The organism is Halegenticoccus tardaugens, assembly GCF_004116405.1.
GTDB classification, from domain to species: Archaea; Halobacteriota; Halobacteria; order Halobacteriales; family Haloferacaceae; genus Halegenticoccus; species Halegenticoccus tardaugens.
Window position 1 is genome coordinate 436,614 of record NZ_SDIC01000001.1, and the last position, 109,510, is coordinate 546,123.

The following is a 109,510-nucleotide window of genomic DNA, read 5'->3' on the forward strand; positions in this document are numbered from 1 at the left end:
GATCCGATCGTCGACCTCGAAGACCCAGGCGACGTCTCCGAGACCACGGAGCGGGTGCTGGCGCTCTTCTCCAAGCTCGGCGACTGGCAGCGCGAGTACGGCGTCGGCGCGATCGACACGTACTGCATCAGCATGACCGAAGAGCCGAGCCACGTCCTCGAAGTGCTCTTCCTCGCCGATCAGGCGGACGTGGTCAGCCTGCCGGACCACTGCGGGATCGACGTCGTTCCGCTCCTCGAAACCGAGAGCGCGCTCAACGGGGCGCGCCGGATCATGGGCACGCTGTTCGAGAACGAGGCGTACGCGCGGGCGCTCGCCGCGCGCAAGAACGTCCAGGAGATCATGCTGGGCTACTCCGACTCGAACAAGGAGAACGGCTTCCTCGCGGCCAACTGGGACCTCTACAAGAACCAGCGCCGCCTCGCCGACATCACCGACGACTTCGACGTGACGATGCGGCTGTTCCACGGTCGCGGCGGCTCCATCTCCCGCGGCGGCGGGCCGATGAACCAGGCGCTGCTCGCGCTGCCGAACGAGACGGTGACGGGCCAGGTCAAGTTCACGGAGCAGGGCGAGGCGATCGCCGAGAAGTACGCCAACCCGCGCATCGCGGAGCGCAACCTCGAACAGATGCTCGACGCGCAGATCCGCGCCCGGCGGCGCGCGCTCGAACAGCCCGAGGAGGACGTGCCCGAGCCGTGGATCGACGCGATGGAGACGATGGCCGCCGCGGCCCGCGAGGAGTACCGCGACCTGCTCGAAACCGAGGGCTTCGTCGCGTACTTCGAGCAGGCGACGCCGATCACCGTCATCGAGAACCTGAACCTCGGCTCGCGCCCGGCATCGCGGTCCGGCGAGCGAACCGTGGAGGACCTCCGGGCCATCCCGTGGGTGTTCTCCTGGACGCAGTCGCGCTGTATCCTCCCCGGCTGGTACTCCCTGGCGACGGGGATGCGGGCCTACCTCGACGACGGCGGCGACGAGGAGACGCTCCGGGAGATGTACGAGTCGTGGCCGTTCTTCCGGACCACGCTCGACAACGCCGCGCTGTCCCTCGCGCGGACGGAGATGGAGATCGCCGCCGAGTACGCGCAACTGGCCGACTCGGAACTCAGAAAGCGGTTCTTCCCCCGCCTCGACGAGGAGTACGAGGAGGCGGTCGAACTCGTCCTGGCGGCGAGCGGCCGCCGGAAACTCCTGAAGCGCGAGTGGCTCGGCGAGAGCCTCCAGCGCCGGAACCCGTACGTCGATCCGCTGAACCTGCTCCAGACGCACCTGCTCGCGCACACCCACCGCACGCCGGCCGAGGAGCAGACCCTGCGCCTGACGGTGAAAGGCATCGCGGCGGGGATGAAAAACACCGGGTGAGCGCGGCGCGGCGGGTCGCTCAGTTGTACTCTCGCCACCGGTAGCCGCACTCTTTGCACTTGAAAAAGCGCGTCGGCGGCTCGTCGGCGGAGGCGGTCTGTTTGATCGTGTACCACGCGGTCCTGTGGCCGCACTCGTCGCAGGTCACGTCGTTCGCGGTCGGCTTTCCCTCGAAGTCGGCCCCCTCCTCCGTCTCGATCACGTCGTCGTCGCTCTGTTCTTCGGTCGAGACGAACTTCGCGGCCAGCTCCTCGTCGCGGTCGCTCGTCGCGCCGCACGCCTCGTTCGTACAGACCATCCGCCCGTCCCGATTCACCATCATCGTGCCGCACTCGTCGCAAAACTGCATGCTCGAACTCGTCGCCCCGCGCACAAAGATCACTCGGGTCGTCCGGTTGCGTCCGCCGCGCGTGCGCCGGACGGTCTCGCGCCGTTCGTCTCCGCTTCGTCTCCGACCACCGGACACCCCCGGACGCGGAACCGCTCGAAGTCGACCGCTTCGACGATCTCGGTCCCCTCTCGCGTGCACGTCGCGCGCGGCGGCGCGGCGAAGTGCGGACAGCGCTGGCAGTACGCCCGCTTCGCGACGACGTGCTCCGGCCGATCGTCCGTCCCCGCCCCTTCGCCCCCGGCCCGCGCCGCGTCGCCGCCCGGCACTCCGCCGCCGGTCTCTGCGTCGAGGGCTTCCCACACTCGCTCGGCGTCGAGGTCCGACGCGTCCACGTCGATCCGCTCGAACGGATCGTCGCCGCTCGCGTTCGACCCCCGACGCACCTCGAACGCCCGCGCCAGTTCGTCGAGGGGCGCGCGCCCGTTTTCGACCTCGCCTTCGCGCCCGCCTTCACCCTTGCGCTCGCCCTCTCCTTCCCGCCCACCATCACCCTCGGCGCTCCGCCGGCCGTCACTCACGCGCGGCCCCTCCGGTTCCCGCCGCTTCGACCCTCTCCTCCGGCGATCGGTCGTCGTCCGGCCGGTCCTCGCCCCCGATTCGTCCGTCGAGCGCGGGCGGGTCGCCGACGGTCAACGACGCCGATCCGAACCCGAAGAACCCGCGCGCGGGTTCGACGCCGACGTAGGTGCGCTCGCAGTGGGGACACCGCGGCGCGGCGAGCAGGCCGACGCGGACCGGCTCGCCGCACCCGCCGCATTTCGCCGCGACGACGCCGAGCTCGTTCGCCGCCTTCCGAAGCTCCGAGAGCGCCTCTCGGCGCGTCTCGGCGGCTTCGAGGTCACGCGCCCGCGACCGGAGGTCGACGACGGCCGCCGCGAGGCGCGTCAGCTTTTCGTCGAGGTCGTCGAGGTCGTCGATCTCGTCCCCGAGGGCTTCGAGCACCGCCTCGTAGTCGTCGAACCCGGCGTCGAGGCGGTCTTCGAGCGTTTCGAGCCGCTCTCCCGCTTCGGTAGCCGCCGCGACCGCCCGCTCCGCCCGGTCGCGGAGCCGCGGGTGATCGTGATCGGCGGGCGCGTTCGCGTCGCTCTCGCGTTTCACCTGGATCACCCGCTCGCGCACGTCGGCGATCTTCTCGTCGAGATCCGCCTCGACGGCGGCGACGCGATCGTCGAGCGCGTCCACCGACGACTCCAGTTTCTCGGTCTCGCGGCCCCCCTCGACGAGCGCCTCGTCGCCGTCTTCGACCAGCCGGGCCGCGGCGACCGCCCGCGCGAGCATCTCCGCGCGGTCGACGCCGCGTTCGTTCGCCTTCGCGTCGAGCCACTCCCGGAGCCCCTCCGGCAGCGCTTTCACCCCCTCCTTCGACATCTGTCACGAAATTTGTTCGTGCACGCTTAAGTGTTCGTGGAGCGACGTCGTCGCTCGTCGCTCGCGGTCGCCTCGCCGACGCTATCGGATCTTCCGCACGTCGCTCACGTCGAACCCGGCTTCGCCGATCTCGGCCTCGAAGCGGACGATGTCCTCCGATTCGAGCCGCGGGAGGACGCCCCTGAACTCCCGTACCACCATCGTTCGGGCGCGCTGGGAACCGCCGGACTCCCACTCGAAGGTGATCGTGCCGCTCGCCGCGTCCGCGAGGTGGCCGAGTTCGGTCGGCGCGAGCGTCTCCCGGTTTACGAGGAGGAGGATCACCCCTCCCCAGCGGTGCGACGCCTTCGCGAGCCCCTTCACGAGCATCGTCACGTCGGTCCACGACAGCTCCTCGCCCGTCGCCCCCACGAGGTCGGTGACGGAGTCGACGAGGACGAGGTTGCCGGCGGCGTTCGCGCTGAGGTAGTCGCCGAGCGCGGCGAGCACGTCCGTCCGATCCCGACGCGCGCCGAGGTCGGAGAGGGCGGTCGCCTCGCCGACGTACCAGTCGCGGGGGACGGGGCTGAGCTGGAAGTACTCCGCCGAGAAGTCGCGCACGTCGATGCCGTCGACGGCCGCCTCGACGACGTCGCCGTCCATCGTGTACGCCATCTCCCGCGCGAGGGCGTCCTCGCCGGCGGTAAAGGAGAGGTAGTGGACCTCCCGCGGGACGCTCGCGTCGGCCGCGAGCGGCCCGTAGTGGAGGTCGAACAGGTCGGGAGCCGTCCGCGCGAGCGCGCTCATCGCCGCGCTCGTGTGCACGAACTCCCGCGCGCCCGCCCCGGATTCGCCGGCCAGGAGGACGACGCTCCCGGGGGGCACGCCGCCGCCGATGATCGAGTCCAGCCGCGAGATGCCGAGCGGGATGCTGCGCATGCCCCCCGTGTCCGGGGAGACGCTTAGGGGTTACGCCGCCCCGTCGGAAGCGTCGTCCGGACCGGGTTCGACGTCGGCCCCGCGGTTCCTCCCGCGGACGACCGTCGCGTCGCCGTCGACGCCCGCGGCCGCGAGCGCCTCGTCGCCGGCCGCGAGCGCCTCGTTTGCGCGTTCCGCGTCGGTGACGCCGAACACCGCCGGCCCCCACGACGACTGCCCGGCGCCGTAGATCGCGGCCGCGTCCGAGAGCGACGCCACGAGTTCGCCGACGGGCGGCCGGTAGACCCCGCCCTGCTCGTCGGCGTACCACGCGCCGTTCAGCCGGCCGATCTCCGCCACGGCCTCGCCGAACCGCTCCGCCGACCCCTCGGCGACCGCGGGGAGGAGTCGTCGAGCGACGATGCCGGCGATTCGGTCGCCGAGCCCCGGGTCCGCCCGCTCGACGACCGCGCGCATGCTCTCGTCCTCCTCGTCGCCGCTTCTGCCGGGGTCGGCGCGGGGGATCACGACCAGAAACCGCCACTCGTCCGGGATCTCGTGTCTCGCAGCGATCGCCGGAACCGTCCAGTCGCCGTCGGCCGGGCGGTCGGTCGTAAAGCGCGCCGTCGGGTGGCCGGCGTCGAGGACGAACCCGCCGGCTTCGAACGCCGCGACGCCGACGCCCGACCGACCGCCGCGGCCGAGCGCGGGTGCGCGCTCCCTGACGGCCGGCTCGCGGCCGTGCGCGTTCGCCACCGCCGCGAGCGTCGCCAGCGCGAGCTGCGTCCCGCTGCCGAGGCCGGCGTGCCGGGGGAGCGTCGATTCCAGCGAGACGGCCGCGCCCGGCACGCCGAGGAGGTCGACCGCGCGCTTCGCGTACTCGCGGGCGGTCGGGTCCGCGCAATCCACGCCGTCGGCGGGATCGGCTCGAACAGAGAGGCGCGGCGAGTCGAGCGCGACGCCGACGGCTCCGTACAGGCGCTCGTGCGAGAGGCTCAGGTTGCCGAAGCCGAAGTGGAGGCGGCCGCCGACGGTGACGCGGGCCATGGACGGTCGTTCGGTTCCCCGTCGTATTCCGGTTTCGACGGTGGCAACGGAGGGCGGTGCCTCCGGCGGTCGTCCCGGCGGCCGAATCGTCGCGCGCGGCGGAGCGGGCGGCGACCTACGACGGAAGCGGACAGAGGCTCGCGGTGAAGACGACGACCTCGTCCGTCTCGTTTCGCGCGCCGTGGGTCACCCCGCGCTCGTGGAGCACGACGCCCGGCGCGTCGACCGCCTCCTCGTCGCCGTCCTGCACGACGGTCGCGGTCCCCCGCAGGACGTGGAAGACGTTCATGCTCGCGTCGTGCTCGTGCGGATCGAGCGACGCGCCGGGGGCGAGCGCGAAGGCCTTCACCAGCACGTCGTCGGTCACGACCAGTTCGGCGGCGACGACCTCGCCCGGTTCGGGGTCGAGGTCCGTCAGTCGATCGAGGGTCATACGCGGCGTGAGGCGGGCCGGCCGCTTAACGGTGCTGGCGAGAGGTTGAACAGCCGTTCGACCGAAGTACGAGCCGCGTCCGGTGACGGTGTACGGGCGCGACGACGCGGGTCTCGGGATCGCGGTCCACTCCGCCGACCCCGACGCGGCCCGGCAGGGGGACGAGACGTACGTCGTCAGCCTCTCGTCCGATCTCGACGGCGACCGGGGGAGCGTCGAACGGCCGATCGAGACGCCGGACCGAGGGACGGCCGTCGACGCCGCCCACCGGTTCGTGGACGCCTCCGAGTGGTCGGGGAGGCGGGGCGAGGGAGCGATCGAAGAGGCGAAGGCCGCCGCCGAGCGCGAGCTGGAGTAGCGGAACGCTACGCCAGTTCCTCTGCGACCACGTCGGGACCGAGGAGTTCCGGATCGACCGCGAGGTCGGCCTGTCCGCGCGCGAACTCCGGCAGCGACTCGCGGGAGTAGACGACCACCTTCACGTCGGGGTTCGCCTCCTTCGCGATCGAGATCGCCGTCGCGTCCGCGACGTCGGTGAGCACGAACAGGTCGGCGTCCGCGATCCCCGCGACGTCGAGCGACGCGGCCGTCGCGACGCCCTCGACGCGGATCGTCTCGACGCCCTCCGCGTCGAGCGCGTCGCCGATGCCCCCGTCGTCCGGGCCGGTGACGAGCGCCTTCATCACTCGTACTCGATGGTCGCGGGCGGTTTGTGCGTCACGTCGTAGACGACCCGCGCGACGTTCTCGTTGCTCCCGGTGATCCGGCTCTGGATGCGCTGGAGCGTCTCCCAGTCGATCTCCTGCGCGCGAGCGGTCATGCCGTCGCGCGACTCGACCGACCGGACCGCGACGATCCACCCGTGGACGCGGTTGTCGCCCTTGACGCCGGTTCCCTTGCCGACGACGGCGGCGAACGCCTGCCACGGATCGTACTCCTCCAGTTCCTCCTCGACCACGTGACACGCCTCGCGCGCGACGTCGGCCTTCTCGCGGGTGACCTCGCCGACGACGCGAACCGCGAGCCCCGGGCCGGGAAACGGCATGCGCTCCGCGACGACCGATTCGAGGTCGAGCGCGCGGGCGACCTCGCGGACCTCGTCCTTGTAGAGGTCACGCACGGGTTCGACGATGCCCTCGAAGTCGACGACGTCCGGCAGACCGCCGACGTTGTGGTGCGACTTGATGCCGCCCTCGCTCTCGATGCGGTCGGGGTAGATCGTCCCCTGCACGAGGTAGTCCGCCTCCGTCTCCCTCGCCTCGCGCTCGAACTCGCGGATGAACTGCTCGCCGATCACCTCGCGTTTCTCCTCGGGATCGATCACGCCCGCGAGCGCGTCGAAGAACCGCGCCTCGGCCTCGACGACGCGCAGGCTCTCCATGAACGAGAAGGTCTCGCGGATTCCCGCCGTCTCTCCCTTTCGCATCAACCCCGTGTCGACGTAGACGGGGGTGAGTTGATCGCCGATGGCGCGGTAGGCGAGCGCGGCCGCGACGGACGAGTCGACGCCGCCCGAGAGGGCGATGACGGCGTGGGCGTCGCCCACCGTCTCGCGGATCTCCGCGGTCGCCTCCTCGATGAACCGCTCGGCGTCCACCATCAGGCTTCGACCTCCGCGGTGCGACCCCCGGTCCGTTCTAAGATCGCGTCGACGAGGCCGACGAACGGTGGGCTCGCGCGGTCCGGCCGCGAACGGAATTCCGGGTGGAACTGGGTCCCGAGGAAGTACGGGTGGTTCTCGCGTTCGAGGATCTCCATGCGGTTGCCGGCCCGACCGGAGAACGCGAGCCCGTCCGATTCGAGACGGTCGATGTACTCCGGATTCACCTCGTAGCGGTGGCGGTGCCGTTCGACGCAGGAGTCGCCGCCGTAGACGCGGGACGCGAGCGATCCGGGTTCGATCTCCGTCTCGTGCGCGCCGAGGCGCATCGTCCCGCCGAGGTTCTGCGTGTCGTACTGCTCCGGCAGGAGGTCGATGACCGGGTGCGGCGTATCCGGTTCGATCTCGGCGGAGTTGGCCCCGTCGAAGCCGACGACGTTGCGCGCGTGTTCGACGACCGCGAGCTGGAAGCCGAGACAGAGTCCGAGAAACGGAACCTCGTTCTCCCGGGCGTACCGCACCGCCTCGATCTTTCCCTCCGTGCCGCGGGAGCCGAAGCCGCCGGGGACGACGATCCCGTCCGCTTCGCGCAGCCGTTCCGCGTGGTGGTCGAGCATCTCGTCCGAGTCGACCCAGAGGACGTTGACCTCGACCTCGCGCTCGATGCCGGCGTGTTTCAGCGCCTCGTGGATGGACATGTACGCGTCCTCCAGCGCGTACTTGCCGACGAGGGCGATGTCGACCGAGCCGTCGCGCTCGCGGGTGACGAGTTCGCGCCAGCGGTTGTCGCGCTCCGCCTTCGGAAGCGCCTCCTCGGCGATGTTCAGCCGCTCCATCACGTACTCGTCGAGTCCCTCGCGCTCGACCATCAGCGGAACGTGGTAGACGTCCTCCACGTCGGGGTTCGAGAAGACGGCTTCCGTCGGGACGTCGCAGAACAGGGCGATCTTCTCCTTCGTCTCGGGGTCGAGTTCGTCGTCGCACCGGCCGACGAGGACGTCCGGTTGCAGGCCGATAGAGCGCAGTTCCTTCACGCTGTGCTGGGTGGGCTTCGTCTTCTGCTCGCCGTTCTTCGAGTACGGGACGAGCGTCACGTGCGCGAAGAGGATGTCGTCGTCCTCCTCCTCGTGGGCGAACTGCCGGAGCGCTTCGAGGAAGGGCATGGACTCGATGTCGCCGACGGTGCCGCCGACCTCCACGATGCAGACGTCCGTTCCCTCGGCGGCCTCGCGGATGCGCCGCTTTATGTCGTCTGTGACGTGGGGGATGATCTGCACCGTCTTGCCGAGGTAGTCGCCGGCGCGTTCCTTCTCGATGACGTGCTGGTACGTCTTCCCGGTGGTGACGTTGTGGTCGAAGGTCATGTCGACCCCGAGGAACCGCTCGTAGTTCCCGAGGTCGAGGTCGACCTCGCCGCCGTCCTTCAGCACGTACACCTCGCCGTGCTGGTAGGGGTTCATCGTCCCGGCGTCGACGTTCAGGTAGGGGTCGATCTTGACCGCCGTCACGTCGAACCCGGCGTTCGACAGCAGCCGTCCGGTGCTCGCGGCAGTGATCCCTTTTCCGAGCCCGGACATCACCCCACCTGTTACGAAAATGAACTTCCTCCCCAGATCGGGGTCGTAGCCCGTGTCGGGTTCCGTCGGCATACCGAGTGTGCGCCATCGCGGTTCAAAACCGTTTCGAAGCCACCCCCGCCGCTCCGATCGAAAACCGGCCGCCCGGCCACGGTCTCGCGGTTTCGTGCGCCCCGCCCCGCGAGTAACCGGAAACTGTGTCCCGTAACGAACGACAGAACGGGGGGAACGGTATGGCTCGTTGAAGTAGCGCGGGGGAAACTGACCTTCCGTGAAGGGGAACCCGAACCGCCACGGAGGGAGCGAGTGATTCACCATGAAACGAACGTTCGCAGCCCTGCTGGTCGCGACTCTCGCCGTCGGCGCGGTCACCGTCGGCCTCGTCGGCCTCGTCGATCCGTCCGCTGCGGCGCACAACGATGACGACGAAACCGAACGATGCGTTCACGCGGACGGCGACGGCAACGTGACCGAGGTACGCCAGGAGTCGGACGGGGATTCGAGCACGTCCGTCACCGTCAACCAGTCGAGTCACCACAGCGACGACGGCGAGCACGTCAGTCAAAGTAGCAGCACCAGTAGCGTCAGCAGCAGCCAAAGCAGCGTCAGTAGCAGTCAAAATAGCAGCAGTACCAGTAGCGTCAGTCAGAGTAGCAGTACGCAGCACTCGAGCGTCAGTCACAGCTCGAGCGTGAGCCAGCACACCACCGATTCCGGCGATCAGTACACCTGCGTCAGCCAGGAAAGCGGCCACGACGTCGGTGACGGAACCGACGCCGAGCGGATGAGCGACGCCGCGATCGACGCCGATCTGGCCTCGAAGCAGGACGAACTCTCCGGACTCGACGCGATGGAGCGCGCGTGGGACGCGGACGACGAGCCCGAGTCCGACTCCGACGAGGAGGTCGACTCCGACGGGTAACGCGATCCTCCCCGTTCGACCGACGCGAACGGCTCGACGGTTCGATCCGTGAGAAAATGGTGAACTTCGGGCGGCGCGCGATGGCGTCCGTCGCGACGACGGGTGTCTATGCGCAGGCTTCCTGCGACCGGCCGGCCTTCTGCGACTGGCTGCCCTCGTTCGTCGCCTCGGCTTCGCCGACCTGGTAGTTGATGTTCTCCTGGTAGTTGACCTGGTAGGCTTCGGCCTCTCCCTCGTTCTCGGCGTACGCGATCGCGGCGTACTGCTCGTTGAGGTTCAGCTGCTCGACGTACTGGATCTGCGAGACCTCTGCGTCCGCGTCCTGGTCGAGCTCCTGGTCCTGCTCGCCGTTGCCGTAGTCGAGACACCACTCGTCGTCCTCGCCGTCGCTGCTGAGGAGGACCGACGTCTGCGACTGGCTGCCCTCGTTCGTCGCCTCGGCTTCGCCGATCTGCCTGTTGACGTTTCGCTGGTAGCTCTCCTGATAGGCGGTCGCCTCGCTGCAGTCCGTGGCGACCGCGACGGCGGCGTTCTGGAGGTTGATGTTCTCCTGATCGACCTCCTGATACTGTTCCACCGTGGCCTCCGCGTCCTGCGTGTTCGACTGCTCGTCGGCCTCGCTCTCGGCGACCTCCATGGCCTCCTCGGAGATGCCGTCCATCTCCTTCGCGAGCGCGTCGGCCTCGTCTGTGGAGTCGTCGCCGGTTCCGGCGACCGCGACGCACGTCACGGGCGACCCCGCCTGATCGCTCACGTTCGTCGCCGACGCGGACGCGATCTGCGCGTTCACGTTGAGCTGGTAGCTCTCCTGCACCGCGCGGGCGACGCTGCCCTCGCCGACGGCGACCGCGATCGCGTACCCCTGCTCGTTGACGTTGAGCTGGTCGACTTCCTGGGCCTGCTCCACGGTCGCGTTGGCGCTCTGGGAACTCGACTGCTCCGTGGTCCCGTCCTGCTCCTGCTCGCCGACGTTCGTCGCGTTGGCTTCGCCGTACTGGAGGTTCTCGTTCTCCTGGTAGCTCCGCTGGTACGACGTCGCCCGGCTGTCTTCGTCCGCGAGCGCGACCGCGGCGCTCTGGTTGCTGTAGTTCAGCTGCTCGACGTCCTGCGCCTGATCGACCTCGGCGTCGGCTTCCTGCACGCTCGCCTGTACGTCGCCGCCGTCGTCGATGACGTACCCGGAGTACTCCCGGGAGCACTCGTCGGCGAAGACGACGTACGCGTCGCCGACGTTCTCGAACGACACGTCCTCGGTCTGGCCGACGTCGTTGATCGACTCGGCGTCGCCTTCCTGGGTGTTCTGGTTCTCCTGGTAGCTGCGCTGGATCGCCTTGGCGTCGCCGCCGTCGATCGAGACCGCGACCGCGCCCGACTGCTGGTTGACGTTGAGCTGGTCGACGTCCTGGTACTGTACGACCTCCGCGGCTGCGTCCTGCGAACTCTCCTGCTTGAACGACTCGATCCAGCCGTCGAGGTCCTCCTCGTCGGCGTCGGCGCCGAAGATCAGGTACACGTCGTCGCCGTCGAGTGTCTCTACGTCCGGTTCGTCGTCCTCTTGTGCCACGACCTTGCCGAAGGCTGCGGAGCCGACGACCGTCGAGACGAGGAGCGTCCCGAAGGAGCGGCGCGATAGCGGTACTCGTTGGTTTGAATTTCCTGCCATGCTGTTATTCACGTCCTCTCATTGGAGTTCATCTGACTGTGTTTCCACCGTGTCACTGTGCGATGCAAATTTCTCTATTCCGGGTTGGGTATTCGTTATTAACAGCCTGGCTGAAATTACGGAGGAACTACCGTGAGACGGTACAGAGTGGGAGCTGGCGGTGAAACGTTTCAGCGACCAACCCCGCCGAAAACGGCTGACAGGGGCCCACGGTCGAGTCCCCTTCCGGCCCGTTCGGCGAGTAAATCGGGGACTACTCACCCCGTTCTCGGGCGAGACCGCACCGGCGAGGAAACGCGACAGAACACGGCAAAGCGCGCCTTTCGACCGGGTTATGTTGCTCCTACGCGCCGCTACCCGCCGCAGAAGCATCAACTGGCGATGATAATAACAAGTTCACCGATCGTCACCGGTCCGTGAACGTGCCCTCCCTCTCTCGACGTTCTCCAACGTTTGCTAGGCGTTAACAGTGACCGAATAATATTTATTCTAACATATTAAGACAAACGATAATACATCTCTGACTGTTTCGGATGAAACGGAACGCGCCGGCGGTAACGTTCAGTATGCTTGGTACAACGGTTCTGGGGGTTGAATACGGACGTCCCCGACAGCACGAATCGAGTGGTGAGCGCTCGGATGGGGTCAGCTCGGGTCGACGCCCCGGACCTCCGACCGGGCGGTCCCGCTCGTGATACAACAATGAAAAAGGCACTTCGCATCCTGATGGCCATCATGGTCGTCGGAACCGTCTTCACGGCCGGGTTCGCCGGCTCCGCAGCGGCGCTGGACTTCGAGTTCGAAGAGGAAGAGGAGATCGAGCAGGAGCAGGAGCTCGAACAGGACGCTGAGGCCGAGACGAACCAGTACCAGGACGTCGACCAGGACAACGATAACACGCAGGTCGCTGGGAACGCTGCTGTGTACAACGACGGCGACCAGGACACTGACGCCTACCAGAGCAGCTACCAGGTGAACTACAACGACCAGGAAGGCGAGTCTGAGGCCGAGAACGAGGCCGAGCAGGACCAGGAAGCCGAGACGTAATCCCTCGGGCACTTCCGACGCAAACCCATTTTTTGTACCCACACCCGCCGCGAGCGCCGCGGGCGGACGGCTCGAAGCGGTAACTACTCCCACGACGACCGCGTACCGCCACGCGTGCCGCTGACGCACGATTACCACGTCCACTCGACCTACTCCGACGGCAGCTTCCTCGTGCGGATGGTTCGAGCCGCCGAGGAGGTCGGACTCGACGGCGTCGGCTTCGCCGACCACTGCAACGTCTCCGCGCGCGAGCCGATGGTAGAGGCGAAGTGCCGGCTCGGCTTCAACCTCGATCGGACGTACGAACGCCGGCGGCGGGCGATCGAGGCGCTCCGCGAACGCGCCGACGTGCGGATCTTCGACGCCGTCGAGATGGACTACGACCCGGCCGACGAGTCGGAGATCCGAGCGTTCCTCGACCGCGCGGACTTCGACTACGCCGTCGGCAGCGTCCACTTCCTCGACGGCGTGAACGTCCACTCGATCCCGTACTTCGCGGAGAAGTCCGAGGCAGAGCGGCGCGCGCACGTCGACCGGTACTTCGAGAAGCTCGTCGCGCTCGTCGACTCCGAGCTGTTCGAGATCGCCGCTCACGTCGACCTCGTCGAGCGGAACCCCGCGCTTCGGGGCCTTGCGACCCCGGAGCACTACGATCGCGTCGGGGACGCCTTCGAGCGCTCCTCGACGGTACCCGAGGTGAACGCCGGGAGGATCCTCCGCGAGTACGGCGAGTTCCACCCGGCGCCGCCGCTCCTCGGTGCGCTTCTCGACCGCGGCGTGTCGTTCACCGTCGGCTCGGACGCGCACCGCCCGGACGACGTCCGCGATCGGGCACCGGTCATCGAGACGCTCCTCGCGGAGCGCGACATCGAACCGGCTCGGCTCGTATAGCCCGACGAACGTGTTCGTCTATTCGCCGGTTTCCCCGGCCCGTCCTGCCGAAACCGGAGCCTTTCAGGGGCTGGGCTTCGCCCCTCCGGTATGGACGACGCGGACTTCCCCCGACTCGGCCTCGGAACCTACGAGAACACCGATCCCGAAGCGTGCGCGACGAGCGTCGAGACGGCGATCGACGTCGGCTACCGCCACGTCGACACGGCGCAGATGTACGACAACGAATCGTTCGTCGGCGACGGCATCGCCCGCGCGGACGTCGCGCGGGAGGACCTCTTCGTCGCAACGAAGCTCGACACCGACAACCTCGCGTACGACGACGTGATCGAGACGACGAGAGAAAGCTGCGACCGGCTCGGCGTCGAGTACGTCGACCTCATGTACGTCCACTGGCCGCTCGACAGCTACGACCCCGAGGAGACGCTGCCGGCGCTGGACGAGCTGGTCGACGACGGGGTGATCCGAAACGTCGGCCTCAGCAACTTCCTGCCCGAGCAGCTCGACGAGGCGCGCGATCGCCTCGACGCGCCGCTTTTCGCCCACCAGGTCGAGATGCACCCGCTGCTCCAGCAGGACGAACTCGTCTCGTACGCGGGCGAGCACGACCACTGGCTCGTTGCGTACTGCCCCATCGCGCGCAACCAGGTCGCTGACGTGCCCGAACTGCGGGAGGTCGCGGAGCGCCACGAGACGACGCCGGCGGTCGTCTCGCTCGCGTGGCTCCTGGAGAAGGAGCACGTCGCGCCGATCCCGAAGGCGGCGAGCGAGGAACACATCCGGCAGAACTACGAGGCGCTCGACCTCGAACTGACTGAGGCGGACGTCGCGGTGATCGACGGCATCGACCGCGAGGAGCGGATCGTCGACTTCGAGGAAGCGCCCTGGAACGGGGCGTAGCCGGCGACGGGGGCGGCGCGGCGCTCGCCGTCACCGGAGTCGCGGGGCGAGAAACGCCGCCACGGCCTCGCCGACCTTCCTTCCCTGTCCGACGAAGAAGTGATCCGCGCGCAGTTCGACCACGTCCGCGTCGCGTTCTCGGGCGCGGTCGACCACCGGCCCCCAGTCGACCGTGTCGTCCCGGACGCCGTAGACGACCTGGAGGGGTGCGGCGATCCCGTCCACGGCGTTCGCGGCGTCGAGGTCGGCGTCGAGGCTCGCGGCGGGCGCGAGCGCGCTCACGGCCGCGAGGTCCGCTCGATCCGCGGCGACGAGGAGCGCGACCGCCGCGCCGAAGCTGAAGCCGAAGAGGCCGACGCGGTCGTACCGCTCTCTCGCCCACCGGATCGCGTTGTGGGCGTCCGCGCGCTCGCCGCGGCCCCCGTCCCACTCGCCGTAGTCGAACCGCAAGCAGTCGACGCCGCGTTCCGCGAGCGCGTCGCTGACCGCGACCAGGCGGTCGTCGCCGCGGTGGCCGCGGTGCTGCGGGTGGGGGGGACAGGCGACGACGACCGCGTCGGCTCGGCCGGCGGCCTTCCCGCCGCCGTTCGCCGGTTCGTCGCCCGACTCGTCGGTTCCGTCCGCGCGCTCGGCCGCGTCGAGCGTCGCCCTGACGTCCCTGCCGCCGGGGATCAAAACCGCCTCGCCGTCCATGCGGAGCCTTCGTCCGCATGAGGTTTTAAGGCTGAGGTCCATAAGTGGGAGACATGGGAATACTCTCGCGCACGTCCTACGTGATCCGGTCGAAGATCAACGCCCTCCTGAACCGGACGGAGGATCCCACCGAGACGCTGGATTACTCCTACGAGCAGATGCGGGACGAACTCCAGCAGGTGAAACAGGGTATCGCCGACCTGACGACGCAAAAAAAACGGCTCGAGATACAGAAGCGGCGGCTGGAGGAGAACGTCGAAAAGCACAACGAACAGGCGCGGGAGGCCGTGAGTCAGGATCGAGACGACCTCGCGCGGCGGGCGCTGGAGAAGAAGCAGTCGAAGATGAGCCAGATCGAGGAACTGGAGGGGCAGATCGGGAACCTCCAGTCGACGCAGGACGACCTCGTCGAGAAGAAAAACGAGCTCCAGGGCCGCATCGAGGAATTCCGGACGAGAAAGGAGACGATGAAGGCCCGCTACGAGGCCGCAGAGGCGTCGAGTCGGGTGTCGGAGGCGATGACCGGCGTCGGCGACGAGATGGAGGACGTGGGTCGCGCCATCGAACGCGCCGAAGAGCAGACCGACGAGATGGAGGCGCGTTCGGCCGCGATGGACGAACTCGAAACCTCCGGCGCGTTCGACGACGTGCTCTCCGACAAGGACGAGATCGACCGCGAACTCGAAGCCTCGCGGAGTTCGAGCGAGGTCGACACGGAACTGGAGACGCTCAAAGCCGAGATGGGTGAGGGGGAGGCCCAAGCCGACGCCGAACCGGCGGTGGAATCCGATGCCGAGTCGGACGCCGAGGCCCCGGTCGAAACCGACGTCGACGACGCCGAGGTCGAAGCGGAACTGGAGGAGCTCAGAGAGGAAGAATCCAAGTCGGAGTGACCGACGCCGGCCACGGCGGGGCCCCGCAACCTATGTAGGTGGCGGCCCTCCCCGTCGGACGTATGGGTGATTCAGACGGAAGCGCGCCGAGCGACACGATGCGCGGTCGCGTCAGGGGGAGTCGGTGGAAGTTCTGGCTCCTCATGGACGCGAACCGGTGGATCGTCGCCGGCCTCCTCCTGTCGTTCGTGTTTCTCTCGTTGGTCGGGGGCAGCCTGCTCGACCTCTCTCCCATGCGACGCGTCGTTTCGAGTTTCAACGGCCTCTGGTGGCTCTTCTCGCCGGGAATCAACGCGATCGTCACCGGCGTGACGCTCGTCGTCACGATCAATCAGCTCGTGTTGTCGCAGGAGCTGGGACCGCTGGGCGACCAGCGAGAGCGGATGCAGGGCGCGATCGACTTCCGCGAGGACGTCGAATCGTGGCTCGAAACGGAGACGAGCCCGCCGGATCCCGCGTCGTTCCTCGCGGCGCTCGTCGACGGCGTCCAGACGCACGCCGACCAGCTGGAGGGGGCGATCGAGGGGAACGACGACGAGGAGCTGCGAAACCGCGTCCGCGACTACGCGGACAGCCTCACGAAAAACGCGAGAGAGGTCGGCGACGAGCTCAGCGACGCCCAGTTCGGGACGTTCGACGTGATCACGAGCGCGCTCGATTTCAACTACTCGTGGAAGATCTACGAGGCGCGGCGGCTCAGGCGCGAGCACGCCGACTCGCTCGACGAGGAGACGGAGGAGGCGCTCGACGAGGTGCTCGACGTGCTGGAGTTCTTCGGACCGGCGCGAGAGCACTTCAAGACGCTGTACTTCCAGTGGGAACTCGTCAACCTCTCGCGAGTGATGCTGTACGCGTCGGTTCCGGCGCTCGTCGTCGCGATGGTGATGATGCTGTACGTGACGCCGAGCGCGGTCACAGGCTCGACGCTCGGGTTCGACCACCTCGTGCTGCTCGTGAGCGCGGCGGCGACGGCGACGCTCGCTCCGTTCATGCTCCTTCTCTCGTACATCCTCCGCATCGCGACCGTGGCGAAGCGGACGCTCGCCATGGGCCCGTTCATCCTGCGGGAGACGGCCAGATCCGACGACATCGACTGGGAATCGTGAGTGGGCGACACCGACTGAAGATCGCGATGGGACTCGATCCGAGTCCCGATTCGTCCGAACCGCAAATCCGGTTCGTCCGAATCGCCGATCCGATTCACCCGAACGGCTAACGTCCGTCGCCGCGAGAGACGCCCCATGGACGATCTCGTGGCCGCCGTCCGCGAATCGCTCTCGGCCGAGACGCGAGCGGCGTTCGACCGCCGGGTCGAGCGGCAGTCCGCGCTGGCGAAGGCGGACTGTCGCTCGGCCCGCCTCGACAACCGCGACTTCGCCGTCGGCCTCGAACTCGAAGCGTACGCGGTCGACGGCGACGGACGGCTCGGCGCGGTTCCGCCGTCCGTCTTCGAGGCGGCCGACTGCGAGAAGGAACTCGGCGTCCACAACGTCGAACTGCACACGGAGCCCGACGTGCTCGACGTCGACGGCCTGAACCGGCAGTCGGCGCAACTCCGCGAACGACTTCGATCGACCCGCGATCGTCTCGCCGACGCCGGCTTGCGGCTCGTGCTCGACGGGATGTGGACCGTGCCGCCTGCGGAGGGGACGGCGGTGTACCTCGGCGACGTCGAAGAGCGCCACGGGGTGGTCGTCGCGGCGAACATGCGGTCGGACCCGCGCTACCGCGCCCTCGATAACGACGCGCTTCGCCGGGGCGACGGCGAGGTGCCGATCTCGGTTCCCGGCGTCGATCGCGCCTTCCCGTCGATCCTGGTCGAGTCGCTGACGACGTCGATGCAGCCGCACCTGCAGGTGCCGGACTCGGCGGCGTTCCCCCGCTATTTCAACGCCGCGATCCGGACGCTCGGTCCGGTGCTCGCGCTCGCCGCGAACTCGCCGTTCCTCCCGGCGGACCTCTACGAGGGCGCGGATCCCGCGACGGTCGTCGACGCGACCCCCCACGAACTGCGCGTCCCCGTCTTCGAGCAGTCGGTCAACGTCGGCGACCTCCGGAAGGTTCGCGTCCCGCGCGACGTCGACGGCGTCGAGGACGTCGTGGATCGGCTCGTCGCCGACGAGACGGTCGCGCCGTTTCTGACCGACCCCGACGAGGCCGGGGAGTACCCGACGGCGTACCCGGAACTCGACCACAAGCGCGGCACGTACTGGCGGTGGGTTCGAGCCGTCATCGGCGGGCAGACGCCCGCTCCGGCGGCCGGGCCGGAGCGGAACGACGAAGCGTCCGTCCGGATCGAGTACCGGCCGCTCCCGACCCAGCCGACGCTCCGGGACGCGGTCGGCCTCCAGGCGCTCGTCGTCGGTCTCCTCCGCGGGGTGGTCGCGACCGATCACCCCCTCGAAACGCTCGACTGGACGGACGCGGAGGCGTCGTTCTACGCCGCCGTCGACGACGGACCGAACGCCGACCTCGCGTGGGTGACCGCCGACGGCGAGCGAACGGACGACCCGGCGGTCGTCTACGACGAGGCGTTCGCGCTCGCCCGGCGCGGCCTCGACGCGTTCGGCGTCGACGGCGACGCCGCGTCCGCGCTCCTCGCGCCGATCGAGGCGCGGCGCGAGGCCCGAACGAGCCCGAGCGCGTGGAAGAAAGCGCGCGTCCGCGAGGCGGTCGCGGCGGGCGCGTCGCTCCCGGAGGCGATCGTCTCGATGCAGGAGGCGTATGTCCGCCGGGCCGAAGGGACGGCGTCGTTCGCCGAGTGGCTCTAGCGGCTCGCCCGACCGTCGCGAGGCGCTTACGGCGTTTGCATCTCGCCGGGAGTGCTCCGACGCCTCACTCGGCGCGGATCGCGCCCGTGCCGCTCCGGTCGAGGTCGGCGAGGCGGATCTCGCCGTCCGCGAGGTCGACGCCGTCGTAGGGATCCTCCGAGAGGAGGAGCGCGCCGTCGAGGTCGGCGTAGTCGAGCAGCGGCGCGAGGTGGCAGGCGGGGGCGATGGCGGCGTTCGTCTCGATCATGCAGCCGAGCATGACCTCCAGCCCGTGGGCGCGGGCGACGTGGATCATCCGCGTCGCCTCGCGCAGGCCGCCGCACTTCATCAGCTTCAGGTTCACGATGTCGACCCGATCCGCGACCGCCGGCACGTCCGGCAGGGTGAGGCAGGACTCGTCGGCCGCGACGGGGAGCGCGCTACGTTCATAAACGAACTTCAGCCCCTCGGGGTTCTCGGCCGGAACCGGCTGCTCGACGAACTCCACGTCGTACTCGGCGAGGACGTCGCACATCCGAACCGCCTCCCGGGGCGTCCACGCCTCGTTGGCGTCGACCCGGATCGTCGCATCCGGGGCCGCCTCGCGCACGGCGGCGATGAGCTCCTCGTCGCGGTCGGTGCCGAGCTTGATCTTCAGGACGGGGTAGCCCGCCTCGACGGCCTCCTCGGTCTTCTCGCGGACGCGCTCGGTCGCGTCGAGGCCGATGGTGAACGACGTGGGCGGGCACTCGTCGGCGTCGAGCCCCCACAGTCGGTACAGCGGCACGCCGAGGCGCTTCGCGGCGAGGTCGTGCAGGGCGGCGCTCACCGCGGTCCGGGCGGCGGGGTTGTCCGCGACCGTCTCGCGCATCCGCCGTTCGATTCGCGCGAGAGCGTGCGGGTCGCCGACCTCCTCGACGACCGAGAGCAGCGACGGCAGGACGGCCTCGACGGTGTCGGCCGTCTCCCCGTAGTGGTTCGACGGCGCGGCCGCGCCGACGCCGGTCATCCCGCCCTCGTCCGTGATCCGGACGACGACGTTCTCCGCGACCTCCTGCGTTCCGCGGGAGATGGTGAACGCGTCCGCGAGCGGGAGCGAGACGCGCTCGTGTTCGGCTTTCAGGAACATCTCAGAGGTCGAGGGCGGACAGGAGTTCGTCGGTGCCGAAGCGGACGGGGTCGGCCGCGGGCGCGCCGAGTTCGTCGGCGTACGCCGCCACGGCCTCCCGGGCCGTCTCGTCGTCGTCGACGTTCGAGGTGTTGAGCGCCCCCGCGACCACCTCGGCCTCGTGGACCGGCGCGGCGAGCCCCTCGTAGATATCGACGTAGGTCGAAAGGGGCGGGATCGCCGTGTCCTCGTAGCCGTGGATGGCCTCGCGCCCCGCCTCGTGACAGAGGACGAGCTCGTCCGGCATCGACCCGTGGAGGATGCCGCAGGTGACCGCCGAGTAGGCGGGGTGGACGATCGACCCCTGCCCCTCCACGAACAGCACGTCGTGGTCGTTCCCCTTCTCCACGATCATCTCCTCGACCGCGCCGGCGGTGAAGTCAGAGACGACGCGGTCGATGGGGTTGCCCCACCCGGAGATCATGATGCCGGTCTGACCGGTCGGGATGAACGCGGCGTCGATCCCTCGCTCCGCCGCCGCCCGGGCGAGTTCGAGCGAGACGGTCATCTTCCCGACGGAGCAGTCGGTCCCGACCGTGAGGACGATTTCGGCGTCGACCTCGTCGGCGACGCCCCGGCCGACGGTGAGGTCGTCGCGGGGCTTCCGCACGTCGCGTAGCTCCACGCCGCGCTCTCGGGCGAGTTCCGCGAACTCCTCGTCCTCGGTGAGGAAGTAGTGGAGGCCGGCGACCACGTCGCAGCCGCGCTCTATCGCCTCGCGCACGTCGGGCCGCCACGAGTCGTCGAAGCCGCCGCCGATGGGCGCGATGCCGATCACGAGCGCGTCGCAGTCGGGCGCGTCGGCCATCGACCCGACGATCGGGGCGTCCGGCACGCCGGAGAGGTGGTCCGACACGCGCTCGCCCGCCCGGTCGCGGTCGAGCACGGCGACGACCTCGTCGGAGCCGTACCGAAGGATGCCGGTGGCGGTCTTGGCGCGCTCCGGGAACTTCTCGTGGGCCAGCACGGCGATGCGTCGCCCGCCGGGTGCGTCTGTCGTCATGTGCGTGGGTGTCGTGACCACGGGATAAAAGAGGAACCGATCGTGGGTGGACGTACGTTCCCCGGCTGACACCTCGTCACACCGTTCGTCGGCCGCTTCCGTTCGATCGCCCCGACGCGCTCACAACAGGGACAGCCGCGTCGTCCAGAACTCCCGAAACGCCTCGTCGAGCGCCTCGTCGGGGTCGCCGCCGGCGTCCGACGGCGCGACGCGGTCCGCGAGATCCCGGAGTTCGCGGATGACGTTCCGCTCGCCGACGACGACGAGTCGGTCGACGTCGCGCCCCTCGATCGCCTCCCGGCACTTGTCGAGGTGGTCGTCGATCTGCTGGTCGCGCCGGCGCTCGAAGCGCGCCTGCGAGAACCCGCCCTTCGAGTGCTTGTTCATCACGTCGCTCTCGAAGCCCTCGGCCGTCCGCCGCTCCGCGCCGTCGTAGACGCCGAGGGCGAACAGGTCCGAGCGGACGAGCGCGAGCGCGAACTCGCCGGTCGGCCGGAACCACGCGTCGTCGAGGGCGAACCCCTCGCCCCACTCGCAGAACGGCTCCGGCGGCAGCGGCGGAGCGAGCGCGGCGCTCACGAGGCCGGCGTCGTCGACGCAGACGAGACAGGGGGCGGCGCGGTCGAGAAGCGCCGCGCGGTCGCCGAGGGCGTCGCGGGCGGGGGCGGGCGTCTCGCCGTCTGCCCCGACCATCGCGGTCAGCGCGCCCTCGGGTTCCGTCTCGACGCTCCGGAGGCGGCTGAGAACCTCGTCGAGGCGCGCGCCTCGGAGGGGTTCGCGCCCGCGGAAGTCGAGATCCGGGTCGTCGCCGCCGAGGCGCTCGACCCGGTCCTCCAGCTCCGCGATGCGGTCCTCCAGCCGATTGACCCGCTCTTCGGCGTCCTGCCGGGCGCTCACCGCGGCCGCTCGCCGCTCCTCTTCTGCCTCGGTGCGGCGTTCGAGGTGGCGCTTTTCCTCCTCCAGGTCGTCGATTCGCGCCTTGAGCTCGGCCCGACCGAGCAGCTCGTCGAGCATGGTCGAGAGGCGACGGCGGGGGACTTTTAGGTTGGGATCGGCGTCAGACGCCGGTCGGCGCTTCGTAGCCGGCGTACCGCAGGAGCTCGTTCGCGCGCTCGGCCTTCGCGAGGAACACCTCGCGGCGGTCCGGCAGCGACTCGTCGGCGAGGTCGCCCGGGACCGCGAGCGTCCCCGTCGGTACGTCGTCGTCGCCGAGCACCGGGAAGTGACGGCGGTCGAGCTTCATCACGAGCGGCGCGTCGAGTCGCTCCACGCCCTCGCCCGTGGTGTAGAGCTGTTCGTTCACCCGCTCGTGGTCCGCCCGCTGGATGACCGCGACGGGACGATCGTCCTCGGTCGGTTCGACGTACATCTCCCCGAGGTAGTAGCCGCTCGAAAACCGTTCGAACATACTATGCGTGAGATACTATCGCACGATGGGGGATAAACGTTGCCGCGAGGATTTATATCCGACCGCAAACCCAGTCGAACCCCCGTCGACGCTCTCGACCGAATCGGTAGCCGAACGCACCGAGGGCGACCGGATCGGTGCCTTTCAGCGCTCGACGTCGATCGACTCGATGACGACGTCTTCGCGCGGTTTGTCGTTTCGATCGGTGGGGACGTCCCCGATCTCGCGGACGACGTCCATGCCCTCCGTGACCTTCCCGAACACCGAGTGGCGACCGTCGAGGTGCGGCGTCGCGTCGAGCGTGATGAAAAACTGCGAGCCGTTCGTGTTCGGACCGGCGTTCGCCATCGAGAGGACGCCCGGCCCGTCGTGGGTGAGTTCGTCGTGGAACTCGTCGTCGAACTCGTAGCCGGGGCCGCCGCGGCCGGTTCCGGTCGGGTCGCCGCCCTGGATCATGAACCCGTCGATGACGCGGTGGAAGATCACGTCCTCGTACAGCGGTTCGTCCCGCTTCGTCTCGCCCGTCTCCGGGTCCTCCCACTCCCTCTCGCCGGTCGCGAGGCCGACGAAGTTCTCGACGGTTCGCGGCGCGCGCTCTTCGAACAGTTCGACCGTGACGTCGCCGCGGTTCGTGTGGATCGTCGCCGTCGGGTTGCTCATACGCCGTCGTCGGCAGCCGGCGTGAAAGGTCTGCTGGTGCGCCGCGGCGGCGACGCATGGCGGTCCGGACGGCCACGACGCCGTCGCGGGATCACGGGCGATCGGACCGTCGGCCCCGACACCTGGGAGGCGCTGGTCGGGTATCCCCCGCGTCCCCGCCGACAGCCACAACACTCACCTTTCGAACCGACGCTCATTACCGAGCGCCCCGTACCGACGCCATGGTTCCCACGGAGTACGTCACCGTCCGCGGCGTCGACGTCCCCGCGCTCGGCCTCGGCACCGCGCGGATGACCGGCGAGGAGTGCGCGGACGCCGTCGCGAGCGCGCTCGACCTGGGGTATCGACACGTCGACACGGCGCAGATGTACGACAACGAGGAGGCGGTCGGACGGGCGATCCGCGAGTCGGACGTCCCCCGCGATGAGGTGTTTCTCACGACGAAGCTGCACCCGAGCAACCTCGCGCGCGACGACACGTTTGACTCGTTTCGTGGGAGCCTCGACCGGCTCGACACGGAGGTCGTCGACCTCCTCTTGATCCACGCGCCGCGGGAGTACGTCCCCGTCGAGGAGACGCTCGGCGCGATGAACGACCTGCGAGAGGCCGGCGAGGTGCGCCACGTGGGAGTGAGCAACTTCTCCGTCGCGCAACTGGAGGCGGCGATGGACGCGTCCGACGCCCCGATCCTGACGAATCAGGTGGAGTACCACCCGTACAAACGACAGGACGACCTCCTCGCGTTCTGCGTCGAAAACGACGTGATGCTGACCGCCTACAGCCCCCTCGACGTGGGCGACCTCGCCGACGACGACGCGCTCGCCGAGATCGGCGACCGCCACGGCAAAACCCCCTCGCAGGTCGCGCTGCGGTGGCTGATCCAGCAGGAGCACGTCTCGGCCATCCCGAAGGCGTCGAGGCGCGCCCACCAGCTGGAGAACATCGAGATCTTCGACTTCGAACTCTCCGCGGACGAGATGGCGCGGATCTTCGAGCGGCGAGGCGGGGTGACGGACCGGCTCCGGTCGCTTTTCGGGCTCTGAGATCTGGCCGCCCGCGAGCGCCGCGACCACAGCTACAAAGCCTCCGCGTCCGAGGGAGATCGTATGCACACCGCAGCGCGGGTGACGCTCGCGCGTCTGCCGTCCGGCGTTCCGATCGAGACGACCGTTCACCGGTACGAGGGCGACGAACCGGGGCCGACGCTGTACGTTCAGGCCGCCCAACACGGCCGGGAGGTAAACGGCACCGAGGCGCTCAGGCGGCTGCACGGGCGGCTGGACCGCGACGCTCTCGCCGGAACGCTCGTCGCCGTCCCGGTCGCCGACCCGCTCACGTTCGACCGCGTCTCCTACACTACCCCCGAGTCGCTCGACTCCGTCAACCCGAACATGAACCGCGCGTGGCCGGGCGACCGCGACGGGACGCTCCACGAGCGCATGGCCGCGCGGCTCTGGGAGTACGTCGAGGGGGCGGACGCGGTCGTCGACCTTCACACCGGCAGCCCGGAGATGCTCACGCACGCCGTCTACCTCCGCGGCGACGACCGCTCCCGGGCGCTCGCGGAGGCGTTCGGGACGGACCTCCTGCTCGCCGAGGCCGCCGGCGACGACGCCGACGCCGAGTGGTCGGAGCGGAACTTCGGCGGCAAGTTCCGCGTCGCCGCGACCCGCGAGGGGATCCCCGCGGTCACGCCCGAACTCGCGCACAACAAACAGCTCGTCGAACCGGCCATCGAGGCCGGCGTTCGCGGGACGATCAACGTCCTGCGACACCTCGGGATGCTCCCCGGCGAACCCGAAACCCCGCCGAGACGAACGGTCGCCCGGAACCACCTCGGACGCGTCACCGCGGCCGACTCGGGTCTCTTCGTCGCGAGCGACGACGCCGAACTCGGTCGCGAGGTCGAAGCCGGCGACCGCCTCGGCCGCGTCTACGACCCGGCGACGTACGAAGTGCTACAGGAGGTCGAGGCTGACCGCGAGGGAATCCTCTACTCGGTGGCGCGCGAGGCGACGGTGACGGCGGGGCGGACGCTCGTCGGAGTGGCGGAGCGACTGGAGTAGAAACGCCGTGGGCCGCGTCGATTCGAAACAGGTGACGTTCGGTGGTCGGTTCCCGTGCGTTCCGTGCGGCAGAGCGCGTCGGCACGTTGGCCGATCGACCACGTCCGGTCGATCGCGCCCGGTCGATCACGCCGCCCGACCGGCGGCCGCTTTGCCGCGCCGCCGTCCGACGTACGCGTTGTACGCGCCGAGCGCAGCTATGGCGACGCCGACGACGACGCTGCTCCAGAACATGCCCGTACCCGTCGCCGTTTCGAAGACGAACGGGGAGGCGAGCAGCCACAGCCCCAACAGCGCGGTGAGCGCCGCGCCGCCGGTGACCAGCCGCTCCGCCTCGGTTCGGCGGTAGAAGTCGTATCCCGCGACGAGGGCGACGAGCGCGCCGACGACAACGGCGCTCCACGTCATCGCCTGGCCGGCGCCGTACGCGAACGGCGAGGCGATCGCCCACAGGCCGAGCAGTGCTGCCGCTGCCGTGGTCCACTTGGTACCGTTCATTTATTTCACTCCCCCAGTCTAGGTAGGCGCCGAACCTACTTTAACGTGAACGGAGGGGTCACCCGCGCCGTAAGCTCTCTTCGATTCGAGCGATGCGAAAGAGGGCCAGGTGGTGCCGCGTGACGACCGCGGCGAAGGCGAACATCCCGGTCGCGAACGCTCCCGGAAACCACAGCGACGCGCCGTGAACGAAACTGATCGCGAGGAGTGCGACCGCGGTGAGCGGCGGGAGGATCGAGTAAATACCGGTGCGGATCGGATGCGCCGTCGCCATCTCGACGACCCCGGGTCTCGAACGCGTCGCCATCTGATTCACCCATCGCGGCCTGCGCGTTCACCCTTTCGGTTCGCGCCGGCCGGGTTCAGAACGCGCGCAGCTCTTCGAGCGCCGCCTCCGCGCTCCCGTCGTCGATGGCGTCGCGCGCCACCGCCAGCCCCGCTTCGAGGGTCTCCGCGTCCTCGCGGGCGTAGATTCGGAACGCGGCGTTGAGCGCGACGGCGTCGGCGAAGCGGTCCTCGCGCTCGCCCGAGAGCACCTCCTCCGTGATCCGGGCGGACGCGCCGGCCACGTCGCCGCGGGGCACTTCGAGGTCCTCGCTCTGGAAGTCCATGCCGTAGCTCGGCGTCTCGATCTCGTAGTCGGTGAAGTCCCCGTCGGTCCACTCCGCGACTTTCGTGTAGCCGGGGCGGATGTCGTCGTACCCCTCCATCCCCTGGAACATGATGACGCGGCGGAGGTCGTGGTGCGCCGAGCGCTCGAACGTATCGGTCACCTTCTTCGCGAACGCGAGGTGGTAGAAGGAGCCGAGGTGAACGTCGGCGCTCGCGGGGTTCGCGAGCGTCTCGATCGTGTTGACGAACGTCCGCACGCCCATCCGGTCCCGCCGGTCCAGGAGGTCGTGAACGGCGGGGTTGAACGCCGGCTGGTAGTAGAAGCCGAAGCCCGTCTCGTCGACCATCGCGGCGCTGTCGCGCGGGGCGAGTTCCGTCGCCACGCCGAGTTCGTCGAGGACGTGCTTGTAAGCGCACGCCTTCTGCGTCGGCACGCGGTCGCCGCTGTGGACGACGACGGGCGTCCCGGCCGCGGCGGCGACGACGCCCGCCCCGACGCCGAGAAGGGCCGTCCTGAGCTTTCCGTCGTAGTTCGCCCCACAGTCGACCGGATCCGCCCTCGGCTCGGCGACGTCGACCGTCTCGCACATGACGTCGGTGTAGGCCGCGAGCTCCTCCGGGTTGTTGCGCTTCCAGCGGTTGGCGAGCCAGAACGCCCCGAGCGTCGTCGGGTCCGGGTCGCCGGCGAGGATGCGCCGCATCGCCTCCGTCGCCTGCTCGTAGCTCATGTCGTCGGCCGACTTCGGGCCGGAGCCGCACACCTCGGTCATGAGGCGCTTGAGCGGCCAGTCGCCGAACTCGTCCGTCTCGTCTGACATGGTGGCGTCTTGGGACGGATCGGGCAAAAGCGTCCCGTTTGGGCGATCGGACCTGTCTCGACTTCGAAATCACCGCGTCCGAATCCCGCGACGCTCGACGACCGGACCGCGTCCGATCGCGCGGTCTCCGTCACCTCGACCGGGGCCACCGCGATTATGCCGCTGGCCGTCCCTCGTACGGCCATGTCGATCGCCGAGCAGACCCAACAGCGGGTGGACGGCCTGCGAGAACGGCTCCACGAGGAGTACGGCGACTGTCCGCTCGTCGAGGAGACCGCGACCGTGCCGCTCACGCGGTTCGAGCGCATGGCCGGCGTCGCGCCGGGCGGCCTGCTCGACGGGGGCGCGGCGTTCGTCACCGACGACGAGGGTCGGATCCTGCTCCTTCGGGCGGGGGACCGACCGGACGTCTGGACCGTCCCCGGCGGGAACCGCGAGCGCGACCTCCCCGAAGGGGGCACAGCGGCGATCGAGGGCGACGGGTCGCTCGAAGAACTCGCCGTCGAGGAGGTCCGCGATCGGACGGGCGTCGACTGCGAGATAACCGGCCTCCGGTTCCTTCGTCGGACGCAGTTCGTCCCCGACGAGAAGGACGACGAGCGCACGCTCTACGTCCTCGACGCCTTCTTCGACGCCTCGGCCGACGCCCGCGAGGGCGACCGGCCGGACGAGGAGGGCAAAGAGACCGAAGAGGTCGGTGGCGACGACGTGCTCGAAGTCCGCTGGTTCGACGAGCCGCCGAAGACCGTCGACCCGCTCGTCGAGGAACACGCCGAGACCTGGTAGCGCCCGCTCCTCGACCGATCTCGGCGCTCGCTCGGTCTCTATCTCGTCGCCCGTTTCCACGCCTTCAGATCGAGCACGGTGCCGTTCAACTCCGCCGGCTCGACCTCGGTCGCCGCCCAGACGAACATGGGCGCGACGTCCGCCGGGTCGCGTCCCGCGCCGCCGGTGAGTCGCGTCGCGACGAGACCCGGGTCGACGACGCCGACCGGCTGGTCGAGGTCGGCCGCGAAGCCGCGGGCGAGCGCCTCCGCGCCGGCCTTCGCGACCGCGTAGGAGCCCATCCCCGCCTTCGACTCGCGGGCGACCGACCCCGAGGGGACCACCACCCGCGCGTCGGGCGCGAGGTGCGGGACGGCCTCCTTCACCGCCGCGAAGACGCCCCGCACGTCGGTCCGGAGCGTGTCGTCGAAGCCGGCGTAGGACTCCTCGTGGAGGGGCATCTCGCCGGGGTCGCCGTGGATCGTCGCGGCGCAGGGGACGAGCGCGCTGATCCCCCCGTCGACGCGGGCGGCTTGCTCCATCAGCCGCTCCATGTCGTACTCGTCTCGCACGTCGGCGCGGTGACCCGACGCGTTCCCTCCGTCGGCCTCGATGTCGGCGACGACCGCCTCCAGCGCGTCCTCGTCGCGGGCGCAGCAGACGACGTGTGCGCCCTCGGCTGCGAACGCGCGGGCGACGTGCTCGCCGATGCCGCGGCTCGCGCCGGTGACGACCGTGGTTCCGTCCATGCCCGGAGTAGGGACGTTACGGACCTAAAGGTGCGCACGACGTCGTCGCCGAGGCCGTGCGGGCGACGCCGCAGTCAGTCGTTTTATGCTTCGGACGCTCCTATCAACGACCATGAATTCACCCTCCGACGTGGGCGTCGACGCCGGCGCCGACGGCAGGGAACGCTTCGGATCCGGTCTCGCCGGGGACGACGACCGACTCCGCGCGTCGCTCCGCGTCCTCGACGGCGCGTCGGTCGTCGTGATCGGCGGCGGGTTCGGCGGCCTCTCGACCGCCTGTTACCTCGCCGACGCGGGCGCGGACGTAACCCTGCTGGAGAAGAACGACCAGCTCGGGGGACGCGCCGGCCGACTCGAACGCGACGGCTTCCGCTTCGACATGGGACCCTCGTGGTACCTGATGCCCGACGTGTTCGAGGACTTCTTCGGCTACTTCGGCAGGAAGCCCGCCGACTACTACGACCTCACTCGGCTCGACCCGCACTACCGCATCTTCTTCAAGGACGGCGACCGGGTTGATCTCGTCCCCGACCTGGCGGCGAACAGGGAGCTCTTCGAGTCGTACGAACCAGGCGCGGGCGAGGCGTTCGATCGGTACCTCGACGCGTCGAAGCGCAACTACGAGGTCGGTATGGAGCACTTCGTCTACGAGGACCGCCCGCGCCTGCGCGACTACGTCGACCTCGACGTGCTCCGAAACGCCCGAGGACTGTCGCTCGTCGGGTCGATGCAGGGGCACGTCGAGGACTACTTCGACCACCCGAAGCTCCAGCAGATCGTGCAGTACACCCTCGTCTTCCTCGGAGGCGCGCCGACCAACACCCCCGCGCTCTACAACCTGATGAGCCACGTCGACTTCAACCTCGGCGTCTACTACCCCGAGGGCGGGATCGGTGCCGTCGTCGACGGCATGGCCGAACTCGGCGGGGAACTCGGCGTCGACTTCCGGGTGAACCACCCGGCGACCGAGATCCGGGGCAAGCGCGGCGCGTTCGTCGTCCGAACCGAACCGGGCGGGGAGTTTCCCGCGGACCTCGTCGTCTCCGACGCGGACTACGCGCACACGGAGCGCGACCTCCTGCCGCCCGAAAAGCGGCAGTACGACGACGACTACTGGGAGTCGCGCACCTACGCGCCCTCCGCGTTCCTGCTGTACCTCGGCGTCGAGGGCGACGTGGACCCGCTCGCACACCACACGCTCGTCCTCCCGACCGAGTGGGACGACCACTTCGAGACGATCTTCGACGACCCGCGGTGGCCCGACGACCCCGCGTACTACCTCTGTGTCCCCTCGCAGACCGACGACGCCGTCGCCCCGGCGGGCCACAGCAACCTGTTCGTGCTCGTTCCAATCGCACCCGGCCTCGACGACTCGCCGGAGCGGCGCGAGTCGTTCCGCGACCGCGTGCTCGCGGACGTCGCCGAACACACCGGCGTCAACCTCCGCGATCGGATCGTCTTCGAGGAGTCCTTCTGCGTCTCCGACTTCGCCGACCGGTACAACAGCGAGCGCGGATCGGCGCTCGGGCTCGCGCACACCCTGAGACAGACCGCCCTGTTCCGGCCGCCGCGCGCCTCGAAGACGGCGCCGGGCCTGTACTTCACCGGATCGTACACGACGCCCGGCATCGGCGTCCCCATGTGTCTCATCAGCGGCCGCCTGACCGCCGAGGCGATGGGCGAGCGCGAACGAACGGCGAGATGACGCGCCTCGGTTATCTCCTCGCGCTCTCGCGGCCGCGCTTTTGGCTCTACCTCGCCGGGCCGGTGCTCGTAGGCGTCGCGTTCGGGGCCGGCTCGGTCCCGGCGCTCTTCGACCCCGCCGCGCTCGCGCTGTTCGGCTACTTCCTCCTCCCGGCGAACGTGCTCCTGTACGGCGTAAACGACGTGTTCGACGCCGACGTGGACGCCGAGAATCCGAAGAAATCGGGGCGGGAGGTTCGCTACGAGGGCGACTCGACCGTCCCCCTCGCCGTCGTCGCGAGCGGGGCGCTTGGCCTCGCGGTGTTCGCCGTCGTCCCGCTCGTCGCGTGGCCGTGGCTCGTCGGCTTCTTCCTCCTCGCCGTCGAGTACAGCGCCCCGCCCCTCCGCTTCAAGACCACGCCGTTTCTCGACTCGCTGTCGAACGGGCTGTACGTCCTTCCCGGCGCGGCCGCGTACGCGGCGGTCGCGGGAACCCACCCACCGGCGCTCGCCGTCGCCGGCGGTTGGCTCTGGACGATGGGGATGCACACGTTCTCCGCGATCCCGGACGTCGAACCGGATCGGGAGGCCGGCGTCCGGACGACCGCGACGGTCCTCGGAGAGTCGCGCACCTACGCCTACTGCGCCGGGTGCTGGTTGTTCGCCGCAGTCGCATTCGGCCTGTTCGACCCCCGTCTCGGCGCGCTGTTCTCCGTGTACCCGATCTTCGTCCTCGTTCTCGCCCGCGCCGACGTCGACGTATCGCGGGCGTACTGGTGGTTTCCGGCGGTGAACACCGCGGTCGGCGCGCTCTTCACGCTCGGCGGCCTCTGGAGGCTCGTCCATGGCTGACGGCGCGGAGACCGACGCCGCTCCGGCGTGGCTGCCGACGACCAGACGCGAGGCCGAGGCGCGACTCGACCGGCTCGTCCGCGAGAACCGCTTCACCATCGCCGTGTTCTTCCCGCTGAACGGCGCGGTGTTGCTCGTCGCGAGCGCGGAGGGGTGGCTCCCCGACCCGCTCGCGTTCAACCCGCTTCTCGTCCTGTTCGGGACGTTCGTGATGCGCTCGCCGCTGCTCGTCGGCGTCGCGCCGCTCGTCGACCGCCGGGCCGCGGCCGGCGTGCTCGCTCTCGCCGCGTACTCCTACGCGGTCGAGTACGTCGGCGTCGAGACCGGCTTCCCGTACGGCGACTTCTACTACGGCGTCGATCTCGGACCGACGGCCGCTGGCGTACCGATCGGTCTGCCGCTGTTTTTCCTCCCCCTCGTGATGAACGCCTACCTCCTCTGTCTCCTGCTCCTCGGCCCGCGGGCCGAGCGGACCGCCGTCCGCCTCGGCGTTGTCGTCGCGGCGGTGCTCGCCATGGACGTCGTGCTCGACCCCGGGGCGGTCGCGCTCGGCTTCTGGGCGTACCCCGGGGGCGGCGCGTTCTACGGCGTTCCGCTCTCGAACTACGCCGGCTGGGTGCTGAGCGCGACGGTCGCGGTCGTCACCCTCGACGGCACGTTCGACCGGCGCGGGCTGCTCGACCGCCTCGACGACTGCGAGTTCGCGCTCGACGATCTCGTGAGCTTCGTCATCCTCTGGGGGGCGATAAACGCCTGGTTCGGCAACTGGCTCCCCGTCGCCGTCGCGGCGCTCTTCGGCCTCGGGCTGCTCGGAACCGATCGGTTCGACTCGCGGTTGTTTCGCCCGCCGACGGGGCGATTCGGGGGGTGAGAGTCGGAACCGTTCGGGGTGAAGATCGCGACGAAAGGACAGCGGTTCAGCGCGCGGGAAGCCGCTCTGCCCGCTCCGCGCCCGGCCGCCGCTTGCCGTGGTACGTGACGGTGCTCACGCGCCGGAAGACCGCCTCCGGGTCCTTGTTCCACGCCCAGCGCCAGCGCGTCCGGACGAACAGCCGGAGCGTCCGGAGCCGACCGAGCTGCGGCGTCGCGGAGAGCACGTCGTAGTCGCGCTCGCGGATCAGCCGGTGGTGCTCCGCGTATAACACCGCGGCGAGGAGGACCGCGAACTGGCAGTCCGCGGGGAGGTACTTGATGCCGGCGACGCCCCTCTTGTACAGCCCCTCCGTCCGGGCGAGTTCGCTCTGCACGACCGCGGCGAACCGGTCGTCCATCTCGAACCGCCGGATCTGCGCTTCGGTCACGCCGTGCTCCGCGAGCGTCGTCCCCGGGAGGTAGATCCGGTCGCGCTCGACGACGTCCTCGCGGACGTCGCGGAGGAAGTTCGTCATCTGGAACGCCTCGCCGAGCGCGGTAGCGTACGGGAGCGCCTTCTCTGGCTCTTCGGGGTCCATGACGGCCGTCATCATCCGTCCGACGGCGGCGGCCGACCCGTCCATGTACGCTTCGAGCTCGTCGTAGGTCTCGTACCGGTCCTTCTCGATGTCCGTCTCCATCGCGTCGACGAAGACGTTCACGTCCTCCTCGGCGATCCCGTGCCGCTCGCGCATCTCGGCGAGCGCGGAGAGCACGGGGTCGGACGCCTCCCGCTCGCCGAGCGCCTCGGCGCGGAGCCGTTCGAGTTCGGCGCGCTGACGGGCGGGCGTCTCGCGGTTCTCGTTGTCGACGACCTCGTCCGCGATCCGAAAGAACGCGTACAGGACGTACGTCGCCCTGCGCACCCGCTCGGGTAACAACCGCGTCGCGAAGTGAAACGTCCTGCCCGTCCGCTGCTGGATCGCCTTGCTTTTGGCGATCTGCTCGTTCTTCACCATGCGACGAGGGAGGGCCGCGACGTCGTCCGCGATTGATTCCGGCTACGTCGGCTCATTCTGACGGGACTCCCTTAGGATCGGATTGACATAACGCTTCGTACCCCGACCCCCCGAAACGAACGTCGGGGCGGCCGACCGGGACGGTCGGCGGCGTGCGCGCGCCGCGGGGTCGGGGTGTTACCAGAACGTGTCGCTGCAGTCGTAGACGACGCCGTGCTCCGGACAGACGTACTTGCAGTGGCGGCGCGCCATCGACGCCCCGCAGAGCGGGCACGGACGCCCCCTCGTCTCCTCGACCCGTTGATCGCTCATACGCGAGAGTGACCGGCGAACGGGCATGACTGTTGCCCTCCGTCGTTTCGCGTCCGCACTCGCCGGCCTGCACGGACCGCACTTTGTACCCGCCCTACGCCGCGCGCGCCGAACGAAACGAACGAAACGACCCGTCGTCGGTTCGTGGTCAGCCCTGCCGGCTTAGCTGCACTCCGACCAGCCGCAGGACTCGCACGTCTTGCAGCCCTCGGAGAAGTACAGCGCCATGCTGCCGCACTCGGGACACTCGGGGCTCTCGCCCGCGTCGAGGAGGTCCTGCGTGGCGTCGGACGGCTCGTCGTTCGAGTCGTCGGCCCCGTTCGCGACCGCCGCGCCGCCATCCGTCTCCTGCATCCTCGCCTCCTCTTCGACCTCGGTCAGGTTCTTCTGCTTCGGGTACGGCTTTTCGATCTCGCCGTCGAGGTAGCGGCGCATCGCCGTGCCGATCGCGTCCGGGATGGAGTTGATCTGCTCGCCCTTGTCCCAGGCGACCTTCGGGCTGCGGATGCCCTGTAGCTCGCTCGCGATCTCCTCGGGGTCGACGCCGGAGCGCAGCGCCGTGCTGATGGTCTTCGCGAGCGCTTCCGTGAACGAGGCGGTGAAGCCGCCGGAGTTGCCGATGTTCGCGAACAGCTCGAACGGCTTGCCGTTCTCGTCCTCGTTGATGTTGACGTACAGCTTGCCGTAGCCCGTGTCGATCCGCTGGGTGACGCCGTAGAGCACGCCCGGACGCGGTCGCTTTTTGCCCGTTCCCATCTCGCCGTCGCCGACCGTCGAGAGCGCGTCGAGCTCGGGCCCGAACGCTTCGCGGGCCTCCGCGCTGTCGAGGAACCCCTCGACCCCGCCGAAGATCTCGCGGATCTGCTCCGCGATGACCGCCGCGGCCTCCTCGTCGTCGGAGAACTCGGCGTTCTTCGCGCGGGTCGTGAGCACCTGCTTCGAGCGGGTGCCGTCGCGGTAGACGGTGACGCCCTTGCCGCCGTGGTCGTAGATGTAGCGGTACACCTCGTCCATGTCCTCGACGGTGGCCGAGTTGGGGAAGTTGCAGGTCTTCGAGATGGCCGAGTCGACGCCCTGCTGGCAGGCGCACTGCACGGCGGCGTGGTCGATGCCGGTGAGGTCGGCCGTCACGACGAACAGCTCGGAGATGGAGTCGGGAACCGTCGACAGCGAGTCCACGCCGTCGAACTCGTTGTTCGCCATCTGTTCCTGCGCCTCGCGTTTGACCTCCTCGACGTCGATGTCGTTGGCCTCCAGCACGCGCAGGAAGTAGTCGTCGAACTCGACGAGCATCTCGTCGCCCTGCACGTCGTCGGAGACGTTCTTGTAGTAGGCGACGTTGTAGATCGGCTCGCACCCGCCAGTGGTGTTGCCGACCATCGAGGTGGTGCCCGTCGGCGCGATGGTCGTCGTGTTGTGGTTGCGGATCGGGAAGCCGTCTGCCCACTCGTCGGCGTCGAGGCCGGTGTGGTGTTCGAACCACTCGCGGTACTCGGTCGGGTTCACGTACTTGGAGTCCGCCCAGTCCTCGAAGCTGCCGCGCTCTTCCGCGAGTTCGTGGGAGGCCCACTTCGACTCGTGGTTGATGTGGGTCATCACCTGCCGGGCGACCTCGTTGCCCGCGTCGGAGCCGTAGCGGATGCCGAGCTGGATGTACAGCTGGGCGAGGCCCATGACGCCGAGGCCGATCTTCCGCATCTCGCGGACCTTCCGCTCGATCTTCTCCACCGGGAAGTCCGACATCGTGACGACGTTCTCCAGAAAGCGCGTGCCGTACTCGACGCGGTGGTCGAACTCCTCCCAGTCGATCGCCTCCGCGAGGAACGCGTCGACGGCGTCCTCGTAGCTGTCGTACTCGTCGAGGTGCGCCTCGGACCAGACGCGCCAGTCGGGCGCGTCGTGGGCCGCCAGCGTCGAGAGGTTGATGTGCCCGAGGTTGCACGCCTCGTACTCCTCCAACGGCTGTTCGCCGCAGGGATTTGTTGCAAGGATCCTGTGATCCGGATGTTCCTCCACGTCGAACGAATGTTCCTTGTTCACCCGTTCGAGGTAGATCACGCCCGGCTCGCCGTTCTCGTGGGCCCCCTCGACGATGTGCTGCCAGATCTCCTTCGCGGGGATCGACAGCACCTCGCCGACCTCGACGTGCTCGCCGAGGTCGAACATCTCGTAGAGTTCCTTCGTCTCGGGCGTGGCGACGTGCGGCTCCTCGGTCCGGGGGTTGGTGAAGACGAACTCCTCGTCCGCGTACAGCGCCTCCATGAAGCCGTCGGTGACGCCGACGGAGATGTTGAAGTTCGAGAGGTGCCCCTCGACGGCGTTGCGGAGGTGCTTCGGGACGCGACCGTCCTCGTCGATGAGTTCGCGCGCCTCTTCGAGCGCCTCCTTGAACGTCGTGTGCGTGTAGTCGTCCGGATCGTTGAGCCGGAGCGAGTGCGCGAGCGAGACGTCCTTGTTCTTCGCGTGGATGAACTGGATCACGTCCGGGTGCGAGACGCGCATCACGCCCATCTGCGCGCCGCGGCGGGCGCCGCCCTGCGCGATCGTCTCGCACATCTGGTCGTAGGTGCGCATGAACGTGATCGGACCGGAGGCGATGCCTCCCGTCGAACCGACCGCGTCGCCGTAGGGGCGCAATCGCCAGAAGGCGTAGCCCATGCCGCCTCCGCTCTGAAAGACCTCGGCGGCCTCCTGCATCGTCTGGTGGATGTCCGTGATGTCGTCGTCGGGCGAGTCGACGAAACACGCGGAGAGCTGTTGGAGCTCGTCGCCCGCGTTCATGAGCGTCGGCGAGTTCGGGACGAAAGAGAGCATCTCCATCAGCTCCTGGAACTCCTCGCGCGTCGCCTCGACGGCCGTTCGGATCTCCTCGGGGAGCTCCGGGACGACGGTGTCGTAGGCGAACTTGTTGACGTTGTGGGCCGACAGCGCGGTTTCGGCGTCCGCGTCGGCGGTCGTCCCCTTCCCGAACACCTCCGCGGCGAGTTCGTCGCGGCGCGGGTGACCGGGCTTCAGCTGGTCGGGGCGGACGGCGACCTCGACGCCGCGCCGTTCGGCCTCGTACACTGCCTCGGCGAGGGCGATGTTCTTCGCGACGCGGGCGAACAACTCCTCCTGCGTCTCGACGAGGTTCCCGTCCGCGTCCTTCCGGAGGTAGCGCGCCGGCAGGATGTTGTGGTACGCGTTCGCCGTCATGCGCGCCTCCAGCGTCTCGCCGTCCGTCCGCTTGATCGGCAGGTCCAGCTCGTCGGCGCTGATGTCCGCGCGGCTCATCTCACCGTCCCTCCCGCCCAGCGATCCGCCGCCGGGCGATTCCGTGTGTCGTGACTGTCTCGGTTTCGTTCATTTATGACGATGTTCCTGTGTCGGACTGGCTCCCTTAATCCTTCGGTCTCGGTAGACGCTTCGTCGACGGACACATATCACTACCGTGTCCTTTCGTCGAGGTCGTCGTCGCCGCGGGGGCTCGTACGTCGAATTACGTGGGGCGGGAACCTCATAATAGTGGTTAGAGCGCGGCGAAAGTGATCCTTTCGGCGCGGGATTCGGGAGACGGTGCGGCGGCGTCCAGTCGAACGAAAGGGGGGTTGCGCTCGCCGCGCGACGAGCGACGGCGGTCGGCCGCGCGCCGTCGCGGCTCGGCGCTCGATCGTCCGTCGAATTCGTTCCGAATTAATATATCTAGAAACATTCATTGGTCGCCTGCGCGCCGAGAGTCGACGCGATGTCGACCCCGGTCGTGTCCGAGCGGCGGTTCTCTCCCACAGACTTATCTATACGCTGGTAGTTGTGTCTCGCATGACGCTCACCGGTACGGCGGCGTTCCTGTCAACCCTTCAATCGGGGATGACGCCGGGGACGCCGCTCGGACAACTGTTCGCCGTCCTCGTCGCCGTCGGAGCCGTCGTGCTTGTCGGTCGGCTGGTTCTGCGGGTCGCGTGGCGGCTCGTGACCGTCGCCGCGCTCGTCGTCGGCGTCCTACTCTTGGTGTCGATGGTCGCCCCCGGCCTCCTCTGATCCGCGCCGATCACCGCCCGTCGACGCTCGCGGTCGGCGCGGCGACGCGGCGTCGCAGGAAGTTCTCGACGATCTCGTGGCCGACCGCGGTGAGGACGCTCTCCGGGTGGAACTGGACGCACTCGATCGGATACTCCCGGTGGCGGATCCCCATCACGAGGGTCGCGGTCTCCTCCCCGCCGCCGATCCGATGGGTCGTCGTCGCGGTCACCTCGAAACAGTCCGGAACGTCGGTCGCGACGAGCGAGTGGTACCGGCCGGCCGGGAAACCCTGCTCCAGTCCGGCGAACACCCCGCGACCGTCGTGGTCGACCGGGTAGGCTTTGCCGTGGATCGGCTCGGGCGCGTGGCCGACCGTCCCCCCGTAGACGTGGACGGCGGCTTCCAGCCCGAGACAGACGCCGAGCGTCGGGATCTCGGGACTCAGCTCCCGAAGCACCCGCGCGGTGACGCCCACGTCTCGGTCGTTCGCGGGGTGCCCGGGACCGGGGCTGATGACGAGCGCGTCGGGGTCGACCGCCCGGACGGCGTCGAGGGTCGCGGTGTTCTTCAACACCGTCACGTCGAGTTTCTCGCCCGCGTCCGGCGCGCGCTGTTCGGAGAAGTACTCGACGAGGTTGTAGGTGAACGAGTCGTAGTTGTCGATCACGAGGAGCTTCATCTCGTGGCCTCCCGGGCGGATTCGCGTTCGATCGCCTCGACTGCCGCGATCACCCCGCCCATCTTCTGTTCTGTCTCCTCGAACTCCGCCGCGGGATCGCTGTCGGCGACGATGCCCGCCCCCGCCTGCACCGTGATCTCGTCCGTCGAGCCGCGTCTGATCGTCGCGGTCCGGATCACGATGGCGAAGTCGGCGTCGCCGCCCCACGAGTAGTAGCCGACGCCGCCGCCGTAGATCCCGCGCGGCTCGGCTTCGAGTTCGTCGATGATCTCCATCGCGCGGACCTTCGGCGCGCCCGAGAGCGTTCCGGCGGGGAACGCCGCGCGCGTCGCGTCGAAGGCGTCCGCACCGGGCGCGAGATCCCCCGTGACGGTGCTCTCGATGTGCTGGACGTGCGAGTACTTCAGGACGTTCATGAACTCCTCGACGCGGACGCTGCCCGGGGCGGACACCCGCCGCACGTCGTTGCGCGCGAGGTCGACGAGCATCGTGTGCTCCGCGCGCTCCTTCGCGTCGGCGAGCATCTCGCCCGCCAGCCGGCGGTCCTCGACGGGGCTCGTCCCCCGCGGGCACGTCCCCGCGATGGGGTTCGAGACGACGCGCCGCCCCCGAACCGACACGAGCGTCTCCGGGCTCGCGCCGACCACCGAGAGGTCGTCGTGCCGGAGCAGGTACATGTACGGCGACGGGTTCACCTCGCGGAGCGACTCGTAGAGCCCGACGGGGTCGATCTCGCCCGAGAGCACGCGCTTTCTGGAGACGACGCCCTGGTAGATGTCGCCGTCGAGGACGCGCCGCTTCGCCCGCCGGACCGCCTCCTCGTACGCCTCGCGCGATCCCGCCCTCTCGCCCGCCCGGACGAACCCCCCCGTCTCGGGGTCGTCGGCGTCGGCGAGCGTCGTTCGCACCCGCTCCGCCTCCGCGAGGAGTTCGTCGTACGCCGCGTCCGGGTCGTCGCCGGGCCGGACGATCGGCGTGAACACGAGCGAGATTTCGTCCTCCGCGTCGTCGAAGACGACCGTCTTCGTCGTCAACACGAACTGCGCGTCCGGCAGCACCGGCTCCGGACGCTCGACGCCGACCTCCGAGAGCCAGAGGTCGTAGACGGCTTCGTACGCCAGAAACCCGACAAGCCCGCCTTCGAGCTGCTGGCGCTCGGAGTCGTGGAATCCGACGCGCTCGACGTCGGGCAGGGCGCGCCGGAGCGCGTCGAGCGCGTCCGCGTCGGCGTCGTCGGCGCCGTCGATCCGGTCGGCCCCGGTCCCGGCGTCGGAGTCGGCGTCCGAGTTGGAACCGACGGCCGCCAGCAGTTCGGCCGCGCGCCCGTCGAGCGGCCGTACGTCCGTTCCGTCCGGCGTCACGGTCACGACCGCGTCGGGATCGTAGCCGACGAAGGAGTACCGCGCGTGTCGTTCCGGATCGGAACCGTCGGGCGAAAACGCCCCGTTCGGGTCGCTCGACGCCACCTTCTCGGCGCTTTCGAGGAGGAATCCGTAGTCGCTGCGGTCCGTCAGCGCGGCGTACGCGCAGAGCGGCGTCGTCTCCGGGCGGAGCGGGGCCGCGACGCGGATCACCGCCGGGCCGTCGACGGACGCCGCGAGATCGGCGAACTCCGCGCGGGAGCGGTCGAGCGAGGGCCGACCCGCGTCGTCGGACGCTCGATCCGTCCCGTCCGCGGTCACGCTTCGACCTCCCGCCGCCGGCCCGCGTTGCGGACGAACCGGCGGACCGCGTCGTGGTCCTTGACGCCGCCGTCGGTCTCGACGCCCGACGCCACGTCGACGGCGTGGGGTCGGACGGCGGCGACCGCGTCGGAGACGTTGGCCGGCGTGAGCCCCCCCGCGAGGACGACCGGCGAGGTCAGCTCCCGGACGAGATCGCGCGTGCGCTCCCAGTCGTGCGTCTCGCCGGTTCCGCCAGCGCCCGACGGCGACGCCGAATCGACGAGGAGCGCGTCGACGGCGTCGTCGTACCGGGCGGCGCGGTCGGCCTCCTCGCACGAGACGACGCCGACGACCGCGACGTCCGCCTCCGCGCGGACGTATCGGAGTTCGTCGGCGTCGTACTCGCCGTGAAGCTGGAGCACGTCCGGGCGGACGACCTTCGCCAGTTCGACCGCGCGCTCGACCGTCTCGGGCATCGACACGAGCGCGGTCGTCAGAAACGGCGGAGCCGCCGCCGCGAGTTCCGCGGCGCGACCCGGTTCGATCTCCCGAGGGGTGTCGACCGGCACCTCGGCGATGAGCCCGATCGCGTCCGCGCCCGCCCGCTCCGCCGCCCGAAGGTCGTCCTCGTTCGTGATCCCGCAGACCTTGACTCGGACCATCAGTCTCCCTGCGGCGCTTCGGCCTCTTCGGCTCCGTCCGCGGTTTCGGTCCCTTCGACGGACGCGACCCGGAGGTCGTCGAGCTTCGACGCGGCCGCGCCGGAGTCGATCGCCTCGCGGGCGCAGTCGACGCCCGTCTCGATCGTGTCGGCCAATCCGGCGACGTACACCGCCGCGCCGGCGTTCGCGAGGACGATGTCCCGCTTCGGCCCCGTCACCTCGCCCGCGACGATCCCCCGGAGGTCTTCGGCGTTCTCCTTGGGCGTGCCGCCGGCGACGGCCTCGACCGGCGCGGCCGACAGGCCGAGGTCGGCGGGGCGGAGCGCGTACTCCGTGACCGCCTCGCCGTCGATCTCGGCCACCGTCGTCTCGTCGTGGATCGCGATCTCGTCCATGCCGGAGCCGTGGACGACGAGCGCGCGTTCGACCGGCATGTGCGCGAGCGCGCGGGCGACGACCGGGACGAGGTTCGGGTCGTAGACGCCGAGCACCTGCGCCTCAGCGCCGGCGGGGTTCGTGAGCGGCCCGAGGACGTTGAAGATCGTCCGCATCCCGAGCTCCTTCCGGGGCCCGATGACGGCCTTCATCGCGGGGTGGAACACGGGCGCGAGCATGAAGCCGATGCCGTCGCGCTCGATGGCGCGCTCCACCGCCGGCGGCTCGGCCGCGACGTTCACCCCGGCCACGTCGAGGACGTCCGCGCTCCCGGAGGAGGAGGAGACGGAGTAGTTGCCGTGCTTCGCGACCGCCGCGCCGGCCCCGGCGGCGACGATGGCGCTCGTCGTGGAGACGTTGATGGTGTCGTAGGCGTCGCCGCCGGTCCCGCACGTGTCCACGAGCGGCCCGCGGTCGGGCTCGATCGTCCGCGCCGCCTCGCGCATCCCCTGCGCGAAGCCCGCGATCTCGGCCTCGGTCTCGCCCTTGGCGCGAAGGGCGGCCAGAAGCGCCCCCATCTGCGCCTCGGTCGCCCCCTCGAATACCATTCCGGCCGCCTCGCGCGCCTCGGCGAGCGTCAGGTCCTCGCCCTCCGTCGCGCGCTCGATGTAGTCCTGCATTGTGTGTCACCGTTGTACGTGTTCGTGTTACGATGTACAAATCAGTACATGTCCTTAAGCCTGTCGGGGCGTGCGATCGGCGGTGCGTGGCGGTCTCGCCCGCCCGCAGCGGGTCGGTGCGGGGCGATCAGTCGGCCCTCCTCGACCGAGCGCGGCCCGGACGCTCCTCGTCGCGCCGAAATCGGCCGGCGACGCGGCGTTTCGAAAGCTTCAATTACCGTGCTGCGATACGATAGAGTGCGTTCGAAAGCTCTGACCGGGTTGGTGGTCTAGTCTGGTTATGACACCTCCTTGACATGGAGGAGGCCGGCAGTTCAAATCTGCCCCAACCCATTTTTCGAGCGACTACCCGCGAGGAGCGAACGCGGCGAGCGCGTCGCTCGAAAATCGGTCCGGCAGATTTGAATCAGGGAGTGAAGCGAACGACGTGAGCGAAACGACCGTGGTTCAAATCTGCCCCAACCCACTACTCCTGTCGCGGGCAACTCCGCGAGCGACAGGATCGTGACGTTGGGTAGATTTGAACGGGGCGAGTCGCAGCGTCCGAGCGGAGCGAGGGCGACGGCACGGCACAGTCCTCCGAATCGACGAACGACGTGGTTCGCGTCGGAAACGAAGACGTCACCGTCGGTGACGCCACCGTCACGGTCGAAGACACGCGGAAACCGACTTCCCGGAAAAATCCATCGGCGCGGCGAGTTACACCGTCCACGAGTCGAGTCTGACAGTCGATGAGATGGCCGTTTCACCGACGCGGGTACGACGCACGAGATCGGTGACGGTTCAGAACGTCGGCATTTCGATCGAGAACGTCACAGGGCCGTAGCGCGCGGGAAATCCACGACTGTGGAATCGAACGCGGTCTCTCCGATCTACCGGTCGAGCGCGAGTCGCGGTTCCACGTTCCGACCGTTTTTCTGCTCACGACCGAGTCACTACTGACCGTCGTCCTGTCCCCGTCCCCGACTTTCAGAAAATAATCCCTCTGCTAATATCTAAGCCAATAGTTGTAAACACATTTCTACCAATGGTAGATGTAAAATCGTCAGACGCGTACCGCTCGTCGTTTGAATCGGTTCCTCGGATCGGTATCGAGGTCGATATGTCGACGGTGTTCGGCGTCGACCGCCCGTGCGTCGGGTGCGAGACTGTTTTCCGTCCCCGGCACGACGCTCGGTTCTTCGCTTTCGCCACCGGACACCGTCGTTCAGAGGAGACTTCTTGACATGGGCGATACGATCTCGTGGCCGTACAGGACGAACGTCCTCGCGTTGTGTATGTCAGTGTACTTCGGTGTCCGTCTGAGCACCGCCGCGGTGAGCGCGCTCGGATCACAAATCGTCGCGGCGCTCGGCATCTCGTTCGGGCTGTTCGGATTCGCCATCACCGGCGCGAAGAGCACGGCCGCGCTGGTTCAGTTACCGAGCGGCGCGCTCAGCGACACCTACGGTGAGCGGAAGGTGATACTCAGCGCGGTCGTCCTCGCGGGAAGTGGGACGGTTCTGCTGGCGCTCTCTCCGTCGTACACGTTGTTTCTCACCCTCGCGGTGTTGATCGGCGTCGGCGGCGGACTCTACTACAGTCCGTCTACGGTTCTACTCGACGAACTCTACGATCGAACCGGACGCGCGCTCGGCGTATTCCGCATCGGCGGACAGAGCGCGGGAATCGCGGCGCCGCTTTTGGTCGCCGGCGTCGGCATCCGACACGGGTGGCGGAGCGCGTTGCTCGTCGTCGGGCTCCTCCTCGTTCCGATCGGGCTCGGGTTGTCGGTGTTCATGCGCCCGACGACGCCCGCCTCGGAGGCGACGGCGTTGCACGACCGTCTACGTCCGCGTCGACTTCGCGCGCTCCTCTCGCGGCCGCCGATCGCGGTGACGACGCTCTTTGCGAGCCTCACGCAGTTCGTCGACGTCGCCGCGTTCGCTCTCCTGCCGTTAGGACTCCAGCGATATCACGGCCTCTCGCCGGCGTTCGCGGCGGCCCTCTACGGACTGTATTTCGTCTTCGGGGCGCTGTTCCAGCCGATGAGCGGCTGGCTGTCCGATCGATTCGATCACCGCTGGGTTATCGGCGGAACGCTACTCGCCGGTGTCGTGGGGTTCTGCCTGCTGACGGCCCGCGCGTCGCCCGTAATCCTCGCCGTCGCGGTCGGATTCGTCGGCGTGTCCCGGACGTGGGCGCCGCCGGTGCAGGCGCGGTTCCTCCATCACCTCCGGGCGGGCGATCGCGGCACGGGCTTCGGGCTGGTCCGCACGATTTACCTCCTCGTCGGGGCGCTCGGCGCCACGACCACCGGCACCGTCGCGTCTACCCTCGGATGGTCGTATGCATTCGCGACACTCGCAGCCGTTCTCTGCGTCTGCGTTTCGATCCTCCTCGCGATAACGGCGTGGTCGTGGGTTGAACGCCGGGGAGCGGTTTAACGGTGTTTCCACCGGCACCGCGCCCCGCGCCGGTTATACATCCCCTCCGGAAAAAGCGCCGCATCCTCCCTCGCGGGCGGTCCTCCCTCCCGAACGCGCACCCTTCAGCAGCCGTCGCCGTGCACCGTGATCGTCGCGTCGTCCACGACGGGTTCGCCGTCCACCGTGTACGGGCCGTCCTCCTCCCCCTCCGACGTGAGGAAGTCGTAGTCCCCGTCCTCGTCGGTGTCGAAGTGCGGCATGGCGATGAGCGTCGCATCCTCTTCGAGCATCTCCATCTCGAACTCCGCGCCGGGGACGCCCTCGAACAGCGCGATCTCGATCTCCCCGTGCGTGCCAGCGTCGAGGACCTCCGAGACGCCGATCACGCTGTCGAACACCGCGCCGTCGAGGAGCGTCGCGTCGTGGACGGTGACGAAGCCGCCCTCCGAGAGCGTCGCCTCGTGCACCCAGACGCTCGTGCCGTCCGACTCCTGGTCCCGGAAGCAGACCTCGGCCATCGGCTCCTCGTCGTCGGCCTCGACCGTGATCATCGCGTCGTCGACGACCGGCTCGTCGTCGACCGTGTACGGACCGTCCTCCTCGCCTTCGGTCTCGACGAAGTCGTACTCCTCGTTTCCGTCGGTGTCGAGGTGCGGCATGGCGATGAGCGTCTGGTCTCCCTCCAGCGTCTCCTCCTCGAAGTCCACGCCCTTCACGTCGAAGAGCGCGACCTCGACGTCCTCGTGAGTCCCCTCGTCGAGGTACTCGGAGACGCCGACGACGCTGCCGAGCGCGTCACCGTCGAGCAGCCGCTCGTCGTGGATGGCGACGAAGCCGCCCTCCGGCAGGGTCGCGGCGGCGACCGTGACCGTCTTCCCGTCGGTCGTCTGGTCGTCGAACGTCACCGTCGACTCGTGTTCGTCCGCGATCGCCGTGCCGCCCAGCGCGACCGCCGCCCCCGTCGCCGCGGCCATCGTGAGGAAGCGCCGACGGGAGGTCCCGTCGAGGGCGTCGCCGACTGTTTCGCGTGCTGTGCGTCCCGTCTCACCTGCGTTGTCGCGTTCGGACATGGTAGGATACGCCGCCGATCGGCGGACGGTGGAACGTCGTCGGACGTGGTAAAATCGATTTTGCGGACTGTCACCCGAATCTTACCCAAATCTCGCCCGAGTCTCTCGACGCGCGCGAGCGGGCGCGAACGTCCAATTAAGTGTCTCCTCGACGTGCCTCTCCCCACCATGCCCCGCGAGTCGATCGCCGAGTTCGCGATAGACCGGATGCAGGTGCTGGCCCCGGACGGATCGGTCGACGAGAGTCTCGAACCCGACCTCCCCGAGGAGCGCCTGCGCGAACTGTACCGGACGATGAAGCTCTCCCGTCGCCTCGACGAGCGCGCGATCGCGCTCCAGCGTCGCGGCGAACTCGGGACCTACGCGCCGGCCATCGGGCAGGAGGGGGCCCAGGTCGGAAGCGCCGCGGCGCTCTCGGACGACGACTGGATGGTGACGTCGTTCAGGGAGGGGCCGGCGTACCTGGCGCGCGGGACGCCGCCGCACGTGCTCCTCTGGTACGCAATGGGGATGGAGGAGGGGTCGGCCGTCCCGCGGGAGACGCACAACATGCCCCCGTCGATCCCCGTCGGCTCGCAGGCGCTCCATGCGACCGGACTGGGGTGGGGACAGGAGATCGCCGGCGAGGACGCGGCGACGCTCGTCTACTTCGGCGACGGCGCGACCTCGGAGGGCGACGTCTACGAGGCGCTCAACCTCGCCGGGGTGTACGACTCGCACGCCGTCTTCCTCTGTCAGAACAACGGGTACGCCATCTCCGTCCCGCGGGAGAAGCAGACCCGCGCGGAGACGCTGGCGCAGAAGGCCATCGCGGCGGGCATCGAGGGCGTCCAGGTCGACGGCAACGACGTCCTCGGCACCTACGCGGCGACCCGGGAGGCGCTCGAACGCGCCCGCGACGGCGATCCGGTGTTCGTCGAAGCGGTGACGTATCGGCGGTCGCTGCACACGACCGCCGACGACCCGACGGTCTACCGACTGCGGGAGGAAGAGGCGGAGTGGGAGGCGCTCGATCCGATCGAGCGCTTCGAGACGCACCTCCGCGAGCGCGGCGCGCTCACGGACGAGCGGATCGCCGAGATCGAAGCCGACGTCGAGGACGAACTCGCCTCGGAGATCGAACTGGCGAACGAGGCCCGACGCGAGGTCGACCCGGCGGACATGTTCGAGTACGTCTACGAGACGCTTCCGCCGGAACTCGCCCGCCAGCGCGCGGCGTTCGGAGGTGAGGCCGATGGCGAATAAGCGCAGGATGATCGAGGCGATCCGCGAGACCCTCCGAGAGGAACTGGCGCGCGACGACCGGGTCGTCGTCTACGGGCAGGACGTCGGCCGAAACGGCGGCGTCTTCCGCGCGACCGAGGGGTTGATCGACGAGTACCCAAACAGGGTGTACGACGCGCCGGTCGCCGAGGCGGGGATCGTCGGCCTCGGCGTCGGCCTCGCGGCCTACGGATTCGTCCCCGTCCCGGAGATCGAGTTCTCCGGGTTCATGCACCAGGCGTTCCACCAGCTCCAGCAGCACGTCGCCCGCCTGCGAAGTCGGACGCGCGGCGAGCTCCACTGCCCGATGACGATCCGCGCGCCGTACGGCGGCGGCATCAGGGCGCTCGAACACCACTCCGAGAGCTTCGAGGCCGGCTACGCCCACACGCCGGGGCTGAAGGTCGCGATCCCCTCGACCCCCGCCGACGCGAAGGGACTCCTGGCGGCGTCCGTCCGCGACCCCGACCCCGTGATCTTTCTCGAACCGACGCGGCTCTACCGCGCGACCAGCGCGCCGGTCCCGGAGGGCGACTACGTCGTCCCCCTGGGCGAGGCCGAGGTGGTGCGGGAGGGCGACGACGTCACCGTGGTGAGCTGGGGTGCGTCGCGACAGCTGGCGCTCTCGGTCGCGGCGGACGCGGACGCGAGCGTCGAGGTCGTCGATCCGCGGACGATCGCCCCGCTCGACACCGAGACGATCCTCGACTCGGTGCGGAAGACCGGTCGGTGCGTCGTCGTCCACGAAGCGCCGCGGACGGCCGGCATGGCCGCCGAGATCACGGCGCGCATCAACGACCGCGCGCTTTTGTACCTCGAAGCCCCGGTCCAGCGGGTCACCGGCTACGACGTGCCGTACCCCCTGTTCGCCCGGGAACGCGCGTACGCGCCGGACGAAGATCGAATCAGGGCGGGGATCGAACGGGCGCTCGCGTTCTGACCCATCGTCGCTGGACGATCCCGTTTTCGAGGTTCGCTACTCCGCGTCGGCGTCTTCGGCGCTTTCCTCCACGTACTGGCGGGCGGCCGCGACCGCCCGCTCGCGTTCCGCCGGTTCGTCGAGCAGCGGAACCCGGTGGACGGTTCCGAGTTCGCTCCGCGGCTGCGCGTACGCGATCCAGCCGTCCCCTTCTCGAACGCACAGCACGCGCTCGTCCGGCCCGAGCCACGCGCTGACGTCGTCGCTCGATTCCTCGGCCGTCCACCCCGGCGGCGCACCGTCGTCCGGTTCGTCGATCGAAGGCGTCATCGCGGTGTCTCGACACGGCATCGAACGGGATAGGTGTTCGCCGCGCGACCGACCGGGCGAGCCGGCCGTCGTCGGGGGCCGCTCTCGACAGGTCGACCATCGAACACGAACGATTCCCGCGTCGCGTCGGCCGATCGAATCGATCGATGTCGGGCGGATTGTGCGACAACTTTCAAGACAACTGAGAGAGTAGGATGAAGTTGGACCATGGATATCACCGACATCGCCATCCCGGAGTTCGTCACGGTCGACGCCGACCAGCGGTTGGGGAAGGTCCGTTCGATCTTCGAGCGGGAGAACCCGAAGGGGTTGGTCGTCCAGAACGATGGCGAGTACGTGGGCGTCATCGGGGAGAAACAGCTGATCCAGTCTCACATCGAGGACAGCACGAAGGCGGCCGCGCTGATGACGTCCGCGCCGCAGGTCGACCGACGCGAGGACGTCCGCGAGACCGCCCGGATGCTCATCGAGGGGGACACGAAGATCGCGCCCGTCTTCGAGGGCGAGAATCTGTGGGGGATCGTCACGACCGACGCCATCCTCGAAGCCGTCGTCGAGAACCTCGACGCGCTCACCGTCGAGCAGATCTACACGGAGGACGTCGTCACGATCGTCGAGGAGGACCGCCTCGGGCAGGCGATCAACCGCCTCCGCGAAAACGGGATCTCCAGGCTCCCGGTGCTCAACGAGAACGGCGCGCTCACCGGCGTCCTCACGACCCACGACATCGTCGACTTCGTCACGCGGAAGATGCACCGGCAGGGGAAGGGCGACAGGACCGGCGACCTCGACCGGATGCTCGACCTGCCCGTCTACGATCTCATGACCAGCCCGGTGTTCACGACGAACCCGGGCGAGACGGTCGAGGACGCCGTCAGACGGATGTTCGACAACGACATCGCGGGCCTCGTGGTCACCCCCACCGAGAGCGACAGCGAGGTCGCCGGCGTCCTGACCAAGACGGACGTGCTCCGGGCGCTCACCTACACCGAACAGGACACGATGGACGTACAGATCACGAACGTCGGCCTGCTCGACACGATGTCCCGCGAGGAGGTCGTCGAGAGCATCCTCAACGTGGTCGACAAGTACCAGGAGATGCGGGTTCACCACGCCCACGTACGATTTCACGAACACAAGGAGAAGCTCCGCGGGACGCCGCTCATCCAGTGTCAGATCCGCCTGCGCACCAGCCACGGGCAGGTCGCCGGCTCCGGCGAGGGCTACGGCGCGGAACACGCCTTCCGCGTCGCGCTCGACAAGCTGGAGCGGAACGTGCTCGAACTGAAGGGCATAAACAGCGACGAGGAGTACCGCGGACAGCTCCTCCGGAAGCTCGGCGAGCTGTAGGCTCCCGCGACAGCCCCTCCGGCGCTCAGAAGCCGTCCACCGCGTCCATCCCCGCGTCGGTGATGCGGAACACCGCGATCTCCCCCGCGGCCTTCGCCCGGTGTTTCTCCAGCGTCGCCCGGCGGTTGCCGCCGCGGAACCGGTCGATGCGGACGACCGCACCCGTCCAGTGCTCCAACGTGTTTCCCCCGAGCGGCCGCGTCCGATCGCTCTCCGGGTCCGCGAAGACCTGATTCGTGACGACCACCGCGAGGTCGTGCTTTCGCGCGAGCGACAGGAGGTGCGTCACCTGCCGCGCGACCCGGCGGAGCGACTCGCCGTCGTCGTCCTCGGCCGTCCGCTCCAGCCGGTAGAACCCCGTCGCGCTGTCGAGGACGATGAGGTCGGCCCGCGAGGCGAACTCCGCGGCGTCGCGGACGGCCTCCTCCTGCTGTTCGAAGTCGTACGCCTCGGAGACGATGAGCCGGGCGGCGACCGCTTCGAACTCCCCCTCGTCGCCGACGCGCGCGTCGACCAGCTGGCGGAAGCGATCGATCGACAGGCCCTCGGTGTCGATGTAGACGGCCGTGCCGCCGTCGGCGGCGACCTCCACGGCGGCCGTCAGCGCCAGGTTCGTCTTCCCGGCCGCGGGCGGCCCGTACACCTGCGTGACGGTGCCGCGCTCGAACCCACCGGCCAGCAGGTCGTCGAGGGCGGCACAGCCGGTGGTAAGTGACTCGCTCACGGGCGAAGTTGGCGCGGTCCGCGCAAAAAGCCCTCGGTCCGGGCGTCAGCGCGCCGCTCGCCCGTAGGCTTATAGCCCGTCGCCGTCGAAATCCCACCTCGTGATCGTCGTCGCCACCGAGGATTTCGAACTCTACCACGACGTCGTCGCCGAACTCCGCGATCGCGGCGTGGCGTTCACCACGATCCGCCCCGGCGACGACCTCCCCGAGGGAACCCGCGTGCTCATCACTGCGCCGACCGACGAGTCGTCGGCGTTCCTCGGCGGGAACGACGACGAACGCGCTGGAGACGGAGAACGCGACCACGGACGCGCGAGCGAAAACGCCGACGGGCGAACCGACGACGCCGGGAACGCCGAGGCCGGCGCGATCGCCCCCGAGGTGGAGCGCGTCGTCGCCAGCGCCGACGAGACCAGACGGGCCGTCGAGGAGGCGCTCGCGATCCTCCGCGGCGGCGGACGGACGGTGGTCGGCGTCGACCCGGGCGTCCGCCCGGGGATCGCCGTCCTCGTCGGCGACGTGGTCGTCTCGGCGTTCCACGTCCCGCTCGGGGACGCGGTCGACGTGATCACGCGGGAGGTCGCGGACGCGGTCGATCCCGTGGTCAGGGTCGGCGACGGCGCGCGCCTCCAGGGCGCGCAGATCGTGAACGACCTCGACGACGTGACGGTCGAGCTGGTCGACGAGACGGGCACCACGCCCTATCTGGGAACCGGCGCGCGCGGCATGGGCGACGTGCTCGCGGCCGTCAACATCGCCCGGATCGAGGGCGAGCGCGTCGACTCGCGGGAGATCGAACCGACGGCCGGCGAACTCCAGCGCATCAAGGACCGCTCCCGCCGGGAGTCCGGCGACAACCGCACCATCGACGAGTCGCTCGCCCGCAGGGTCGCGGCGGGCGAACTCACGATCGACGAGGCGCTGGACGAACACCGCGGATTCGGAAGCGACGGGAACGACGGCGACGGCGGGAGCGACGAGGGCGAAGGCGACGATGGTGACGACGCCGATCGCTGAAGACGGCGCCTCGCCCGCCCGATCACGCTCGCCGATCGCCTTCGACGCTCAGTCGTCGCGCGTCCCGTCCGCGACGAGCGCCTCGGCCCGGCGCAGCACCTCGCGCACCGGCAATCCGGTTTCGTCCGCGACCGCGGCCGCGTCGTCGAACTCGGCGCTCACGTCGTACACGTCGCCGGCGGCGTCGCTCGCGACCTTCACCGACACCTCGTACTCCCGCCCGTCGACCGCGAGCGTCGCGGTTTCGAAGGTCCGCGCGGCGGTCCACCGGTGGCCGGCCCCGTGCTCGCGGATCCCGAGCGTCCCCGTCTCCTCCGCGAGGCGGCGGGCGACGCGCTCTGCGTCCTCTGGTTTCGCGACGACCTTCACGAGGTGGCCCGGGCGCGACTTCTTCATCGTCGCCGGCAGGATCGACACGTCGCGCGCGCCGGCCGACGCGAGCGTCTCCTGCAGGTTCCCGAGCACCTCCGGCGACGCGTCGTCGAGGTTCGTCTCCAGGACAGTGATCTCCTCGCGGGCGAGCGACGCGCCGCCGTCGCCGACGAGCGCCCGGAGCACGTTCGGGTGCTCGGGGAAGTCGCGGCGGCCCGCGCCGTAGCCGACCGTGTCGACCCGCAGTGAGGGGAGGTGCTCCGCGCCGTCGGCGACGTGCGCGAGGATCGCCGCGCCGGTCGGCGTCAACAGCTCCGCGTCGACCGGCCCGCCCTTCAGCGACCAGTCCGCCCGCGCCGCGAGTTCGACGACCGCGGGCGTCGGAACCGGGTAGCGGCCGTGGCTCATCGACACCTCGCCGCCGCCCGTCGAAACCGGCGTCGCGACGACCCGATCGACGTCGAGGTCGGCGAGCAGGAGACACGCCCCGACGACGTCCGCGATGGCGTCGTCCGCGCCGACCTCGTGGAAGTGCGTCGCGTTCAGGTCCGTCCCGTGGACCGCCGCCTCAGCCTCGCCAAGGAGTTCGAAGACGGCGAGCGCGTCGGATTCGACAGCCGCCGGGAGTCCCATCGACTCGACGATTTCGACGACCTCCGGGTAGGATCGGTGGGGGCCGCGTCCTTCGGCGTGGACGTGATCGTGATCGTGGTTGTGATCGTGATCGTGATCGTGACTGTGATCGTGATCGTGACTGTGATCGTGATCTCGGACGCGATCGCGGTCGTTTCGCTGGGAATCATCGTCGTCGACCGCCGCGTCCCCGCCGAGGAGCACGTCGACCGTCGCCGCGCCGATCCCGTTCTTCTCGGTCTCGCCGACTTCGTACCGGACGTCGATCGCGCTCTCGACGGGTGAGAGCGCGTCCGGGTCGGCGTCGACGGCGAGGAGCGCCGCGAGGATCATGTCGCCGCTCGCGCCCATGCGGCCGTCGAAGGCAAGCGTGCGCATATCCGAGAAGACGTCGGGGATGACAAAAGCCTCGTCTCTTCGATCTCCGCTCCGTCCCGAAGGGTGAGGCTTTAGCCTGCAATCCCCGTAAGTGAGAGTAGGGATTAAGAGGCTCGCGAGGCACAGTGTTACTATATGGCAATCGACGCGCGGGCGACGGGGGTAGCAAAGGACTTATCCTGTGCCATCGCCGAGAAATCAGTAATCCCCGCAAGTGAATCATGAACGAAGTCCAACTCGAAGTGGCGAAGGCGTACCCGAACGACTCGGGTCGCGGCATCGCCCGTCTTGATCCGGACACGCTGCTCCATCTCAAGCTCTCGCCGGGCGACATCATCGAGATCGAAGGCGGTGAGACGACGGCCGCGAAGGTGTGGCGCGCCGACCGGCAGGACTGGAACACCGACACCGTCCGCATCGACGGATTCACCCGGCAGAACGCCGACGTCGGCATCGGCGAGCGCGTGACCATCAGGAAGGCGGAAGCGAAGAAGGCGAACAGGCTCGTGCTCGCGCCCCCGGAGGAGGCGAGCGTGCAGTTCGGCTCCGACGCCGCGGGCATGGTCAAGCGACAGATCCTGAAACGGCCGGTCGTAGAGCGCGACATCGTGCCCGTGATGTCCTCCACGAACCACCCGTTCATGCGCTCGCCCGGACAGGCGATCCCGCTCATCGCCGTCGAGACCGACCCGGACGACGTCGTCCTCATCACCGAGGACACCGAGGTCGAACTCCGTGAGGAACCCATCTCGGGCTTCGAGAAGACCGGCGGCGGGATCACCTACGAGGACATCGGCGGCCTCCAAAACGAGATCCAGCGCGTCCGGGAGATGGTCGAACTCCCGATGAAGCACCCGCAGATCTTCAAGAAGCTCGGCATCGAGCCGCCGCAGGGCGTCCTCCTCCACGGCCCGCCGGGCACGGGCAAGACCCTCCTGGCGAAGGCCGTCGCCAACGAGACCTCGGCGAGTTTCTTCTCCATCGCCGGCCCCGAGATCATCTCCAAGTACTACGGCGAGTCCGAACAGCAGCTCAGGGAGATCTTCGAGGACGCGAAGGAGGAGTCGCCGGCGATCATCTTCATCGACGAACTCGACTCCATCGCGCCCAAGCGCGAGGACGTGACCGGCGAGGTCGAACGCCGCGTCGTCGCCCAACTGCTGACGATGATGGACGGGCTCGAAACCCGGGGACAGGTCATCGTCATCGCGGCGACGAACCGCGTCGACTCGGTCGACCCGGCGCTGCGTCGCCCCGGGCGGTTCGACCGCGAGATCGAGATCGGCGTCCCCGACGAAGTGGGTCGCAAGGAGATCCTCCAGATCCACACCCGCGGCATGCCGCTGTCGGACGACGTGAGCCTCGACCACCTCGCGGACGAGACCCACGGCTTCGTCGGCGCCGACATCGAGAGCCTCACCAAGGAGGCGGCGATGAAGGCGCTGCGGCGCTACCTCCCCGAGATCGACCTCGACGAGGAGGACATCCCGCCGAGCCTCATCGACCGGATGATCGTAAAACGGCAGGACTTCGGCGGCGCGCTCGCCGAGGTGGAACCCAGCGCGATGCGCGAGGTGCTGGTCGAACTGCCGAAGATCTCGTGGGACGACGTGGGCGGCCTCGAAGACCCCAAACAGCAGGTCAAAGAGAGCGTCGAGTGGCCGCTGACCGACCGCGACAAGTTCGAACGCATGGGCATCGAACCGCCGAAGGGCGTGCTCCTGTACGGCCCGCCCGGAACCGGCAAGACGCTGATGGCGAAGGCGGTCGCCAACGAGACGAACGCCAACTTCATCTCCGTCCGCGGACCGCAGCTCCTCTCGAAGTGGGTCGGCGAGTCGGAGAAGGCGATCCGACAGACCTTCCGGAAGGCCCGGCAGGTGTCGCCGACGGTCATCTTCTTCGACGAGCTCGACAGTCTCGCGCCCTCGCGGGGGCAGGAGGTCGGCAACAACGTCTCCGAGCGCGTCGTCAACCAGCTCCTGACCGAGCTCGACGGGCTGGAGGAGATGGGCGACGTGATGGTCATCGGCGCGACCAACCGCCCGGACATGATCGACCCCGCGCTGATCCGCTCGGGCCGGTTCGACCGCCTCGTGATGATCGGCGAGCCGAGCGCGGAGGGCCGCGAGCAGATCCTGAAGATCCACACGCAGGCCAGCCCGCTCGCGCCCGACGTGAGCCTGCGCGAGATCGCGGAGATCACGGACGGCTACGTCGGCTCCGACCTCCAGAGCATCGCCCGCGAGGCAGCCATCGAGGCGCTCCGCGAGGACGGCGACGCCGACGAGATCGAGATGCGCCACTTCCGCAAGGCGATGGAGAACGTTCGCCCGACGATCAACGAGGACATCATGGACTACTACGAGCAGATGGCCGACCGCTTCCGCGGCGGCGCGCGCGATCAGTTCGCCGAACGCGGCGGCGGGCGGATCGGCTTCCAGTGAACCGTTTACGCTGCGGTCGCGCGCCTACGGCGCGCTCCCTCGGCAAACGGTTCATCAAAAGCGCTTCGTCACCCCCTCGGGCGCGGCGTCGCCGCGCCCTCGAGGGTTCCTCGGCCCGCTCGCGCCTCGCGGCGCTCGCGTCGTGAAATCTGGACGGTATTGACTCCCTCGCCGCCCTGAAGGGCGAAGCCTGCGCTCGAAATTCGGGTCGGAAGGCCCGAACGCGACAAGCGTTGACGCGCGAGCGCCGACGAGAAAAGCCGGCGTTTCCGGCGCAATGTCACGCCGAGAACACAATATACATACGGCTGACCGTCGGAAGTCGAAAGCATGCCACGAAACGAGTATCAGACCAGGCTCGCGGATCTCCGAAGCGACGTTCTCTACATGGCCGAAGTGGTCGCCGAACGGCTCCGGATGGGGCTCGACGCGCTCGAACAGAAGGACGAGCGCCTCGCGGAGGAGGTCATCCAGGGCGACGGCGAGGTGAACCGGATGTACCTCGACCTCGAGAGCGACTGCATCGACCTCATCGCCCTCCAGCAGCCGGTCGCGGGCGACCTCCGCTTTATCGCCTCGTCGTTCAAGATCATCACCGACCTCGAACGCATCGCCGACCTCGCGACGAACCTCGGAAAGTACGCCACCGACGCCGAGCGGGACCTCTTCCCGGACGTCGATATCCAGCGACTCGGCGACTACACGCTCGAAATGCTCGACCAGGCGATGGCGGCGTACGAGAACGAGGACGCCGACGAGTGTTACGCGGTCGCGGATCGAGACGACGACCTCGACGCGATGTGCGAGGCCGCGAGCGAGATCGTCGTCCGCGACCTCATCGAGGGCGAAGAACTGGGGTCCGACGGCGCGGTTGAACCACTCATGCAGGACGTCTCGCGCCTGCTTCTCACCGTGCGCGACCTCGAACGGGTCGGCGACCACGCGGTCAACATCGCCGCGCGCACCCTCTACATGATCGAAAACGACGACGAGCTCATCTACTAGACGACCTTTTTCCGCCTCGGGTGCGCTTCGCGCACCGCTCGGCGCAAAAAGCTCGAGCAAAAAAGACCGCTCGCTCCCTGCGGTCGCTCGCGGTACGATTTCGTGAACACGGGCGTAACCGGTCATCTTGAGCCGGTGAACTTTTATCCGGATCGAGTACATTTCGCAGTCATGACCGGTCCGCAACGGTCGTGCGAGCGTACGTCGTCCGTCCTGCTCCTCGACCACAGCCTCCTCTCGCTGTCGGATTACCTCGCCATGCAGCGGTCGGTCGGCAACGAGACGCGCTTTCGGATCCTCGAACGCGGCGTCCGCGAACTGATGCGCGAGGAGTGGGAACCGCTCGACGCCTACGGTCGCTGAAGCCTTACTTCTCTCCCGTCTCTCCATTCTCGACCAGCTCCACCCGATCGCGGAGCCACGCCACCGCCGCGCGGACCGCCTCGGCGTCCCGCCCGGACACCTTGATGCGGTTGTGCACGTCGCCGCGGGCCGGATAGCTGCCGACGGCGACGTCGAACCGGTCGCGAACCTCGGCGAGTTGTTTCGTCACCGCCCCCTCCGGTGCGGGCGTGAAGAGCGTCTCCGAGACCCCGTCGCCGTCGAACTCCTCGGCGACGAGTTCGAACATCGCGCGCATCTCGTCCGGGATGCCGGGGAGGACGTACACGTTCTCGGTCACACACCCCGGCGAGAGCCCCGCGGGATTGAGGAGCGGGCGGCTCCCCTCCGGGATCGACGACTGCGCGTCCGCGTCGATCTCGAGGTCGTACGCCTCGGCCAGGTCGGGGTTGGCCTCCCGGAACGCGGCGACGGTTTCGAGCACGTCCGCCCTGGCCTCCTCGTTCACGACGAGCGATCGGCCGAACGCGGTCGCCACGCCGTCCATCGTCAGGTCGTCGTGCGTCCCGCCCAGCCCGCCGGTGACGACGACCGCACTGTACGCGTCGCTCCACTCCCGCACCGCCTCGGCGATGACGCCCTCGTCGTCGGGCACGGTGAGGATCCGCCTCACCGTCGCGCCGCGCTCGGTCAGCCGCCGCGCTAGCCACGTCGCGTTCGTGTTCTCCGTGTCCCCGGCTAGCAGTTCGTCGCCGACCGTGAGGATCGCCACGTTCATGGCCCGGATGCGGCCCCCGGACGATTAAGCGTTGGTCAGGCGGCAGGGCGGCGGTGCGGTAAGCCCGAGGAGTCGTACCGCGAGCGAAGCGAGCGGGCCGACGACCGAACGGAGTCACGGCGAAGCCGTGACGAAGCGAGGGAGGAGCGCTTTTGATGAACCGTTTACCGAGGGAGCGCGCCGTAGGCGCGCGACCGCAGCGTAAACGGTTCTAGTAGATGAGCTCGTCGTCGTTTTCGATCATGTAGAGGGTGCGCGCGGCGATGTTGACCGCGTGGTCGCCGACCCGTTCGATGTCCCGAACGGTCAGGAGAAAGTGAGAAACCTCGGCGAACAGCGACTCGTCGTACGCGGCGTCGAGCCCGACGAGGTCGCGGACGACGACCGCCCCGACGCGTTCGCACTCGACGTCGAGGTCGTCGTCCCGCGCCGCGATCTCGCGACAGGCGTCGGCGTCGCGGCGGGCGTACGCCGCGAGCGCGTCGTCGAGCATCGACACGGCGAGCGAACCGAGCGCCCGCAGGTCGACCGTCGGAAACACCTCGCGCTCGCGCGCGATCACGTAGCGACACAGGTTCGTCGCGAGGTCGGCGATCCGTTCGAGGTCGGTCACGATCTTGAAGGAGGAGACGACGAACCGGAGATCGCCGGCGACGGGTTGCTGAAGGGCGATGAGATCGAGACAGGTCCTCTCGAGGTCGAGAGATAGTTCGTTGACGTCGCTGTCGGTCCGGATCAGCGACCGCGCGCGGTCCGCGTCGCGTCGGGCGAGCGCGGCGAACGCCTTCTCGACGCGGGCGACGACGGCCTCGCCCATGTCGAGCACCGAATCGTGGAGCGCCGCCAGCTCGCGCTGGTACTCCTCGCGGGGCACGTCAGTTAGCCGAACTTGCCGGTGATGTAGTCCTCGACGCGCTGACTCTGGGGGTTTTCGAAGATCTTCTGGGTGTCGTCAAACTCAACGAGTTCGCCACCGGTGAGGAAGACGGCGGTTTTGTCGCTGATTCGCGCGGCCTGCTGCATGTTGTGGGTGACGATGATGACCGTGTACTCCTCCGCGAGATCGTCGATGAGGTCTTCGATCTGTGAGGTCGCAACTGGGTCGAGCGCGCTCGCCGGCTCGTCCATGAGGATGACCTCGGGATCGACGGCGATCGCGCGGGCGATGCAGAGCCGCTGTTGCTGGCCGCCCGAGAGTTCCAATCCGCTCTCGTCGAGGCGGTTTTTGACTTCATCCCAGAGCGCCGCCCCCTTGAGTGCTTGTTCGACTTTTTCGTCCACGTTTTCGGTCTTCCCCTGAACCTTGAGGCCGTACGCGACGTTGTCGTAGATGCTCTTCGGGAAGGGGTTCGGCGCTTGAAACACCATTCCGATGTGCCGTCTGAGGGAAACGGGATCGACGTCGTCGTCGTACACGTTCTTCCCTTCGAAGAAGAGGTCACCGTCGACGCGACAGGAGTCGATCAGGTCGTTCATTCGGTTGATACACCGAAGGAACGTCGACTTTCCGCAACCTGACGGGCCGATCATCGCCGTCACCTGATTCTGTGGGATCGCGATGTCGATGTTTTGAAGCGCCTGATCGTTACCGTAGTACACGTCGAGGTTCCGTGACTCGATTACGGTCCGTGAGTCGCTCTTTCTACCCGATCCGCGTCCCGCGTTGACTGCCTCCGACCCCGGCCGAGGCGAAACGAGGGTGTCGTTTTCGGTCTCTGCGTCTGGGTCGGGGCTGGACATGTTTTCCTGTGTCATTTTAACTCCTCCGCTGATATTTGTTCCGGATGAGAATTGCCGCGGCGTTCATCGAAAGCAGTACCACCAGCAGCGTAACGACGCCGGCCGCCATGACACCGTACTGGAAATCGGTGCTCGGTTCGGCGACCCACGCGAAGATCTGACGCGGCATGGCGCTGTAGATGTCGAAGAAATTTTCCGGTGCTACGTACACGTTCGCTGCGGCACCGATCATGAGGAGCGGCGCGGTTTCGCCGATGGCTCTACCGAACGCGAGGATGCTCCCAGTGAGAATCCCGGGAAGCGCACGCGGGAGCACCACTCGGCGGACCGTTTGCCAACGCGTCGCACCCATCCCGTAGGAGGCCTGTCGAAGCGTATCCGGCACCGCGCGAATCGCCTCCTGTGCCGAAATGATGATGATCGGTAGGATGAGAAGCGCGACGGTCATACCGCCGACGATGACGATTCCTGTCTGGAAATTGAACCAATTGACGAACAGTGCCAGTCCCAAGATTCCGTACACGACAGAGGGAACGCCGGCAAGGTTACCGATGTTAATCTCTATGAGCTTTACGACCTTCCCCAGCGGACCGCCGCTGGGCGCGTATTCTTCGAGATATATCGCGGCGCCAACCCCGACGGGGAACGAGGCGACGACGATCACGACCATCATCATAATCGTCCCGATCATCGCCGGGTAGATCCCGGCTTCATCGGGGAAGCGCGAAGGGGCGCTCGTGAGGAATTGGTAATCGAGCCACGCTTCAGGGCCGGCGAAGCCGAACACCTCGGCGAGTATCCCCCCGGCGATCGCTCCGCCCATGACGACGACAGGAAGCAGTAACCCGACAGGGCGGTCGCGCTCTCTCATAACGCTCTCGAAGTAGACCACCGTCGGGATACCACCAAACGTAAACAGAATGATCCACACCTCGGGTCCGAGTCCGGTGAACGGCATAACGAACGCACCGGCGACGGCGACAGCCAGCACCAGCGCACCAGCGATGATGCCGTCTCGTTGATTACCGCGGTCACGGGCGATCTTGAGTCCCGCGAGCGTCGCACCGGGGAGACCGAACGTCAGGAGGTAGATCAACCACGCGGTGGGTAACACGGGCACATTCACGACCCCGATGTACGTCGCTGGCGCGAGCACGCCGAGGGCGATACCGACGACGAGCAACTGTTCAACGATACCGGTGCCGGAACGAACGCGTCGGTGGCCGACGATCGCGCTGACCGCGACGGCTATCGCGAGAACCGACGCTAACCATCCGAAGACGTTGAAGACGTCTATGAACAGGAGCAGGACTCCTAGGCCGAGCAGCAGGCCGTAGAGGGGAATTCCCAGAGCGGTCATTCCGATCCACACGTCGTCGTCGTCGGTCCGGGAAATCAAGTATGCGACGAGCGCCGTGGCAGGCAGGACGAGTGTTACCAAGAACGTGAGGTGCCACTCCGTATCCGCCGTGGCTGGATTGATGGCGTCGTTCGCGACGACCGCGAGAAGCGAAAATACCGCCAGAATCGCGAACAGCGTGGCGCCCAGACAGAGCGCCGCGAAAAGTCGCCCGGGGAGTCGGCTAATCTCTCCGGAAGCACCGAACCACGACTGTTTGCCCCGTTCGGTCGCCATCAGCTCATCCCCCCGGTGACACGTCGAGCGTGGAGTCGTCCGTTCATCGATACTCCTCCTGGTACCGTTCCGCAATTACGTTGCTGGCGAGATTCATGACGAACGTGATGGCGAACAGCGTGATTCCGATCGCGAACATCGACTTGTAGGCGATCGAACCGCCGGCGATGTCCGTCGTGACGAGTTCGACCATCGCCGCGGTCATGACTTCGAGGGACTCGAACGGACTCGGAATGAGCCGCGAGCGCATCCCGGACGCCATGACGACGATCATCGTTTCGCCGATGGCTCGTGACAGCGCCAGAATAAACGAAGAGAAGATCCCGGAGATGGCAGCCGGAATGACGATTCCGGTCGAGACTTCGAACTTCGTCGCCCCGAGCCCGTAGCCGGCCTGTCTGAGCGAGTCCGGGACGGCGGTCATCGCGTCTTCACTCAAACTCGACACCATCGGGATGATCATGATGCCGACCATGATGGACGCGCTCAACGCGTTGAACGTGCCCAGCGGGAGGCCGACCTCGCGGAGCGCGGGGGTCACATACGCGAGAGCGAAATACCCGTAAACGACCGTCGGGATGCCGGCCAGGATTTCCAGCGCGGGTTTGATCACCGACCGAGTTCGACTGCTCGCGTATTCGCTCAGGTACGCCGCTGATGCGACCCCGACTGGGATGGCGATCATCGCCGACATGACCGTGACGAATAAGGTACCGCTAACCAGCGGAAGCACGCCGAACTCCTGGTTGATCTTCGGGCTCCAGTCCGTCCCAAGGAAGAAGTCCGCGGGAGACACGTCCGCGAAGAACTGGATGGCGTCGACCAGCAGCGTCACGACGATTGCGACCGTGACGAACACCGAGAGCGCCGCGCACGCGAACAGGATCCACTTTATCGTCTGTTCCTGCGCGGAGCGGGCGGTAGATCCGCCGACGAAATCGGGTGTTCTCGTTTCCTGGCTCATCTTGTGAACGCTGTGTTGTGCTTCATGAAAAGCAGCGTGATTTTCCCGCTCGGTTTTTTCTGTTCTGACGTGTTTTTCGTCCCGGTGGCCGAAGGCGGTTGTTCTCCGTGAATCGTCTTCTGCGGCTACCCTTCGTATTCCTTGAGCGTTTCGAGGTTCTTATCGCGATTGTCCGCGCTCGACGGAACGTACCCGATGTCCTTGACGATATCAGTTTCCGATTGTTCGAGGTAGTATCGCGTGAACTCGTAGACCTGCGGCTTCTCCTTGAGAGACGACTCCGACGCATAGATGAACAGCGGCCGCGCCATTGGGTAGTTCCCCTCTTTGGCAGCGTCGAGGCTCGGCGCGGTGCAGCTACCGTTGTCATCCTCCTTGATCTGCAGCGCTTTGACGTTGTCCTTGTTCTCCTCGTAGTAGGCGTATCCCATGAACCCCATCCCGGCTTCGGAGTCGCGGACGCCCCTGACGATGTTGTTGTCCTCTTCGGTCGGCTCGTAGTCGTCACGCATCGCGCCCGACTCGCCGATGACGTTTTCGGTGAACCAGTCGAACGTCCCCGAGGAGGACGCGGGTCCGAAGAGGTTGAACTCCTCGTCCGGCCAGTCAGAGTTGACGTCGCTCCACGTCGTTGCGCCGTTGGGTTCCCAGATCTGCTTCAGCTCGTCAAAGCTCATGCAGTCGACCCAGTCGGCGTTGTTGTTGACGATGACCGTCAGCGCGTCGCTGGCGATCTCGAACTCGACGGGGTTGACGTCGTTCTCGGAACAGTGCTCCACTTCGCTTTCCTTTATCGGACGCGACGCGCCGTTTATGTCGGAGTTCCCTGGACAGAAGTGGTTCTCGAACCCGCCGCCGCTTCCAGTCGAGTCGACCGAGATGTTCACGTCGGGGTTCTCGCTCATGAACTCCTCGGCCATCGCCTCCGAGACGGGGAATACGGTGCTGCTCCCCTTGACGATGACCTCGCCTGAGATGTCTTTGCCACTACCGCTACCGCTGTTGTTACCGCTCCCATTGCCGTCTTCTTCGCCGCTGGCTCCAGGATTGCTCGTACACCCTGCGAATCCCGCGGCACCAACCGCACCCGAGGCGATCAGGAATTTCCGCCGGGATACGTGCTCCGTGGACGTCTTGCGCGTCATCACCTGTTGCTGGCCGACATATCCATAAATACGCTGCTATGACAACTATATAGTGTTGGGTATCGCTATTTTGTATTACTCTGTTGACGGACTATTCATCCAATACCCGGCCGTAGTCACGTGATTTTCGGGAAAGAACACAGTGATAAAAAAGGCCCAACTTGAAGATTATGTGGATTGCTAACAAGTAATCTATGTGATTCCGACGCTCACTATCCGATCTCGTGGTGAGTATCGGGGGAGAACGTATTTCCTTGACGGGGGGTGTGCTTCCGGCCGAATGCGGGCATCGACGGAGAGAGGGGTCGACGCATACGGCGAGAACCGTATTCGACTGACAAATAGATAATACTACCGTTAGGTATATAGAAATGGTCAGTTTTATAGCGTGGTGAGGGAAGCAACACGCATGGTCGAAACCCGGAAAGTCCAGGTGACCGGTGGATCGACGTACACGGTGTCGATTCCGAAGGATTGGGCGACCGAGAACGGCGTCAGCGCCGGGAGCGAGGTGGAGTTCTACCCGGAGGGCGACTCGCTCTTTCTGACGCCGCGGACCGAGGACGAGCGGACCGAGGGGACGCTCGACATCTCCAGCCTCGCAGGCGAGGAGCTCACCCGCGCGGTGATGACGATGTACGTGAGCGGGTTCGACATCATCGCGCTCGAGAACTCCCGCATCACGAACGACCAGCGGCGGACGATCCGCAAGGCGACCCAGAGCCTCGTCGGCCTCGAAGTCCTCGAAGAGACGCGCGACCGGGTCGTCATCCGCGACCTCCTCGACTCGTCGGAGCTCTCGATTCACAACGCCGTCACGCGGATGCGCCTCATCGCGCTGTCGATGCTGGAGGACGCGGTCGCGGCGCTGGAAGAGCTCGACACCGACATGGCCCGGGACGTCATCCAGCGCGACGACGACGTCGACCGCCTCTGGATGGTCGTCTCGCGCATCTTTCGGGCGACGCTCAGAACCCCCAAGGCCGCCGAGGAACTCGGCCTTCCGCGGGAGATCTGCTTCGATTACCACTCCAGCGCTCGCCAGCTCGAACGCGTCGGCGACCACGCGACGAAGATCGCACACCTGACGCTCAACATCGAAGAGCCGGTGCCGGACACCGTCATCCGGGCGCTCCTCGAACTCCACGACGACGCCAAAGCCGTCGTCGACGGCGGCATGGACGCGCTCTTCACCGACGACAGCGTCGAGGCGACCCGGCTCGCGAACGCCGCACGCGAGTCGGTACAGGAGATCGACGAGCACGCGCGCGCGATAGACGAACTGCTCCGGGAACTCGACCCGGCGCGCGCGCAGATGCTCGGACTCATCGTCGACTCGATCTCCCGCAGCGCCGACTACGGCGGCAACATCGCCGAGACGGCGCTGCAGAAGGCCGCACCGACGCCGTAGCGACGCGACGGTTCCATCCATTCACCGCGCCGGAGCAGGGGGCGTGATCGGGCTCGGACGACCGGCCCGGAGGCCCGTCGCGGCGGAGACGGTGAAAAGTCGACCGGTTTACTCGTCGAGGAGAACGGCGTTGACCTGCCCCGTTTGACCGGGGCGGGAGGTGACGCGGGCCCGGCCGGCGCTGGTCTCGATGACCGCGCCCTTGGTGATGATGTTTCGGCGGACGTAGTTGATGTTCGAGGGGTTCTCGACCACGTTTTCGATCTCGGCCTCCGCGACTTCGCCGCCGTCCGCGACCTGCGCGACGTTCGTCGAGAGCGCGCGGGTCTTCGTGTCGTTGCCGCGGGAGTCGATGATCCGGAACCGCGGCTCGCCGACGGTCGTCTCGCTCGGCTCGCGGCCGAGCTGGTAGCGCTTCTTGTTTCGGAACGGCTTCAGCCGTCCGCCCGTTCGCTTTCGCTTCGAGCGTCCCTGATCCTTCATACCGGGTAGGACAGCCACGAAGTACTTGAATCGCTCGACTCGGCGCGCGGCGCGGTTCCGGCGCTCGACGACGCGTCCGCGGACCGCGTCGGAACCGAGGGCGTCACCGTCTCCGTTCCGAGACGATGACCGTCAACGCACCGAGACGGTCACCGTTCGACGACGATCGCGTCCGGCGGTCGTACCGGCACGCTTTAGTGTCAGTCGTGCGCGCCGTACCGACCAGATGAGTCTGGAGCGAGCCGTCGCCGCCCCGTTCCGTCAGCGGGGCAAGACGCGGATGGGCGAGGGGGAGTTCGTCGTCGCGCTGTCGCTCGACAACGACTGGTTTTCGCCGGACCAGGCGAAGCGGCTCGTCGACGTCGCCGTCGGCCGCGACCTCCTCTCGCGCGACGGCACCGCGCTCGAAGCCGCGTTCGACCCGTCGGAGGTCGAAGTTCCGGCGGAGTTCGTCCCCGACGAGTCCGTCCTCCGCGAGCAGTCGACCTTCGAGCGACTGCTGGACGCGCTCGTCGCCGCCGGCGTGGAAAAGCAGACCGCGGTGGCGGCGATCAACGCCCGTCAGCACGACCTCGGCGTGACGCTCGAAGCCGCGGCCGTCGTCTACGCGCGGAGCCGGGGGGTCGACGTCGGCGGCCTCGCCGCGGACGTCCGTGAGGGACTCCGCGCGGACGACCGAACCGACGCGGATGATGGAACCGACGCGGACGATCGAACCCGAACGGACGACGTTACGTCCGGCGACACCTAGCTCCCCCATGGTCGAGGACCGACTCTCCGACGGCGCGCGAATCGCCCAGCTACTCGCCTCCGAGATCGAAAGCGGCGTCGGGCTTCCGCCGCTCGCCGTGGCCGAGGCGCGTCCGGACGTCGAGCCGACGGTCGACGGCGCGTTCGCCTACGCGGTCGTCCGCCGCGAGGCGGGAGTCTCCTCCGATCCGGACCCCGACGAACGGGTGGCGGAGGTGTACGTCCAGCCGGACAGGGCGCGGCTCGAACTGCTCGTCGGGCAGGCCGAGGCCGCCGAGGCCGCGACGGAGAGCGGGCTCCGCGTCCGGCCCAAGGCGGTCCGCCCGCCGCGCACCCTCGTCTTCGTCGAGGACGGCGCGCAGGTCAAGTGGGTGCTGCCGGCGCTCGCCGCGGCCGCCGAATCGACCGAGTAGACGATCCCTCGCCGACGTGCGGTCCCGTTCGGAGGCGGCGCGCTCGTCCGTCGCCCGCACCGGCCCTCGGAACCCGTCCCTTTTAGCCGGTGCCGTCCGGTGTGCCCGATATGACCCTCGACCCCGTCCACGTCGACGGCATCGCACGGCTGGCCGGCTTCATCGCGGACGGCGTCGACGACAGCGACCACGGGGACCTCGCGCGGACCGTCTGGACGGAGTGGTTGGACCCGCTGCGGAAGGGGGGGACGAACGTCGTCGAGCCGCTCGGCGAAAAGCGCCTGCGAGCCGTCGACGTCGACGACGTGGCCCTCGCGGAGCGGCCGTTTTCGACCGTCCACGGGCTCGACTCGGGGACGATCAACCCGACGACGTTCAAAAACGGGCTCGTCCTCGACGTGGCGCAGGCGGCGATGGCGCGCGTCCCGACCGACCTCGACCTCCACCGCTCGCGGAGCCTCGTCGCCACGGTCCACTCGCAGGATCGGACGGCGAACCACGACCGCGACTGGGAGCTGTACGACGACGGCTTCGGCCGTCTGCGCGTGTTCCACGCCCCGCGGGTCAACCGCTACGCGGAGGGCGTCGTCCACGCCCTCTCGCTGTACCTCGCCGAGAGCGAGCACGCGCTCGTCCACGCCAACACCGTCACCGACCTGCTGTTGCTCGACGGGCCGCTCTACCCGAAGGACCTCCTGAACTGGCAGGACCGGGACCCGGAGCTTGGCGACCTCGCTCGGGAGGCGAAGCCGCGGCAGATCGTCGAGAACTACGTCAGACTCGTCGAGCGCTTCGTCGAGCGGGACGTGCCGCTCGCGGGGTTCGTGAAGAACCCCTCGGCGAAGCTCATCACGCGGACCGTCCGCGACAAAGGCGTCGACGCGCCGTGGGTCGACGACACCGCCCTCTTCGACCGCCTCCTCGCACCGGACGACGCCGACGAGCACCGAACCGCCGATCTCACCTTCACGTCGTGGTTCGTCTCCCGCGGCGGGTCGGACCGCACGCTCGCCGCCGACGGCGACGCGCTCGGCGTCGAACGACGGCTCGATCCGGCGCTGTACGAGGTGACGTTCTTCGTCGCGTACGACCCCCGGCGCGACCTCCTGTACCGCGCCGAGGCACCCTACGCGTTCACGCGGGACCCGGAGACGCGGCGCGCGCTCGCGACGCAGCTACTCGGCGACGTCGCGGCGGCCCGCGGACCGCCGCCCGCCATCGCGAAGGCCGACGAACTGGCCCGGATCAGCACCGACGAGAAGGCGGCGCTGCGGCGCAAGCTGGAAGAACGATTCGACTCCGACCGGATCCGGACGTACGACGACGACCGCTGGGGCGACGGCGCGTTCTACTGACCGAGCGTCCGCCGGTCCGAGCGTCCAGCGCCCGTCCGTCGCTCGTCCGTCCGACGCCCGTCTCACACTTCTTTTTAGCGTGGCGGTCCTAGGTCGGGGTATGCTGCTTGTTCGCGGTCGCGGTGGCGGAACGGAACTCACCGGCACGATCTACGAGCGGGGTGAGGACGCCCCGACGTTCAGGGGTGCCCCCAACGAGGACGCGCCCTACGTGTGGCTCTGCGACGAGTTCTACGAGGTCGAAAGCGGCGGTTCCCCGATCGAACTGGACGGCGAGACGGTGAACGTGGCGTTCGAGTCCCCCATGCCCCGGGGGTTCGACACCCGGGATCAGGCGACGGCGGCGGCGGAAGAGCACATCCGGACGCAGTTCGCTCGCATCGGCGTCAAGGGCGACGACGTGGAGATCGAAATCACCAAAGAACAGCCCTGACCGACGGCGAACCCGCCCTCGAACTCTCTTTCTCTCCTCCTCGCTTCCCTTTCTCTCCCCTCGCTTCTCTTCGCCTCGTTCGTCTTCGTTCCGTCCGTTTCTCCCCCTCCTTTTTCCTCTCCGCCCTCCGGTTCGAGCGCGTCAGCGACGGTCGGCGGGTGGGGGGGGCCCCGGAGGGGAAAGGCGTTTGTGGGGGGCCTCCGTCGTCGGCCGTATGACCCTCGAAGACTTCACCGACGCCGCCGAGGACTCCGGCGACGACCGCGACGTCGCCGGGGCGGACGAAGTGGCCGCGGACGAATCCGATGGGGGCCCCGGCGACGCCGACGCGACGACGGGGACGGACAGCTTCGAGCGGCTGGCGGTCGAGCCGGCCGGCCGCGACCGCGGCATCGGCGCGATCTCCGTCTCGCAGGGGCTCTGCGTCGCGGAGGACGGCCGCGACACGGCGCTCCGGGCGTTCGTGACCGCGGGCAACCGCGAGTCCGTCCGCATCGGGAAGTACCTGCTCGTCCCCTACCCGGACGACGAGACGCTGTTTTGCCGGATCACGGCGCTCGAATACGCACAGGAGTTTCAGGCCGACGACGCGACGGAGATCCACGCCCGGCGTGCGATGCGCCGCGACGGCTTCGAGGAGCGCGACTACAAGTTCGTGGCGTCGCTCGAACCGGTCGCCGTGCTGTACCGCGAGGACGGGGAGCTGAAACGACGGATGACCGACCGCGTCCCCAAGCCGGGGGCCGTCGTCGCGGAGGCGACGGACGCCGAGCGGATCAAGACGGGGCTGAAGATCCCCGCCGAGGGCGTCTTTCTCGGCCACCTCTCCGTCGGCGGGGAGACGGTTCGAACCGCGGCGGAGCCGCCGACGATCGACTACCGCCTCAAGGACGACTACGCCGACGGCGACCCGCTCGTGTTTCGCCACGCGCTTGTCGCCGGCGGGACGGGGTCGGGGAAGACCCACGCCTCCAAGAACGTGCTGCGGCAGTACCTCTCGTCCGAGCGGACCTACGAGATGGACGACGGCAGGCGGGCTCGGACGGCGGTCGTCCAGTTCGATCCGCAAGACGAGTACGCGCAGATGCACGACGACAACGACGCGCTCGACGCCGCGTTCGCCCGCCGGCTCGACCGCGAGGGCGTCGCCCACGGCGGCCACGACGACACGGTCGCGCTGATCCCCGAGGTCGACGGCGCGACGTACCCCGGCGAGGGTCACCGCGCGGAGCGAATCCCCTTCACCGTCCCCTTCTCGATGGTGAAACGGCGGCCGTGGCTCGTCGCCGGCGCGAGCCTGAACGACAACCAGTACAACGCGCTGACGCTGCTCCTCGATCGGTTCTTCGGCGCGCACGGCGACGCCGGGACGTACTGGCAGTTCGTGAACTTCCTCGACGACCCGGCGCTGCGCGAGGAGCTCGACGAGTCCGGGCGGGTCCACGAGGCGACGTTCGACGCGGTGATGCGGAAGACGCGAACGCGGGCGGCGAACCAGGTGTTCGACCGCGACGCCCGCCCCATCACGGAGCTCGTCCACGACCTCGTCCGACCGGGCGGCCTGTCCGTAGTGCCGACGTACCACGTCAACGACAGCCGGGCGACCGAGATCGTCGTCCTCGCGGTGGCCAGCCTGCTCATCGACGAGAAGCTCTCGAACGACCCCGAACACGACCGGATCAAGGAGACGCCGCTCGTTCTCGGGATGGACGAGGCGCACAACTTCCTCACCGACGCCGAGAGCGTGCAGGCGCGGAAGGTGATCTCGAAGTTCACGGAAGCGGCGAAGCAGGGCCGAAAGGAGCGGCTCGGCCTCTTTCTCATCACACAGGACCCGCAGGACATCGCGGAGTCCGTGTTCAAACAGATCAACACGAAGGTCGTCCTGAACCTCGGCGACGAGGACGCGATAAAGAGCGTCAACATCCCGCCGAACCTGGAGGACAAGGTGCCGTACATGGAGAAGGGCCAGATGGTCGTCTACTCGCCGGACAACTCCGAGCCGGTGGAACTCGTCGGCCTGTCGAAGTGCGTGACTCGACACGGCGACTGACGCCGTTCGACCCTCCGCGGCGACTACCGCCACGTCGACTCCCCCGACGACGTGCGAACGATGAGCACGCTATTTATCCCGGCGGGCGCTACCCTCGGCTATGATCCGTCGAATACTCATCCCGGTGGACGGCTCGCCGCCGTCGAAGGCCGCGGTCGAGTTCGCGACCGACGAGTGGCCGGACGCGGAGTTCACCCTCCTGAACGTGATCAATCCCGTCGAAGCGGGGTACAGCCCCGGCGCGGGCGTCCCGAGCGGCGCGGAGGACTGGTACGAGGGCGCGAGGACCCAGTCGGAGTCGGTGCTGGCGGAGATGCAATCCGAGATCGGCCCCGACGCGAACGTCGAGACGATGACCGAGGTCGGTCGGCCCTCGCAAGCGATCGTCGAGGTCGCAGAGGAGGGAGACTTCGACCTCGTCGTCATCGGCAGCCACGGTCGAAAGGGCGTCTCGCGCATCCTGCTCGGAAGCGTCGCGGAGGCGGTCGTCCGCAGCTCGGCCGTCCCCGCGCTGGTCGTCCGCTGATCGGCCGCCTCGACCGTCGGTGAACGACGCGTCGGAGCCGATCGTATCGCGCGCCCGGCGGTTCGGCTACCGCGTCGACATCGATCCCTCCGCGTTCGTTTCCGTCACCCGCACGGTTATCGGCTCGGCGCCGGAGCCACGGGTATGGAGATCGAACCGTTCGGGCTCGAACGCTGGTTCGCCGAGTACGAACACGACGCCGAGATCATGCTCGCGGAGAGCGGCGTCCGCTCGCTTTCGGCCGACCGCTTCGACACCGATCCCGGCGACCTCGACTACGTCATCCCGACGAACGGCGACCCGGAACTGCGGGCGACGATCGCCGACCGGTACCGGAATCCGGGCGGGAGCGTCCCCGACGACGCAGCGGTGACGGCCGAGTCGGTGCTCTGCACCTGCGGCGCGCAGGAGGCGAACTTCCTCGCGTTTCTCGCGCTCGTTCGCGGCGACGACGCCCACGCCGTCGTCGTCACGCCGACGTACCAGGCCCTGCACGCCGTGCCTGACGCCTTCGGCGACGTGACGCGGGTGTCGCTCGACCCGCCCGAGTGGACGCTCGACGTGGACGCGGTCGCCGCGGCGATCCGGCCCGAAACGCGGGTCGTCGTTCTCAACAACCCGAACAACCCGACGGGGAAGTATCACGACGAGTCGACCGTCCGCGCGCTGTACGACCTCGCGGCGGACAACGGCGCGCACCTGCTCTGCGACGAGGTGTACCGCCTCCTCGCCGAGGATCCCATTCCGCCGGTCGCGAGCATGGGACCGCACGGCCTGTCCACGTCGAGCGTCACGAAGGCGCACGGCCTCGCCGGACTCCGGTTCGGGTGGCTCGCGGGCGACCGGGAGGTCATAGAGCGCGCGTGGGAGTGGAAGGACTACACCACCATCTCGCCGTCGCTCTTCGGCCAGCACGTCGCGAAGCAGGCGCTCGGGGAGCGTGAGCGATCGATCCTCGAGGAGAACCGGAGGTTGGCGGCCGAACACCGCCGGATCGTCCGCGAGTTCGTCGAGGCGCGTGGGATGGAGTGGCTCGAACCGGTCGGCGTCAACGGCTTCGTCACCGTCCCCGACGGTTTCGAGACCGGCGAGTCGTTCTGTCGCCGCGTCGTCGAAACGGAGAGCGTGGTGCTCGCGCCGGGCGATCTGTTCGGATTTCCCGGACACTTCCGGATCGGCTTCGGCCTCCCGACCGACGAGTTGAAGGAAGGACTGCGGCGCGTCGGTCGGGCGATCGATCGCGCGTAGTCCGTTTAGACCCGCGCGTTCGTCGCCGTCGACGCCGTCGGTGCGGGAAGCCCCTCGCTTCCTTTCCAAACCGTTTATACGACCGCCTCGGTAATCCCGAGGTATGGCGAAAGAGCAGAAGCAGGTTCGCGAACTCCAGGAGGGAAGCTACGTGATGATGGACGACGCCGCGTGCAAGATCAACGCCTACAGCACGGCGAAGCCGGGCAAACACGGGAGCGCCAAGGCCCGCGTCGAGGGTCGCGGCGTCTTCGACGGTAAAAAGCGCAGCCTCTCCCAGCCGGTCGACGCCAAGGTGTGGGTTCCGATCATCGACCGAAAGCAGGGGCAGGTCGTGAGCGTCACCGGCGACGACGCGCAGGTGATGGACCTCGAAACCTACGAGACGTTCACGATGCGGATGCCCGACGGGGTGAACCTCTCGCCCGAGGACGAGATCGAGTACCTCGAGTACGAGGGCCAGCGGAAGATCGTCTAGATGTTTCCCGGGGCGACCGCCGACCGCGACGCGGCCGAGTACGTGGTCGTCGGCGCTCCCCTGGACGCCTCGACCACGTTTCAGCCCGGGACCCGGTTCGGTCCCGACCGCATTCGGCTGTTCGCGGAGACGTACGACGACTACGACCGACGAACCGATCAGTCCTTCACCGAACTGGAAGTCCACGACGCGGGCGACGTCCGCCCGTGGGACGACGTTCCCGAGTACGTCGAATTCCTGAGCGGTGCGCTCCGCGACGTCGTCTGGGACGGTGCGGTTCCGCTCCTCCTCGGCGGCGAACACACCGTCACCGCCGCCGGCGTCGACGCGGTCGAACCGGACGTCTTCGTCTGTCTCGACGCCCACCTCGACCTCCGGCGCGAATACGACGGCAACGAGTGGAGCCACGCCACGGTGACGCGGCGAATCCTCGACGGCGATCCCTCGAACGATGCGGGCGGGATCGCCGACGAGGTAATCGTCCTCGGCGCTCGGACCGGCTCGCCCGAGGAGTGGGAGCGCGCCGAGGCGGACGACGTGACGGTCGTCCCCCCGTCGGAGATCGGCGAGTGGCTCGCCGACGCCCCGGGTTTCGGCGACCGATCCGCGTACCTGAGCGTCGATATCGACGGTGCCGATCCCGGGTTCGCACCGGGAACAGGGACGATGGAGCCGTTCGGGCTGACGCCGCGGGAGGTGCGCGACGTCGTCCGGGCAGTCGCCCCCCACGCAGACGGGTTCGACGTGGTCGAGGTGAACGACCGCGACGACGGACAGGCCGCCGCGCTCGGCGGGAAGCTCCTCCGGGAGTTCGTCTTCTCGCACGCGGCGGGGACGTGACCGACGGGCTCGGGTCCGGATACGACTCGCCGGAATCGCGAGTCGGCGAGATCGCCGAAGAAACGAGCGGATCGGGAGCGGGCGCTACGCCCTGATTCGTCGCAGCAGACGTCGTCCTTTGCGAACGATGCGCCGTCGCGCGCGCCGCGGGAGGCGGCGCCACGCGAACCAGGCTTTCCGTAGTTTACCCATCGTGAATCACCCGAGTTGTGCGCTCGGTTCCGAAGCCTCGACTCGACTCCGGGCGTGGTACTCGTCCGTCGACTTTGTTAACCCTGGTGGCGATTCGTCGGTATGGAACTCACGGACATCTGTGCGCGGTACGACGAGCGGCTTCGAACCGAGGACTACGCAGACGTCGACGCCAGCGCGAACGGCCTCCAGGTCGGCCCCGACCGCGCGGACGTCGAGCGCGTCGCCTTCGCGGTCGACGCTGCCGTCGCCACGATCGAGGCGGCGGTCGAGGCCGACGCCGACCTGCTCGTCGTCCACCACGGGCTCTCGTGGGGCGGCTTCGAGCGCGTGACGGGTGGGGCGTACCGGCGGATCGCACCGCTTTTCGACGGCGACCTCGCGCTCTACGTCTCGCACCTCCCCCTCGACGGGCACGGGACGCTCGGCAACGCGGCCGGGCTGGCCGACCTCCTCGAACTGACTGATCGGGAGCCATTCGGTCGGATGGGGCCGGAGCACATCGGTCAGCGCGGTCGCGCGGTCGACCCCTACGCCGTGACCGACCTCGCGACGCTGCTCGACCGCGAGCTCGATCACGGCGCTCGCGGGGTGCAGGTGCTCGACTTCGGCCCCGAGGAGATCGAGGACGTGGTGATCGTCACCGGCAGCGGCGTCGACTGGCTCGACGAAGCGGTCGCGGCCGGCGCGGACGCGCTCGTCACCGGCGAGGGGAAGCAGAAGGCGTACCACGAGGCGAGGGAGGCGGAGATCAACGTCTTCCTCGCGGGCCACTACGCGACGGAGACGTTCGGCGTCCGGGCGCTACAAGGGCTCGCGGAGGGGTGGGGACTGGAGACGACGTTCGTCGACCACCCGACCGGCCTGTAGCGGGATTCGGCCGAGGGACGTCCGGGCACGCAATCTCCTGGACATCGGATGCGCCGCCGCGAGGGATGGGTCGAACGCCGGAGCTAGGGGCGGATAGCCTCTCTGGGCTAACAGACGGCACGCGAGGTTCGCGACGGGGTGTGCCGTACTCCCGCGGACCGCGTCGCGGCGGTGGCTCAGATCACGGGAAGCGCTGGTCCCCTCTTTGTATATGAACCTCCGGGCGGACGAGTGGTATCGACCGGGGCGGGATCGCGCCCTTCAAACCGCCTCCGGACGCACCTCCTCCAATGAGCGACGACGAGTACGAACCGCCGCGCCGCGAGGAGTTCGAACACGACCCGGTCAGTCACGCCGAGGTCCGCGCGGGGATGACTGTCGGAGAACTGGCCGACGAGTACGGCAGGGCCGGCATCGGCGCGGCGGCGGTCCACGAGGCGGTTGAGATCTACGCCGAGATGCTCGACCCCGACGTCACATGCTTTCTCTCGCTCGCGGGCGCGATGGTGCCGACCGGGATGCGACGGATCGTTTCGGATCTCATCCGGGCGGGATACGTCGACGCGTTGGTGACGACGGGCGCGAACCTCACCCACGATTCCATCGAGGCGATCGGCGGGAAGCACCACCACGGCCGCGAGCACGGCGAGGGGTCGCTCCGCGAGCACGACGAGACGCTCCGCGACGAGGAGGTCGACCGCATCTACAACGTCTACCTCCCGCAGGAGCACTTCGCGCTGTTCGAGTCGCACCTCCGATCGGAGGTGTTCCCGCCGCTGGCAGAGGACGGCGTCGTGAGCATCGAGCGTCTCACCCGCGAACTCGGTCGGGCGAACGCCGACGCGAACGACCGCGAGGGCGTGGCGGAGGACGCGGGCGTCGCCGCCGCGGCGTACGAGTGCGACGTGCCCGTCTACTGCCCGGCGATACAGGATTCCGTGCTCGGGTTGCAGGCGTGGATGTACTCGCAGACCTCGGCGTTCTCGCTCGACGCGCTGGCCGACATGACGCCACTCACCGATCTCGCGTACGAGGCCGACAGGGCCGGCTGTCTGCTCGTCGGCGGGGGCGTTCCGAAGAACTTCACGCTTCAGACGATGCTCGTCACGCCCGGCGCGTACGACTACGCCGTCCAGATCACCATGGACCCCGAGGCGACCGGCGGGCTGTCGGGCGCGACGCTCGACGAGGCGCGCTCGTGGGGGAAACTGGAGAAGGACGCGCGAAACGCGACCGTGGTGGGCGACGCGACGGTTCTCTTGCCGCTCGTCGTCGCGGCGGCGCGAGAGCGCGTCGAAGGGTAGCGCTTAGTTCGGGGTGGCGCGTAGTCGCGTGTGGCCGATGACGAACGCACCGCTCCGAGTCGGGGTGGCGCTCGACGATGATGAGCCCTATGAGTGCCGAGGCCGCGTTTCTATCCATCGTTCAGGAAGATCTAATTCGCCATCTTTCGCCCGCCCGTTCACTTCCACCCCGCTACGGCAGCTTTCGACACAGCATCCAGTAACTGGCGTGAAGACTTCGACAAAATCGGGAGTCATAATCTACTGGGCGACGAGACGTGACGGGTGCACAGTCGCTATTCGGTCGGCGGGCTGTTCGTTCTTCTCGCGGCGCTGTGGGGGCTTTCGTTCCCCGCTATCAGCGTCGGACTGCGGTCGCTGGAGCCGGTGGTGTTCGCCGCGTTCAGGTACGATATCGCGGCCGTACTGCTCGTCGGATACGGAGTCGTCCGCACGACGAACTGGTATCCTGACGCGAAAAACGACCTGACGGCGGTGCTCGCCGGCGGCGTCTTCCTCGTCGCGGGTAACGTCCTCCTGTTCGTCGGACAGCAGACGGTCCCGTCCGGCGTCGCGGCGGTCATGCAGAGTCTGGTTCCCATCGCGACGTCGCTGTGGGCGCTGGGTATCCTCCCCGAAGAGCGGGTTTCCGCGGCGGGCGCGTTCGGAATCCTGCTCGGATTCGTCGGCGTCGGCCTCATCGTCCGCCCGAATCCGGGTGAGGTTCTCGCCGGGGACACGTCCGGGAAACTACTCGTCCTCGGACAGGTCGCATCCGTCTCGCTCGGCGGCGTCCTCGTTCAACGCGCCCGTCCGACGCTCGACCGCGCCGCGCTCTCCGGGTGGTCGATGGCGATCGGCGGGGTCATCCTCCACGCGGTGAGCCTCTCGGCGGGCGAACCGCTCTCGCTCCCGGCGACGCCGACCGCGCAGGCCGCGGTGGTCTACCTCGGCGTGTTCGCGACGGCGGTCGCGTTCTACGTCTACTACACGCTGTTGGACGTCCGAGGCGCGCTGGAGACGAGCCTCGTGGCGTATCTCGTTCCCGTCGTCGCCACGGTCGCCGGCGTGGTCGTCCTCGACGAGCGAGTGACCGCCTCCACGATCGTCGGGTTCCTCGTCGTGTTCGCGGGATTCGTCGTCCTCAAGCGTCGTGCCCTCGCGGAACTCGTCGACGGCTCGTCTCGACCGTGAGGCGACCGGCGTGAGCGACGGAGTCGACGGCGCCGACGGCGACGGCACCGCGAACATCGCTTGCTAACGGATACCATTCTAGGTCATTTAGAACCATTACCCGCCATCGCTTTGTGATCCACCCGAAGAGCAGTACCTATGACCGACGAATCGCCCCGGATTCACCCTGCGACGCGAAAGTCTACCCTCTTCTGTCAGGTCTGCCGGCACGCGAGTCTCGTCAACGGCGATTGGCGGCTCCGAACCGAGACGGACGGAACCGTTCGCTACGTCTGCCCCGCGTGCGGCCACGTCGTCGCCGAGCGGCCGGCGTTCGAGCGGGAGGCGGAAACCGACGGCGAGGGCCGCGCGAGCGAGAGCGTCGCCGCGGGAAGGTCGCGTCCGTCCGCCCCGGTGCCGCTCGCGGGATGGACCGTCGGTCCCCCCGACCCCGGACGGTGGGACGCGGATCCCGCGCGCTGGGCGGTCGGGGTGCCGTCGACGGTCGCACTCTGGACGGCGTGGGTGGGGTACGGCGGTGCCGTCGGCGCGGTGGCCGGTTCGTCCGTCGCCCTCGCGGCGATGAGACGCTGGAGCGTCCGCTGGTGGTCGTTCGCGTAGAATCGATCCGGGCCTGCGCGACGCGAAGCGGTCGTCTTCAGGCCGACGCGGTCGTCACTGAATGTGGCCTTCGCGGCGGAGCTGATCCGCGTCCTGGCCGGTGTAGCGCCACTCGATGTTGGCCTTCTCGTCCTGCCAGTCCCACGGCTCGACGAGGACGACGTCGCCCTCGTTGATCCACGTTCGGTACTTCATGCGGCCTGGGATCCGACCCATCCGCTCTTCGCCGTCCTCACAGCGGACGCGAACGTGGTTTCCGCCGTTGTGTTCCGTTACGACCGCAAATAGTTCGTCGCTGTTGGGCATTCGGAGGTTCCGACGCCCCGTGTCTTCGCTCACACCCCTTCTATGCGGGTCGCACATTTAAGTTATCGGAGACGCGCGGTACCGTTTGGCACGCCGACGGATCGCTACGGCCCCGCCTGCTTCCGCCGTGGAGGAGTACAACCCCGTATCTCGCGCCTCGTTCCGCCGAACCGTCCGCGCTCGTCCCCCGCCGTAAGGGGCGTCCTACTCGTCACGGAGAAACGCCGCGTCGCCGTACGTCTCCCGGAGATCGCGCAAATGATCCCGTTGGTCGCGGATCTCGTCCGTCGGCTCGTCGAACGCGTGCTCGAACATCGCGTCCGGATCCGCCTCGTGCCCCTCGATCCGGTCGATCGCGCGCGCGAGCGTCCCCTCGATCTCGTCTTCGATCGCGGCGACGCGCTCGTCGTCGAGCCGACCCGTCTCGCGCAGGAAGGTCTCGAACCGGGAGATCGGATCGCGCCGCCGCCAGCGTTCGACCTCCCTCTCGTCGCGGTACGCGGTCGGGTCGTCGGCGGTGGTGTGCGCGCCGAAGCGGTACTGGACCGCCTCGACGAGCGTCGGCCGGCGCTCGGACTCGTCCGGGTTCAGCGCCTTCTCGCGGGCGGCTCGGACGACGACGTACGTCGCGAGCGGGTCCATCCCGTCGACCCGCGTTCCCTCGAACCCGTAGGCGTCGGCCTTTTGCGCGAAGGTTTCGCTCGCGGTCTGTCGGTCCGCTGGCGTCGAGATGGCCCACCCGTTGTTGTTGCAGACGAACACGGCGGGCACGTCGAAGACGCCCGCGACGTTCATCGCCTCGTGGAAGTCGCCCTCGCTCGTCGCGCCGTCGCCGAAGTGCGCGAGCGCGACGCGGCCGTCCCCTTCGAGCTTCGCCGCCCACGCCATCCCGACCGCGTGCGGGAGGTGGTCGCCGATGGTGATGTTGAGCGGGAGCACGCCGAGGTCCGCGAGCGCCTCGTTGCCGCGTTCGTGACCGGCCCAGTAGAGCAGGTACTCCCACGGGAACCCACGCGCGACGACCGCGCCGTGTTCGCGGTACTGGTACGAGACGAGGTCGTCGTCCGCGAGGGCGTACGTCGAACCGATCTGCGAGCCCTCCTGCCCCGCGAGCGACGAATAGGTCCCGATGCGACCCTGCCGCTGGAGCGCGATCGCGCGCTCGTCGAACCGCCGGCAAAAGCGCACGTCGCGGTACATCGATCGTAACGTCTCGTCGCCGACGTCCGGTACGAGTTCGGGCGCGACGACCGTTCCGTCGGCGTCGAGAATCCGTACCGGCTCTTCCGTCCCGTTCGCCAGCAGGTCGCGTTCCCCGGACATGTCGTTCGATCAGTAGAGGTTCGAGCGGGCACATGAAACGTGGGGACGGACCGTCGGCGTTTCGGCCCCGAACGACGCGGTCGACGAGACCGAGGCGCCGCCGATCGGACGGACCGCGTTCGGTCCGCAGTACCGGACGCAGTTCGGTCCGCCGGTCCGCCGTACCGGACGCGGAAGCGGAGGCCGGTTCGGCTCTCGGCGGCTACTCTTCGTCCTCCTCGCTTTCGACCTCGATGATCACCGCGTCCTCGGCACCGCCGTCGGGCGCTTCCGCGATCGATTCGAGCGCGTTCAGCACCGCGTCCGGGTCCGCCCGCCGGAGCGCGGTTCGGAAGACGAGCGCGCCGACCTGCCCGGCGATCTCCCGGCCGAGGATCCCGGCCAGTCCGCCGCCGGCCACCTGATGGACCATCCGCTGGGCGACGACGCGACCGGCGGGGCGTCCAAGCGCCTCGCCGAGGCGCTCCCGATCGACCGCCCGCTCGTACGCCTCTCCCACCCGCAGCGCCTCGAAGTCCACCGCCTCCAGAATCTCCTCTGCCACCTGCACCACGAACAGCGCGTTCAGGCTGGATTCGACGCGTTTCAGCGCCTCGTCGGCGTCGGACGGCTCGAACGTCACCATCGGCGTTTCCCCTCCGATCTCTCCGTTCTCCCTCGACGCGTCGCGTGATTCATGCGGCGTCGCTAGCCGACGATCACGAATAAGGGTGCGGCCGGTATTCACAAGCCGCGGAGCGGAGCTTTTCGGACCTGCGATCGCGCCGGCGAGACGTCGGCGTCGCGAACGGCGTCCACGCCGTTCGCGTCGAGAGCCTTCGGCCGGCGAGTCCGCGGAGACGCGCTCACCTCCCGCTCGCGCGACCCTCGTCGCCGACGTACCGATCCGCCGCCTCTCGGAGCGACCCCGCGGATCGCTTTCCCCCGTCGAGTCGGGTCTGGTGATCGGCGATCATCTCCCGCACCTCCGGAGGGTACGTCGTGTACGCGGCGATCGGCTCGTACAGCCCGATCGTGTCGTGGAGCCGTTCGTCGGCCGGATCGGCCCGGTACGCGATGAGCGCCGCGGCGAAGGGCAGGAGCGTGAACAGGTAGATCGCCATCCACACCAGCGCGATCCCGACGAGGAGGGTCAGCGGCAGTTCGACGCTCCCGAGGAGGACGAACACGGCGAGAAAGAGACACGCCGACGCGCCGCCGGCCGACACGAACGCCCACCGGCGCAGTTCCGGTCCCCGGCCGAGCGACCGGATGGGGACCGACTCGGAGTACTGGAGGATGACCTGCAGGGCGATGGCGAGCGCGGGGAGCAACAGCGCGACGAGTTCGAGCACCGTCAACACGACGTCGATCCGCTCGTGGTCGAGCGGGATGCCGCCCTCAATCACCATCCCTCTGAGCGCGATCAGCAACGCCGCCGGAACCAGCGCGATCAGCCACCGCTTCGGAATTTTCGGACCTCTCATCTCGATCACCCTGCACGTCACTACCACGTCGACGGCTATATCTTGGCGGGCGGACGGCGGGGTTCGGACCCCGCCGTCGGCGTCGCGCTCTCAGTACCGCGTGGCCGTCGCCGAGCCGATGTCGATTCGGACGAGCACGTTCTCCGGATACGCGTCCTCGTCGGCCCCGTACTTCGCGTTGATTCGACGGGTGGCCTCCCGCGTCTCCGCCTCGTCTTCGACGACGGACGCGGTCCCCTGCAGCGCGACCATCCACTCGGTTCGCCCCCCGACGTCCGCCTGAACCGAGACGGCGACCCGCGGGTTCTCCCGCAGGTTCGCCAGCTTCCGCCCCCCGGTGAGGACTTCGAGCGTTCCGTCGGCGTAGCGGTACCACACGGGCGCGACGTGGGGGCGGTCGTCGACCGACGTCGCCAGGTGAGCCATGACTCGCCCGTCCGTGAGCAGTTCTTCCACCTCCGGGGGGACGGCGTCCGACATGGCCGAACCGTGGCGCCGCCGGACGAAAAGGATTGTCGCCGCCGCACGCCGACGGCCGATCGTCGGCCGACCGAAAGAGGGTGCCTCTGAGAGCTGTCGCGCGACGGTCGACGGTCGCGTGAACGCCTCGCTCGATCCGCTTTGCGGCGACGACGGTCGCCCGCGCTGCCCGTTGCGCCGCCCGCGCGGACGGGACGGCCTGGCCCGCGATGCGTCCCGGCCTGCGGCGATCGCGACCGACGCCGCCTTCCTTCCCGGCGGTTCGACGTAGCCGCGGAATCGAGTTGGGCGTGTCCCTTCACCTGTGAAGGCGCTCATATACCTCCCGCTGATCGAACGGGAGAGGGGCTACAACGACCGCGAAGCGGCGTCGCGTGGGAAACTCAGCTCGGAACCGCGTGCCTCGTGATGCCGGTGTGTTCGAGCAGCGCCGCCTGTCCTCGGCGGAGGCGTCCCGCGACCGCGCGCGGGGAGATACCGAGCACCCCGGCGAGCTCTTCGAGCGTCGCCCCCCGGGGTTCGTCGAAGTAGCCTTCCCTGTGTGCGACCGCCAGCGCTTCGCGCTGTTCCCGCGTCAGTCCGTAGTGTCGATCCGCCGGCCGCTCCGTCGACTCCGAGAGCCGAACCAGCTCGATCGGCACCCCGTTGTCGAGACAGAAGCGCTTGAACGCGGTCGCGGATTCCGACCGGGCGAACCGCACCTCGAACGTCCACTCCACGCAGGTCGCGCCCGCCTCCAGGATCGTCCCGTCGGTTTCGACGAGCCCCCGGAGCGTCCCGGCCGCGTCGCGGTTCCACTCGGCGTTGTACAGCGCCCCCCCGTCCACCCGATCGACGGCCGCGAGCCGGTCGATCGCGGGCTCCTCGCGCGCCGCCGCCTCGAACCCGTCCGTGTCCGGCCCCCACACCCAGAAGAAGGGCATCACGGTGTCGTTCGTCGGGATGACGCGATCGAGTTCGAGGCTCATCTCCGGATTCTCCCCGAGCGATCTCCCGAGCGCGCACGCCTGCGCCGGGACGGTAAACGTGACGACGACGCTCATGGTCGATACAACGGTGCCGAGCATATACCACTATCCCCCGCGCGTCGACCCGCCGTTCGATTCGTCGTCGGAACCGCCGCTCGCCCCGGCGATCCCCGCGCGTTCGTTCCCCCGGACGACGTTGTTCGACAGCGCGGCGTCGCCGGAGTCGATGAGGCTGATCCCCTGTCCGTTGTCCGTGACGGTGTTGTTCGCGATCCGGTTGCCGGCGCTCGAGATGAGCAGGATGCCCTGCGCCCGGTTTTCGGAGGCGGTGTTGTTCTCGATCGCGTTGCCCGGGCTGAAGTGCAGCCGCACGCCGACCTGGTTCTCGGTCGCGGCGTTGCCGGCGATGGTGTTGTTCCCCGACCCGTCCATGAGCACGATCCCGTAGAAGCGATTCGAGACCTCGTTGTCCGCGACGACGGTGTCGTTCGCCGCGGAGAGCCACACGCCGCCGATCCGGTTGCCCGTCGCCGCGGTGCCGCGGACCTCGTTCCCGTCGGCGGCGATGAGCGCGACGCCCATCTCGTTGCCCCGGGCGACGTTGTCGACGAGGCGGTTGTCCGTCGCGCCGCCGACGAGGTGGACGCCGAACAGCGTGTTGCCCGCCGCGGTGTTGTTCACGAGCCGGTTGCCGTCGCTGGCGTCGGCCAACGAGATCCCGTGGACGGCGTTCTCGCGCGCGGCGTTGTCCGCGAGGACGTTGCCGCTCGATCGCACGAGGAAGGTCCCGATCCGGTTGTCCTCGGTCGTCGTCCCCTCGATTCGGCCGTCGGTCACCGAGACGTACCGGATGCCGTCGTCCCAGCCCGAGACCGCGACGTTCCGCACGGTCACGTTCTCGACGCGGTCGCCGCCGCCCCCGGCGATGACGCCGGCGGTGCCGAACTCGCCGACGCCGTCGACGGCGTGGCCGCCGCCGTCGAAGGTCACGTCGCTCGACTTGATTCGGATGCACTGGTCGGCCCCCGCGTCGGTGATGTCCCCGGCCAGCTCGTACCGACCCGGCTCCGTGATCGTCGTACAGGAGTCGACCCGGTTCGCGTCGGACGCGTTCGTCTCCGGGCCGTCCCCGTCCGGCGGGACGACGGCGCTACACCCGGCCAGTACGACCAGGACGCACGTCGCGACGACCGCGAGGTGACGATCGGCTCGCATGCGTGACCGTTCGACGACCCGCCTCTTGGTAGTTCGCGTCGGTGGCGAGCGTCACTTCCCGTCGAAAACGTCCGTTACCGCCATCGGCCATCTCGCGTCAACTCCCGCAACCGTGCCTTCACGGTCCCGGCGCCCGTAGCCGAACACATGCCCGCGATACCGACGGCGGACGGCGACTGCTCACTCCACTACCGGGCGCGCGGCGACGGCCAGCCGCTCGTGTTCGTCCACGGCGGGTGGCTGAACGGGGAGATGTGGGACGCGCAGGTCGAGCACTTCTCGGATCGCTACCGGGTCGTCGCGGTCGACCTCGCCGGCCACGGGGAAACCGACACCGCCGCGCGGGACGACTACTCGGTCGGAGCCGCCGCGGACGATCTGGCGACGCTGGTCGCCGAACTCGACCTCGACGCACCCGTCCTCTGCGGGCTCTCGCTCGGGAGCCTCGTCGTCCAGGCGTACGCCGCCGATCGGCCCGAAGCGGTCGCCGGGGCGATCCTCTGCGGCACCATGCGGACGTTCCCCCCGATTCCGATCACGCCGCTCCAGCAGCGGTTTCTCTTCCCCAAACCATCGATCCACGCCGCCATCCGGACGTTCGGCCCCGGCGCGTACTTCCGCGGCCTCCTCGGGGGCATCCGCAGCGTGGAGGGCGGACGCTGGCTCGCGCTCGACGACGACGCGCGGGCGTACGCGCTGGCGCAGGTCGACCGCTTCTCCACCGAGGAGTTCATCAAGGTGTTCGACGCCCTCTACGAGTTCGAGCCCCGCGACCTCTCCGCGCTCTCCGCGCCGACGCTGCTGCTCCACGGCGACCGCGAGGCGAGCACGCTCGTCGCCCAGACCGGCCAGCTCGAACGGTCGCTTCCGAACGCGTCGCGGACGACGGTGGCCGACGCGGCGCACCTCGCGAACATGGACAACCCGACCGGGTTCAACGCCGCGCTCGACGACTTTCTCGCCGATCACGCGAGCCGCTGAACCAGCCGCAGCGCCCGGTCACGGACCGTCGTCGGGGCGAGTCGATCGAGCAGCAGCGCCGCCCCGTAGGGGCTGGACCGGTACCGGGCGTCGGGATCGGGATCGGACGCCGCCTCGACGACGACCTCGGCCACCGCCTCCGGTCGGAGCGCGCCGGGGGCCCTGTCGATCGTTCCGCGACCGTCGTAGAGTCCGTCGAACCACTCGTAGGCTCCGGTGCGATCGAGGTTCTCGATCGTCCGGAGCGCCGTCTCCCCGAATCGCGTCTCGACCGGGCCGGGTTCGATCAGCACCACGTCGATGCCGTGTCGAGACACCTCGGCGCGGAGGGTGTCGCTCATCGCTTCGAGCGCGAACTTCGCGCCGCAGTAGGCCCCCTGTCCGAGCATCGTCGTCCGCCCGTAGACGCTCGACACGTTGACCACGGTTCCCGAACCGCGGCGCCGCATGGACGGTAGCGTCGCACGCGTGACCCGGTGCGGGCCGAAGGCGTTGACCTCGAACTGCTCTCTCAGGTGCTCGACCGGGAGCTCCTCCAGCGGTCCCAGTTGCCCGTAGCCCGCGTTGTTGACGAGACAGTCTTCCCGCGCGGCGCTTCTCGAACCGAGGCGGCGGCGTGTACCGGTATCGCGACGTCCCGCAGCGGCTCTACGAGGAGCTCTTTGAGCGCGTCGTCCCACGGCGAGTACTTCCACGAACGCGTTCGCGGGCAGTACGACTACCGGCGAATCAGGTAGCCGTCGCTCGCCGCCCGCCTCTCGATTCTCACCCGTTCTCCGACCCGCCCTCGACGCTCAGGTCGCGCGCCGCCCTTCGAGTTCGTCGACCAGCCGATCGGCGAGCGCCTGAAGCTCCTCGTCCGAGAGACCCCCGAGGTCGCCCAGCGTGTCCTCGGCCGCCTCGTCCGCGTCGCGCTCCTCGTCTCCGGAGTCGGCTTCCGCCTCCTCCGCGTCCTCGTCGCCTTCGTCGTCGCCGTCGCCGTTCCCCTCGCCCTCGGCCTCCGACTCCGGCGCTTCGTCTCCTTCCCCGCCCTCGGCGCCTTCGGATTCTGCTTCGTCGACGCCCTCCTCGTCCTCGGTTTCGGCTTCCTCGTCTTCGCCTCCGCCTCCGTCGCCGTCTTCTCCGTTCTCCGGTTCGGCTCCTTCGCCTTCGGCATCTTCGCCTTCCTCCGACTCTTCGGTTTCGGCCCCTTCACCTTCCTCCGACCCTTCGGTTTCGGCCTCCTCGTCCTCCTCCGACTCTTCGGCCTCCCGTTCCTCCGCGCCCGGCTCGTCGTCTCCGCTCTCGTCGTCGCCGCCGTCGTCCTCGATGAGGATCCGCTTCGCCTCGCGCGTGCCGGCTTCGAGCGAGTCGCGAACTCCGGCGAGTCCCGAGTCGCCTTCGTCCTCCGACTCGGCCGATTCCGTTCCGTCGAGGAAGTCGGTGAGCGCCGCGTCCTCGTCGGACGCAGCGAAGGACCGCAGCGCCCGCCCGAGCGCCTCGCCGAGTTCCCGCCCGACGATCTCGCCGATCTCGCGGCCGAGGACGGCTCCGACCGACCGACCGGCGGACTCCAGCGCCGCCTCCCCCTCGGTCTCCTCGTCCGGCTCTCCGCCGGTCCCCCCTTCGGCGGATTCGTCGTCGCCGCCGAACGACGACCGGACGTACGCCTGCACGCGACGGCCGACGACGGCCCCGAGTTCGCTCCCGAGGAGTTCGCCGAGCACTCGGCCGACCTGCGCGCCGGTCTCCCGTCCGAACGCCTCCCAGAACTCGGCGCTTTCTACCTCCTCGTCGAGATCGGGGCCCACCTCCCGGGCTACCCTCTCGAAATCGAATCCCGCTCGGTCGAACGTTTCGGCGACGCTGCCTCCGTCGGTCGATCGTTCCGTGTCTTGCTGGCTCATGGTTCGGTTCCGTGCGTTCGCTCCGCCCGTCGAGTCGACCCTCACTCGGCGGTTCCGGCCGAGGCGTCGAACTCGCCGCCCTCTCGCAGCGCGCTGAACTCGCTTCGGCGGTACCGGTCGGTCCGCCGAAACTCGGCGACGGTCCCGGACTCGTCCACGGTGAGGAGATACCGACCCATGATGTCCTGCGTGTCGGGTATCGACCGCCGCTCTATCACCTCGACGCCGACCGTCCAGCCGTCGTCGCTGGGGGTGATCTCGACGACCCCGTCCACGGGGTGTCGGATCAGTTCCTCGGCGTCCGCTTTGGCCGCCTCGCGCACGCGCTGGATCTCGTTCGGTTCGTCGCCTTCTGCATCCGTGGCGTCCTCCGCCGACCGACCGTCTGCCTCGTCGTTCGCGTCCCCTTCGGTCGATTCGGAGCGTTCTCTCGACCCTTCGAGGGCCTCCGAGAGGCGATCGAGCGCCTCGTCGAGCGCCTGTTCTCGTCCCGCGCCGCCTTCAGATGCTGAGTCTGCCACGCTATTCACCCACGTGGATCGTCGAGACGGACGATTATAATCGTTCGTCAGGTGCAAATCCTGTAGTTTCAGAGGATTTGGAATAAAGGAGCGATTCGACGCCGTCGATCGGCGGCTCACCCGGCGTCCTCGTCCGCCTCGGCGAGTTCGAAGAGGCGATCGTACTCCTCGGGGAGCGACGCCCGAACGTCCTCCATCTCGCCCGGCGGAGCCACGTCGCTCACCACGTCGACGACGAGCTGGGCGTGGTAGGCGGCGTCGGCGCGGTCGTCCTCGCTCATTCGCTCGCGCTCGACGACGCGGGCGACGAACTCGTCGAAGCCGAAGCGCTGGGCGTGCGACTCCGGCTCCTCCGTGAGAAAGCGGTCTATCTCCATCGGAAGCGGTCCGGCGAGGTCGGTCGCTTCGCCCTCCGGCAGCCGCTCGCCGAGCGTCGTGAGGACGGCGCGGGCGGTCCGCAGCGCCTCGCCGCTCGAAGCCAGTCGGGCGCGGTTCTGCACCTGCCCGAGGAACTGATCGAAGTCCATGGTGGGAGGTGACGGAAGCATCCACTTAGAAATGCTGCCTGGATATCACAACCCGCGTCAGTGGGCCGGACGGACAGGTCAGCGGTCGCGGAGATCCGAACGCACTCGTCGCTCGCGGTCGAAGGTGCGCCATGGCCGCGGAGTTCACCGACGCGCAGACGGGAAAGCGGGTGCTCGACCGGCGAGGCGGCGAGGTCGGCACCGTGAACGACGTCCGAAACGGCGAACTGTACGTCGAAGTCGGGCCGGGCGTCGACGAGGAGACGCTGGACGAACTCGGCTGGGGAGGGCCGGTTCACCGGGGGGTTCACCGTCTGGAGGCGCGCTTCGTCACGGAGACGACCGACGAGGCCGTCCGGCTCCGGGTGTGAATCCGCCGTGCTCGTCCTCGGAGACGCCCACGCGGACGATCCGGAGAACCGACGCGCCCTCCTCGCCGCCTACCGCGCCGCCGCCGAGGAGCGCGCGCTCCAGGTCGGCGACCTCCTGTGCTACGATCTCCCAGCCCCGACGTGGTTCGTCGCCGGCAACAACGAGGACTTCGACGTGATCGAGGCGCTCAGGCGCGGCGACGGCTCGCTCGCGGGGGACGCGCGTCCGCACCTCCTCGCCAGTACCGCCGTCGAACTGGACGACCTCCGGATCGCGGGCCTCTCGGGGAACTACGCGCCGACCAGGTACGACCGCTCTCGGAGGGACCTCACCGGCGACCGCCGCCGCCACTTCGTCAGAGAGGACGTCGAACGCGCGAAACGTCTCGAAGACGTGGACGTGCTCGTGACGCACGAGGCCCCGCACGGGCTCCTCTCGTTCGGCTACGATCCGGGCTGCCGGCCGATCGACGAACTCCTGGCCGAACTGGAGCCGTCGCTCTGTCTCGTCGGACACTACCACCGCCACGCCGAAAGCGAGTTCGGGGGAACGTGCGTGCGAAGCCTCGCGCCGGTCTGGGAGAGCTACTACACGCTCGACCCGGCGACGCTCGCGCTCGAACGGCACGACGCGCCCCCCGGCGACGGGGCGTGAGCGCGACCGACGAGGCCTCCCGACGATCGCCGGGAACGGATCGACGCCCACGCGGAGCCGACCGAGAGACGTGCCACCGAATCACATGCTTGGTGGGAATAATCCGATTCACTTTAATGCGCGAACTGCATAAGTCGCGGTGATGGCCCCATCGGACTTCGCGCCGCTCACGTTCGAGGAACTGGACCCGGAGCGCCGCCCGTCGCTCGGACTCGCGCTCTTGCCGGTCGTCGCGCTCGTCGCGTTTCTCGGCGTCGGCTCCGCGGTCCTCGAACTCGATCCGCACGTCCCGCTGCTCTGGAGCATCCTGTTCGTCGCGCTCGTCGGCCGGTACGGGGTCGACCTGCGGTGGGACGACCTCTTCGACGGCGTCGCGCGCGGGTTGAACATGGGATTGCAAGCGCTTCTCATCATCTTCACGATCTACGCGCTCATCGCCACCTGGACGAGCGCGGGGACGATCCCTGCCCTGATGTACTACGGGCTCGACCTCCTGAGCCCCGCCGTGTTCCTGCCGGCGGCCGCGCTGCTCGCGGCCGTGGTCGCCTTCTCCATCGGCTCGTCGTGGACCACGGTCGGCACGCTCGGCGTCGCGTTCGTCGGCATCGGCTCCGGACTGGGCGTCCCCGCGCCGATGACCGTCGGAGCCGTCCTCTCCGGCGCGTACGCCGGCGACAAGCAGTCGCCGCTGTCGGACACGACGAACCTCGCCGCCGGCGTGACGAACACCGATCTGTACGACCACATCCGCGCGATGCGCGTTGGCACGGCGGCCGCCTTCGGCGTCGCCGTCCTCGCGTACGCCGCGCTCGGGCTCCGCGCGGCCGGCGACATTCCCGTCGACCGCGTCGCGGCGATTCAGACCGCGCTGGCGGGGACGTACGAACTCTCGCCGGTCGTGTTCCTCCCGCTCGTCGTGACGTTCGGGCTCGCCCTCCGCGGCTCCCCGGCGCTCCCCGCCCTCGTCGCGGGCGCGCTCGCCGGCGTCGGCACGACCATCGCCGTCCAGGGCGGTTCGTTCGCGGGGGCGTGGGAGGTGTTCATGTACGGGACGAGCCCCGAAACGGGCGCGAAGCTCGTCGACGACCTGCTCGCGAGCGACGGGCTCGTCGGGTCGTCGTGGACGATCACGGTCGTCGTCGCGGCGCTCGCGCTCGGCGGGCTCCTCGAAAAGACGGGCGTGCTGGCGGTGCTCGCCCACCGCCTCTCGAAGTCCGTGAGCGGGGTCGGCGGGCTGGTCGCCGGCACCGGCGTCGCGGCGGCGGCGACCAACGCGCTGACCGCCCAGCAGTACATGAGCATCGTCGTCCCCGGTCTGACGCTCCGCAACCTCTACGACGAGTACGACCTCGACAGTTCGGACCTCTCGCGCGCCGTCGAGGCGGCCGGGACGCCCACCGGCGCGCTCATCCCGTGGCACGCCGGCGGCGTCTACATGGCGACCGTGACCGGGGTCGCCACCCTGTCGTACGCCCCGTACTACCTCTTCGGGTTCCTCTCGCCGCTCGTGCTCTTCGTCATGGCGGTCACGGGGTGGCGGCTCGCCCGCTCGGAGCCCGCGACCCCGACCGCCGGCGCGGCGGACTGAGGGCCGGATCTCCCGGACATATCGTCCAGCCGTCGTGTCAGTCAGAAAAACCGTGAACGCCGTTTATCTCCGCTCTCGACGTACTGTGGTCGGTGAACCACATGAGTGAAACCACGGAGAGCAACGCGGTCGAGATGAGCGTCGAAAACAGCGCGCGCGAAAGCTGGCGGTACCTGCTGGGCGCGGGGATCCTCATCGGGCTCCTCGGCCTGCTCGCCATCGCCTTCCCGTTCGTGACCGGGATCGCCCTGTCGGTGCTGCTCGGCGCGGCCCTCGTCGTGGGGGGCGTCGTCCACTTCGCGCACGCCTTCTCGGGGCGCGGCTGGAAGGGCGCGACCGTTCAGGTGATCCTCGCCGTCGTCTACGTCGGCGTCGGGATCGCGCTGATCGCCAACCCGGTGGTGGGACTGTTCACGCTGACGATCCTCCTCGCGGCGTTCTTCCTCGCCGACGGCCTCATCGAGATCTACGAGGGGTTCCGGCTTCGCCCCGAGGCGAACTGGGGGTGGATGCTCCTGAGCGGCGTCACCTCGCTCGCCCTCGCCGGGCTCATCTGGATCGGCTTCCCCGCCGACGCGGCCTGGGCGGTCGGGCTCCTCTTCGGCGTGAACCTGCTCATGACCGGGCTCGCGATGACGTTCGTCGCCATGGGCGGCCGCAGCGCCGACAGGGATGCGACCGCCGGCATGGCGAAGGCGCGCGGAGCCTGAGTCCGCGCGTCGCTCGTTTTTCGTCCGCGTCCGGGAGACGAACGTATTAGCCGTTCGCCCCCCTCCTCCCGCCGTGACCGACCGACGGCTCGCTCGTCATGACCGCGAGCTTCGTCGCCGCGGCCCTCTGGACGGCCGACACGCCGAGCGCCGTCGTCGTGGCGACGATGTTCGTCACGGGCGTCGGCATGGGCGCGGTGACGATCCCCCTCCTCACGATGATCCAGAACCACTTCGGCGCGGCGCGGATGGGCGCGACGGCCTCCCAGCAGTTCTTCCGGAACCTCGGCGGGACGATCGGCGTCTCGCTTCTCGGGTTCGTGATGACGCTCGCGATGCGCGAGCGCCTCGATCGGGTTCCCGGCGTCTCGAACCTCGGCGACCTGCGCGAACGGCTCCTCGGGGGCGGACGCGCCGGCGAGGCGTTGCTCCCGGTGCTCCTGGAGGGGTTGACGTGGACGTTCGCCGTCTCCGTCGTCGTCTGCGCCGTCGCCGCCGTCGCGCTCTACGCGCTCCCGTCGCTGGGATCGGAGCCGCCCGCCCCGGCAGCGAACGACGACTGAGCACGTCCGCGGACCGCCGCCGAATGTTCGGCCTCCGTCGCTCGTTCAATCTCGACGCCCGTCGTCCGTTCGGTCGCGACTTCCGTCGGCCGTTCGGCCCCGAAGCGCCGGGAAGTCGATCGTCCGCTCGTCGGTGTCGATCACCGCGTCCGCGCCGAGCGGCAGCGGGAGCACCGGCGCGGTGTGGCCGACGTCGAGGTCGAACACGACGGGCAGCTCGTCCGCGTACCCGTCCACGGTCTCCGCGATCGCCCGTCGCTGCCGGTCGCGGTACCGCTCGCGCTCCGCCGGCGTCTCGCCCGGCGTCTCAGGCTTCCCGACGAGCACCGCCTCGATTTCGCGGAGCGCCCCCCGCTCGCCGAGAACCGAGAAGAACCGCTCGACTTCCGCCGCGCAGGGGGTCTCGCCGGACGTCTCCACCACGAGCGCGTGACCCGAGAGCGCGTCCGTCGCGAGGTACGGCGAGCCCAGCATCAACTGGGTTTCGAGCATCTCGAAGCACCCGCCCACGGTCGGCGCGCGGATCCGCCCGACAGAGGGATTGTGCCACCGCCACCCGTTCGCGGGGAACCACGCCCGCGGATCCCCGGTTTCGAGGTCGAAGTACTCGTCCGTCCACTCGTCCGCCGGTTCGATGCGACCGAAGGGCGTGGCCCGGAGTGCCCGTTCGACGAACCGGCGCGTTTACGGGTGCGGCTCCGCGTCGGCCGCCAGGTCGGGGAACGCCTGTCCGCCGTAGAACGAGACCACTCCCGCGGCGTTCGCGAGCAGGTGGAGGTGGGTGTTGTCGCTGCCGGCGAGAAACCGCTTCGGATTTCGCCGGAAGACGCCCTCGTCGAGGTGTGACAGCAGTTCGTGGCACGCGTTCCCGCCCATCGCCGCGACGACGGCGTCGATCCCGTCGTCCTCGAACGCGCGGCGAACGTCCGCCGCCCTCGCCTCGGGGTGCCGTCTGAGCCACTCGGTGTCGCGCCGCGCGGTCGGATACCGATCGACCGTCACGTCGAACGAGGCGAGGCGGGCGAGGCCCCGGGCTAGCCCGGCGTCCGGCGGGGCGTGAGAGGGGGAGATCACCGCGACGGTTCCTCCGGGCTCGACCGGGGGCGGGTACTGTCGCGAAGGCATGCTGTGCGCTCGGTACGCCCTCCCCGGAGTTCGGGTTTTCCATCGGCCGTCCGAGCGACGGTTTCGACGGACGATAGCCGGTTGACGGACGTCCGAACCGGTTTTTCCGACGAATTTTCACGTAGAAACGAGAAGAAAATACGTTAAGAGGTACACCCACGTAATTATCAGCATGCAACGGTATACGCGCCGGCAACTCCTCGCCGGCGGCGCCGCGGTCGGCGTCGCGGGACTCTCCGGCTGTAGCGCGCCCGTAAACCCCTCCGGACAGCAGCGGACGCCGACCGAAAACGAGACCGGCTCCGCGCCGAAGGAGACGCCAGAATCGGACGACGACGTCGAGATCGACCAGTCGGAACTGGACCCGGTCGACGTTCGGGGCGCGATGTACATCCCGTCGCGGGCGTACAACACCTACCAGATGTGGGGCGACTACGACCCCGACGTGATCGAGCGCGACCTGGGCTACGCGAGCAATCTCGAGCTGAACTCCCTCCGGACGTGGCTGAGCTTCGAACTCTGGGAGGAGGACGAGGAGGACCACGAGGGGGCGCTGGATCACTTCCTCGAAACGGCCGACGACTACGGTATTCGGCCGATCATCGGGCTCTTCGAGGGCGTCGGTCGAAAGCCGACGCGCGAGAACCTCACCGACACCGACCCCCGGACCGCCACCGGCGTCTACTCGCCGGGCGACGAGGTGCTGAACAACCCCTCGAAGTGGGACGGGCCGAGACACTTCGTCAAGTGGTTCATGGACCGCTACCGCGACGACGACCGAATGTTGGCGATCGAAGCGATGAACGAACCCGGGTGGTGGGAGAACAAAAAACGGTTCACCGAGGCGATGTTCGGCGTCATGGGCAACCACCGCGGCGACGTCCCGCTCACCGTCGGCTCGACGAGTCTCGCGAACAACGTCGATTACATGGACTGGGGCTCCGACGTCGTCCAGTTCCACTACAACTTCCCGTCGACGCACGATCAGTACCGCGACCTGCTCGGGCAGGCCGTCTCCATCGAACGGGCGTCGTCACAGCCGGTGTACCTGACCGAGTGGCAGCGCATCCGCTCCGGTCGCGGGTTCGCCTCCGCGATCGAGGGTGACGAGTGGCAGCCGAACTACTCGTCTGTCGCACCGATCGTCCACCAGTCGGGCGTCGGAAACTACTTCTGGTCGCTGATGGTCAAACCGGCGTACGTCCCCGCCCAACGGAAACTCGGCGTGATAAGCGGCGTGTTCCACGAGGACGGTTCTGTCTGGAGCCTGGACGACGCCAGGTCGCTGAAGGCGATGTCGGGGGACGACTCGTTCGACGCCGAGGAGCGCCGCGAGTGGCCCGAATTCGCCGAGGAAGCGGAGAAGGCGTTCCGGGGTTGAACGGCGACCCCGTCCGCGTTCCGTGCGCCGCGACCGACCGCTCAGAACAGATCCGAGGGGAAGGGTTCGTCGTCGATCGACGCGACGTGATTCGAATCGAGCGTGTTGTTCGACAGCCGGTTGGCCGTGGCGGCCGGGCCGACGCCGACGAGGTTGTTCGAGAGCGTGTTGCCGACGATGGCGTTGTCGACCGCGTTTTCGAGGTAGATTCCGTGGGCGTTCTCCCGCGCCGTGACGTTTCTGATCGTCGCGTCCGTGACGTTCTTCAGGTAGATCCCACGGTTCCACCGGAACACGGTCAGGTTCTTCACCGTCACGTTCGTGAGCGTCGACGACGAAGCGACGGTGACGCCCTTCGTCCCGCTGATGCCGCCCCCGCCGACCATCCGTCCTCGCCCGTCGAGGACGACGTCGCTCGATTCGATCCTGATGCAACTCTCCGAGAGATTCGTCCCGGGGCTCCCCGTCAGATCCGTGGCGAGTACGTACTCGCCGGGCTGTGAGATCGTCGTCGGGCCGTCGATCCGCTCCGCCCCGCCGAAGTCGATCGGGACCGACATCAGGCGGCCCCCGTCCGACCGGAACGCCGGGATCCCGGACGCGGTACACGGCGAAACTGTTCGTCGGGCGACACGAGCGACTGACTCGGCGACGGCATACGGATGCAGACGGCCGTTCGATATTTATGTCCGCTGGCCGATCGCGCTCACTGATACCACGCGGCAGCGGCGGCTTCGTGAGGACGCCGTCGCCGCGCCGCGCGGCGACGGGCGGGACGGGCGATCTCCGCTCACGCGCCCGGAACGCGTTCTTTGACCGTGTCCACCGCCGGCGTGGCGGCCACGCCGTGGACGACGACCGAGACGAGCACGACGCAGCCGACGAGCGCCCAGATCCGGTCGGCGGCCGGAAACGCCGCCTGGTTGACGCCGTACGAGAGGTAGTAGAACGAGCCGATCCCTCGGATGCCGAAAAACGAGATGACCGCCTTCTCGGTCCACGCCCGGGCGAACCCGATCAGCCCGACGAGGCCGGCGGCCGGTCTGACCACGAAGACGATGGTCGCCGCGACGGCGGCGTCTCGGACCGTCAGCGGATCGAAAAGCCCCGTCGCGATCGCGCCGCCGAAGAGCACCATGATGAGCGTCATCAAAAGCTGTTCTCCCTTCTCCGCGACGTCGTGGAGCGTCGCGTTGTACTCGTGTCTCTTCTCGTAGTTCCGTATCCACAGCGCGGCGACGAACACCGCGAGGAAGCCGTACCCACCCGCGATCTCCGTCGCGCCGTAGGCGAAGAGCGTCCCGCCGAGCGCCTCCAGTCCCCGGACGGACTGCGCCAGCTTCGTCTCCGCGGAGAGCTGAAAGATGAGACGGGCGAGGAGCACGCCGGCGGCGACGCCGCCGACGAGCCCGACGCCGATCTTGTAGAGGACGTACTCGGTCAGCCACGTCTCGAGCCAGTTTTCGGGCGCGACGCCGAGGGCGACCATCGAGATCGCGAGGTACGTAAACGGGAACGCGAGGCTGTCGTTCAGTCCCGCCTCCGAGGTGAGCGCGAACCGGACCTCGTCCGCCTTCCCCTCCTTTTCGTCGATGGCGATCCCCTCCTCCCCCTCGCCCGGCTCTTCGACCTGCACTTCGGACGCGAGCACCGGATCCGTCGGAGCGATGACCGCGCCGAGGAGCGCCGCAGCCGGGACGACGAACCCCGCGACGCCCCAACCCAGGAGGGCGGCCCCCAGTATCGAAATCGGCATCGTGACCGCCAGCAGTCGCCAGGTCGACGTCCACGACGCGACCCCCGGGACGCGGTCGAGCTTCAGACCGGCGCTCATCAGCGCCAGGATGACGCCGAGTTCGGTGAGCTTCTCCGCGACCGTCCCGTGTTCGAGCGGGTCCGGCGACGGCAGCCCCAGCGGCAGCGAAAACACCACGACGCCGAGGCCGACGTAGAAGATCGGGAGCGAGATGGGGCGACCCGACACGAGCCGCGGCAGGAGCGTCACGCCGAGCACCGCGATCCCGGAAACTGTCAGCCCGACTACGTACGGCTCGAGCGCCATCGAGTGCGGATACGAACGGGGGACTAAAAACCACACTGGCACTTCCCGATCGCAACCGGAGCCTTCCCCGCAGTATCCCCCGGCTACCCCGACCCGGCCTCCCGTTAGGATGCCCATAGATAAGTGGCCACGAATGTTCGTTTTCTCGTAATGGTCGTGCGTATCGATCCGGTGTATCCGGAGTTCCGTACGCAAACGCGGGCTCTCCGTCCGCCGCTCCGCAGAGTGTCCCCTCCACGCAACGCTTCGACCTCGATCCGTCGAGGTCCGATACCAGCCGTCGGTTCTGCCGCCGCGATCCGCCGCACGGGTCCGACTGGGCCCGCGCGGCCGGCCCATCGAGGGCGCGTCGACGCGCGCGGAGAGCGCCCGCCCGCCACAACGCTTATTCCGCACGGCGGTCGAGCGCCGCTACAGCGGAGGTCTCGGTCGATCGCCGAGATTCGTCGGGGGAGCGTCCATGAGTAGCACACTCGAAGCGGGAGCCGGGCGATCACAGTCGCCGCCAACGGGTATGAAAAAGGAGGTGTTCGGCGTGTTCGGCGACCGCGAGGCGCTCTCGCGGTTCCGATCGGAGCGGGCGTTCGACGCCGTCCTCGAAGGCGAAGGCGTCGCGGTCGGCGTCCGGGACGCCGGTCTCGGCGCCTCCGGTCGGACGGCTCGCTATTCGAACGACCGCGGGTCCTGTCTCCTCTTCGGCGACGCGTTTCCAGCCGACGGCGACCCCAACGCCGCCCGTTGGCTCCTCGATCGGTACGAGGCGGTCGGACGCGAGGCGCTCGCCGAACTGAACGGCTCGTACCTCGTCGTACTCGAACACGGCGGCGAGGCGTTCGTCGCCACCGACCCGATCCGATCGTGGGAGTGTTTCTACGCCGATCTCGGCGGCGTCCGGGCCTTCAGTACCGACCTCTCGGCGCTCGTGAGCCGCGTCGACCGCTCGCGAGTCCGCCGGGAGGCGCTGCTCGAATTCCTGCACGTCGGGACCGTCCTGGGGGATCACACCGTCTTCGAGCGGATCGACCGCGTTCCCTTCGACGGGTACCTGACCGCGCGGGAAACCGGATCGTTTCGCCGATTCGTCTACGAGCCGGCGACGTTCGACTACGTCGGCGAGCTCGCGGAGCGACTCCGGCGGGCCATCCGACGCCGAGCCGACCTCCCCGGCAGAAAGGGGCTGCTGCTCTCGGGCGGGAAGGATTCGCGGATCCTCCTCTCGCAGCTTCCCGGCATCGAACAGTGTTACACCATCGGCGACCCGGACGCCCGCGAGGTTCGATCGGCGCGGAAGGTCGCACGCCAGTACGGCGCGGCGCACACCGTGTTGGTCCCCGACGATCGGTATCTACAGCCCACGGCCGAGAAGCTGCGCTACACGCAGGGTATCAAGGAGTCGCTCCACATCCACCACGCGGGTTACAACGACGCGTTCGACGTGGACACGATGTACCACGGAGCGCTGTTCGACACGCTGCTGAAGGGGTACTTCCTCGAACGCGACGGGGTGAGCGCCTTCGGCTCGAAGCTCCCGTCGACGCGGCTCCACCCCGACCCGGATCCGATCGACTCGCTGCTCGGCACGCTGGGGTACTATCCGGAGGCCAGCCTGCGCCTCGCCGACGCCGCCAGCGATTACTTCGGCGACATCGCGCTCGACTCGCCCGACGAGTTCCTGCGAGAGCGGTTTCGCGCGGAGCTGGAGACGTGTTGGGAGCGCACCGATTCGGTGCACAACGCGATGGACCTGCTCGTCATCAAGAACCAGCCCGTGTTGCCGTTCCGAACGCACATCGCCGACAACTACTTCGAGTCGTTCATCGCCGCCGACGCGGAACTGCTCGACTGGCACCTTCGGGCGCCGCCGGCGTACCGCCACGACGAGACGTTCTGGAGGGCGTTGAAGCGGATCGACCCGCACATCTTTCGCCATCGGCCGCCGAGCCAGCCGCACTCGTCGATCAGGATGAACCAGATCGAGCGGTTTCTCCGCCGGAAGCTTCCGCTCGTGGAAGCGTTCCAACCCGCCTGGCCCGACCGCGACGAGGTGTACCGCGCGTACGACATGGACGAAGAGCTATTCCCGTTCTGTCAGACGGTCCGGGACCTCCCCGTGCGCCTGAAGCTTCGAATCAACGACATTCGCTGGTGGTTGGCCTGAGGAGCGGCCTCGTCGCCACCTGATCGCCGAGCCGCGACTCACCGCGCCGTCTGGGATTATACGGTTGTTAATCCGGTATTTAATTCCGTTTAGTATGTCCATACTCATGAACGTTCACCGACCAATGATTGACGTACTCGAACATGAAACGAACATCGGCGATCCTCCTGTCGGCGCTCGTACTCGTTTCGGTGATCGCCACCGGCGTACTGGGGGCACAGACGGGACTCTTCTCCCTGTCCGGTTCGGGGGATTCCGACGGGGAGGCCCCGACGTCCGACGCGTCGAGCGGGGCCGCGACCGCGGACACCGGGGAGGGAACGGCGGCGACCGAGCCGGCGACGTCCGGCGAGGCGAACGGAACGGCGGGGTCGGAGGCCCGAACGGATTCGGAAGCCTCTGAGACGCCCGATTCGGAGGCGTCCGCGACGCCGCCGCCCGGCGACGGCCACGTGGAACCGACGGCGGTCGGGACGTGCACCGTGATCGACGAGCCGGGGCGGTACGTCCTCGCGCGAAACCTGACGAACGCCTCGGCCGGTTCGTGTCTCACGATCACCGCCGACGAGGTCCACGTCGACGGCGGCGGCCACGAAGTCGACGCGGCGTTCGACGAGCGCGCCGACGATCCGTCCGACCCGCGCGAGGGCGTCGGCGTCGCCGTCGGCGGCGACGAGTCGGTCGAGAACGTCACCGTCTCGAACCTGACCGCGACCGACTGGGAGACCGGCGTCGCCTACGAGAACGCGAGCGGCGGCGAACTCCGGAACGTCGAGGTGCGTTCTTCCGCCACCGGCGTCGCGTTCTCCGACACGGACGACTCGCGGATCAAGGCCGTCGCCGTCGCCGACGCGCGCGAGGGCGACGCCGTCGTCCTCCGCTCGTCGGACGGCAACCGCCTCGTCGACAACACCGTCTCGGACAACGACTTCACGTCGATCGCCGGCAACGCCGGCGGCGTCGCGCTCTCGGCGTCGAGCGACAACGTGATCCGGAACAACACGCTGGCGGAGAGCAACGCGGGCGTCCGGTTGGACGAATCGAGCGACGACAACGAGATCGTCGGGAACGACCTGCGCATCGTCGAGATGGGTGGCGTCGCGATCCGCGCCGACGGCTCGGGCGGAACCGAGATCCGAGAGAACGAGATCAAGCGCGCGGCGGACGTGCAGGGGATCACCGGCGTCGAACTGTCCGGTGCGACCGACACGACGGTCCGGAACAACGCGTTCGTCGCCGTCGACGTGCGGATCGCCGACGCCTCCGAGAACGTCGAGGTGCGGGGCAACCTGCTCACCGACGGCGTCCTCGACGTCGGCGGCGGGTCGGTCGACGTGTCGGTGATCGGAAACCGGCTCGTCGACGGGCGGATCCGCGTCGACGCCGGGGCGGAGAACGTCACCGTGCGCGACAACGAACTCGTCGGCGGCGACGTTTCGCGGGAGGACGGGGGGTCGGAGTGACCGTCCTCGGCTCCCGATCGCTCACTCGGACGACTCGGACGGCTCGAACGTCATCGCGACGGAGTTGATGCAGAACCGCTCGCCGGTCGGCTCCGGGCCGTCCTCGAACACGTGGCCGAGGTGGCCGTCGCAGTTCGAACAGCGGATCTCGACGCGCCGCATCCCGTGGCGGGTGTCCGCGTGCCGTTCGACGCTCCCGTCGCGCGCGGCGTAGAAGCTCGGCCAGCCGCACCCGGAGTCGTACTTCGTCTCCGATTCGAAGAGCACCGCGCCGCAGCCGGCGCAGCGGTAGACGCCGTCCTCGTCCCGGTCGACCAGTTCGCCGCTGAAGCGCGCCTCCGTGCCGCGCTCGCGCAGGATCCGGTACTGCTCGGGCGTCAGCCGCTCTCGCCACTCCTCCTCGGTTTCGGGCGCGTCCGACGCGGGGGGTTCTTCGCTCTCGCTCATGATATCCCCCTTGGTGCCGCGAGGGGTTAGGGGCTTTGCTCGTCGACCGGGGAACTCGCGCCGTCCGCCGACCGAACCCGCTCCAGCACGATTCCCTCGTCGAACGCGCCCCGTCGGTCGGCCTTCTCGCAGCGGCGCGCCGCCAGCGCCTCGCGGTCGATCCCCTCGGCCTCGCAGATCGCCGCGACCACGGCAAGCACGTCTGCGAGCTCCGCCGGGTCGCCGCTCTCTCGGTACTCCGCGGCCTCTTCCTCGAGCTTCTCGCGGAGCCTGCGGCGGTACTCCTCGCCGGTCGCGACGTGCGTCTCGGGGACCTCGCCGTTCTCGCGGACGATCTCGGGGATGCGATCGCGGACGAGTTTGTCGTACTCGCGGACGCGGGCGTCGCCCCTTTCTCGACCGTCGCCGCCGTCGCGGTCGAGGCGCCCGTCGCCGTCCGCTCGACCGCCGTCGTCGTCGCGTTCTTCGCTCTCGCCGTCGCGGCGCTCGTCGCTCACTCCGGAAACAGCTCCTCCTCGCGGGCGATCGACTCGATGGCCGCGACGTCCTCCGCGTCTAGCTCGAGGTCGCGCGCGGCGAGGTTCGCCCGGAGGTGCGCCCCGCTCGACGCCTTCGGGATGACGACCACGTTCTCCTTCCCGAGCAGCCACGCGACGCTGACGGTCGCCTCGTCCGTCCCGTGTTTCTCCGCGACGGCGGTTAGTTCAGGGAGGTCGAACACCCTGCCGCCCGCGAGCGGCGAGTAGGCGACGAGGTGATAGTCGTGCCGTCCGGCGTGGTCGACGAGTTCCGGTCGGCGAAAGAGCGGGTGGTACTCCGTCTGGTGGGCGAAAAGCGGCGCGTCGAGGAGGTCGAGCGCCTCGTCCAGTTCGGCGACCGAGAAGTTGCTCGCGCCGACGTGGCGGACCGTCCCCGCCTCGCGGAGGCGGTCGAACGCGGCGAGCGTCTCCGGGGGATCGTACGCTTCGATCGGCCGGTGGACGTACAGCAGATCGACGTACTCGGTGCCGAGGCGATCGAGGCTCCCCTCGGCGCTGGAGAGGACGTCCTCGTACGCGAGCTTATCGGCCCACACCTTCGTCGCGAGGAACACCTCCTCGCGGGGGACGGACGACGCGGCGATCGCGTCGCCGACGAGCGCCTCGTTGCCGTAGATCTGGGCGGTGTCGACGTGGCGGTAGCCGAGTTCGAGCGCCCGCGTCACGCTCGCCGCGCTGTCGGGCGCGTCGAGGCCCATCGTCCCGAGGCCGACGGGCGGGAGTTCGCCCGGGTCGGTCACGCGTCGCCTCCCGCCGGTTCGACTCCCCCACCGGGTCGCGACCGATCCGATTCGATCGCCGCCGCGTCGACGGTCGACCGGACGCCGTCGACGCGGAGCAGTTCGTCGAGGCCGTCGATCTCGTACGTCGGTTCGGCGTCCAGTCGCAGGTCCGCGCGGTGGCTCCGGCGGATGAACGCCGAGTCGATCCCCGCGTTCTCCGCCGCGAGCACGTCCGTCTCGCTGTCGCCGACGAAGAGGGCGGTCTCCGTGTCGAGATCGGAGAGCGCCCGTTCGAGGTAGTGCGCCGCCGGCTTCTTTCGCCGCAGGCTCTCGACGGTCGGCTCGCGCCCGTAGGCGGTCCCGAACAGGTCGCCGATCCCGAAGTGGTCGAGGACGAAGTCGACCGTCTCCTGCTGGTTCGAACTGACGATGCCGAGCGGGGCGTCGATCGAGCGGACCGCGTCGAAGTCGTCGTACAGCGCCTTCCGGCCGGCGCGGATCTCCGCCCGCTGCGCCCGCGAGGCGGTTCCGTCCCGGACGGGCCAGAACTCGTCCGGGTCGAGTCCGTACGCGTCGCACACCTCGGCGAGCGCGTCGGGCGCGACGCCGATCGCCATCTCGTCGACGTGCGCCGGGTCGGGATCCACGCCGAGGGAGGCGAACGTCTCACCGGCCGCCTCCCGCAACACCTCGTACTCGACGAGCGTGACGAGCACGCCGTCGTTGTCGAACAGCACCGCGTCGTAGTTCATCGACCGACGAATGTACCGCGATCGTGAAAAGTCGTTCCGACCGACGCTGAGCGAAGAACTTAGGCGGAAACGGTCCCGCTCTCACCCATGGACGCGACCGAAGCGCCCGACCCGACTCGCGCCGTCGATCGGACGGAGGCGGTGCGGTCGTGACCCGCACCGTCGGCGTCGTCGGCGCGGGCGCGGCGGGCGTCGGCGCGGCGTACGCGCTCCGGGACGCCGACGCGGCGGTGACGATCCTCGAAAAGAGCCGCGGCGTCTCCGGGCGGGCGGCGACTCGGCGCAGGAACGGCTGCCGATACGACCACGGCGCGAACTACGTCACGGGCGGCGACCGGACGGCCGACCTGCTCAGGTCGCTCGGCGAGGACGGCCTCGCGGACGTGGCGGCCCCCGTCTGGACGTTCGACGGGGAGGGGTCGATCTCGGCGGGCGACCCCGACCGCGCGGACGACCGCAAGTGGACGTGGACCGGGGGGATCGCCCAACTCGGAGAGCGCCTCCTCGCCCGCACCGACGCGACAGTCGAGCGCGGGACGCGGGTCGACGGGCTGGAGCGCGCGGCGGACGGCTGGTGGGCGGTCGCGGCCGACGGGACCGAGCGCGGGCCGTTCGACGCGCTCCTCCTCACGCCACCGGCCCCGCAGACGGCGGCGCTGCTCGCGCGGTCGAAGTGGCAGAACCAGCACCTCCCGGCGCTCCGGGAGGCGATCGGGGCCGTCCCGTTCCGGACGATCCGGACGCTCGTCCTCCACTACCCCTTCGAGCTGGATCGTCCGTACTACGCGCTCGTGAACGCCGACCGGACGCACGACGTCGGCTGGGTCGCCCGCGAGGAGTGCAAACCGGACCGCGTGCCGGACGGCGAGTGCCTGCTCGTCGTCCAGATGAGCCCGGCGTGGTCCGAGACCCGATTCGACGATCCGACCGACGAGGCCGCGGCTGACGCGGCCGCCCTCGTCTCCGCCCTCCTCGGCGACGACCGCCTCCGCGATCCCGACTGGGTCGACGAGCAGGGCTGGCGGTACGCGCTCCCGGACGACGGCGTCGACCCGGAGGTCGTCCGCCGGGGGGAGGACGACGGCCTCTTTTTCGCCGGCGACTGGGTCGCGGGCGAGGGGCGCGTCCACGCGGCGCTGTGGAACGGCGTCGAGGTCGGCGAGCGCATCGAGCGCCGACTGCGTCGACGGTGAGAGGCGTCGATCTAGCGGTGAGAAGCGTCGAACGCGCCGGCGGTGAGCGCCGTCCGCCCCTCACTCCTCGCGGCGCTGTCTGAGGTTCTGGCGGGTGAACTGCGGGGACGCTCGGATCCCGCTCCGGGCGGTGAACGACCGGTACAGGAGGATCGCGAACGGCGCCGTCAAGGCGAGGGCGACGAGAACCGCGGCGAGGCTGTCGCCGAAGGCGTAGAGGATCGACACCGAGAGCACGCCGACGGCCAGCAGGACGCCGTAGACGATGCGCTTTGCGAGCAGATCGAACACGCCGTTTCTGTCCTCGACGCGGACGTTGACCGTCAGGCTCTCCCGCTCCGCGCGGTCGAGCACGCGATCCAGCTTCGGCGGCACAGTGAGGAGCGACCTGGCCGTCCGCTGGACCTGCTCGCCCGCCCCCTCGACGATGCGCTGGACGCTCTCCTCGCGGTAGCCCTGTTCCGTCAGGTAGCTCGTGGCGACCGCGATGAAGTCGAAGTCGGGGTCGAGCGTGACGCAGACGCCCTCGACGACGGTCGCCACGCGCAGGACGAGCGCGAGGTTCCGCGGCAGCCGCAGCGGGAACTCGTAGATGGTCGATTCGACCTGCTGGATGATCTGCTGGACGCGATACTGCTCGATGTCCTCGCCGCGCGCGTCCGCGATGGCGAGTTCCATCACGTCGCCCATCACGCGCCGGTCCGCCTCGGGCGAGAGCGTCCCCATCTCGATGAGCGCGTCGAGGATGCCGTCGATGTCCTGGTTCGCGACGGCGACGTAGAAGTCGACGATCTTCTCCTGGACGTACGAGTCGACCCGGCCGCTCATCCCGAAGTCGTAGAAGATGATCGTCCCGTCGCCGTCGACCGCGAGGTTCCCCGGGTGCGGGTCGGCGTGGAACACCCCGTCGTCGATGATCATCTGGAGGTAGATGCGCTGGAGCTTCTCGGCGAGGTCGTGACGGTCGATCCCCATCCCGTCGAGCCGCTCCGTGTCCGTGATCTTCGCGCCCGGAACGTACTCCATCGTCAGCACGCGCGGCCCGGAGCACTCCTCGATGACGCGAGGGATGCGGATCGAATCGCTGTCGTCGAAGTTTCCCCTGATCTCCTTCAGCATCCGCCCCTCGCGGCCGTAGTCCATCTCCTGTCGGATGGTCTTCGCGAACTCGTCGGCGAGGTTTTCGAGCGAGAACGCGCGTCCCTCGCCGATAAAGCGCATGAGAAGCGGGAGCGACCACCGGATGACGCGGAGGTCGGCCTCGACGAGCGATTCGATGTTCGGGCGGCGGACCTTCACCGCGACGCGCTCGCCCTCGTGCGTCGCGAGGTACACCTGACCGAGGCTCGCGCCGCTTATCGCCTCGGTGTCGAACTCGTCGAACGTCGCCTCGACGGGGCCGAGTTCCGACTCGAGGACCTCCCGCGCTTCCGCCCACTCGGCGGGCGGGACGTCGTCCTGCAGGCTCGACAGCACGTCGATGTACTCGGGGGGAAGGACGTCCGGGCGGGTCGACAGAAGCTGGCCGAGCTTGATGAACGTCGGGCCGAGCGTCAAGAGCGAGTCGAGCAGCACGCTCGCGCGTTCGACCCGCTCCTCCGGGGAGACGGTGCGGGACGGGCCGAAGAGGACGAACCGGTGGCGGTCCCGCGCGTACGCGAGGATGAGCGGGGAGAACTGGTAGAAGACCACCAGGAACCGCCAGTAGGCGCGAAGGTTCACCGAGGGACTCCGACCTACGCGTCCTCGATGGGGATGGTCCGCTCGGGGGAGGCTTCGCGCTTGGGGAGCCGGATCTCGAGGACGCCGCGCTCCATCTTCGCCTCGGCCCCCGTGCCGGTGACGTCCGGCGGCAGCGGGAGGTCGGCGTCGAGGAACAGCGATCGATCCTCGCGGACGTACTGGTACGCCGACGGGAGCGCCTTCTCGCGACGGGCCTCGATGACGAGTTTGCCGTTCTCGACGCTGATGTCAGCCGTCTCGGCCGTCACGCCCGGCAGATCGAGGACGAGGAGGTACGAGTCGTCGCTCTCCAGCAGGTCCGCGAAGACCGCCTCCGGAAGCTCGCGCAGCGCGTCGCGCAGTGCTGACATGGGCGGACCTATGTATTGGTGGTCGAAAAAGCCCGCGGTCGCGTCGTGGTAGTTCTTCGGTCGGCGTCCCGTTCCGACGTCGCCCGGGGGTTCGCTGCGGCCGCTACGGAACCGACGCGACCGCGTCCGGCAACTCGGCGGCGGTTTCCCACCGGACGACGCGCTCGCCGGCGGCTTCCTCCAGGGCGGCCAGGTGCGACGCGGCCATCCCGTTGTCGTACCGATCGCGCGTCTCCGCTTCGCTCCCGTAGATCCGCTTCACCAACCAGAGGGCGTCTCGAATTCGCGTTCCCCGATGGTAGAGAAAGCCGAGTTCCCAGACGTGGCCGCCGTCGTAGTCTTCGAGGACGCCGACGACGTGCGTCGCCGCGACGGACAGGACATCGAAGGCGGGTGCCCAAAGCTCCAGCTCGTCGCGGCGAACCCGAAGTCTTCGAGCCGGAACGCCGTCGCCCCCGCACGCTCGTCGAGGAGTGCGCAGACCGTTCGTCGACGTTCTCCCGGCCCGCCGTCGCCTCCTGCGTCGGGGGCAGACGCTTTTACCTCGGGGTCGAAAGGTGGGGACATGAGCCACGACGACCTGCGGCGCGCCGGGTTCAAGGAGCGAACCCGCGTCGACGCCGCACGCGACCGCCTCCTCGGGGCGGTCACGCCGCACGAGCGAATCCAACGACTCCCGCTCGCCCGCGCCGACGGCCGGGCGCTCGCCGACTCCGTCGTCGCCCCGAACCCCGTGCCGGGGTACGACCGCGCCGCGATGGACGGGTACGCCGTCCGCGCCGAGGACACCTTCGGCGCGAGCGACCGCTCGCCGGAGGTCCTCCTCGAGGCGGAAGACGAGGTCGGTCCCGGCGAGGCCGTCCGCGTCCACACGGGGAGCGAACTCCCGCCGGGGGCGGACGCCGTCGTGATGATCGAGCACGCGGACGCCGTCGGCGACGGGGTCGAGGTGTACGACGCGCTCGCCGCGGGCGAGAACGTCGGCGAGGCGGGCGAGGACGTGGCCGAAGGGACGACGCTCTACGAACCGGGCCACCGCCTCCGGCCCTCGGACCTCGGCCTCCTGAAGTCCGTGGGCGTCCGCGAGGCGGCCGTTTACGACCCGCCCACCGTGGGTGTGATCCCGACCGGCGAGGAACTCGTCCAGCGCGATCCCGAGCCCGGCGAGGTCATCGAGACGAACGGGCTCACCGTGTCGACGCTCGCGGAGCGGTGGGGCGCGGTCGCGACGTACCGCGACGTCGTCCCCGACGACCCCGACGCGATCCGCGCCGCGATCCAGCGCGACCTGACGAAGGACGTCGTCGTCACGACCGGCGGCTCGTCGGTCGGCGAGCGCGACTACACCCCCGAGGTCGTCGCCGAACTCGGCGAGGTGCTCGTCCACGGCGTCGCGCTCAAGCCCGGCCACCCGGTCGCGCTCGGCGTCGTCGAGGAGACCCCGGTGCTCATGCTCCCCGGCTACCCCGTCGCCTGCATCGTGAACGCCGTGCAGTTCCTCCGCCCCGTCCTGAAGCGGGTCGGCCACCTCCCCGCGCCGTCGCACCCGACGGTCGAGGCGACGCTCGCCCGGAAGGTCGCGAGCGAGCCGGGGACGCGAACCTACGTCCGCGTGGCGCTCGACGGAACCGACGACGGACCGATCGCCACGCCGACGCGCGCCAGCGGCTCCGGCGTGCTCTCCAGCGTCGCGCTCGCGGACGGCTGGGTCGTCGTCCCCGAGCGCAGCGAGGGATTCGAGGAGGGCGCGACCGTCGCCGTCGAGGACTGGGAGTGGTCCGGATGAGCGCGCGCAAGGAGTTCCGAGACCTCGCCGAGCCGGAGGAGGCCCACGCCGCCATCGCCTCGCTCGACCTCGAACCCGCCCCCGAGCGCGTTCCCCTCTCGGAGGCGCGGGGGCGGGTTCTCGCGGAGCGGATCGACGCCGATCTCGACGTGCCGGGCTTCGACCGCGCGTCGATGGACGGGTACGCCGTCCGCGCGCGCGACACGTTCGGCGCGGACGAGGCGGATCCGGTCGTCCTCGACCTCGTCGGCGCGGTCCACGCCGGCGCGAAACCCGACGTGACGGTCGAACCCGGCACCTGCGCCGAGATCTCGACGGGGGCGGTGATGCCGCCGGGGGCGGACGCGGTGGTGATCGTCGAGCGAACCGACGAACGACGAGTCGGCGAATCCGCCGACGAGGCGAGAGACGACGAGTCGGTGAACACCGACGAGGTGGAAGTCGAGCGGCGGATCGAGATCAGAAAGGCGGTCGCGCCCGGCGACAGCGTGATGCTCGCCGGAACGGACGTCGCGGCCGGCGCGCGGGCGCTCGGCCCGGGAGCCCGGCTGACGCCGCGCGAGATCGGTCTGCTCTCGGCGCTCGGGGCCGACGAGGTTCCCGTCCGCGGTCGCCCCGTCGTGGGGATCATCTCCACGGGCGACGAGCTCGTCCGCCCCGGCGGGACGCTCGACAGCGACGCCGGGCAGATCTACGACGTGAACAGCTACGCCGTCGCCGCGGCCGTCGAGGAGGCCGGCGGCGAGCCGCGGTTGTACCCCCACGCCGGCGACGACTACGACGAGATGGAACGCCTCCTCGTCGAGGCGGCCGAGGGGTGCGATCTGGTGCTCTCGTCGGGCTCGACCTCGGCGAGCGCGGTGGACGTGATCTACCGCGTGGTCGAAGCGCAGGGGGATCTCCTCCTCCACGGCGTCGCGGTGAAGCCCGGCAAGCCGATGCTCGTCGGACGGCTGAACTCGTCCGCGTACGTCGGCCTCCCCGGCTACCCCGTCTCGGCGCTCACCATCTTCCGGACGTTCGTCGCCCCGGCCGTCCGCCGGGCCGCCGGTCTCCCCGAGCCGCGGACGGCGACGGCGTCGGGGCGGATGGCCGTGCGCGAGCGGTACGGCGAGGGGCGGCTCCGGCTCATGCCCGTCGGCCTAATCGAGGATGCGGACGGCGAGACGCTGGTCTACCCGGTGGACAAGGGGAGCGGCGCGACGACGAGCCTCGTCGAGGCCGACGGCATCGTCGAGGTGCACCCCGACACCGACTACCTCGCGGCGGGCGAGGCCGTCGACGTGCGACTGTTCTCGCCGGACGTGCGCGTCCCGTCGCTGCTCGGCGTCGGGGAGGACGACCCCGCGCTCTCGCGCCTGCTCGACCGCCTGTCGGCACCGCGGTACCTCCCGCTCGGGAGCCGCGAGGGGCTTCGACGCCTCCGAAACGGCGTCCCCGACGCGGCGGTCGTCGCGGAATCGGTCGATCGGAAGGCTTCCTCCGCCGACGAGAACGACGCCGTCGACCTCGGCGGCTGGACCCGCGAGTGGGGTCTCGTGGTCCCGGCGGGCAATCCCGGTGGGATCGAGGGACTCGCCGACCTCGTAGAGCGCGACGTCCGGTTCGTCAACCGCGACACGAACTCCGGGCTGCGCACGAGCCTCGGCGACGCCGTCGCCGACCTCGCCGAAGGGCGGGGCGCGACGCGCCGCGAACTCGTCGAGTCGATCGACGGGTTCGAACTCGCGGTGAAGGCCCACGAGAGCCCGGCGCGGCAGGTCGCCGCGGGGAGGGCGGACGCGGGACTCGGCCTGCGCGCGACCGCGGAGAAACTCGGGCTGGGGTTCGTCCCGCTCGGCGACCAGCGCGTCACCGTCCGCGCGAACCCCGACCGGACGGAAAAGCCCGGCGTCGCGGAACTCGCGGCCGCCCTCGACGACCTCGGTCCGATCCTCGACGGGTTGGCGGGGTACGGCGCGCGTCCGTAACTCGAACCGACTCCGACTCCGACGGGCCGTCCCCGGCGACGAGGCCGCCGGGCGTGCGAGCCTTCCCGCCGTTTGCGCGGCGTCGCTGTCGGCGTGGTTTTTTCGACGCCGAGGACGTACCCGAATTCGGTGATCCGCGTGCGTTCGTTCCTCGTGATCTACGGCACCGGTGAAGGACAGACGGCGAAGGTCGCCGACCGCATCGAAGACGTGCTCGCAGCGCGCGGGCACGACGCCACGGCGGTGAACGTCGACGAGCTTCCGCCGGATCTCGGAGTCGACGACTTCGACGCGGTTCTCGTCGGCGCGTCCGTCCACGGCGGCAAGCACCAGCCGACCGTTCGGGAGTTCGTCGCGACCAACCGCGACGCGCTGGCGGCGAAGCCGACGGCCTTCTTTCAGGTCTCGCTGTCGTCAGCCGACGAGCGGGGACGGGCGCAGGCGGCGGGCTACGTCGAGGAGTTCGTCGAAGACACCGGCTGGCATCCGGACCGAATCGGCCTCTTCGGCGGCGCGTTACGGTACTCGGAGTACGGCTTTCTCAAGCGACTGGTGATCAAACAGATCGCCAAGCGCGCCGTGCCAGACGCCGACACGGCCCACGACGCCGAGTTCACCGACTGGGACGAGGTCGAGGCGTTCGCCGCGGACGTCGCCTCGTTCGTCGAGGGGAGACTCGGCGTCGCGCCGCCCGACGACCGAGAGGCGGACGAGTGACTCGTTCGTCGAACCGCCCGCGGACGCTCGCGCGGGCTCACCACGAGAGCTCGTCGAACGACCGAACCCGGTAATCGCCGAGGACGCACTGCCCGCGGAACGACGGGTTGTGGCGCTCGACGTGGATGCCGTCCAGATTCGCGTTCCACGCCGCGCCGATGTCGTTCGCGCCGTCGCCGGCCAGCACGCCCCGGTGGACGCCGTTGACGCCCAATCGCGACATCGCGTGATTCACCGGCGCGGGGTCGGGTTTCCAGCCCGTCTCCTCGTCGCAGCAGACGATCACGTCGAACCAGTCCCGGATGTCGAGGTGATCGAGCACGGGACCCGCCAGGAACTTCTGACAGTGGGTCACGAGCCCGACCGGCGCGTCGATCGAGCGGACGAACTCCGCTGCGTCCTCGTGGAGGTACGTCGCCCCCGCGCGAGCCTGCGGGTCTTCGACGGCGTGGAAGGCCGGCCAGAACTCCTCGGGCGGGATCCCCCACTCGCGGAGCTGCGGGTCGCGAGCGCCGCTCAGGCCGTGCCAGAGGATTTCGACTTCGCGGTCGGTGAAGCGCCGGCCGAGGCGGTCGCCCACCCGGTCGAACGCCCCCCTGGTGTACGACCACTCGGCGTCGACGAGCGTCCCGTCGAGGTCGAACAACCAGAAGTCGTACGGGTCGAGAACCATCGGAGTCCCTGATAGAACCGCCCCGGTATTGGATGTTCCGGCGGGTTTCGTCCGCTGCGTCCGGATCTCACCGAAGGAAGAACGTCACGTTCGCCCGCGCGTCAGTTCGAACGGACGCGGACGGAGCTGCCGAGGTACTTGTGCAGCGCCTCGGCCACGTCGTCGGCGTTGAACCGACCGAGATCGGCTCCGATCTCCGCTTTCAGCGCGTCGAGGTACGCCTCGTCGGTCTCCAGTTCGCGGAACGCCACGCCCGAGACCGGGACGCCGAGAACGTCCTCGAAGCGCTCCCGGAGGTGCCGCTCGTCGTTCGCGTCCCCGCGCCACAGCGAGTCGCGGAAGAAGAGCCAGCCCTCCTCGCCGGACGCCGCCGCCGGCAGGCGGAGCACCGTTTCGAACTCCCGCGGCTCGACCCGCGCGCCGCCGGCGGGCGCGAGCCGGAACCGAACGCGGAAGACGTACGCGGCGTCCATCCCTCAGTACTCGTCGTCGAACAGCTCGGCGAGCCGGATGTCCTTGTTCGTGACGCCGCCCGCGTCGTGGGTCGTGAGCCGCACCTCGACCTCCTCGTAGCCGATAGTTATCTCGGGGTGGTGGAACTCCTCTTCGGCCACCTCGCCGACCGACGTCGCGAAGGCGACGCCGTCCAGGTAGTCGTCGAACTCGTACGTCCGCGCGATCTCGTCGCCGTCGCGCTCCCACCCGTCGGGGACTCGTTGGTCGATCTCGTCGTCGGAAAGCAGCTCGGCCATGGACGGTACATCGCGCGGCTGCCGGATAACGTTTGCCCAGACCGGGATGAAAATTGGAGGACGACGGGGAAACGGCGACCGAAAGCGCGGGAGAACGGGCGATCGTCTCGGGCCGCCGACCCTCAGTCGTCGGAAAGCTGCTCAAGCACGCGCCGCGGAATCTCCGCGTTCTCGGGGAGGTCGTCCGGCGCGGCGTCGGGTGCAGCGTCGGCGACCGGCGGCGCGCCCCCGAACTCGGGGTTGAAAAGCTGCATCGCGGTCTGGATCGTCGTCCAGTCGTCCTCGGCGGCGGCGTCGCGCAGGCTCTTCGTCGGCGCGGCGAGCAGTTGGCCGACCAGCGCGTCCGCGAGCGCCGCGATCGTCTCGCGCTGCTCGGCCGTCAGCTCCCCTTGCGCGTCGAGCTTCGAGAGCGCCGTCCGCAACTCGCGCTCTTTGACCCTCTCCGCGCCCTCGTACATGGCGCTGATCGCGTCGTCCGCCCGCCGTCGCTTGTACGCGTCAA

At 68.8% G+C, this 109,510-nt stretch carries 117 protein-coding genes and 1 tRNA gene (2 of these 118 only partly in view); 54 read left to right on the plus strand and 64 right to left on the minus strand.

Annotated elements, in window-relative coordinates:
• A protein-coding gene (ppc, locus tag C3L37_RS02315) for a phosphoenolpyruvate carboxylase (RefSeq protein ID WP_129112999.1) crosses the window boundary here: on the plus strand, positions 1-1,368 show its 3' portion. Its footprint begins 1,326 nt before the window's first position; only the last 1,368 of its 2,694 coding nucleotides appear in the window; the start codon falls outside the window, past its left edge; its stop codon occupies positions 1,366-1,368.
• A gap of 19 nt (positions 1,369-1,387) precedes the next feature.
• Here ppc and C3L37_RS02320 read toward each other — a convergent pair whose 3' ends face one another.
• From C3L37_RS02320 to C3L37_RS02345, 6 genes are all read right to left on the minus strand, one after another.
• Entirely contained in the window at positions 1,388-1,717 is a 330-nt protein-coding gene (locus tag C3L37_RS02320; protein ID WP_129113000.1) for a transcription factor S, read from the minus strand.
• Positions 1,718-1,746: 29 nt separating this feature from the next.
• Entirely contained in the window at positions 1,747-2,277 is a 531-nt protein-coding gene (locus tag C3L37_RS02325; RefSeq protein WP_129113001.1) for a hypothetical protein, read from the minus strand.
• On the minus strand, positions 2,270-3,127 hold the full coding sequence (locus tag C3L37_RS02330) for a CopG family transcriptional regulator (RefSeq protein WP_129113002.1): 858 nt from the start codon (positions 3,125-3,127) through the stop codon (positions 2,270-2,272). Before C3L37_RS02330 ends, C3L37_RS02325 begins: the two co-directional genes overlap by 8 nt.
• 81 nt (positions 3,128-3,208) lie before the next feature.
• The gene (locus C3L37_RS02335; RefSeq protein ID WP_129113003.1) at positions 3,209-4,045 is read right to left on the minus strand and encodes an RAD55 family ATPase; all 837 of its coding nucleotides are present in this window, start codon (positions 4,043-4,045) and stop codon (positions 3,209-3,211) included.
• Positions 4,046-4,075: 30 nt separating this feature from the next.
• Positions 4,076-5,071 carry a beta-ribofuranosylaminobenzene 5'-phosphate synthase family protein gene (locus C3L37_RS02340; RefSeq protein ID WP_129113004.1) on the minus strand — a complete coding sequence of 332 codons (996 nt, stop codon included), beginning with the start codon at positions 5,069-5,071 and terminating at the stop codon, positions 4,076-4,078.
• Between the two features lie 115 nt (positions 5,072-5,186).
• Positions 5,187-5,504 carry a cupin domain-containing protein gene (locus tag C3L37_RS02345; RefSeq protein WP_129113005.1) on the minus strand — a complete coding sequence of 106 codons (318 nt, stop codon included), beginning with the start codon at positions 5,502-5,504 and terminating at the stop codon, positions 5,187-5,189.
• Positions 5,505-5,586: 82 nt separating this feature from the next.
• Here C3L37_RS02345 and C3L37_RS02350 point away from each other — a divergent pair, with 82 nt between their 5' ends.
• Positions 5,587-5,862: a hypothetical protein gene (locus C3L37_RS02350; RefSeq protein WP_129113006.1), complete on the plus strand. Its 276-nt coding sequence runs from the start codon at positions 5,587-5,589 to the stop codon at positions 5,860-5,862.
• A 7-nt stretch (positions 5,863-5,869) separates the two neighbouring features.
• On the opposite strand, the gene C3L37_RS02355 is transcribed toward C3L37_RS02350, so the two are convergent.
• From C3L37_RS02355 to pyrG, 3 genes are read right to left on the minus strand one after another with little or no spacing between them, the layout of a single operon-like run.
• Positions 5,870-6,190 carry a DUF7126 family protein gene (locus C3L37_RS02355; RefSeq protein ID WP_129113007.1) on the minus strand — a complete coding sequence of 107 codons (321 nt, stop codon included), beginning with the start codon at positions 6,188-6,190 and terminating at the stop codon, positions 5,870-5,872.
• Complete coding sequence (gene guaA / locus C3L37_RS02360) at positions 6,187-7,104, minus strand: glutamine-hydrolyzing GMP synthase (protein WP_129113008.1); 918 nt, start codon at positions 7,102-7,104, stop codon at positions 6,187-6,189. Before guaA ends, C3L37_RS02355 begins: the two co-directional genes overlap by 4 nt.
• Complete coding sequence (pyrG, locus tag C3L37_RS02365) at positions 7,104-8,753, minus strand: glutamine hydrolyzing CTP synthase (RefSeq protein ID WP_129113009.1); 1,650 nt, start codon at positions 8,751-8,753, stop codon at positions 7,104-7,106. The genes guaA and pyrG overlap by 1 nt, the downstream gene beginning before the upstream one ends.
• Positions 8,754-8,997: 244 nt before the next feature.
• Between pyrG and C3L37_RS02370 the strand changes: the two genes are divergently transcribed.
• The gene (locus C3L37_RS02370) at positions 8,998-9,603 is read left to right on the plus strand and encodes a hypothetical protein (protein ID WP_129113010.1); all 606 of its coding nucleotides are present in this window, start codon (positions 8,998-9,000) and stop codon (positions 9,601-9,603) included.
• Positions 9,604-9,709: 106 nt separating this feature from the next.
• Here the strand turns inward: C3L37_RS02370 and C3L37_RS02375 are convergent, their stop codons facing one another.
• Complete coding sequence (locus C3L37_RS02375; protein ID WP_228546083.1) at positions 9,710-11,266, minus strand: hypothetical protein; 1,557 nt, start codon at positions 11,264-11,266, stop codon at positions 9,710-9,712.
• Between the two features lie 702 nt (positions 11,267-11,968).
• Between C3L37_RS02375 and C3L37_RS02380 the strand changes: the two genes are divergently transcribed.
• From C3L37_RS02380 to C3L37_RS02390, 3 genes are all read left to right on the plus strand, one after another.
• The gene (locus C3L37_RS02380) at positions 11,969-12,313 is read left to right on the plus strand and encodes a toxin transporter (RefSeq protein WP_129113011.1); all 345 of its coding nucleotides are present in this window, start codon (positions 11,969-11,971) and stop codon (positions 12,311-12,313) included.
• A 114-nt stretch (positions 12,314-12,427) separates the two neighbouring features.
• Positions 12,428-13,204, plus strand: a complete 777-nt coding sequence (locus C3L37_RS02385) for a PHP domain-containing protein (RefSeq protein WP_228546084.1) — start codon at positions 12,428-12,430, stop codon at positions 13,202-13,204.
• A 90-nt stretch (positions 13,205-13,294) separates the two neighbouring features.
• Positions 13,295-14,104: an aldo/keto reductase gene (locus tag C3L37_RS02390; protein ID WP_129113012.1), complete on the plus strand. Its 810-nt coding sequence runs from the start codon at positions 13,295-13,297 to the stop codon at positions 14,102-14,104.
• 30 nt (positions 14,105-14,134) lie between these two features.
• Here C3L37_RS02390 and C3L37_RS02395 read toward each other — a convergent pair whose 3' ends face one another.
• Positions 14,135-14,797, minus strand: a complete 663-nt coding sequence (locus tag C3L37_RS02395; RefSeq protein WP_129113013.1) for a CocE/NonD family hydrolase — start codon at positions 14,795-14,797, stop codon at positions 14,135-14,137.
• Positions 14,798-14,850: 53 nt separating this feature from the next.
• On the opposite strand from C3L37_RS02395, the gene C3L37_RS02400 reads away from it, so the two are divergent.
• The 3 genes from C3L37_RS02400 to C3L37_RS02410 all read left to right on the plus strand — a co-directional run bounded on the left by C3L37_RS02400 (position 14,851) and on the right by C3L37_RS02410 (position 18,461).
• Positions 14,851-15,690: a PspA/IM30 family protein gene (locus C3L37_RS02400; protein ID WP_129113014.1), complete on the plus strand. Its 840-nt coding sequence runs from the start codon at positions 14,851-14,853 to the stop codon at positions 15,688-15,690.
• A 62-nt stretch (positions 15,691-15,752) separates the two neighbouring features.
• Positions 15,753-16,796 carry a hypothetical protein gene (locus C3L37_RS02405; protein ID WP_129113015.1) on the plus strand — a complete coding sequence of 348 codons (1,044 nt, stop codon included), beginning with the start codon at positions 15,753-15,755 and terminating at the stop codon, positions 16,794-16,796.
• 135 nt (positions 16,797-16,931) lie between these two features.
• Positions 16,932-18,461, plus strand: a complete 1,530-nt coding sequence (locus C3L37_RS02410; RefSeq protein ID WP_129113016.1) for a hypothetical protein — start codon at positions 16,932-16,934, stop codon at positions 18,459-18,461.
• Between the two features lie 64 nt (positions 18,462-18,525).
• Here the strand turns inward: C3L37_RS02410 and C3L37_RS02415 are convergent, their stop codons facing one another.
• From C3L37_RS02415 to C3L37_RS02435, 5 genes are all read right to left on the minus strand, one after another.
• Complete coding sequence (locus tag C3L37_RS02415) at positions 18,526-19,569, minus strand: dipeptide epimerase (RefSeq protein ID WP_129113017.1); 1,044 nt, start codon at positions 19,567-19,569, stop codon at positions 18,526-18,528.
• A gap of 1 nt (position 19,570) precedes the next feature.
• Positions 19,571-20,611, minus strand: a complete 1,041-nt coding sequence (locus C3L37_RS02420; RefSeq protein ID WP_129113018.1) for a DUF1611 domain-containing protein — start codon at positions 20,609-20,611, stop codon at positions 19,571-19,573.
• Positions 20,612-20,731: 120 nt separating this feature from the next.
• Positions 20,732-21,625: a Vms1/Ankzf1 family peptidyl-tRNA hydrolase gene (locus C3L37_RS02425; protein WP_129113019.1), complete on the minus strand. Its 894-nt coding sequence runs from the start codon at positions 21,623-21,625 to the stop codon at positions 20,732-20,734.
• 43 nt (positions 21,626-21,668) lie between these two features.
• Positions 21,669-22,019 carry a DUF5802 family protein gene (locus tag C3L37_RS02430; RefSeq protein WP_129113020.1) on the minus strand — a complete coding sequence of 117 codons (351 nt, stop codon included), beginning with the start codon at positions 22,017-22,019 and terminating at the stop codon, positions 21,669-21,671.
• A 144-nt stretch (positions 22,020-22,163) separates the two neighbouring features.
• Positions 22,164-22,679 (minus strand): peptidylprolyl isomerase, encoded by a 516-nt coding sequence (locus tag C3L37_RS02435; protein ID WP_129113021.1) that lies wholly within the window; start codon positions 22,677-22,679, stop codon positions 22,164-22,166.
• Positions 22,680-22,900: 221 nt separating this feature from the next.
• Here C3L37_RS02435 and C3L37_RS02440 point away from each other — a divergent pair, with 221 nt between their 5' ends.
• Positions 22,901-23,722, plus strand: a complete 822-nt coding sequence (locus C3L37_RS02440; RefSeq protein WP_129113022.1) for an aldo/keto reductase — start codon at positions 22,901-22,903, stop codon at positions 23,720-23,722.
• Between the two features lie 63 nt (positions 23,723-23,785).
• Complete coding sequence (locus tag C3L37_RS02445; RefSeq protein ID WP_129113023.1) at positions 23,786-24,745, plus strand: succinylglutamate desuccinylase/aspartoacylase family protein; 960 nt, start codon at positions 23,786-23,788, stop codon at positions 24,743-24,745.
• A 126-nt stretch (positions 24,746-24,871) separates the two neighbouring features.
• On the opposite strand, the gene C3L37_RS02450 is transcribed toward C3L37_RS02445, so the two are convergent.
• The 3 genes from C3L37_RS02450 to C3L37_RS02460 are packed head-to-tail and all read right to left on the minus strand — an operon-like array spanning position 24,872 to position 26,673.
• Positions 24,872-25,243, minus strand: coding sequence for an SPW repeat domain-containing protein (locus C3L37_RS02450; RefSeq protein WP_129113024.1), 372 nt, complete (start codon positions 25,241-25,243; stop codon positions 24,872-24,874).
• A gap of 58 nt (positions 25,244-25,301) precedes the next feature.
• Entirely contained in the window at positions 25,302-25,550 is a 249-nt protein-coding gene (locus tag C3L37_RS02455; protein ID WP_129113025.1) for a hypothetical protein, read from the minus strand.
• Positions 25,551-25,605: 55 nt separating this feature from the next.
• Positions 25,606-26,673 carry an anthranilate phosphoribosyltransferase gene (locus C3L37_RS02460; RefSeq protein ID WP_129113026.1) on the minus strand — a complete coding sequence of 356 codons (1,068 nt, stop codon included), beginning with the start codon at positions 26,671-26,673 and terminating at the stop codon, positions 25,606-25,608.
• Between the two features lie 183 nt (positions 26,674-26,856).
• On the opposite strand from C3L37_RS02460, the gene C3L37_RS02465 reads away from it, so the two are divergent.
• Positions 26,857-27,459 carry an NUDIX domain-containing protein gene (locus C3L37_RS02465; RefSeq protein ID WP_129113027.1) on the plus strand — a complete coding sequence of 201 codons (603 nt, stop codon included), beginning with the start codon at positions 26,857-26,859 and terminating at the stop codon, positions 27,457-27,459.
• A gap of 38 nt (positions 27,460-27,497) precedes the next feature.
• On the opposite strand, the gene C3L37_RS02470 is transcribed toward C3L37_RS02465, so the two are convergent.
• The gene (locus C3L37_RS02470) at positions 27,498-28,187 is read right to left on the minus strand and encodes an SDR family NAD(P)-dependent oxidoreductase (protein ID WP_129113028.1); all 690 of its coding nucleotides are present in this window, start codon (positions 28,185-28,187) and stop codon (positions 27,498-27,500) included.
• 112 nt (positions 28,188-28,299) lie between these two features.
• Here C3L37_RS02470 and C3L37_RS02475 point away from each other — a divergent pair, with 112 nt between their 5' ends.
• The 3 genes from C3L37_RS02475 to cruF are packed head-to-tail and all read left to right on the plus strand — an operon-like array spanning position 28,300 to position 31,593.
• Positions 28,300-29,892, plus strand: a complete 1,593-nt coding sequence (locus tag C3L37_RS02475) for a phytoene desaturase family protein (RefSeq protein ID WP_129113029.1) — start codon at positions 28,300-28,302, stop codon at positions 29,890-29,892.
• Entirely contained in the window at positions 29,889-30,722 is an 834-nt protein-coding gene (locus C3L37_RS02480; RefSeq protein WP_267195297.1) for a prenyltransferase, read from the plus strand. Before C3L37_RS02475 ends, C3L37_RS02480 begins: the two co-directional genes overlap by 4 nt.
• On the plus strand, positions 30,715-31,593 hold the full coding sequence (gene cruF / locus C3L37_RS02485; protein WP_129113031.1) for a bisanhydrobacterioruberin hydratase: 879 nt from the start codon (positions 30,715-30,717) through the stop codon (positions 31,591-31,593). Before C3L37_RS02480 ends, cruF begins: the two co-directional genes overlap by 8 nt.
• A 46-nt stretch (positions 31,594-31,639) precedes the next feature.
• On the opposite strand, the gene C3L37_RS02490 is transcribed toward cruF, so the two are convergent.
• The 3 genes from C3L37_RS02490 to C3L37_RS02495 all read right to left on the minus strand — a co-directional run bounded on the left by C3L37_RS02490 (position 31,640) and on the right by C3L37_RS02495 (position 36,178).
• Positions 31,640-32,593, minus strand: a complete 954-nt coding sequence (locus C3L37_RS02490) for a phytoene/squalene synthase family protein (protein ID WP_129113032.1) — start codon at positions 32,591-32,593, stop codon at positions 31,640-31,642.
• Between the two features lie 177 nt (positions 32,594-32,770).
• Positions 32,771-32,905, minus strand: coding sequence for an HVO_2523 family zinc finger protein (locus C3L37_RS25250; RefSeq protein ID WP_267195298.1), 135 nt, complete (start codon positions 32,903-32,905; stop codon positions 32,771-32,773).
• A 162-nt stretch (positions 32,906-33,067) separates the two neighbouring features.
• A complete protein-coding gene (locus tag C3L37_RS02495; protein WP_129113033.1) occupies positions 33,068-36,178 on the minus strand; it encodes an adenosylcobalamin-dependent ribonucleoside-diphosphate reductase in 3,111 nt (1,036 codons plus the stop codon).
• Positions 36,179-36,703: 525 nt separating this feature from the next.
• Here C3L37_RS02495 and C3L37_RS02500 point away from each other — a divergent pair.
• Positions 36,704-36,922, plus strand: coding sequence for a hypothetical protein (locus C3L37_RS02500; protein WP_129113034.1), 219 nt, complete (start codon positions 36,704-36,706; stop codon positions 36,920-36,922).
• A 10-nt stretch (positions 36,923-36,932) separates the two neighbouring features.
• Here the strand turns inward: C3L37_RS02500 and trpG are convergent, their stop codons facing one another.
• The 4 genes from trpG to trpD are packed head-to-tail and all read right to left on the minus strand — an operon-like array spanning position 36,933 to position 40,964.
• The gene (gene trpG / locus C3L37_RS02505) at positions 36,933-37,583 is read right to left on the minus strand and encodes an anthranilate synthase component II (protein ID WP_129113035.1); all 651 of its coding nucleotides are present in this window, start codon (positions 37,581-37,583) and stop codon (positions 36,933-36,935) included.
• A complete protein-coding gene (trpE, locus tag C3L37_RS02510; RefSeq protein WP_129113036.1) occupies positions 37,580-39,265 on the minus strand; it encodes an anthranilate synthase component I in 1,686 nt (561 codons plus the stop codon). The genes trpG and trpE overlap by 4 nt, the downstream gene beginning before the upstream one ends.
• On the minus strand, positions 39,262-39,909 hold the full coding sequence (locus tag C3L37_RS02515; protein ID WP_129113037.1) for a phosphoribosylanthranilate isomerase: 648 nt from the start codon (positions 39,907-39,909) through the stop codon (positions 39,262-39,264). Before C3L37_RS02515 ends, trpE begins: the two co-directional genes overlap by 4 nt.
• Complete coding sequence (gene trpD, locus C3L37_RS02520; protein ID WP_129113038.1) at positions 39,909-40,964, minus strand: anthranilate phosphoribosyltransferase; 1,056 nt, start codon at positions 40,962-40,964, stop codon at positions 39,909-39,911. The genes C3L37_RS02515 and trpD overlap by 1 nt, the downstream gene beginning before the upstream one ends.
• 258 nt (positions 40,965-41,222) lie before the next feature.
• Here trpD and C3L37_RS02525 point away from each other — a divergent pair.
• Together C3L37_RS02525 and C3L37_RS02530 are read left to right on the plus strand one after the other, a co-directional pair.
• A tRNA-Val gene (locus C3L37_RS02525) sits at positions 41,223-41,297 on the plus strand.
• Between the two features lie 893 nt (positions 41,298-42,190).
• Positions 42,191-43,390: an MFS transporter gene (locus tag C3L37_RS02530; RefSeq protein ID WP_129113039.1), complete on the plus strand. Its 1,200-nt coding sequence runs from the start codon at positions 42,191-42,193 to the stop codon at positions 43,388-43,390.
• A 104-nt stretch (positions 43,391-43,494) separates the two neighbouring features.
• Here the strand turns inward: C3L37_RS02530 and C3L37_RS02535 are convergent, their stop codons facing one another.
• The gene (locus C3L37_RS02535) at positions 43,495-44,442 is read right to left on the minus strand and encodes a DUF7282 domain-containing protein (protein WP_129113040.1); all 948 of its coding nucleotides are present in this window, start codon (positions 44,440-44,442) and stop codon (positions 43,495-43,497) included.
• Between the two features lie 168 nt (positions 44,443-44,610).
• Between C3L37_RS02535 and pdhA (C3L37_RS02540) the strand changes: the two genes are divergently transcribed.
• Together pdhA (C3L37_RS02540) and C3L37_RS02545 are read left to right on the plus strand one after the other, a co-directional pair.
• Positions 44,611-45,687 (plus strand): pyruvate dehydrogenase (acetyl-transferring) E1 component subunit alpha, encoded by a 1,077-nt coding sequence (gene pdhA, locus C3L37_RS02540; protein ID WP_129113041.1) that lies wholly within the window; start codon positions 44,611-44,613, stop codon positions 45,685-45,687.
• On the plus strand, positions 45,677-46,645 hold the full coding sequence (locus C3L37_RS02545) for an alpha-ketoacid dehydrogenase subunit beta (protein WP_129113042.1): 969 nt from the start codon (positions 45,677-45,679) through the stop codon (positions 46,643-46,645). Before pdhA (C3L37_RS02540) ends, C3L37_RS02545 begins: the two co-directional genes overlap by 11 nt.
• 36 nt (positions 46,646-46,681) lie before the next feature.
• Here C3L37_RS02545 and C3L37_RS02550 read toward each other — a convergent pair whose 3' ends face one another.
• Positions 46,682-46,954 carry a hypothetical protein gene (locus tag C3L37_RS02550; RefSeq protein ID WP_129113043.1) on the minus strand — a complete coding sequence of 91 codons (273 nt, stop codon included), beginning with the start codon at positions 46,952-46,954 and terminating at the stop codon, positions 46,682-46,684.
• Between the two features lie 207 nt (positions 46,955-47,161).
• Between C3L37_RS02550 and C3L37_RS02555 the strand changes: the two genes are divergently transcribed.
• Entirely contained in the window at positions 47,162-48,304 is a 1,143-nt protein-coding gene (locus C3L37_RS02555; RefSeq protein WP_129113044.1) for a CBS domain-containing protein, read from the plus strand.
• A 25-nt stretch (positions 48,305-48,329) separates the two neighbouring features.
• Here the strand turns inward: C3L37_RS02555 and radB are convergent, their stop codons facing one another.
• Positions 48,330-49,028 (minus strand): DNA repair and recombination protein RadB, encoded by a 699-nt coding sequence (radB, locus tag C3L37_RS02560; RefSeq protein WP_129113045.1) that lies wholly within the window; start codon positions 49,026-49,028, stop codon positions 48,330-48,332.
• A gap of 100 nt (positions 49,029-49,128) precedes the next feature.
• Here radB and C3L37_RS02565 point away from each other — a divergent pair, with 100 nt between their 5' ends.
• Positions 49,129-50,046: a hypothetical protein gene (locus C3L37_RS02565; RefSeq protein WP_129113046.1), complete on the plus strand. Its 918-nt coding sequence runs from the start codon at positions 49,129-49,131 to the stop codon at positions 50,044-50,046.
• A 48-nt stretch (positions 50,047-50,094) separates the two neighbouring features.
• On the opposite strand, the gene larC is transcribed toward C3L37_RS02565, so the two are convergent.
• Positions 50,095-51,429 (minus strand): nickel pincer cofactor biosynthesis protein LarC, encoded by a 1,335-nt coding sequence (gene larC / locus C3L37_RS02570; RefSeq protein ID WP_129113047.1) that lies wholly within the window; start codon positions 51,427-51,429, stop codon positions 50,095-50,097.
• Positions 51,430-51,650: 221 nt separating this feature from the next.
• On the opposite strand from larC, the gene C3L37_RS02575 reads away from it, so the two are divergent.
• The 3 genes from C3L37_RS02575 to C3L37_RS02585 all read left to right on the plus strand — a co-directional run bounded on the left by C3L37_RS02575 (position 51,651) and on the right by C3L37_RS02585 (position 55,244).
• Complete coding sequence (locus C3L37_RS02575) at positions 51,651-53,876, plus strand: CDC48 family AAA ATPase (protein ID WP_129113048.1); 2,226 nt, start codon at positions 51,651-51,653, stop codon at positions 53,874-53,876.
• 330 nt (positions 53,877-54,206) lie between these two features.
• Complete coding sequence (phoU, locus tag C3L37_RS02580) at positions 54,207-54,881, plus strand: phosphate signaling complex protein PhoU (RefSeq protein ID WP_129113049.1); 675 nt, start codon at positions 54,207-54,209, stop codon at positions 54,879-54,881.
• A 171-nt stretch (positions 54,882-55,052) separates the two neighbouring features.
• On the plus strand, positions 55,053-55,244 hold the full coding sequence (locus C3L37_RS02585; RefSeq protein WP_129113050.1) for a hypothetical protein: 192 nt from the start codon (positions 55,053-55,055) through the stop codon (positions 55,242-55,244).
• A gap of 4 nt (positions 55,245-55,248) precedes the next feature.
• On the opposite strand, the gene C3L37_RS02590 is transcribed toward C3L37_RS02585, so the two are convergent.
• From C3L37_RS02590 to C3L37_RS02615, 6 genes are all read right to left on the minus strand, one after another.
• Positions 55,249-56,001: a competence/damage-inducible protein A gene (locus C3L37_RS02590; RefSeq protein ID WP_129113051.1), complete on the minus strand. Its 753-nt coding sequence runs from the start codon at positions 55,999-56,001 to the stop codon at positions 55,249-55,251.
• A gap of 211 nt (positions 56,002-56,212) precedes the next feature.
• Positions 56,213-56,875 (minus strand): phosphate signaling complex protein PhoU, encoded by a 663-nt coding sequence (phoU, locus tag C3L37_RS02595; protein ID WP_129113052.1) that lies wholly within the window; start codon positions 56,873-56,875, stop codon positions 56,213-56,215.
• Between the two features lie 5 nt (positions 56,876-56,880).
• Positions 56,881-57,756, minus strand: a complete 876-nt coding sequence (pstB, locus tag C3L37_RS02600; RefSeq protein ID WP_129113053.1) for a phosphate ABC transporter ATP-binding protein PstB — start codon at positions 57,754-57,756, stop codon at positions 56,881-56,883.
• 1 nt (position 57,757) lies between these two features.
• On the minus strand, positions 57,758-59,377 hold the full coding sequence (pstA, locus tag C3L37_RS02605; protein WP_129113054.1) for a phosphate ABC transporter permease PstA: 1,620 nt from the start codon (positions 59,375-59,377) through the stop codon (positions 57,758-57,760).
• Positions 59,378-59,420: 43 nt separating this feature from the next.
• A complete protein-coding gene (gene pstC / locus C3L37_RS02610; protein WP_129113055.1) occupies positions 59,421-60,341 on the minus strand; it encodes a phosphate ABC transporter permease subunit PstC in 921 nt (306 codons plus the stop codon).
• Positions 60,342-60,466: 125 nt separating this feature from the next.
• Positions 60,467-61,486, minus strand: coding sequence for a PstS family phosphate ABC transporter substrate-binding protein (locus C3L37_RS02615; RefSeq protein WP_129113056.1), 1,020 nt, complete (start codon positions 61,484-61,486; stop codon positions 60,467-60,469).
• Between the two features lie 409 nt (positions 61,487-61,895).
• Between C3L37_RS02615 and C3L37_RS02620 the strand changes: the two genes are divergently transcribed.
• Positions 61,896-62,897, plus strand: coding sequence for a phosphate signaling complex PhoU family protein (locus tag C3L37_RS02620; RefSeq protein ID WP_129113057.1), 1,002 nt, complete (start codon positions 61,896-61,898; stop codon positions 62,895-62,897).
• 108 nt (positions 62,898-63,005) lie between these two features.
• Here the strand turns inward: C3L37_RS02620 and C3L37_RS02625 are convergent, their stop codons facing one another.
• Positions 63,006-63,380: a 30S ribosomal protein S8e gene (locus tag C3L37_RS02625; protein WP_129113058.1), complete on the minus strand. Its 375-nt coding sequence runs from the start codon at positions 63,378-63,380 to the stop codon at positions 63,006-63,008.
• 226 nt (positions 63,381-63,606) lie between these two features.
• Between C3L37_RS02625 and C3L37_RS02630 the strand changes: the two genes are divergently transcribed.
• From C3L37_RS02630 to C3L37_RS02690, 13 genes are all read left to right on the plus strand, one after another.
• Positions 63,607-64,131 (plus strand): DUF2240 family protein, encoded by a 525-nt coding sequence (locus C3L37_RS02630; RefSeq protein WP_129113059.1) that lies wholly within the window; start codon positions 63,607-63,609, stop codon positions 64,129-64,131.
• Positions 64,132-64,138: 7 nt separating this feature from the next.
• Positions 64,139-64,543, plus strand: coding sequence for a hypothetical protein (locus tag C3L37_RS02635; protein ID WP_129113060.1), 405 nt, complete (start codon positions 64,139-64,141; stop codon positions 64,541-64,543).
• Positions 64,544-64,653: 110 nt separating this feature from the next.
• Positions 64,654-65,898 carry a DNA double-strand break repair nuclease NurA gene (locus tag C3L37_RS02640; RefSeq protein ID WP_129113061.1) on the plus strand — a complete coding sequence of 415 codons (1,245 nt, stop codon included), beginning with the start codon at positions 64,654-64,656 and terminating at the stop codon, positions 65,896-65,898.
• 100 nt (positions 65,899-65,998) lie between these two features.
• A complete protein-coding gene (locus tag C3L37_RS02645) occupies positions 65,999-66,331 on the plus strand; it encodes a DUF7113 family protein (RefSeq protein ID WP_129113062.1) in 333 nt (110 codons plus the stop codon).
• Positions 66,332-66,545: 214 nt separating this feature from the next.
• Complete coding sequence (locus C3L37_RS02650) at positions 66,546-68,384, plus strand: ATP-binding protein (RefSeq protein WP_129113063.1); 1,839 nt, start codon at positions 66,546-66,548, stop codon at positions 68,382-68,384.
• Positions 68,385-68,484: 100 nt separating this feature from the next.
• Complete coding sequence (locus C3L37_RS02655; protein ID WP_129113064.1) at positions 68,485-68,910, plus strand: universal stress protein; 426 nt, start codon at positions 68,485-68,487, stop codon at positions 68,908-68,910.
• Between the two features lie 144 nt (positions 68,911-69,054).
• The gene (locus tag C3L37_RS02660) at positions 69,055-70,158 is read left to right on the plus strand and encodes an aminotransferase class I/II-fold pyridoxal phosphate-dependent enzyme (protein ID WP_129113065.1); all 1,104 of its coding nucleotides are present in this window, start codon (positions 69,055-69,057) and stop codon (positions 70,156-70,158) included.
• A gap of 103 nt (positions 70,159-70,261) precedes the next feature.
• The gene (locus C3L37_RS02665; RefSeq protein WP_129113066.1) at positions 70,262-70,636 is read left to right on the plus strand and encodes a translation initiation factor IF-5A; all 375 of its coding nucleotides are present in this window, start codon (positions 70,262-70,264) and stop codon (positions 70,634-70,636) included.
• Positions 70,637-71,476: an arginase family protein gene (locus C3L37_RS02670; RefSeq protein WP_129113067.1), complete on the plus strand. Its 840-nt coding sequence runs from the start codon at positions 70,637-70,639 to the stop codon at positions 71,474-71,476. It abuts the gene before it with no gap.
• Between the two features lie 294 nt (positions 71,477-71,770).
• Positions 71,771-72,538, plus strand: a complete 768-nt coding sequence (locus tag C3L37_RS02675) for a Nif3-like dinuclear metal center hexameric protein (protein ID WP_129113068.1) — start codon at positions 71,771-71,773, stop codon at positions 72,536-72,538.
• A gap of 290 nt (positions 72,539-72,828) precedes the next feature.
• Positions 72,829-73,842 carry a deoxyhypusine synthase gene (locus tag C3L37_RS02680; protein WP_129113069.1) on the plus strand — a complete coding sequence of 338 codons (1,014 nt, stop codon included), beginning with the start codon at positions 72,829-72,831 and terminating at the stop codon, positions 73,840-73,842.
• Positions 73,843-74,106: 264 nt separating this feature from the next.
• Positions 74,107-75,015, plus strand: a complete 909-nt coding sequence (locus C3L37_RS02685) for a DMT family transporter (RefSeq protein ID WP_129113070.1) — start codon at positions 74,107-74,109, stop codon at positions 75,013-75,015.
• Positions 75,016-75,153: 138 nt separating this feature from the next.
• Positions 75,154-75,615 (plus strand): hypothetical protein, encoded by a 462-nt coding sequence (locus tag C3L37_RS02690; protein WP_129113071.1) that lies wholly within the window; start codon positions 75,154-75,156, stop codon positions 75,613-75,615.
• A gap of 54 nt (positions 75,616-75,669) precedes the next feature.
• On the opposite strand, the gene eif1A is transcribed toward C3L37_RS02690, so the two are convergent.
• From eif1A to C3L37_RS02715, 5 genes are all read right to left on the minus strand, one after another.
• On the minus strand, positions 75,670-75,954 hold the full coding sequence (gene eif1A / locus C3L37_RS02695; RefSeq protein WP_129113072.1) for a translation initiation factor eIF-1A: 285 nt from the start codon (positions 75,952-75,954) through the stop codon (positions 75,670-75,672).
• Between the two features lie 171 nt (positions 75,955-76,125).
• Positions 76,126-77,244, minus strand: a complete 1,119-nt coding sequence (gene pdhA, locus C3L37_RS02700; RefSeq protein WP_129113073.1) for a pyruvate dehydrogenase (acetyl-transferring) E1 component subunit alpha — start codon at positions 77,242-77,244, stop codon at positions 76,126-76,128.
• 202 nt (positions 77,245-77,446) lie between these two features.
• On the minus strand, positions 77,447-77,869 hold the full coding sequence (locus C3L37_RS02705) for a hypothetical protein (RefSeq protein WP_129113074.1): 423 nt from the start codon (positions 77,867-77,869) through the stop codon (positions 77,447-77,449).
• A gap of 220 nt (positions 77,870-78,089) precedes the next feature.
• Positions 78,090-78,710, minus strand: a complete 621-nt coding sequence (locus C3L37_RS02710; RefSeq protein WP_129113075.1) for a hypothetical protein — start codon at positions 78,708-78,710, stop codon at positions 78,090-78,092.
• 90 nt (positions 78,711-78,800) lie between these two features.
• Positions 78,801-79,190 carry a pyridoxamine 5'-phosphate oxidase family protein gene (locus C3L37_RS02715; RefSeq protein ID WP_129113076.1) on the minus strand — a complete coding sequence of 130 codons (390 nt, stop codon included), beginning with the start codon at positions 79,188-79,190 and terminating at the stop codon, positions 78,801-78,803.
• On the opposite strand from C3L37_RS02715, the gene C3L37_RS02720 reads away from it, so the two are divergent.
• Positions 79,189-79,461 carry a hypothetical protein gene (locus C3L37_RS02720; RefSeq protein WP_129113077.1) on the plus strand — a complete coding sequence of 91 codons (273 nt, stop codon included), beginning with the start codon at positions 79,189-79,191 and terminating at the stop codon, positions 79,459-79,461. The two genes, C3L37_RS02715 and C3L37_RS02720, sit on opposite strands and share 2 nt — an antisense overlap.
• A 112-nt stretch (positions 79,462-79,573) precedes the next feature.
• On the opposite strand, the gene C3L37_RS02725 is transcribed toward C3L37_RS02720, so the two are convergent.
• Both C3L37_RS02725 and C3L37_RS02730 read right to left on the minus strand, forming a co-directional pair.
• Positions 79,574-80,233 (minus strand): helix-turn-helix domain-containing protein, encoded by a 660-nt coding sequence (locus C3L37_RS02725; RefSeq protein WP_129113078.1) that lies wholly within the window; start codon positions 80,231-80,233, stop codon positions 79,574-79,576.
• Between the two features lie 30 nt (positions 80,234-80,263).
• Positions 80,264-81,373 carry a right-handed parallel beta-helix repeat-containing protein gene (locus C3L37_RS02730; RefSeq protein WP_129113079.1) on the minus strand — a complete coding sequence of 370 codons (1,110 nt, stop codon included), beginning with the start codon at positions 81,371-81,373 and terminating at the stop codon, positions 80,264-80,266.
• Positions 81,374-81,520: 147 nt separating this feature from the next.
• Between C3L37_RS02730 and C3L37_RS02735 the strand changes: the two genes are divergently transcribed.
• Positions 81,521-82,354, plus strand: a complete 834-nt coding sequence (locus C3L37_RS02735; RefSeq protein WP_129113080.1) for an alpha/beta fold hydrolase — start codon at positions 81,521-81,523, stop codon at positions 82,352-82,354.
• Here C3L37_RS02735 and C3L37_RS02740 read toward each other — a convergent pair.
• Entirely contained in the window at positions 82,339-82,902 is a 564-nt protein-coding gene (locus tag C3L37_RS02740) for an SDR family NAD(P)-dependent oxidoreductase (protein WP_129113081.1), read from the minus strand. The genes C3L37_RS02735 and C3L37_RS02740 overlap by 16 nt on opposite strands.
• On the opposite strand from C3L37_RS02740, the gene C3L37_RS24690 reads away from it, so the two are divergent.
• On the plus strand, positions 82,831-83,091 hold the full coding sequence (locus C3L37_RS24690; RefSeq protein ID WP_228546106.1) for a hypothetical protein: 261 nt from the start codon (positions 82,831-82,833) through the stop codon (positions 83,089-83,091). The two genes, C3L37_RS02740 and C3L37_RS24690, sit on opposite strands and share 72 nt — an antisense overlap.
• Positions 83,092-83,148: 57 nt before the next feature.
• On the opposite strand, the gene C3L37_RS02750 is transcribed toward C3L37_RS24690, so the two are convergent.
• From C3L37_RS02750 to C3L37_RS02760, 3 genes are all read right to left on the minus strand, one after another.
• Entirely contained in the window at positions 83,149-84,240 is a 1,092-nt protein-coding gene (locus C3L37_RS02750) for a hypothetical protein (protein ID WP_129113082.1), read from the minus strand.
• Positions 84,241-84,281: 41 nt separating this feature from the next.
• Positions 84,282-84,761, minus strand: coding sequence for a gas vesicle protein GvpO (gvpO, locus tag C3L37_RS02755; RefSeq protein WP_164974640.1), 480 nt, complete (start codon positions 84,759-84,761; stop codon positions 84,282-84,284).
• A 116-nt stretch (positions 84,762-84,877) separates the two neighbouring features.
• Positions 84,878-85,288: a DUF2267 domain-containing protein gene (locus tag C3L37_RS02760; protein WP_129113084.1), complete on the minus strand. Its 411-nt coding sequence runs from the start codon at positions 85,286-85,288 to the stop codon at positions 84,878-84,880.
• A 131-nt stretch (positions 85,289-85,419) separates the two neighbouring features.
• On the opposite strand from C3L37_RS02760, the gene C3L37_RS02765 reads away from it, so the two are divergent.
• From C3L37_RS02765 to C3L37_RS02785, 5 genes are all read left to right on the plus strand, one after another.
• Positions 85,420-85,659: a hypothetical protein gene (locus C3L37_RS02765; RefSeq protein WP_129113085.1), complete on the plus strand. Its 240-nt coding sequence runs from the start codon at positions 85,420-85,422 to the stop codon at positions 85,657-85,659.
• Between the two features lie 7 nt (positions 85,660-85,666).
• Positions 85,667-86,314 carry a metallophosphoesterase family protein gene (locus C3L37_RS02770; RefSeq protein WP_129113086.1) on the plus strand — a complete coding sequence of 216 codons (648 nt, stop codon included), beginning with the start codon at positions 85,667-85,669 and terminating at the stop codon, positions 86,312-86,314.
• A 142-nt stretch (positions 86,315-86,456) separates the two neighbouring features.
• Positions 86,457-87,902, plus strand: coding sequence for an arginine/ornithine antiporter ArcD (gene arcD / locus C3L37_RS02775; RefSeq protein WP_129113087.1), 1,446 nt, complete (start codon positions 86,457-86,459; stop codon positions 87,900-87,902).
• A gap of 101 nt (positions 87,903-88,003) precedes the next feature.
• Positions 88,004-88,612 (plus strand): HdeD family acid-resistance protein, encoded by a 609-nt coding sequence (locus C3L37_RS02780; protein WP_129113088.1) that lies wholly within the window; start codon positions 88,004-88,006, stop codon positions 88,610-88,612.
• Positions 88,613-88,710: 98 nt separating this feature from the next.
• Entirely contained in the window at positions 88,711-89,175 is a 465-nt protein-coding gene (locus C3L37_RS02785; RefSeq protein ID WP_129113089.1) for a hypothetical protein, read from the plus strand.
• Between the two features lie 45 nt (positions 89,176-89,220).
• Here C3L37_RS02785 and C3L37_RS24695 read toward each other — a convergent pair whose 3' ends face one another.
• Positions 89,221-89,685 carry a hypothetical protein gene (locus C3L37_RS24695; RefSeq protein WP_228546085.1) on the minus strand — a complete coding sequence of 155 codons (465 nt, stop codon included), beginning with the start codon at positions 89,683-89,685 and terminating at the stop codon, positions 89,221-89,223.
• A 174-nt stretch (positions 89,686-89,859) separates the two neighbouring features.
• On the minus strand, positions 89,860-90,300 hold the full coding sequence (locus C3L37_RS24700) for an LD-carboxypeptidase (RefSeq protein WP_228546086.1): 441 nt from the start codon (positions 90,298-90,300) through the stop codon (positions 89,860-89,862).
• 172 nt (positions 90,301-90,472) lie between these two features.
• On the opposite strand from C3L37_RS24700, the gene C3L37_RS02795 reads away from it, so the two are divergent.
• Positions 90,473-91,681: a glycoside hydrolase family 5 protein gene (locus tag C3L37_RS02795; protein WP_228546087.1), complete on the plus strand. Its 1,209-nt coding sequence runs from the start codon at positions 90,473-90,475 to the stop codon at positions 91,679-91,681.
• Positions 91,682-91,722: 41 nt separating this feature from the next.
• Here C3L37_RS02795 and C3L37_RS02800 read toward each other — a convergent pair whose 3' ends face one another.
• Both C3L37_RS02800 and C3L37_RS02805 read right to left on the minus strand, forming a co-directional pair.
• Positions 91,723-92,241 (minus strand): NosD domain-containing protein, encoded by a 519-nt coding sequence (locus C3L37_RS02800; RefSeq protein ID WP_129113090.1) that lies wholly within the window; start codon positions 92,239-92,241, stop codon positions 91,723-91,725.
• A 230-nt stretch (positions 92,242-92,471) separates the two neighbouring features.
• Positions 92,472-93,743 carry a cation:proton antiporter gene (locus tag C3L37_RS02805; protein WP_129113091.1) on the minus strand — a complete coding sequence of 424 codons (1,272 nt, stop codon included), beginning with the start codon at positions 93,741-93,743 and terminating at the stop codon, positions 92,472-92,474.
• Positions 93,744-94,203: 460 nt separating this feature from the next.
• Here C3L37_RS02805 and C3L37_RS02810 point away from each other — a divergent pair, with 460 nt between their 5' ends.
• The gene (locus C3L37_RS02810) at positions 94,204-95,901 is read left to right on the plus strand and encodes an asparagine synthase-related protein (protein ID WP_129113092.1); all 1,698 of its coding nucleotides are present in this window, start codon (positions 94,204-94,206) and stop codon (positions 95,899-95,901) included.
• 143 nt (positions 95,902-96,044) lie between these two features.
• Positions 96,045-97,364 carry a right-handed parallel beta-helix repeat-containing protein gene (locus C3L37_RS02815; protein WP_129113093.1) on the plus strand — a complete coding sequence of 440 codons (1,320 nt, stop codon included), beginning with the start codon at positions 96,045-96,047 and terminating at the stop codon, positions 97,362-97,364.
• Positions 97,365-97,385: 21 nt separating this feature from the next.
• On the opposite strand, the gene msrB is transcribed toward C3L37_RS02815, so the two are convergent.
• The 4 genes from msrB to C3L37_RS02835 are packed head-to-tail and all read right to left on the minus strand — an operon-like array spanning position 97,386 to position 99,824.
• Entirely contained in the window at positions 97,386-97,811 is a 426-nt protein-coding gene (gene msrB / locus C3L37_RS02820; protein ID WP_129113094.1) for a peptide-methionine (R)-S-oxide reductase MsrB, read from the minus strand.
• 26 nt (positions 97,812-97,837) lie between these two features.
• Positions 97,838-98,308: a nucleoside triphosphate pyrophosphohydrolase gene (locus tag C3L37_RS02825; protein ID WP_323740446.1), complete on the minus strand. Its 471-nt coding sequence runs from the start codon at positions 98,306-98,308 to the stop codon at positions 97,838-97,840.
• Positions 98,305-99,090, minus strand: a complete 786-nt coding sequence (locus tag C3L37_RS02830) for an aldo/keto reductase (protein WP_129113095.1) — start codon at positions 99,088-99,090, stop codon at positions 98,305-98,307. The genes C3L37_RS02825 and C3L37_RS02830 overlap by 4 nt, the downstream gene beginning before the upstream one ends.
• A complete protein-coding gene (locus C3L37_RS02835) occupies positions 99,087-99,824 on the minus strand; it encodes an HAD family hydrolase (RefSeq protein WP_129113096.1) in 738 nt (245 codons plus the stop codon). Before C3L37_RS02835 ends, C3L37_RS02830 begins: the two co-directional genes overlap by 4 nt.
• 149 nt (positions 99,825-99,973) lie before the next feature.
• Between C3L37_RS02835 and C3L37_RS02840 the strand changes: the two genes are divergently transcribed.
• The gene (locus C3L37_RS02840) at positions 99,974-101,017 is read left to right on the plus strand and encodes an NAD(P)/FAD-dependent oxidoreductase (protein WP_129113097.1); all 1,044 of its coding nucleotides are present in this window, start codon (positions 99,974-99,976) and stop codon (positions 101,015-101,017) included.
• Between the two features lie 60 nt (positions 101,018-101,077).
• On the opposite strand, the gene C3L37_RS02845 is transcribed toward C3L37_RS02840, so the two are convergent.
• The 3 genes from C3L37_RS02845 to C3L37_RS02855 all read right to left on the minus strand — a co-directional run bounded on the left by C3L37_RS02845 (position 101,078) and on the right by C3L37_RS02855 (position 103,684).
• Positions 101,078-102,739 (minus strand): ABC1 kinase family protein, encoded by a 1,662-nt coding sequence (locus C3L37_RS02845; RefSeq protein ID WP_129113098.1) that lies wholly within the window; start codon positions 102,737-102,739, stop codon positions 101,078-101,080.
• A gap of 14 nt (positions 102,740-102,753) precedes the next feature.
• Entirely contained in the window at positions 102,754-103,110 is a 357-nt protein-coding gene (locus tag C3L37_RS02850; protein WP_129113099.1) for an Hsp20/alpha crystallin family protein, read from the minus strand.
• Positions 103,111-103,213: 103 nt separating this feature from the next.
• Entirely contained in the window at positions 103,214-103,684 is a 471-nt protein-coding gene (locus tag C3L37_RS02855) for a hypothetical protein (RefSeq protein ID WP_228546088.1), read from the minus strand.
• Here C3L37_RS02855 and C3L37_RS02860 point away from each other — a divergent pair.
• The 3 genes from C3L37_RS02860 to C3L37_RS02870 all read left to right on the plus strand — a co-directional run bounded on the left by C3L37_RS02860 (position 103,676) and on the right by C3L37_RS02870 (position 107,583).
• Positions 103,676-104,896, plus strand: a complete 1,221-nt coding sequence (locus C3L37_RS02860) for a molybdopterin molybdotransferase MoeA (protein ID WP_129113100.1) — start codon at positions 103,676-103,678, stop codon at positions 104,894-104,896. The genes C3L37_RS02855 and C3L37_RS02860 overlap by 9 nt on opposite strands.
• The gene (locus C3L37_RS02865; protein WP_129113101.1) at positions 104,893-106,866 is read left to right on the plus strand and encodes a molybdopterin biosynthesis protein; all 1,974 of its coding nucleotides are present in this window, start codon (positions 104,893-104,895) and stop codon (positions 106,864-106,866) included. The genes C3L37_RS02860 and C3L37_RS02865 overlap by 4 nt, the downstream gene beginning before the upstream one ends.
• A gap of 138 nt (positions 106,867-107,004) precedes the next feature.
• Complete coding sequence (locus tag C3L37_RS02870; protein ID WP_129113395.1) at positions 107,005-107,583, plus strand: flavodoxin domain-containing protein; 579 nt, start codon at positions 107,005-107,007, stop codon at positions 107,581-107,583.
• 37 nt (positions 107,584-107,620) lie between these two features.
• Here C3L37_RS02870 and C3L37_RS02875 read toward each other — a convergent pair whose 3' ends face one another.
• The 4 genes from C3L37_RS02875 to hemA form a co-directional block, all read right to left on the minus strand.
• Positions 107,621-108,256, minus strand: coding sequence for an HAD family hydrolase (locus C3L37_RS02875; protein WP_129113102.1), 636 nt, complete (start codon positions 108,254-108,256; stop codon positions 107,621-107,623).
• 101 nt (positions 108,257-108,357) lie between these two features.
• On the minus strand, positions 108,358-108,729 hold the full coding sequence (lwrS, locus tag C3L37_RS02880) for an LWR-salt protein (RefSeq protein ID WP_129113103.1): 372 nt from the start codon (positions 108,727-108,729) through the stop codon (positions 108,358-108,360).
• Between the two features lie 3 nt (positions 108,730-108,732).
• A complete protein-coding gene (locus tag C3L37_RS02885) occupies positions 108,733-109,008 on the minus strand; it encodes a 4a-hydroxytetrahydrobiopterin dehydratase (RefSeq protein ID WP_129113104.1) in 276 nt (91 codons plus the stop codon).
• Between the two features lie 122 nt (positions 109,009-109,130).
• Positions 109,131-109,510, minus strand: partial view of a glutamyl-tRNA reductase gene (hemA, locus tag C3L37_RS02890; RefSeq protein WP_129113105.1) — the 3' end only. 967 nt of this gene lie beyond the right edge of the window; only the last 380 of its 1,347 coding nucleotides appear in the window; its start codon lies beyond the right edge, outside the window; the stop codon is at positions 109,131-109,133.

Bases quoted from the DNA above. Each gene is read 5' to 3' on its own strand.
- C3L37_RS02585 (WP_129113050.1), top strand. From the start codon at position 55,053: ATGACCGGTCCGCAACGGTCGTGCGAGCGTACGTCGTCCGTCCTGCTC.
- C3L37_RS02800 (WP_129113090.1), bottom strand. From the start codon at position 92,241: ATGTCGGTCCCGATCGACTTCGGCGGGGCGGAGCGGATCGACGGCCCG.
- C3L37_RS02425 (WP_129113019.1), bottom strand. From the start codon at position 21,625: ATGCTCGACGAGCTGCTCGGTCGGGCCGAGCTCAAGGCGCGAATCGAC.
- pstB (WP_129113053.1), bottom strand. From the start codon at position 57,756: ATGACACAGGAAAACATGTCCAGCCCCGACCCAGACGCAGAGACCGAA.
- C3L37_RS02575 (WP_129113048.1), top strand. From the start codon at position 51,651: ATGAACGAAGTCCAACTCGAAGTGGCGAAGGCGTACCCGAACGACTCG.
- C3L37_RS02715 (WP_129113076.1), bottom strand. From the start codon at position 79,190: ATGTCGGACGCCGTCCCCCCGGAGGTGGAAGAACTGCTCACGGACGGG.
- C3L37_RS02725 (WP_129113078.1), bottom strand. From the start codon at position 80,233: ATGAGCGTCGTCGTCACGTTTACCGTCCCGGCGCAGGCGTGCGCGCTC.
- C3L37_RS02460 (WP_129113026.1), bottom strand. From the start codon at position 26,673: ATGTCAGACGAGACGGACGAGTTCGGCGACTGGCCGCTCAAGCGCCTC.
- C3L37_RS02690 (WP_129113071.1), top strand. From the start codon at position 75,154: ATGACCGACGAATCGCCCCGGATTCACCCTGCGACGCGAAAGTCTACC.
- C3L37_RS02720 (WP_129113077.1), top strand. From the start codon at position 79,189: ATGGCCGAACCGTGGCGCCGCCGGACGAAAAGGATTGTCGCCGCCGCA.
- C3L37_RS02500 (WP_129113034.1), top strand. From the start codon at position 36,704: ATGACGCTCACCGGTACGGCGGCGTTCCTGTCAACCCTTCAATCGGGG.
- C3L37_RS02530 (WP_129113039.1), top strand. From the start codon at position 42,191: ATGGGCGATACGATCTCGTGGCCGTACAGGACGAACGTCCTCGCGTTG.
- phoU (WP_129113049.1), top strand. From the start codon at position 54,207: ATGCCACGAAACGAGTATCAGACCAGGCTCGCGGATCTCCGAAGCGAC.
- C3L37_RS02415 (WP_129113017.1), bottom strand. From the start codon at position 19,569: ATGTTCCTGAAAGCCGAACACGAGCGCGTCTCGCTCCCGCTCGCGGAC.
- trpD (WP_129113038.1), bottom strand. From the start codon at position 40,964: ATGCAGGACTACATCGAGCGCGCGACGGAGGGCGAGGACCTGACGCTC.
- C3L37_RS02760 (WP_129113084.1), bottom strand. From the start codon at position 85,288: ATGGACTTCGATCAGTTCCTCGGGCAGGTGCAGAACCGCGCCCGACTG.
- C3L37_RS02340 (WP_129113004.1), bottom strand. From the start codon at position 5,071: ATGGCCCGCGTCACCGTCGGCGGCCGCCTCCACTTCGGCTTCGGCAAC.
- C3L37_RS02420 (WP_129113018.1), bottom strand. From the start codon at position 20,611: ATGACGACAGACGCACCCGGCGGGCGACGCATCGCCGTGCTGGCCCAC.
- C3L37_RS02640 (WP_129113061.1), top strand. From the start codon at position 64,654: ATGACCCTCGACCCCGTCCACGTCGACGGCATCGCACGGCTGGCCGGC.
- C3L37_RS02515 (WP_129113037.1), bottom strand. From the start codon at position 39,909: ATGGTCCGAGTCAAGGTCTGCGGGATCACGAACGAGGACGACCTTCGG.
- C3L37_RS02865 (WP_129113101.1), top strand. From the start codon at position 104,893: ATGAGCGCGCGCAAGGAGTTCCGAGACCTCGCCGAGCCGGAGGAGGCC.
- C3L37_RS02705 (WP_129113074.1), bottom strand. From the start codon at position 77,869: ATGGTGACGTTCGAGCCGTCCGACGCCGACGAGGCGCTGAAACGCGTC.
- C3L37_RS02390 (WP_129113012.1), top strand. From the start codon at position 13,295: ATGGACGACGCGGACTTCCCCCGACTCGGCCTCGGAACCTACGAGAAC.
- C3L37_RS02345 (WP_129113005.1), bottom strand. From the start codon at position 5,504: ATGACCCTCGATCGACTGACGGACCTCGACCCCGAACCGGGCGAGGTC.
- pstA (WP_129113054.1), bottom strand. From the start codon at position 59,377: ATGGCGACCGAACGGGGCAAACAGTCGTGGTTCGGTGCTTCCGGAGAG.
- C3L37_RS02455 (WP_129113025.1), bottom strand. From the start codon at position 25,550: ATGGCGACGCGTTCGAGACCCGGGGTCGTCGAGATGGCGACGGCGCAT.
- C3L37_RS02400 (WP_129113014.1), top strand. From the start codon at position 14,851: ATGGGAATACTCTCGCGCACGTCCTACGTGATCCGGTCGAAGATCAAC.
- lwrS (WP_129113103.1), bottom strand. From the start codon at position 108,729: ATGGACGCCGCGTACGTCTTCCGCGTTCGGTTCCGGCTCGCGCCCGCC.
- C3L37_RS02835 (WP_129113096.1), bottom strand. From the start codon at position 99,824: ATGAACTACGACGCGGTGCTGTTCGACAACGACGGCGTGCTCGTCACG.
- pyrG (WP_129113009.1), bottom strand. From the start codon at position 8,753: ATGCCGACGGAACCCGACACGGGCTACGACCCCGATCTGGGGAGGAAG.
- C3L37_RS02885 (WP_129113104.1), bottom strand. From the start codon at position 109,008: ATGGCCGAGCTGCTTTCCGACGACGAGATCGACCAACGAGTCCCCGAC.
- C3L37_RS02495 (WP_129113033.1), bottom strand. From the start codon at position 36,178: ATGAGCCGCGCGGACATCAGCGCCGACGAGCTGGACCTGCCGATCAAG.
- C3L37_RS02320 (WP_129113000.1), bottom strand. From the start codon at position 1,717: ATGCAGTTTTGCGACGAGTGCGGCACGATGATGGTGAATCGGGACGGG.
- C3L37_RS02850 (WP_129113099.1), bottom strand. From the start codon at position 103,110: ATGTCAGCACTGCGCGACGCGCTGCGCGAGCTTCCGGAGGCGGTCTTC.
- C3L37_RS02710 (WP_129113075.1), bottom strand. From the start codon at position 78,710: ATGAGAGGTCCGAAAATTCCGAAGCGGTGGCTGATCGCGCTGGTTCCG.
- C3L37_RS02765 (WP_129113085.1), top strand. From the start codon at position 85,420: ATGGCCGCGGAGTTCACCGACGCGCAGACGGGAAAGCGGGTGCTCGAC.
- C3L37_RS02860 (WP_129113100.1), top strand. From the start codon at position 103,676: ATGAGCCACGACGACCTGCGGCGCGCCGGGTTCAAGGAGCGAACCCGC.
- C3L37_RS02375 (WP_228546083.1), bottom strand. From the start codon at position 11,266: ATGGCAGGAAATTCAAACCAACGAGTACCGCTATCGCGCCGCTCCTTC.
- C3L37_RS02780 (WP_129113088.1), top strand. From the start codon at position 88,004: ATGAGTGAAACCACGGAGAGCAACGCGGTCGAGATGAGCGTCGAAAAC.
- C3L37_RS02615 (WP_129113056.1), bottom strand. From the start codon at position 61,486: ATGACGCGCAAGACGTCCACGGAGCACGTATCCCGGCGGAAATTCCTG.
- msrB (WP_129113094.1), bottom strand. From the start codon at position 97,811: ATGAGCGAGAGCGAAGAACCCCCCGCGTCGGACGCGCCCGAAACCGAG.
- C3L37_RS02620 (WP_129113057.1), top strand. From the start codon at position 61,896: ATGGTCGAAACCCGGAAAGTCCAGGTGACCGGTGGATCGACGTACACG.
- C3L37_RS25250 (WP_267195298.1), bottom strand. From the start codon at position 32,905: ATGAGCGATCAACGGGTCGAGGAGACGAGGGGGCGTCCGTGCCCGCTC.
- C3L37_RS02645 (WP_129113062.1), top strand. From the start codon at position 65,999: ATGCTGCTTGTTCGCGGTCGCGGTGGCGGAACGGAACTCACCGGCACG.
- C3L37_RS02805 (WP_129113091.1), bottom strand. From the start codon at position 93,743: ATGGCGCTCGAGCCGTACGTAGTCGGGCTGACAGTTTCCGGGATCGCG.
- C3L37_RS02635 (WP_129113060.1), top strand. From the start codon at position 64,139: ATGGTCGAGGACCGACTCTCCGACGGCGCGCGAATCGCCCAGCTACTC.
- C3L37_RS02335 (WP_129113003.1), bottom strand. From the start codon at position 4,045: ATGCGCAGCATCCCGCTCGGCATCTCGCGGCTGGACTCGATCATCGGC.
- C3L37_RS02480 (WP_267195297.1), top strand. From the start codon at position 29,889: ATGACGCGCCTCGGTTATCTCCTCGCGCTCTCGCGGCCGCGCTTTTGG.
- C3L37_RS02785 (WP_129113089.1), top strand. From the start codon at position 88,711: ATGACCGCGAGCTTCGTCGCCGCGGCCCTCTGGACGGCCGACACGCCG.
- C3L37_RS02430 (WP_129113020.1), bottom strand. From the start codon at position 22,019: ATGTTCGAACGGTTTTCGAGCGGCTACTACCTCGGGGAGATGTACGTC.
- C3L37_RS02750 (WP_129113082.1), bottom strand. From the start codon at position 84,240: ATGAGCCAGCAAGACACGGAACGATCGACCGACGGAGGCAGCGTCGCC.
- C3L37_RS02730 (WP_129113079.1), bottom strand. From the start codon at position 81,373: ATGCGAGCCGATCGTCACCTCGCGGTCGTCGCGACGTGCGTCCTGGTC.
- larC (WP_129113047.1), bottom strand. From the start codon at position 51,429: ATGCGCACGCTTGCCTTCGACGGCCGCATGGGCGCGAGCGGCGACATG.
- C3L37_RS02815 (WP_129113093.1), top strand. From the start codon at position 96,045: ATGAAACGAACATCGGCGATCCTCCTGTCGGCGCTCGTACTCGTTTCG.
- trpG (WP_129113035.1), bottom strand. From the start codon at position 37,583: ATGAAGCTCCTCGTGATCGACAACTACGACTCGTTCACCTACAACCTC.
- pdhA (WP_129113073.1), bottom strand. From the start codon at position 77,244: ATGTCCGGGGAACGCGACCTGCTGGCGAACGGGACGGAAGAGCCGGTA.
- C3L37_RS02475 (WP_129113029.1), top strand. From the start codon at position 28,300: ATGAATTCACCCTCCGACGTGGGCGTCGACGCCGGCGCCGACGGCAGG.
- C3L37_RS02680 (WP_129113069.1), top strand. From the start codon at position 72,829: ATGAGCGACGACGAGTACGAACCGCCGCGCCGCGAGGAGTTCGAACAC.
- C3L37_RS02410 (WP_129113016.1), top strand. From the start codon at position 16,932: ATGGACGATCTCGTGGCCGCCGTCCGCGAATCGCTCTCGGCCGAGACG.
- C3L37_RS02440 (WP_129113022.1), top strand. From the start codon at position 22,901: ATGGTTCCCACGGAGTACGTCACCGTCCGCGGCGTCGACGTCCCCGCG.
- arcD (WP_129113087.1), top strand. From the start codon at position 86,457: ATGGCCCCATCGGACTTCGCGCCGCTCACGTTCGAGGAACTGGACCCG.
- C3L37_RS02450 (WP_129113024.1), bottom strand. From the start codon at position 25,243: ATGAACGGTACCAAGTGGACCACGGCAGCGGCAGCACTGCTCGGCCTG.
- C3L37_RS02435 (WP_129113021.1), bottom strand. From the start codon at position 22,679: ATGAGCAACCCGACGGCGACGATCCACACGAACCGCGGCGACGTCACG.
- C3L37_RS02810 (WP_129113092.1), top strand. From the start codon at position 94,204: ATGAGTAGCACACTCGAAGCGGGAGCCGGGCGATCACAGTCGCCGCCA.
- pdhA (WP_129113041.1), top strand. From the start codon at position 44,611: ATGCCCCGCGAGTCGATCGCCGAGTTCGCGATAGACCGGATGCAGGTG.
- C3L37_RS02735 (WP_129113080.1), top strand. From the start codon at position 81,521: ATGCCCGCGATACCGACGGCGGACGGCGACTGCTCACTCCACTACCGG.
- C3L37_RS02405 (WP_129113015.1), top strand. From the start codon at position 15,753: ATGGGTGATTCAGACGGAAGCGCGCCGAGCGACACGATGCGCGGTCGC.
- C3L37_RS02470 (WP_129113028.1), bottom strand. From the start codon at position 28,187: ATGGACGGAACCACGGTCGTCACCGGCGCGAGCCGCGGCATCGGCGAG.
- cruF (WP_129113031.1), top strand. From the start codon at position 30,715: ATGGCTGACGGCGCGGAGACCGACGCCGCTCCGGCGTGGCTGCCGACG.
- C3L37_RS02665 (WP_129113066.1), top strand. From the start codon at position 70,262: ATGGCGAAAGAGCAGAAGCAGGTTCGCGAACTCCAGGAGGGAAGCTAC.
- C3L37_RS02875 (WP_129113102.1), bottom strand. From the start codon at position 108,256: ATGGTTCTCGACCCGTACGACTTCTGGTTGTTCGACCTCGACGGGACG.
- C3L37_RS02555 (WP_129113044.1), top strand. From the start codon at position 47,162: ATGGATATCACCGACATCGCCATCCCGGAGTTCGTCACGGTCGACGCC.
- C3L37_RS02675 (WP_129113068.1), top strand. From the start codon at position 71,771: ATGGAACTCACGGACATCTGTGCGCGGTACGACGAGCGGCTTCGAACC.
- pstC (WP_129113055.1), bottom strand. From the start codon at position 60,341: ATGAGCCAGGAAACGAGAACACCCGATTTCGTCGGCGGATCTACCGCC.
- C3L37_RS02630 (WP_129113059.1), top strand. From the start codon at position 63,607: ATGAGTCTGGAGCGAGCCGTCGCCGCCCCGTTCCGTCAGCGGGGCAAG.
- C3L37_RS02465 (WP_129113027.1), top strand. From the start codon at position 26,857: ATGTCGATCGCCGAGCAGACCCAACAGCGGGTGGACGGCCTGCGAGAA.
- C3L37_RS02395 (WP_129113013.1), bottom strand. From the start codon at position 14,797: ATGGACGGCGAGGCGGTTTTGATCCCCGGCGGCAGGGACGTCAGGGCG.
- C3L37_RS02370 (WP_129113010.1), top strand. From the start codon at position 8,998: ATGAAACGAACGTTCGCAGCCCTGCTGGTCGCGACTCTCGCCGTCGGC.
- C3L37_RS02490 (WP_129113032.1), bottom strand. From the start codon at position 32,593: ATGGTGAAGAACGAGCAGATCGCCAAAAGCAAGGCGATCCAGCAGCGG.
- C3L37_RS02670 (WP_129113067.1), top strand. From the start codon at position 70,637: ATGTTTCCCGGGGCGACCGCCGACCGCGACGCGGCCGAGTACGTGGTC.
- C3L37_RS02660 (WP_129113065.1), top strand. From the start codon at position 69,055: ATGGAGATCGAACCGTTCGGGCTCGAACGCTGGTTCGCCGAGTACGAA.
- C3L37_RS02655 (WP_129113064.1), top strand. From the start codon at position 68,485: ATGATCCGTCGAATACTCATCCCGGTGGACGGCTCGCCGCCGTCGAAG.
- C3L37_RS02330 (WP_129113002.1), bottom strand. From the start codon at position 3,127: ATGTCGAAGGAGGGGGTGAAAGCGCTGCCGGAGGGGCTCCGGGAGTGG.
- C3L37_RS02795 (WP_228546087.1), top strand. From the start codon at position 90,473: ATGCAACGGTATACGCGCCGGCAACTCCTCGCCGGCGGCGCCGCGGTC.
- C3L37_RS02535 (WP_129113040.1), bottom strand. From the start codon at position 44,442: ATGTCCGAACGCGACAACGCAGGTGAGACGGGACGCACAGCACGCGAA.
- C3L37_RS24700 (WP_228546086.1), bottom strand. From the start codon at position 90,300: ATGCCTTCGCGACAGTACCCGCCCCCGGTCGAGCCCGGAGGAACCGTC.
- C3L37_RS02445 (WP_129113023.1), top strand. From the start codon at position 23,786: ATGCACACCGCAGCGCGGGTGACGCTCGCGCGTCTGCCGTCCGGCGTT.
- C3L37_RS02590 (WP_129113051.1), bottom strand. From the start codon at position 56,001: ATGAACGTGGCGATCCTCACGGTCGGCGACGAACTGCTAGCCGGGGAC.
- C3L37_RS02380 (WP_129113011.1), top strand. From the start codon at position 11,969: ATGAAAAAGGCACTTCGCATCCTGATGGCCATCATGGTCGTCGGAACC.
- C3L37_RS02625 (WP_129113058.1), bottom strand. From the start codon at position 63,380: ATGAAGGATCAGGGACGCTCGAAGCGAAAGCGAACGGGCGGACGGCTG.
- C3L37_RS02550 (WP_129113043.1), bottom strand. From the start codon at position 46,954: ATGACGCCTTCGATCGACGAACCGGACGACGGTGCGCCGCCGGGGTGG.
- guaA (WP_129113008.1), bottom strand. From the start codon at position 7,104: ATGGTGGACGCCGAGCGGTTCATCGAGGAGGCGACCGCGGAGATCCGC.
- C3L37_RS02545 (WP_129113042.1), top strand. From the start codon at position 45,677: ATGGCGAATAAGCGCAGGATGATCGAGGCGATCCGCGAGACCCTCCGA.
- C3L37_RS02650 (WP_129113063.1), top strand. From the start codon at position 66,546: ATGACCCTCGAAGACTTCACCGACGCCGCCGAGGACTCCGGCGACGAC.